A 115,343-nucleotide genomic window follows, 5' to 3' on the forward strand; every position below is an offset into this window, starting at 1 on the left:
CTGGAACAGTGGTCGGGCAATCAGCCGTGCCAGCCCTAACGCAACCAGCAGGGTCAGCAGTGCGAACGGCACCGAGTTTTTCAGGACTTTCATTAACAGGCCTGAAAGCGGGTTCAGCGTGACGTTAATCGGCTTCAGCGCTACCACCGTCCAGCCGGTGGTCGGGACGACGGCATAGCCCGCCAGCTGCGTCGACTCACCTGCACCCGCAAGCATCAGCGAGCCATTGGTCTGCTCGTCACGCGGACTGACGATGGCGGGCAGAACTTTACCAATCAGCTGACGATTCTGGTGATACAACACCTCATTATTACTGTCGAGCACATAGACCGTGGTGCCATCACGGTAGAATTGTTCACCCAGTAGCGCATTCAGAATGCTTTTTTTCTTCAGATAGATCGTGCCGCCGATGTAGCCCAGATAGTCGCCATCGGGACTCCAGATTGGCCAGGAGACAAACACCAGCAGATTATTGGCTGCAGAAAGGGTCGGTTTACTGATGATCGGCTGCCGCAGCGTCAGCGCTTCGCGGGAGGCGTCGCTGGTGACACGCATCCCTTTCAGCGTCAGGGATTCGGGCGAGATCGCTTTGATCGCGCCCTGCTCATCCACCACGGCCACCGAGTTGAAACTGGTAGTCTGCTCACGCAGACGATTGACTTCGCTATTCAGCAGTCCTTCATTATTAAAGTCACGGCTTAGCTGATTGGCGCTGTAGTGCAACTGTGACTGCGCCAGCTGAAAAAAGATTTCACTGGTTGAGGCCAGCTTGGCGGCATAGGCCCGGTTAGCCTCAAGCGTGGTGTCAATCAGCACCTGGCGCTGCACCCGCCAGGTGGCGTAGAGCGTATTCGCGAGCGTGATAACAATGCTGACAATCACCAGCAGGGCGATCAGATTGCGCAAGTCGGCCTTGGGCCGAAAGAGCTTTAACATGGCGTCGCCGCCCCGGAGAAGAGTGTCATGTCGTGAATGCCTGATTATTTTTTTAATGTGTGCCAGAAGCCCTGATAGCCGGGCTTAAGTCTACACTGTGTCGGCATTTTTGAGCAGCATTAAGACAAATATCACCCCGCTTAATACAGATTTAGCTGGCACTAATCGATTAACCCCTGACTATCGTAAAATGGCCAGGGTCCCGAAAAGTGGCCAATCGCGCACTGATGCGTGACCATTCCCTGCACTGGCTGCCAGCAATGGAGCAAAAAGCCGGGCGGCTCCAGAATAAAGTGAGCCGGCCCCTCCGGATGCAGATCCAGAGCCACCTGATGCGACACGCCGGGTGCGACACAGGCTAGGGTTCCGGCAAAGCGGGTCTGCAGGCTGCGATGCAGATGACCACAAAGCACCCGCTCAACCTGCGGATGGCGGACAATGATCGCCTCAAGTGCCTCAGGATGGCGTAACCGTTGCCGATCCATATGCGCAATGCCACAGGCAAAAGGGGGGATGATGCAGCATCACCAGCGTGGGCTGATCCGCGGCCTCGCGCAGTGCCTGATCCAGCCATTGCAACTGCTGCTCATCCACCTCCCCCCCACGGCTGTTGCGGTACGCTGGAGTCCAGGGCCAGCAGCCTGACGCCGCCCACGCTAAGCTGCCAGTTCAGGGTTGGTCCCGCCTGCAGGTAGGTGTGATCCGGGAAGGCAGCACGCAGTGCCTCGCGATCGTCGTGATTGCCCGCCATCAGATAAAAGGGCAACTGGAGGCGCTGCAGGGCTTCGCGCAGCGTCTGATACTCTTCCGGCCTGCCAAAATCGACCAGGTCGCCGGTAATCACCACCACATCGGGGCGCGGCTGCAGCGCGTTAAGGGTATCGATAACCTGCAGTAAAGCGGCATGGGTATCGACCTGTTTATAAGAGAGACGACCAAAAGCCTTGATATGCAGATCGCTGATTTGCGCGATGACCGTGGGTTGAACAGACACAACAGACTCCTTAGCAACTAAATTCCAGCGCGGCCTGGCAGGTCAGCGACCAGCTGATGCGCTGTCCCGCCTGCCAGATTTCGCGGGCATGACGCTCGACCTGAATGGGGTTATCCAGCCCGATATCGATCAGTAAGCGCTGCGAGGCGCCAAGAAACGTACTGCTCACCACCACACCGCGCTGGGCATAGCGGGTGTCGTCGGCCAGCAGCACATCTTCCGGGCGGCAAAAACGCAGGGGATGACCGTCGGGATCGTGCGCAATGCAGTTTATGGCGCCCACAAAATCCGCCACAAAGCGGGAGGCCGGGCGCTGATAAATTCCCTGCGGAGTATCCAACTGCACCAGACGGCCCTGCTCCATCACCGCGATGCGATCGCCCAGCGCCATCGCCTCCTGCTGATCGTGGGTGACGTAAACCGCGGTGATCGCCAGCCGCTTGAGCAGCGCGCCGATCTCCAGCCGCAGCCGATCGCGCAGCCTGGCGTCAAGCGCCGCCAGCGGCTCATCGAACAACAGAACTTTAGGCCGGGCGGCCAGCGCACGTGCCAGCGCCACCCGCTGCTTCTGCCCGCCGGACAATTTATCAATCGCCCGGTGGGACAGATGTGTCAGGTCAACCAGTGCCAGCATCTCCGCGACCCGCGCATCACGCTCGGCACGTGGCACGCCCTGCACCTTCAGACCATAGGCGACGTTCTGCGCCACGTTGAGCGTCGGGAACAGCGCGTAGTTCTGAAACACCATGCCAACATTGCGTTTCTCAATCGGCAGCGCGGTGACGTTACGCTTGTCAAACCAGATCTCTCCCGGGGGATCGCTGCTATCCAGGCCGCTGATAATACGCAGCAGCGTGGTTTTGCCACAGCCTGACGGCCCCAGCAATACCAGTGTTTCACCGGCGTGAACCTGCAGGTCGAGCGGATGCAGCGCGACCTGCTGATTAAAGCGACGCGAGCAGTGGCGCAGCGTCACGTTGACGGCCTCATTCATACGGTTTCCTCTCTCTGCTGCCGCGAAGATTGCCGTTCCAGCCAGTGATTACAGGCGTTGAGCAACAGCAGCAGCGGTAAAATCATCATAATAAAGATCAGGGTATAGGCGGACCCGACTTCCAGCCGCATCGAGGTGTAGCTGTCGGCCAGACCGACCGGCAGGGTTTTGGTCAGTGGCGTGTGCAGCATCCAGGTAATGTTGAACTCCCCCCACCGACAGGGTGATCACCATAAATGCGCCCGCCAGAATGCCGTTGCGGCAGTTCGGGACGACCACGGTAAAGAAGCGGCGCCAGAAGCCCGCCCCCAGGCTGGCGGCGGCTTCTTCAAGGCGCGGCAGATCAATTGCCTGCATCACCGACAGCACCGGTCGGATCATAAAGGGCAAGGTAAAGAGCACATGGCCGATCAGGATGAAGAGCCAGCTGTCGCGCAACGCGCTGAACTGACCATAGAGCAGAATGATGCCCAGAGCGGTGGCGAGGCCCGGCAATGCGACTGGCAGCATCAGGCACTCCTCAATGCGGCTGGCCCAGCGTGACGGTGATTTCAGTAAGCCCCAGGCGGCCGGCACGCCAGCGATAACCGTCACCGCCAGACAACTCAGAGCGATCAGCAGCGACAGCCAGAAGGTGTCGGCATACATCTGCCACACCTGTTCCACCCACTTCAGCGTCAGGCCGCTGCGCAGGCCAGTGAAATAGTTCTGCGTGACGCCCGCCAGCATCGAGAGCACAACCGGCACAATCATAAACAGCGCGGTGAGGCTGGTGATCACCACCTGCAGCCAGAACAGCCCCCGGCGTTTCATGTCTTCTCCTTACGGCGGGCAGCCAGTCCGTTCGCCAGCATCAGCGCCAGCCAGGCTACCGCCCCCCATCACCACCGAAAGCGCCGCTGCGGTGGCAAAGTTGGCGTAATTAGTGAACTCGCCATAAATGGTCAGCGGCAGCACCGCGAGCTCTGTGCCAAGGGTAAATGCGGTGCCAAAGGCGCCCATGCTGGTGGCGAAACAGAGCGCGCCGCAGGAGAGCAGCGCCGGTTTCAGCCCAGGAATGATGACGTCAATGATGATGCGCCACTGGCTGGCACCCAGCGATCGGGCGGCCTCTTCCAGCGAACGGTCCAGCTTTTCACTGGCCGCCACCAGCGTCACGATGGCGCGCGGCAGCGAAAAATAGAGATAGCCAATAAATAAGCCGCTGAGCGAATAAGCAAGGACCCAGCGCTCATGAAACAGGCTGAGACTGAGTTGCGCCAGAACACCCTGACGCCCCGCCAGCATGACCATCAGAAATCCCACCACCACACCCGGAAAGGCCAGCGGAAAGGTCAGCAGCGCCAGCAGCGTGCCTCGCCCGGTAAAGCGCTGCCGTGCCAGAAAGCAGCCCACCACCGCAGCAATCAGCAGCGTCACCAGCGTGACCGCTGCCGAGAGCAGCACGGTATTCAGCAGGCTTTGCAGATATTGCGGCTGGCTGATTACCGTCCAGTAGCCGCTGTGGTGAGTTGTACGATCTTCCGTCATACCGATCTGCAACAGACGAGCAAACGGCAACAGCCAGAAGGCAGCAAAGAACAGCAGCGCAGGCAGCAGCATCCACGGCCAGTTTGCCCCCAGCGGCCGAAGGCGGTGGCGAACTGAGTCGCCAGCAGCAAACGGATTGATCTCTGAGAGTGACATCAGCGGATCTCGTTCAGATAACGGGCGGAGAAGCTCTTCTGCGCGTCGGCCATCTGCTGATAATCCACCGTGTGAGCGCGCGCATAGTCGCTGTCAGGCAGAAAATATTTCTTCGCTTCGGGTGACATCGCGCCCGCCCGGACCGGACGCAGCCAGGCATTAGCCCAGATCGCCTGACCGGCGTCTGACAGCACGAAATCGATCACTTTCTTACCGTTGGCCGGATGCGGCGCATTTTTCACCAGGCTGATGACGTAAGGCACCGTGACCGTCCCCTCGCTGGGGATCACAAATTCCACATTGGCGTGATCTTTGTAGCGGGCGCGATAGGCGTTGAAGTCGTAGTCGATCAGAATCGGGATTTCGCCTGAAATCAGCCGGGCATAGGCGGTCTGCTTAGGCACAATCGGCTGGTTGCGTTGCAGCGCTTTGAACCAGTTGATGGCCGGGGTGAAGTCACGAAGACTGCCGCCCTTCGCCTGGTTCACCGCGACGGCTGCAACGTAGCCCACAAAGGCGCTGGCCGGATCAAGATAACCCACCATGCCTTTATATTCCGGCTTCAGCAGATCATCCCAGGAACGCGGCACCGGCGCGCCACCCAGCGCATCAACATTGACCATAAAGCCCATGGTACCGGAGTGCAGCGCCATCCACTTGCCAGCAGGATCTTTCATGCCTGCCGGGATCTGATCCCAGTTTGCCGGTTTGTAAGCGCTGACCACGTCTGCGCTGACTGCCTGAATGCCGAAGCTGACGCCGTAATAGACCACGTCGGCGACCGGATTGCTTTTCTCGGCGACCAGCTGCGCCAGCGCCTGACCCGAATTTTTATTATCCTGCGGCACATGAATGCCCGTCGTTTTTTTCGATCGCCTGGAGCTGTGTCGCCCAGTCGGCCCACTCTGGCGGGCAGTTGTAGCAGATAGCATTTTCTGCCGCCTGCGCCCACGATGAGGCAAGCGTGCATCCGGCCAGCAGCGCAGCGCTGGCGATAGGTTTGAAGTTAACGGTGAATGACATGATGTTCCCCTGAAAAAGAGCCATGAAATGCCGGGGCGACACTCTCCCCGAGACGTAAATGATGAGCCAGCAGATGGGTTTTACCGCCGACGGGATTCAGAAGCAGGTCAATGGCGCGCGCGCCCATTAGCGCAATCGGCTGCACCACGCTGGCCAGTGAAGGTGAAAGCTGTTCGCCCAGCTCAATGCCATCGAAGCCGATCACGGAGAGCTGATTCGGAACGCTGACGCCGGCACGCGCAGCGGCACCCAGCAGGCTGATAGCCAGCAGATCGTTACTGCAAATCACCGCCGTCAGCGGCAAAGGTGCATTAATCAGCGGCAGCAACGGATGGAAATCGGACTGGATATGGCTGGGCATCTCAATCATCGCCTGCGGCGTCAGACCGGCCTGCTGCATGGCATCGCAGTAGCCGAGGTATCGCAGACGGGCGCGGTCAGATTGCTGCATAGGACCCGCAGCCATCACGATGTGGCGGTGGCCCAGTGACACCAGATGGGCGGTCGCTTCGGCAATGGCTTTGCGGTTATCTACGCACAGCGCGGGCCATTCGTGCTGTTGCGGTACGTTGTGGGTCAGCACGAAGGGCATCTTCGCCGCCGCCAGTGTCGGCAGCAGCGCACTGCTGTCGGCATCTGCCACCGTCAGTACCAGACCGGCGACACGCTGGTGCAGCATATGTTCGACAATGGCCGCTTCCCGCTTAGCCTGATAATCACTGGTTGCTACCAGCAGCCCATATCCCGCCAGACGAGCCTGCTGCTCCATCGCCTGTAACTGCATGGCAAAAACCGGATTGAGCAGTGAAGGCAACAGGACGCCAAGCGTGGTGGAGTGCTGGGTGCGGAGCTGACGGGCAATATGATTCGGACGGAAACCGATCTGTTCCGAGGCGGCAAGCACCTTTTGCAGCGTGCCCGGTTTTAGCAGATGAGGGTCAGAAAAGGCGCGCGCAACGGTTGCGCGGGAGACCCCTGCCAGTCTGGCTACGCTGATTAAATCGGTCATGACTGCCTTGTGTATTGTCGATGATATCGATCTCATTGCGACAACACTAGCGGCGTTCTATGACAGGGGCATCACAGGAATTTGACTGGCAGGTGACAGCGGCAGTGACGCCGCTGTGGGGGGAATTAAAGCATCAGGAAGGCGTAACCGCTGTTTTCCAGGGTCGCAACGGTGGTGCCGCTGGAGATGGTGTGAGTGACCATCGGGTCGATCCAGTTGCGCTCAAGCTGATGAAACGCCACTGACTGATCGCAGATAGTGACCTGAACGCCCGCTTTTTTCAGCTCGCTGATCAGCTTCAGGTTCGGGTTATCGACGCCGTAGGCTTTGCTGAACTGGTCATTATTCAGCGCTGATGAAACCGCGTCGCCGTTAATTGACACCACAAATTTCAGCTGGTCGAGTGGCACACCCGCCGCATAATAGAGGTTGGTGACGCGCGCTACGCGCTCCAGACCGAGATTCGGCTTACGAATATCCCCTTCACTGCGGTTGATCTGGAATACTATTTTATTACTCAGGCCCGCTGTCGTGCCGGGTTTAAATGCAGGCGTATCGACATAATGTATTTTGCCGTAGCCTTCAATCGCTGGCGTACTCCAGAAATCAGCAGGTTCGGATTTATTATCCGCCATTTTTCCGCTGACCTTATCGAATAATTCCGGCAACTGTAAAACATTGCCTCCGATAAATCCCGCTACGGCTGCCATCACCACTAAAGCTGCTGGACGCATTAACTCTTCTCCCGATCGTTTAAAACATCAATTACATTGCCAGCCACGCGTATCCCTGGTTTTGCAGGGTTGATACGGTGGTCGGACTGGAAAGCGCATGGACCACAGATTTATCAATCCAGTTATTGGGATAGTGATGGAATGCCACGGACTGATCGCAGACCGAGACTTTCACTCCCGCCTGATTCAGCTCATTAATCAGCTTCAGGTTTGGATTTTCGATGCCATAAAACTTTTTAAAATGGGCGTTATCCAGCATGGCGGGCGTCGCATCGCCGGTGACCGAAACAACAAACTTCAGCTGATCGGCCGGAATGCCGGAGGCGATATATAAATTCACCACGCGCGCCACACGCTCCAGTCCCAGATTGGGCGCGGTCATCGCGCCATCGCTTCGGGTAATCTGGAAAACAATTTTATTGCTCAGGCCCGCCACCGGTTTAAACGCGGCGTCGGGCTCATAATGAATTTTGCCGTAACCTTCAATCGCTGGTGTGCTCCAGAATCCCGGGGCTTCCTGTGGCTCGGTTGCAAAATGGCGTGTCACTTTGTCATAAATCTCGCCACTCTGTGTGACAGCCGCGCCAACGACTCCGCCAATAATGGCGATTAACGCGTATGAAACAACTGAACGCATAACACTTCTCTCCGGCAAATAATGTCTGGCAGATTCAGGACTGAATCAGGTCGGCTATCTATATCACAGCGCAGGCATAATTCTCGCCTGCGTAAATTCAGGTCAGCGCGCGGCTGATAACTGCTGAAATTATTCACCTTCCGTATTAATCGAAAAGTTTCATTATGAGGAAAAAAAGGTCTTAATTAGAATGGACCTGACTCTTTGTGCTCTTTTCACTTCCTGTGACATTAACAGCAATAAATAACAGCCAGGCGTAGCTGGAATAAGCAGGATAAAGGCGGGAGCTACGATTTAATTTATCAATGGCGAAGAGGAGATTCACGGCTCAGAGAGGGCTATTTTTTCAGAGTAGACCTGGAAAAACTCATGCCATAGTCAGTTTTTTTGAGTGAATTTACATAACTTTAAAAAAATCCGCTCACAGGCTAAATCTGCGCGGCAGCAGATTCTGCTTTATTCTGCCGAAGCGCATTGGGAATAAATGAATAAGGCGTTACTTAACCGCTCACAAACCCGGCGATACTCCGCCGGTTTTTATTCGTTTAACCGCGGTTTAAGTTGGCAGGATGTTCAGTTTTTTTCGTCAAAATGGGCGATCTTGCACAAATTACGTCGGTCGCTTGCCAGAAAACGACATTTCATTCTTTTGATGCTCTGGTTAAGATAGTCACGAACCGTCGTTATCTGCGAAAAATGGAACATTCCCGCTGCGCACCTGTCCATTTTCAGGGCCTCTCTACAGGATTAAGGCATGTTGAACCGGTTAAAGAAAACGCTGATCGCCGCGCTCCTTCCGACGCTCATTTTCACTACTCTGTCACCTGCTTATGCCGATGTCAGTGATTCACTTCCCGATATTGGCACTACGGCCGGTTCGACGCTGTCGATTAATCAGGAACTGCAGATGGGTGACTTTTATGTGCGCCAGCTGCGTGCCAGTGCGCCGCTGATCAATGATCCGCTGCTTAATCAGTATATTAATCAGTTGGGTCAGCGACTGGTGTCGCATGCCGACTCAGTGAAAACCCCGTTCCACTTCTTTCTGATTCAGAACGATGAGCTCAACGCCTTTGCCTTTTTTTGGTGGCAACGTGGTGCTGCACTCAGCGCTGTTCCGCTATACCGAAAATGAAAGCCAGCTGGCGTCAGTAATGGCGCATGAGATCTCACACGTTACCCAGCGCCATCTGGCGCGCGCAATGGAAGATCAAAAGCGCAATGCGCCACTGACATGGGTCGGTGCGCTGGGCTCAATTCTGCTGGCGATGGCCAATCCGCAGGCGGGCATGGCAGCACTGACCGGCACCCTGGCGGGAACTCAGCAGGGGATTATCAGTTTTACCCAGGGTAATGAGCAGGAAGCTGACCGCATCGGAATTCAGGTACTGCAGCGCGCCGGGTTTGATCCCCAGGCGATGCCGAACTTTTTACAGAAGCTGGCCGATCAGAGCCGCTTCTCTTCGAAGCCTCCTGAAATTCTGCTGACGCATCCCCTGCCTGACAGCCGTCTGGCGGATGCCCGCAACCGCGCTAACCAGATGCGGCCGGTGGTGGTGCAATCTACAGAAGATTTCTATCTGGCAAAGGTGCGTTCACTGGGCATGTACTCCACCGGGCGTAATCAGCTCACCGACGAACTGCTGAGCCAGTATGCCAGCGGCAATTCTCGTGAGCAGCTGGCGTCACAATATGGCAAAGCCATACAGTTTTTGCAGGCGAAAAGCTTTGCCGATGCGAAGCGGATTATGACGCCGCTGCTGGCGAAACAGCCGAATAACGTCTGGTTCCTGGATCTTATGTCAGATATCGATATCGGCCTGAATCAGCCACAACAGGCGATCGCCCTGCTCAGCGCCGCCACCAGTGCAAAAAACAGCCCGGTGGTGCAGCTCAACCTGGCCAATGCCTACGTTGAAGCGAAACAGTATGCCAATGCCAGCCGCATTCTGAATCGCTACACCTGGGCTAATAAAGATGATCCCAACGGCTGGGATTTGCTGGCCCAGGCGTCTGCACAGCAGGGACTGAATGATGAAGAGTTATCGGCGCGGGCAGAGAGTCTGGCGCTGAATGGCCAGCTCGATCAGGCGATCACCGCGCTTGGCAGCGCCAGCGCACAGGTGCCGCTCGGCAGCCTGAAACAGGCGCGCTACGATGCCCGTATCGATCAGCTGCGCCAGTTACAACAGCGCTTTAAGCAATATCAGAAAGGTTGAGCATTCACGCTGCGAATAAAGGAGAGTCTGAGATGGTGACGATTTACCACAACCCGCGCTGCAGCAAGAGCCGCGAGACGCTGGCACTGCTGAACGCCCGCGGGATAGAGCCGGAAGTGGTGCTCTATCTGCAAACGCCGCCCGATCGCGAGACGCTGCAAATCCTGTTACAGAAACTGGGAATGCAGAGTGCACAGCAGTTGATGCGGACTAAAGAGGCGATCTATAGCGAACTGGCACTCAGCGACAAAAGCGAAAGTGCGCTGCTGGAACATCCGGTGCTGATTGAAAGGCCGATAGTGATCAATGGCGACAAGGCGCGGATCGGGCGTCCGCCCGAAGCGGTGCTCGACCTGTTTTAAAGGCCGAGTGTCTCTTTCACAAACGGAATGGTGAGTTTACGCTGGGCGCTGATCGAGGCGCGATCAAGCCGATCCAGCGTATCAAACAGGGTGCGCATTTCACGATCCAGTCGCTTCAGCAGGAAGCGTCCCACATCTTCCGGCAGCTCAAATCCGCGTAACCCGGCGCGCAGTTGCAGCGCCTGTAATTTATCTTCGTCGGAGAGAGGCTGCAGGCGATAGATCTGCCCCCCAGTCCAGCCGCGAGGCGAGATCGGGCAATTGCAGATTAAGCTGGCGTGGCGGACGATCGCCGGTAATAAACAGGCGCGTATTGCCGGTTTCCAGAATACGGTTATAGAGATCGAAGATCGCCATTTCCCATTCAGGCTCGCCTGCAATGCACTCGATGTTATCGATGCAGACCAGTGACAGCTGCTCCATCCCTTCCAGTACTTCCGGTACAAACCAGGTGCGTTTATCCAGCGGAACGTAACCGACCGCTTCGCTGCGCGCTGACATCTCGGCGCACGCGGCGTGCAGCAAATGGCTCCGCCCTCCGCCTTCGCGTGACCAGAAGTAGAGATAGCTGCCATGTTGTTGGTTGAGAGCGCCTTTCAGCGCGGCAATCAGCGACGGGTTTTCCCCCGGCCAGAAGCTGGAGAAGGTTTCATCGTCAGGTAAATAGAGTGGCAATGACAATTGTGCCGGCGTGTTCAGAAGCACCTCAGCAAGAGAACAAGCAAAAAATCGGGGGAAGTCTAACACAGTTTTCAGAAAGAGATGAATGGGGCGTCCCTGCCCCGATCCTGTCAGGCTTGCTGCGATCACGGCTCGCGCGATTCTTCAGCCTCCAGCACCACTTCTTCCGGGCGCAGCAGTGAGATCACACGGAAGATCAGCGCTAATCCAACCCCTACGATTGTCGCCAGCGCCATGCCTTTCAGCTCTGCAGCACCGATATGCACCTTCGCACCGCTGACGCCGATGATCAGGATCACCGAGGTCAGGATCAGATTTTGCGCTTTGTTGTAATCGACTTTGGATTCGATCAACACCCGGATACCGGATGCGCCGATCACGCCATACAGCAGCAGCGACACGCCGCCCATTACCGGTACCGGGATCGCCTGGATCACCGCCGCCAGTTTGCCGACACAGGAGAGCAGGATTGCCAGAATCGCCGCGCCGCCAATCACCCAGGTACTGTAGACGCGGGTAATTGCCATCACACCGATGTTTTCGCCGTAGGTGGTGTTAGGCGTTGAACCAAAGAAGCCGGAGATGACCGTTGATAAGCCGTTGGCGAACATCGAACGATGCAAGCCAGGGTCGCGAATCAGATCTTTCTTTACGATGTTGGCGGTGACCACCAGATGACCGATATGCTCGGCAATCACCACCAGCGCCGCAGGCAGGATCGTCAGCATCGCCACCCACTCAAAGCGCGGGGTATAGAAGGTTGGCAGCGCAAACCAGGGGGCTTTGACCACGCCGCTCCAGTCAACGATGCCCATAAATGCAGAGAGCAGATAACCCGCCACCACCCCGACCAGAATCGGGATGATCGCCAGGAAGCCACGAAACAGCACGGAACCGAATACCGTCACTGCCAGCGTGACCAGCGAAATCAGCACGGTTGTACTGTCGGGCGCACTGCCTTCCGCGGGCAGCAGACCTGCCATATTTGCGGCAACACCCGCCAGCTCCAGACCGATGACGGCGACAATCGCGCCCATCGCCGCCGGGGGAAACATCACATCGAGCCAGCCGGTGCCCGCGCGTTTGACAATCAGCGCCACCAGACAGAACAGCACGCCGCACAGGATAAATCCGCCCAGCGCGACCTCATAACCCAGCGGCAGCAATAGCAGTACTGGCGAGATAAAGGCAAAACTGGAACCGAGGTAAGCGGGAATTTTGCCTTTACAGATAAAGAGGTAGATCAGCGTGCCTACGCCGTTGAATAACAGCACCGTCGCCGGGTTGATGTGGAACAGAATCGGTACCAGTACCGTGGCACCAAACATGGCGAACAGGTGTTGCAGGCTGAGTGGAATGGTTTGCAGTAACGGCGGTCGTTCACTGACGCCAATGGCGCGACGAGTCATCATTTATCCCCTTGTGTTATTTATCCCCCAGGGCGCGCGGCTCTGGCACAGCAGCAGGCACGCCGGTGAGCCTCGCAGACACACCAAACCCGTTCGGGGATCTTTTTTTGCCAAAAAAAAGCCGACTCTCTGGTCGGCTGTGCGATTTATTTGGTTCCGAAAATCTTGTCCCCGGCATCGCCGAGCCCGGGAATGATGTAACCCTTCTCATTCAGTCCCTGATCCACTGACGCGGTGTAAAGCTCAACGTCAGGATGCGCTTTCTCCAGCGCGGCAATCCCTTCTGGTGCGGCAACCAGTACCAGCACTTTAATGCTGGTGCAGCCCGCTTTCTTCAGCAGGTCGATGGTGGCGATCATGGAACCGCCGGTCGCCAGCATAGGATCGACGACCAGCGCCAGGCGCTCTTCGATGTTAGAGACCAGCTTCTGGAAATAGGGAACCGGCTCCAGTGTCTCTTCATCACGGTAAACACCCACCACGCTGATACGGGCGCTGGGAACGTGCTCCAGCACCCCTTCCATCATGCCCAGGCCGGCACGCAGAATCGGCACCACCGTGATTTTTTTGCCTTTGATCTGATCGATCTCTACCGGGCCGTTCCAGCCCTCAATGGTTACGCGCTCTGTTTCCAGATCGGCGGTCGCTTCGTAGGTCAGCAGGCTGCCCACTTCAGACGCCAGCTCGCGAAAACGCTTTGTACTGATATCATGCTCACGCATCAAGCCCAGTTTATGTTTGACCAGCGGGTGTCTGACTTCCACGATCTTCATTGGTGTTCTCCCGGAATGAGTTGAGCTAAAAAAAAATCGCGGGATTATACCGCCTTTTACGCTCCGCGCCACCTGCTCTTGCGCAAAGCCGCGGGTTTTAACGGGACAAATAGAGGATTAATGAAAATCGCCCGATGCGCAATCCCGGACTCGCAAACGTTTGCCTGCACTGATAGAATTGCCGCGCTTTATTTTAAACCACCAACCGCAACTCGCGTGGGGACCTCGCAGTGACCGACAAAACCTCTCTCAGTTACAAAGACGCCGGTGTTGATATTGATGCTGGTAACGCTCTGGTTGACCGTATTAAAGGCGTAGTGAAAAAGACGCGTCGCCCGGAAGTGATGGGTGGACTGGGCGGTTTTGGTGCGCTTTGCGCGCTGCCGCAGAAATACCGTGAACCGGTGCTGGTCTCCGGCACCGATGGCGTTGGCACCAAGCTGCGTCTGGCGATGGATCTCAAACGTCACGATGCCATTGGTGTTGACCTGGTGGCGATGTGCGTCAACGACCTGGTAGTACAGGGCGCCGAGCCCCTCTTCTTCCTCGACTACTACGCTACCGGCAAACTGGATGTGGATACCGCCTCTGCGGTGATCACCGGCATCGCCGAAGGTTGTCTGCAGTCGGGTTGTGCGCTGGTGGGCGGTGAAACCGCTGAGATGCCAGGCATGTATCACGGTGAAGATTACGATGTGGCCGGTTTCTGTGTTGGCGTGGTGGAAAAGTCAGAGATCATTGATGGCAGCAAGGTGCAGGATGGCGACGTACTTATCGCCCTCGGCTCCAGCGGCCCGCACTCCAACGGCTATTCGCTGGTGCGTAAGATTCTGGAAGTCAGCAACACCGATCCGCTGGCTGAACAGCTGGAAGGCAAACCGCTTGCCGATCATCTGCTGGAACCGACCCGCATCTACGTGAAAAATATCCTGAGCCTGATTGAGCAGGTCGATGTGCACGCTATCGCACACCTGACCGGCGGCGGCTTCTGGGAGAATATTCCGCGCGTGCTGCCCGATAACACTCAGGCGGTGATCGACGAGAAGAGCTGGCAGTGGCCGGCCGTCTTCAGCTGGTTACAGCAGGCGGGCAACGTCAGCCGTTTCGAGATGTACCGTACCTTTAACTGCGGCGTCGGCATGATCATCGCCCTGAGTCCGGCAGACGCGGACAACGCGATTGCGCTGATGCAGGCTGCGGGCGAGAAAGCCTGGAAGCTTGGCGTGATTAAAGCGTCTGATGCCGAAGAGCGTGTGGTCATCAACGGATGAAAAAGCTGGTTGTACTGATTTCCGGCAACGGAAGTAACCTTCAGTCCATCCTTGACGCCTGTGCAAGCGGGCGGATTCACGGCAGCGTGGCTGCCGTATTCAGCAACCGCGCCGCCGCTTATGGCCTGACGCGGGCGCAGGAGGCAGGTATTCCTGCCCACTCGCTTGCCGCCAGCGACTTCACTGACCGCGAAGCCTTCGATCGCCAGCTCATCGCTGAAATCGAAGCCTACAGTCCAGACCTGATTGTGCTGGCCGGCTATATGCGCATTCTCAGCAGCGCGTTCGTGGCCCATTTTCACGATCGCCTGCTGAATATCCACCCTTCCCTGTTGCCGAAATATCCGGGTCTGCATACGCATCGTCAGGCGCTGGAAAATGGCGATAGCGAACATGGCACCTCCGTACATTTCGTCACTGACGAGCTGGATGGAGGTCCGGTGATCCTGCAGGCCAAAGTCCCGGTTTTTCCCGGCGACAGCGAAGCGGAGATTACGGAGCGGGTGCAGCATCAGGAGCATGCCATCTATCCGATGGTAATCGGCTGGTTTGTTGAGGGTCGTCTGGCGATGCGTGACGGCAAGGCCTGGCTGGATGGCGAACCGCTGCCGCCGCAGGGTTATGCTAACGACTGACCCGACAGGGGAAGCCGGGGCTTCCCCTGAAGTGCTGGCGGTCGGGGTAAAGGCTCAGGGAACCATTGAGCCGTCTGACATAACAACCTGCTCTGCTCCCGTTACTGACTTAACCGTAGCGCCCCGTAATATAATCTTCGGTCCGTCGCTGTTTTGGCGCGGTAAAGATACGGTCAGTCTCATCAAACTCCACTAACGCGCCCTGATGCATAAACGCGGTGTAATCTGACACGCGAGAAGCCTGCTGCATGTTGTGCGTCACCAGCACCAGTGTGAAATGCTGCTTGAGCGTAGTCATCAGCTCTTCAATCACCAGCGTTGAGATGGGATCGAGCGCGGAGGTCGGCTCATCCAGCAGCAGAACTTCCGGTTCAATCGCAATGGCGCGGGCAATCACCAGCCGCTGCTGCTGTCCGGTAGAGAGCGTCAGCGCATTCTGTGAAAGCTGATCTTTGACCTCACTCCACAGCGCCGCCGCGCGCAGCGCACGTTCACAGGCTTCGTTCAGCACCCGCCGATCGCGTACACCCTGTAAGCGCAGCCCGTAGACCACATTTTCATAGATCGATTTTGGAAAAGGATTGGGGCGCTGAAACACCATGCCGACCCGACGACGCAGCGCCGAGAGATCCTGCTCGGGTCGCAGGATCGGCTGCGATCCCAGCAACACCTCACCCTCGACCCGGCAATGATCAATCACATCATTCATGCGATTAAAACAGCGCAGCAACGTCGATTTGCCACAGCCGGAGGGACCAATCAGTGCAGTAATCTTGTTTTTCGGCACCTGCAGCGAAATAGCCTGCAGCGCCTGGCGCTCGCCATACCACAGCGACAGCTGGTTAACGGTCAGCGCGATATCCGTGTCGGACGTCATAGTCATAGCCTGTTATTGAGTCATAAGGCGATAGCGTTCACGCAGACGGTGACGCAGGCCCATCGCCAGCAGATTAAGCGACAGAATAATCAGCACCAGCAGCAGCGCGGTGGCGAACACCAGCGGCCGGTCAGCTTCAATATTCGGACTCTGAAACGCCAGATCGTAAATCTGGAAGCCCAGATGCATAAATTTGCGATCCAGATGCAGATAAGGAAACACCGCGTCGACGGGCAGTTCCGGCACCATTTTTACCACGCCAACCAGCATCAGCGGCGCGGTTTCACCAGCGGCACGCGCCACCGCCAGAATCAGGCCGGTCAGCATGGCAGGCACCGCCATCGGCAGCACCACGTTCCACAGGGTTTCCGCCTGAGTCGCGCCCAGCGCCAGCGATCCCTGCCGCAGGCTGTTGGGAATGCGGGATAGTCCCTCTTCGGTCGCCACAATCACCACCGGCAGCGTTAGTAACGCCAGAGTCAGCGACGCCCACAGCAAACCAGGTGTTCCGAAGGTGGGATTGGGCAGCGCGCTGGCGAAGAAGAGCTGGTCTATCGTTCCGCCCACCAGCCAGACAAAGAAGCCCAGACCAAATACGCCATAGACGATTGAAGGAACGCCTGCCAGATTGACCACCGCGATGCGCACCAGTCTGGTCAGCGCATTGCGTCCGGCATATTCATGCAGCCAGATGGCGGCGATGACACCCAGCGGCATCACGACCACCGACATCAGCAGCACCATCAGCACGGTGCCAAAGATCGCCGGGAACGCCCCGGATTCACTCTCGCCTTCAGCGGGTGAATCACTGACGAAACGCCACAGCTGATGCAGAAAATGCAGCGTTTTGCCGGTCAGCGTCATCGCGTTCGGCTTCCAGCTGTCAACGATTTCGGTCAGCGGGATCGCATGTTCGGTGCCATGCACATCCCGCAGGATTAACAGATCGCGCTGACTCTGCTGTTGCAGCGAAGCCAGTGTCTCGCTCAGCTGATTAAAACGGCGCTGCAAAGCGGCCTGATTGGCCTGATATTCTGACTCGGCCTGCAGATCAAAGCGCCCGTCAGCACGGTTTGTGGCCGCCTGCTCATCAAGCTGCTCACGCTGGCTGTTGAGGCGCGCCATATTGACCCGGCGAATCTGATTAGCCTGCCGCACCAGCATCTGCACCTGTCCGAGCCGCTGATGCAGCAGTGCATCGGGATCCTGCGCAGTCAGCTCTTCATTATCCTCACGCAGGCCGACAAACCAGCCGTATGCCTGACCGTGGCTGCGGCGCTGCAGCACCATGATGTCCGCTGGCTGGCTGACCTGCGCCGCCGTGCGACTGTAAACCACCCGGAAATCGGGTGCGTCCCAGTCACGGTTACCGGTTTTGATCAGATAGCGATTAACCTGTCCGCCGCTGTTGCCCTGCTCATCTGCCGGGGCCGGAAAGCGCCGCTGATGTTCCAGGGTTTCACCCAGCAGCCGCGTCTCGCCCCCTTCAGGCTGGCTAAACGTGTAGAGATCGACGCGCTGCGGCCAGAAAGCGCGCACCCCCTGCCAGGCCAGTAACCCAATCAGCAGCGTAAAGGCCAGCAGGCAGACGGCTACGGCACCGGCGGTTAGCCAGCGCCAGCGATCGTTCTGTCGCATCGCTTTCATGCCTGCTCCTCGTGCTGGCTGTAGCGCTGGCGCAGCCGCTGACGGATCAGCTCGGCAACCGTGTTGATCACCAGCGTAAACAGCAGCAGCATCAGGGCGCTAAGAAACAGCACGCGATAATGGGCACTCCCCGCCGCCGCTTCCGGCATCTCAATGGCGATATTGGCGGACAGCGCGCGCAGGCCGCTGAACAAGCCACCTTCACTTTGCGGCGTGTTGCCGGTCGCCATCAGCAAAATCATGGTTTCTCCTACGGCACGCCCCAGACCAATCATCAGGGCGGCAAAAATACCGGCGGAAGCACCCGGCAGCACGACGCGGGTCAGGGTTTGCCACGGCGTCGCGCCCAGTGCCAGCGAGCCCTGCCCCAGTGCAGCAGGCACGCTGAACAGCGCATCCTCAGAGAGGGTAAAGATCAGCGGTACCAGCGCAAAGCCCATCGCCAGCGCGGCCACCAGCAGATTGCGCTGTTCGTAATGCGGCAGCCAGTCGCCCGCATCCGGTATCAACAGCGTGGGCAGCCACAGCGTCAGCAGCGTGACCAGCAGCAACAGCGGCAGCAGAATCAGCACTTCACGACCCGGCTGACGCCAGCGCGGCGGTAAACGCGCGCTGAATACGCCGCACAGCAGCAGCGTGCCCGCCAGCGTCAGCGGCAGCAGCAGCACACCTACCAGCGCCTGACCAATATGCGGCGCGAGCCAGATCCCGGCAATCAGCCCCACCACTACGCTCGGCAGCGCGCCCATCATTTCGATTGCCGGTTTAACCCAGCGTCGCAGGCCTGGCGCCATAAACCAGGCGGTGTACATCGCCGCCGCCAGCGCCAGCGGTGTGGCAAACAGCAGCGCTAAACTCGCCGCTTTCAGCGTACCCATCACCATCGGCATCAGGCTGAACTTGGCCTGATAACTGTCACCCGCCGCGGTCGATTGCCAGATCCAGTCCGGTCCGGGATAATTTTCATACCAGATTTTTTGCCAGAAATTGCGCCAGGTGACGTCCGGCCACGGATTATCAAGCCGCAGGGTCTGCCAGCTTCCCGCCCGTTCAATTAGCAGGCTGTCGCCACGTGGCGAAAACTGCGCCTGCACAATGCCAGGTTCCAGCTGACGCTGCAGTATCGGGCCATTCTGCTTGCTGGCGAACAGCCGCAACAGCCCCTGTTTGCTGAGCGTCGCAAACACGCGGCGTTGTGATTCCGTCACCAGAATGGTCTCGCCGTCGCTGTTGGCAAAGGTACGAATGCGCTGCAGGCGCGGCCCCTGTTCGCTGGCGATAGCAAACCACTGCGTGATACCGCTGCCATCCTGGATCAGCAGGCTTGTGCCGCCCACCAGCAGATGCAGACTTTTTTGGCCGCTGCGGCAGGGTGTGCGTTTCGCGCAATAGTGCACGGTCATCGTCAAGTTGCCAGACCCGCAGCAGATTGCCTTCGGTGGTGTAGAGCAGATCGCCGGCAGGCGAGAGCGCCAGCAGATCCAGCTGGCGTTGCGGCAGCGGGATAACCGAGGCCTGGCGATCGGTGCCGAGCGTCAGCACCCGGAGTCCGGCCTCAGTGAGTGCGGCTATACGCCACTGACCCGCATGGCGCGTCGCCAGCGCCATCTTCGTCACTGCGCCATCGGGCAGATGAAAAGGTTTATCTCCCAGCGGAAAACGCCACTGCTGGTCGGCGGTTGGCTGCATCAGTGTCAGCGCACCCTGCATATTCAGCAGTAGCGTCTGCTCATCGGCACTCCGCACTATTTCGCCGGGCGGCGGGGTCAGCGCCAGTGCCGGTTCCGCAGGCTGACCATCCAGCGGAATAAAACGCGCCGCACCGCGCTCGCTGATGCGCCAGCCGACCTTCCCCTGATTGCCAATCGCTAATGCTGGCGCACGATCCCAGAGTTGCTGGCTGGCCGCAATCTGCAGGCCCGGCGCATTAAACAGCGGTAATACCACGCCAATCAGCCAGCAGAAGAGCAGCAGCATCAATAGCAGGATCGCCACGCCACAGCAGGTGACCAGCCGGCGTGTCAGACGGTCAACGGCACGACGCTTACGATCGCTGAATTGGACAGGAATGTGGTTTGCGCTCATGCGGTTCCGCTAGCAGGCCAAAATAAGCCGCTATGTTGCCCGTAGCCGATTGATAAGACAACTCCTGGCGTTGGACAACGCTGCCATACTCTCGCCATAATGTTGGTGGATACTGGATCTTCAGTCCTGCAACCGCTAAATGGAGTGAGAATGGGTCAGGTAAAGCTTTATATTGAAAAAGAATTAAGCTGGTTATCCTTTAATGAACGGGTTTTGCAGGAAGCAGCAGACAAAAGCAATCCACTGATTGAGCGGATGCGCTTTCTGGGTATCTACTCCAACAATCTCGACGAATTCTATAAAGTGCGTTTCGCCGACCTCAAACGCCGCATTCTGATTGGTGAAGAGCAGGGTTCCGCCAGTACACCACGCCATCTGTTTAAGAAAATTCAGCAGCGGGTAATGAAGTCCGATCAGGAGTTTGATGCGTTATATAACGATCTGCTGCTGGAGATGGCACGTAACCAGATCTTCCTGATCAATGAACGTCAGCTTTCATCCAATCAGCAGGCGTGGCTGCGCCACTACTTCAAGCACGAGCTGCGTCAGCATATCTCGCCGATTCTGATCACCCATGAAACGGATCTGACCGAATTCCTTAAAGATGACTACACCTACCTGGCGGTAGAGATCATTCGCGGTGACAATATTCAGTATGCGCTGCTGGAAATTCCGTCCGACAAAGTCCCGCGTTTCATCAATTTACCGGCTGAGCCACCGCGCCGCCGTAAACCGATGATCCTGCTGGATAACATTCTGCGCTACTGCCTGGATGACATTTTTAAAGGCTTCTACGACTACGACGCGCTCAACGCCTATTCAATGAAAATGACGCGTGACGCCGAGTACGACCTGGTCACGGAGATGGAGTCGAGCCTGCTGGAGCTGATGTCCTCCAGCCTGAAGCAGCGACTGACGGCGGAACCGGTGCGTTTCGTCTACCAGCGCGATATGCCCGACACGATGGTGTCGCTGCTGTGCCACAAGCTTTCCATCTCAAACCTGGACTCCATCCTGCCAGGCGGCCGCTACCACAACTTCAAAGACTTTATCGGCTTCCCTAACGTCGGCAAAAACAACCTGGTGAACCGCCCGCTGCCGCAGATTCGCCACATCGGCTTTGATGGTTTCCGCAACGGCTTTGATGCAATTCGCAATCGCGACGTGCTGCTCTACTACCCGTACCACACCTTTGAGCATGTGCTGGAGCTGCTGCGCCAGGCGTCGTTCGACCCCAGCGTGCTGGCGATAAAAATCAACATCTATCGCGTTGCTAAGCATTCCCGCATCATGGATGCGATGATCCATGCCGCCTACAACGGTAAAAAAGTCACGGTGGTGGTGGAGTTGCAGGCGCGCTTTGATGAAGAAGCCAATATTTACTGGGCGAAACGCCTGACTGAAGCGGGCGTGCATGTCATTTTCTCCGCACCAGGCCTGAAGATCCACGCCAAGCTGTTCCTGATCTCACGCCGCGAAGGCGAAGAGATTGTGCGCTACGCGCATATCGGTACCGGCAACTTTAACGAGAAAACCGCGCGTCTCTATACGGACTACTCGTTGCTGACCGCGGATGCGCGTATCACCAATGAAGTACGTCGGGTGTTCAACTTTATTGAGAATCCCTACCGGCCCGTGACGTTCGATCATCTGATGGTCTCGCCGCAGAACTCGCGCCGGATGCTGTATGAGCTAATCGACACCGAAATTGCTAATGCGCAGCAGAATAAGCCCTGCGGCATTACTCTGAAAATCAACAATCTGGTGGACAAAGGTCTGGTTGATCGGCTTTATACAGCCTCCAGCGTAGGGGTGAAGGTCAATCTTCTGGTGCGCGGAATGTGCTCATTAATCCCTGACTTGCCCGGGATCAGTGAAAATATTCGTGTCATCAGTATTGTTGACCGTTATCTGGAACACGATCGCGTCTATATTTTTGAGAATGGCGGCGAAAAGAAGGTGTTCCTCTCCTCCGCTGACTGGATGACACGTAACATTGATTACCGTATCGAAGTGGCAGTGGCGATACTCGATCCCCACATCCGGCAGCGCATACTCAACATTATTGCTATTCAGTTGAGTGATACGGTGAAAGCCCGCATCGTCGATAAAGAGTTGAGTAACCATTACGTCCAGCGCGGCAATCGTCGTAAAGTGCGATCGCAGCTGGCCATTTATGATTACATCAAGAAACTGGAACAACCTGAATAAATCCTATGCCAATTTCTCATAAAAGTACGCCAAAACCCCAGGAGTTTGCGGCGATTGACCTGGGCTCGAACAGTTTCCATATGGTGATTGCGCGGGTTGTCGATGGTGCGATGCAGGTACTGGGCCGCCTTAAGCAGCGCGTCCATCTGGCTGACGGACTGGATGCCCGACACAACCTCAGCGAGGAAGCGATGGAGCGAGGGTTAGCCTGCCTGGCCCTGTTCGCCGAGCGCCTGCAGGGGTTCAGTCCGAGCAACGTGACGATTGTCGGTACCCACACGCTGCGCGAGGCGGTCAACGCCGAAACCTTCCTGCAACGTGCGGCCGAGGTGATCCCCTATCCGATCGAGGTGATTTCGGGCCATGAAGAGGCTCGCCTGATCTTTATGGGCGTTGAACATACCCAGCCGGAGAAAGGTCGCAAGCTGGTGATCGATATCGGCGGCGGATCAACCGAGCTGGTTATTGGCGAGGATTTTGAACCGCAACTGGTTGAGAGCCGACGCATGGGTTGCGTCAGTTTTGCCCAGCTCTATTTCCCGAAAGGTGAAATCAGCCGTGAAAACTTCCGTCGCGCCCGTTTAGCGGCCGCGCAGAAGCTGGAAACGCTGGCGTGGCAATATCGTCTGCATGGCTGGCAATATGCGCTGGGCGCGTCCGGCACCATCAAAGCCGCCTGCGAAGTGCTGCTGGCGATGGATGAAAAAGAGAAGCTGATTACGCCTGAGCGCCTCGAAAAGCTTTATGACGAGGTGATGAAACACAAATCCTTTGCTGCACTCAGCCTGCCGGGTCTGTCGGAAGAGCGTAAAGGCGTGTTTGTACCCGGGCTGGCGATTCTGTGCGGCGTATTTGATGCGCTGGCCATTCGCGAATTGCGCCTCTCCGACGGTGCGCTGCGTGAAGGTGTGCTCTATGAGATGGAGGGCCGTTTCCGCCATCAGGATATTCGTAGCCGTACTGCACAGAGTCTGGCGAACCATTACGCTATCGACAGCGATCAGGCACGACGCGTGCTCGACACCACCGAGCAGCTTTATCTGCAGTGGCGCGAGCAGAATCAGAAACTGGCGAATCCACAACTGGCCGCACTGCTGAAATGGGCGGCAATGCTGCACGAAGTAGGCCTGACCATCAATCACAGCGGCCTGCAACGCCATTCAGCCTATATTCTGCAAAACACCAACCTGCCGGGCTTCAATCAGGATCAGCAGATGCTGCTGGCGGCGCTGGTCAGATTCCATCGTAAAGCGATAAAGCTTGATGAGCTGCCGCGCGTGACGCTGTTCAAGAAAAAGCAGTTTGTACCGCTGATCTTCCTGCTTCGCCTGGGTACCCTGTTGAATAATCAGCGACAGGCCACCACGCGTCCGGAGGCGTTAACCCTGAAATGCGATGATGGCCACTGGACGCTGACCTTCCCGGCGGGCTACTTCACGCAGAACAACCTGGTTCAGCTCGATCTTGAACGGGAGCAGGTTTACTGGAATGACGTCACGGGATGGAAACTGATCCTCGAAGAAAAAGTCTGACAACACGGGCGCCTGGCGCCCGTTTAACTGAAATGATGAATATGACACAACCAACCGCACCACTTTCAGGCGAAAACTATTTTGCCGAAACCTATGGTTTAACGCCGCCCCACTCCGAAGTGGTTGCGGCGCTGCCCCAGCTCAACGTCGGCAAGGCGCTTGACCTTGGCTGTGGCGTGGGACGCAATACGCTGTTTCTGAATCAGCACGGTTTTGACGTCACGGCGTGGGATCATAATCCGCAAAGCCTGGCGCGCCTGCAGGAGATTATTGCGCAGGAAAATCTCAGCGGCATTCATACCGAGCAGCGCGACCTGAACAACACGCGCTTTAATGGCGGCTTCAACTTTGTGCTATCGACTGTGGTGATGATGTTCCTGCAGCCGCAGACTATTCCGCAGCTGATTGCCGACATGCAGGCCTGTACGGTCAGAGACGGTTTTAACCTGATCGTGGCGGCGATGAACACGGACGATATGCCCTGCCCGGCTGATTTCTCCTTTGCGTTTAAATCAGGCGAGCTCAGCCACTACTACCGCAACTGGCACATCGTGAAGTACAACGAGCACCCCGGTCAGTTGCATCGCACAGATGAAAATGGCAACCGCATCACCTGTCGTTTTGCGACGCTGCTGGCGCAAAAAGCGAGTTACTGATTTTTATCTGCTGTTTTTTTCAACAGCGATTGATTTCATCAGGCGACTGTGACTAAATATTGCAGTCGCCCCAGATGGGGTCATTACAGGAACCACCCCGCGTGAACAGCGCTATTTCTCCCCGAAGACGTCAAAAAAACCGGCACCATGACCCGCATTGTGCTGCTGATTAGTTTTATCATTCTTTTTTAGTCGCCTGATTTTTATCCTGCCTGCTGCCTTCGAGCATCATCAGCAACAGAAAGCTATTCCTGAACCGGTTGCCATAACATCAGGCGATACGCGATAGCGAATAACCAATAACGACATTTCGCCTGAAACGCACCTGAAACTTAAACGTTATCCAGATAACTGGACTCTTTTTTGCATCCCTTTTTCAGGCGAAACGCTACACTTCGTGCTGGTGCTTTCAGACTTAAGGGATCCAATGTGTCTGCCTCTCACTCTCAACGTTTAAGTGAAATACGTCATCGCATTCTGACGCTGCTGCTCAGCGAGCACGATCTGGTTGATGCCCTGCTGGAGAAATCGGGCGATCTCAATCCTGAACAGCAACGTGATAATGCGGCCCAGCGTGACGCGCTGGAACAGGACATTCTGCAACTGCATGCCGCTGACCTCGCGGATATTCTCGAAGCCCTGCCCGAAGAAGAACGTCAGGCGCTGTGGCGGCTGGTGCCGAACGAGCGGCGCGGCCATGTGCTGGTTGAAGCGTCTGAAACGGTCTGGGCCAGCCTCACCGAAGAGATGAGCGACCGCGATATCCTGCGCGCTATCCAGCCGCTGGATATCGACGATCAGGTCTGGCTGGCGCGTTATCTGCCACGTGACCTGACCGGACGCCTGCTGGCAACGGTGGAGCCAGCCCTGCGAGCCCGCATGCTCGATATGGTGCAGCTTGACCGTGACCGCGTAGGCCGGGTGATGGATTTCAATATCCTGACGGTGCGTGAAGATGTCACGCTTGCAACGGTGCAACGCTTTCTGCGCAAGCGCAAAAGCATGCCGGGCGGTACCGATAAACTCTTTATCACCAATAAAGATAATCAGCTGCTGGGCGAACTGCTGCTGACGGACATCCTGCTTAACAAACCCAAAACCCTGGTGAGCGACGCGATGAACGCCCGCCCTACCACCTTCCAGCTTAACGATAAGGCTGAAGACGCTGCCAGTGCCTTTGAACGTTATAACCTCATTTCAGCCGCCGTCACCGACGCCAGGGGCAAGCTGATTGGCCGCGTGACCATTGAAGACATCATCGACCTGGTGAATGCCGAAAACGAAAGCAACATTCGTAAAATGGGGGGGGGATCAGTCAGGAAGAGGATGTGTTCGCACCGGTGCGTAAATCGGTACGTAAACGCTGGGCCTGGCTGGCGATTAACCTCTGCACCGCCTTTGTCGCCTCCCGGGTTATCGGACTGTTTGAAGGGACGATTTCGCAAATCGTGGCGCTGGCCACGCTGATGCCGATCGTCGCGGGTATCGGCGGCAATACCGGTAATCAGACCATCACCATGATTGTGCGGGCGCTGGCCTTACATCAGGTTGAACCGGGCAACTTTTCGTTTTTGATCGTCCGCGAGCTTGGCGTGGCGCTGATCAACGGCCTGTTCTGGGGCGGCATCATGGGCGGCATCACCTGGATGATGTATGACAATATGGCGCTGGGCGGCGTTATGATGCTGGCCATGGCGCTTAATCTGCTGCTGGCCGCGCTGATGGGCGTGCTGGTGCCGCTGGTCATGACTAAAATGAATCGCGATCCCGCCGTCGGCTCCAGCGTATTAATCACCGCCCTTACTGACACCGGCGGCTTCTTTATTTTCCTGGGGCTGGCGACGATCTTCCTGCTGCCGCACTGATCGTCAGGCTTGCAGACCGTAACGTTGCAGCGACCCGTTAAGATTGCGCTGCCGCGTTACCTGTGCCAGCTCTCGGGTCGCCGCAGGCAGCGTATAGTTACCTCGCTGACTCAGCCACTCCAGCACATCCGCTAAGTGCCAGATGGCGGTTTTACCGTCATGCACCGGCAGCGGAAACGGCGGGCGGTGGCTGAGCATCAGCTTACGCATATTCTGACGCGTCATGCCGATAATCTCCGCAACATCCGTCAATCCCACAAAATCGGGTGCGGCTTCCACCAGCGTGGCCCCCCGGTATCGCACGCAGCACATCCTCTTCAGCCTGCTTCAATACATCCGTTGCAGAGTCGGACTCCCGGGTGAACTCCAGTGCAATTCTGCCCGGCATGCCCAGGCCGATTAGCGCATCATCACAGCCTGCCGCTGCCAGCGTTTCCAGCAGTTCATCCACCGGCACATGCCCTTCCGGCAGGCTGAACCGTAATGTGAAACAATATTCCATATGCTTCTCCTTGTGCTGCATCAGGACTTCAGATAGTGACAGTTGTCGACCACGCGTCGCAGCGCGCGGGCATGCTGATGTGCGTTTTTTGGTGTGCTCCAGATACAGGTCAGACAAAACTCCCCACATCGGCACATCAACAGATTTTTCGGACAGTACATTTTGCCCCAGGCGTGATGGCCTCCCGTGACGACCAGCCAGCCATGGGATTCGGCGTAACGTAACGCCGTTTCGATCTCTTTGTTGGGATGCCGCTTCCTTGCCATGTTTTTCCCTATCCTGACGCCGAATTGATAAGTTGTCAACTGACAACCTGATGAAATTATCTTAGTGCGGCTCAGCATGCGCAGACTTTTTCTCGCAGTAAAACAGTCAGGGTATAAACTGGAAAACGTCACACAAAAAACGATCAGCGCCAGAAGTCATCTGGCAGCAGAAGCGATAATCAACGGAGGCAATATGTTTAAAGCAGAGGATTTTGTTCAGTCGAAAACCGGCGGCCCGAAAATGCAGGTGCTGCGCGTAGAAGGCGACACCTTATGGTGTGCACGCGTTGATGATGCGGCGAAAAAAGAGATCGAAGTGAAAGCAGAGAGCGTCAATCACTATCACGAAGAGGGTGACTTTGGCGTGTGCTGAGGTGAAACGGCCCCTGACGGGGCCAGACTGTCAGGGCTTATCCTGCTGAAGGTTGTCATTTCCCAGACCGCCAATAAACGGCAGACGCAGCCGGAACGGTGTGAAATCGACTCCCATGTTCAGACCCAGCAGATTTACTTCAAGTCCCTCTTCTGCACCCAGCGTCACTCCCGCCACGCCCAGAATCGACACCTGCAGGCCGCGCCCGGATGGCGGCAGCCCGACCGGACGCCACAGTGGCCGGTAATCTTTACCCAGCGCGTTAGCGGGCAGATCAAGCCTTAAAGCGGGTACTTCGCGGCCAATATGCGCCAGGAAGGTGTTGCTGTTCGGTCCTGGCCAGGCGCGGTAGGTTGTCGGCCACGGATAGGATTTAATGGCGGCTTCAATCTGCGGGATCATCGCTTCTGCTTCCGGTCCGCGATGTTCCACCAGCAGCCGCGGTTTTGCGCCATACCAGTAGCCATCAGGCAGGTTGGTGTTGCGCCGGACTTTATCGCCGCTGCCCCAGCTAATCACTTCGTAGCGAGTGAATCGAGTTTCACCTGCGCGCTTGAAGATGATCCACGGATGCACCGCCACCGCCCCTTTCCAGCCATAGGTCGGCGCAGCATAGACCTGTACAATAGCCAGGCTATATAAAGCGCGCGGGTCGGGTGCTATCCCGGACGAATCACGTCGGGCGGTCGCCCAGCCGCCCGGCTCTGCGGTTTCGCTGTGACGCGTCGCCTGCGCAATGCTGGCTCCCAGCGATAGCAGCAGTACGGCAACAAAAAACAGGCTGAACACTTTAAGTGAGAGCATGACAACATTCCTGGTGACGTAAGAATCGCGAATCGCCTGTTCAGCAGGCGGTTTCAGTAAGCGGCGGCTTTGGGATACGGACGATCGATGAAGCGGCGGGTAAAAGCGGGACACAAATGACGTCAGTTGCGGGCTTTTACTGCATGGAGGATAGCGTAATTTCCGGCAAAGTGAATAATAAAACGCCAGCGGCGAGGCGGGATGCGCTGAAAAGTTAAAACGGCGAGTCTGCGCACGGTCAGAGCAATAAAAAAAAGCCCGCTGAGGAGCGGGCTGCAGACTTATCAGGGATTAACTGGCTGAGGCCAGGTTATTCCCACTCAATCGTCGCTGGTGGCTTACCGCTGATGTCATACACCACGCGGGAGATGCCGTCGACTTCATTGATGATGCGGTTAGAGACACGGCCCAGGAAATCATACGGCAGGTGCGCCCAGTGTGCGGTCATAAAGTCGATGGTTTCCACCGCACGCAGCGAGACAACCCAGTCATATTTACGGCCATCGCCCATCACGCCGACTGAACGTACCGGCAGGAAGACGGTGAAGGCCTGGCTGACTTTGTTATAGAGATCCGCTTTATGCAGCTCTTCAATGAAGATGGCATCGGCACGGCGCAGCAGGTCGCAATACTCTTTCTTCACTTCGCCCAGCACGCGCACGCCCAGACCTGGGCCCGGGAACGGATGGCGATAGAGCATGTCGTAAGGCAGGCCCAGCTCCAGACCAATCTTACGCACTTCATCTTTGAACAGCTCACGCAGCGGCTCAACCAGGCCCATCTTCATCTCTTTCGGCAGGCCGCCGACGTTGTGATGCGATTTGATGACGTGCGCCTTACCGGTTGCAGAGGCCGCAGACTCAATAACATCCGGATAGATGGTGCCCTGTGCCAGCCACTTAACGTCCTGCAGCTTCAGCGCTTCTTCGTCGAAGACTTCCACAAAGACGCGACCGATAATTTTACGTTTCGCTTCCGGCTCATTCTCACCTGCCAGCGCGTCGAGGAAGCGCGCTTCGCCTTCAACGTGAATAATGTTGAGGCCGAAGTGGTCGCCAAACATATCCATAACCTGTTGTGCTTCGTTCAGGCGCAGCAGGCCGTTATCTACGAACACACAGGTCAGACGGTCGCCAATGGCGCGATGCAGCAGCATTGCCGTCACGGAGGAGTCAACACCACCTGACAGGCCAAGGATCACTTTGTCGTTGCCGACCTGCACACGCAGGCGTTCAACCGCATCTTCAATGATTTTGGCTGGCGTCCACAGGGCTTCACATTCACAGATGTCGATAACGAAGCGCTCAAGCATCCGCAGGCCCTGGCGGGTATGGGTCACTTCCGGGTGGAACTGCACGCCGTAGAAGCGCTTCTCTTCGTTAGCCATAATGGCGAACGGACAGGTTTCTGTGCTGGCAACGGTCACGAAGTCAGCCGGGATCGCCGTGACTTTGTCGCCGTGGCTCATCCAGACATCCAGCAGCGGTTTGCCAGCGGCGCTGATCGCATCTTCAATATCGCGAACCAGGGCGCTTGGCGTCGTCACTTCAACCTGCGCATAACCAAACTCACGCTCGGTTGAGCCAGCAACGGTGCCGCCCAGCTGCATCGCCATCGTCTGCATACCGTAGCAGACACCCAGCACCGGCACGCCAGCGCTGAAGACATATTCAGGCGCACGCGGGCTGTTCAGTTCGGTGGTGCTTTCCGGACCACCGGAAAGGATGATGCCGCTTGGGTTGAACTGGCGAATCTGCTCTTCGGTGACATCCCATGCCCAGAGTTCACAGTAAACGCCCAGCTCGCGCACGCGACGTGCAACCAGCTGAGTATATTGTGAGCCGAAATCGAGAATCAGAATGCGATGCTTATGGATATTTTCCGTCGTCATTGAGGGTTTTCCAGAACGGTGACTTGATCAATAAAAGCGCCCGGCTGAAGCCGGGCGGGAAATCGGGATTATGAACCCATGCGGTAGTTCGGTGACTCTTTGGTGATGGTCACATCATGCACGTGGCTCTCATTGATGCCGGCGCCGCTGATGCGGACGAACTCCGCCTTAGTGCGAAGGTCATCAATGGTCGGGCAACCGGTCAGGCCCATGCACGAGCGCAGGCCGCCCATCTGCTGATGCACGATCTCTTTCAGACGGCCTTTATAGGCCACGCGACCTTCGATACCTTCCGGCACCAGTTTGTCAGCGGCGTTATCGGTCTGGAAGTAGCGGTCAGAAGAGCCTTTAGACATCGCGCCCAGTGAACCCATACCGCGATAGGATTTGAACGAACGGCCCTGATAGAGTTCGATCTCGCCCGGTGACTCTTCGGTCCCCGCCAGCATCGAACCGACCATGACACAGGACGCACCGGCGGCGATCGCTTTCGCGATGTCACCGGAGAAACGGATACCGCCATCGGCAATCACCGGAATACCGGTGCCTTCCAGCGCGGTAACTGCGTCAGAGACGGCAGTGATCTGCGGAACGCCCACGCCGGTCACGATACGGGTAGTACAGATAGAGCCCGGGCCGATACCCACTTTAACGGCGCTGACACCTGCCGCAACCAGCGCCAGTGCGCCAGCACCAGTGGCTACATTGCCGCCAACGATTTCAAGGTCCGGGTATTTGGCACGGGTTTCACGGATACGTGACAGCACGCCTTCAGAATGGCCGTGTGAAGAGTCAATCAGCAGCACGTCAACGCCCGCTGCAACCAGCGCATCGATACGCTCTTCGTTACCTGCACCTGCGCCAACTGCCGCACCGACACGCAGACGGCCCTGCTCATCTTTACAGGCGTTAGGTTTACGTTCAGCTTTCTGGAAATCTTTAACGGTGATCATGCCCAGCAGATGGAAGCTGTCATCCACCACCAGCGCTTTCTCAACGCGCTTTTCATGCATCCTGTGCAGCACCACATCGCGCGCTTCGCCCTCTTTCACCGTCACCAGACGATCTTTCGGGGTCATGACTGCAGAGACAGGCTGTGAAAGATCAGTGACAAAGCGCACGTCACGACCGGTGATGATACCCACCAGTTCGTTGTCGCGGTTAACCACCGGATAGCCCGCAAAGCCGTTGCGCTCGGTCAGCGCTTTAACGTCAGCCAGTGGGGTGGTTGGCAGAACGGTCTGTGGTTCAGTCACCACGCCGCTTTCATGTTTCTTCACCTTGCGCACTTCGTCCGCCTGGCGTTCGATTGACATATTTTTATGGATGAAGCCAAGGCCGCCTTCCTGTGCCAGCGCAATCGCCAGACCCGACTCGGTCACGGTGTCCATGGCAGCGGAGAGCATAGGAATATTTAAACGGATATTTTTGGTCAGCTGAGTGCTGAGATCGGCCGTATTCGGCAGGACGGTGGAGTGTGCAGGGACGAGCAGAACGTCGTCAAAAGTGAGTGCTTCTTTAGCGATTCTTAACATGGCAATACTCCACCTCGGGTGATTGAGAATAGATAAAATATTGCCGCGGCATTATACAGGCCGTAATCGATTGCCTCCAGCATTATTTACGAAAAACTCTTGATCCGCACTGGCAGCCCTGTAGTATCGATGAATTAACCTGCTGATTTGGAATTTGATCTTCGTCACATGTCGCTGCCACCCATCGCCAATATTTTTACCGTCAGCCGTCTCAATACGACAGTGCGTCAGCTGCTGGAGAAAGAGATGGGCTTGGTCTGGATCAGCGCCGAGATCTCCAACTTCACGCAACCGGCATCCGGTCACTGGTACTTCACGCTGAAAGATGATGGCGCTCAGGTTCGCTGTGCTATGTTCCGCAACAGTAACCGACGCGTTACCTTTCGTCCGCAGCATGGTCAGCAGGTGCTGGTTCGCGCCAACATTACTCTCTATGAGCCACGCGGTGACTATCAGCTGATTGCAGAAAGTATGCATCCGGCGGGTGAAGGCTTGCTGCAGCAGCAGTTTGAACTGCTGAAAGCAAAACTGGCCACCGAAGGACTGTTTGATCCGCAGCATAAGCAACCGCTGCCGGAACCAGCGCGTCAGGTCGGGGTAATCACCTCTTCCACCGGCGCGGCGCTGCACGATGTGTTACGCGTGCTGCATCGCCGTGATCCCTCCCTGCCCGTGGTCATCTACCCGACCGTGGTTCAGGGCGTCGATGCGCCAGCGGCTATCGTCCGCGCAATTGAAATCGCCAACCTGCGCAACGAGTGCGACGTATTAATTGTCGGACGCGGCGGCGGTTCGCTGGAAGATTTGTGGGGCTTTAACGATGAACGCGTGGCGCGCGCCATTTTTGCCAGCCGCATTCCCATCGTCAGCGCGGTGGGTCATGAAACCGATGTCACCATTGCCGACTTCGTTGCCGATTTACGTGCACCCACCCCTTCCGCCGCGGCTGAAATTGTCAGCCGTAACCAGCTGGAGTTACTGCGTCAGTTGCAGTCACAGCAACAGCGGCTGGAGATGGCGATGGATTACTACCTGGCACGTCAGCAGCGGCTTTACTCCCGCCTTGAACATCGTCTGCAACAGCAGCATCCGCAGCTGCGTCTGGCCCGTCAGCAGACCGCCCTGTTCCGCCTGCAGCAGCGACTGGGAGAAGCGATGGAAACCCGCCTGCGTCAGGCCACGCGTCAGCAGGATCGCCTGTCGCATCGACTCAATGCCCAGCAGCCTCAGCAGCGGCTGTTCGATGCGCAAAAACAGCTGCAAAGCTGGCACTACCGCCTGCAGCAGAGCATGACAAAACAGCTGAGCACCAGCAAACAGCACTTTGGTCAGTTGGTGGCGCAGCTGGAAGGCGTCAGCCCGCTGGCGACGCTGGCGCGCGGTTTTAGCGTGACCACCGACACCGCCGGACAGGTGGTGAAGAAAACCGCACAGCTCCAGAGCGGCGACCTGCTCCGTACCCGTCTTGATGATGGCTGGGTTGAAAGCCAGGTGACGCAGTTACTGCCTGAGAAAAAGCGCCGCCGCAAAACCGTCTCCTGACTCTGCACGTCAGCTCACATTTTTACACTTAACGCTGGCCTCACTAATGAGGTCTAACCCGCCTGACGGGTCTATACTTTCTGGCACATTCCCTGTCGCCAGGGCGTTTCAGATGGCTTGCCAACGTTGTTGCCTCAGAAAAGCGCCGCCGCAAAACCGTCTCCTGACTCTGCTCGTCAGCTCACACTTTTACACTTATCGCTGGCCTCAATAATGAGGTCTAACCAGCCTGACGGGTCTATACTTTCTGGCACATTCCCTGTCGCCAGGGCGTTTCAGATGGCTTGCCAAAGTTGTTGCCTCAGAAAAGCGCCGCCGCAAAACCGCCTCCTGACTCTGCCCGTCAGCTCACACTTTTACACTTAACGCTGGCCTTACTAATGAGGTCTAACCAGCCTGACGGGTCTATACTTTCTGGCACATTCCCTGTCGCCAAGGAGTTTCAGATGGCTTATTGCGTTATTCCTCCCTATATCCTTCGCAAAATCATCGCGCACGGTTCCGGCCACCAGCAGGAGCAGGCGCGTCGCACCCTGACACACGTCCAGCACCTGATGGCGGAACACTGGCAAAAGCAGCCGGTGGCAAAATCCGCGGCAGGCGGCCACGTGGATCGTGAAATTTATGATGCGCAAAGTCAGCAGACCTTGCCAGGTAAGCTGATTCGTCAGGAGGGCCAGCCCGGCAATGACGACGTGGCGGCTGAGGAAGCCTGGAACTATCTTGGCGTAACCTATGACTTCTTCTGGCAGGCTTATCAGCGTAACTCGCTGGATAATCAGGGGCTGAAATTGCTCGGTACCGTGCACTACGGTGACAAATACCAGAACGCCTTCTGGAACGGTCAGCAAATGGTATTTGGTGATGGTGACGGCGAAATCTTTAATCGCTTCACCATTGCGATTGACGTTGTGGCGCACGAACTGGCGCATGGCGTGACGGAAAATGAAGCCGGCTTGATCTACTTCGAGCAGGCTGGTGCACTGAACGAGTCACTGTCAGATGTGTTTGGCTCGCTGGTGAAACAGTTCAGTAAAAAACAGCGCGCCGATGAGGCGGACTGGATTATCGGCGAAGGCCTGCTGGCAAGCGGCATCAATGGGCGTGGTCTGCGATCGATGTCTGAACCTGGCTCGGCCTATGATGACCCGATGCTGGGCAAAGATCCGCAACCGGCACACATGGATCACTACGTGAAGACACGTGAAGATAATGGCGGGGTTCATATCAACTCCGGCATCCCTAACCGGGCTTTTTATCTGGCAGCAACAGCACTGGGTGGTTATGCGTGGGAACAGGCGGGATATGCCTGGTACGACACGGTGTGTGACGACGAACTGCCACAGGATGCTGACTTTAAGACCTTTGCCCGCTTCACCGTTCAACATGGTAAAAAACGGTTCAACGAATCGGTCGGCAGTGCCATTGAGCAGGCGTGGAAGGAGGTTGGCGTGCTATGAGTGACCTGCCCGAACTCACTGATGACGCCACCATCATCGTCGCGCGTGAAGGCGGCATGGCCTTTATTCCGGGGCTACGCGCCGAACGACGCTTTATGCTGGGCGATCTGCCGCCGCCAGAAAGAGAACGCGTCTGCCATGCGCTGCAGCAGGCGATGCCGCTGGGCGAACCGGAGGAGAAAGCCGCGCAGGTGGGCAGTGGCGACCAGCGCTATTTTCGCATCCAGATTCAGTATGCAACCCACCGCGAGGTTGGGACGATAGTGCTGTTGATTCCGGAACAGGTGGCGCCACCTGAGTTGCAGGCGCTGTGGCGCGACGGTAAATAAGCAAAAAAAAGGCCGACAATGTCGGCCCTCAGACTGCTGATAATCCGATGTACATCTGTTAGCGACAAATGAGCTTAAAGCGAAGGTAACACGTTCAGAAGAGGAAAGCGTCCCGCGCCATGGACGGCGCGGGCCGAGCAGTCATGGATGACGATTTTGCGACTTTCCGATCTGACCGTGTTCCCTGAGCATGCTCGGTCTTACAGCGAACCAGGCAAGACTTTTCCGTAAAAAAAGGGCCGACAATGTCGGCCCTTTTCATTAAGTGTTGTTACTTGCTGTCTGGCAGCGCGTAAGCAATCACATAATCACCACGGTCCGGTGACTGACGTGCGCCACCTGCCGAGATCAGGATGTACTGCTTTCCATCTTTCGGTGAGACGTAGCTCATCGGTCCACCCTGACTGCCCACCGGCAGACGTGCTTTCCACACCTCTTTACCGGTTGAAGAATCAAAGGCGCGCAGATAGTAATCCTGCGTACCCGCGATGAACACCAGGCCGCCCTGCGTGGCCAGCGTACCGCCCAGCGTTGGCATGCCAACCGGCATTTTCACGCGCATCTTGATACCGAATGGTCCGGTATCCTGCACCGTGCCGACCGGCACCTGCCAGACGATTTTCTGCGTTTTCATGTCAATCGCCGACAGCGTACCAAATGGCGGTTTCTGACATGGGATACCCAGCGGTGACATAAAGCGATTTTTATTCACAGCATATGGCGTGCCTTTCAGCGGAACGGCACCCATACCGGTGTTGATCGCTTCGCCGCCGTTGCTGCCACGCGCAATATTGCTGGTATCAGCCGGGATCATCTGAACCCACAAACCCAGACGCATATCATTGACGAACAACAGGTGGTTGTTCGGATCGACCGACATGCTGCCCCAGTTCATACCGCCCAGCGAACCCGGGAAGCTCAGAGACTTGTCGGTGTCCGGCACGGTGAACAGGCCATCATAGCGCATGGATTTGAAGCCAATGCGGCAAGCCAGCTGATCAAACGGCGTGGCACCCCACATGTCAGACTCTTTCAGCGTCTGATTGCCAATCTGCGGCATCCCGGTCGAGTGTGGCTGCGTTTTGGTGTACTGCTCGTTCGGGATATGACCCTGCGGCATCGGCAGTTCTTCGACTTTGGTCAGCGGCTTGCCGGTCATACGGTCAAGCACGAAGATCATGCCGGTTTTGCCGCCAATCACTACCGCAGGTGTGGTAGTGCCATCTTTTTGCGGGAAGTCGATCAGGCTTGGCTGCATCGGCAGGTCAAAGTCCCACAGATCGTTATGCACGGTCTGATAAACCCACTTCTCTTTACCGGTCGTAGCATCCAGCGCCAGAACCGATGCGCCATATTTGTGATCCAGTTCAGTACGGTTCGCACCCCAGAGGTCAACCGACGAACTGCCCATTGGAATGAACACGGTGTTCATTGCCGGGTCGTAAGACATCGGTGCCCATGAGTTCGGCGTACTGCGGGTATAATCTTTACCCGGCATCAATATCGCATTCGGGTCAACATTGCCTGGGTCAAACGCCCAGCGCATCTGGCCGGTGATAACGTCAAAGCCACGCAACACGCCACCCGGCATATCCGTCTGCACGTTATCCGCTACGCGACCGCCGACCACCACAGTGGTGCCAGCCAGGGTTGGCGCTGAGGTCAGCTGATATTGCGGATCCGGTGCCTTGCCCATGCCCGCTTTGAGATCAACGATGCCGTGATCGCCAAAGTTTTCACAGAACTCACCGTTGTCAGCATTGATCGCAATCAGACGCGCGTCGATGGTGTTCATCAGAATACGACGCTGACAGCTGTCACCGGCTGGCAACACTGCGGCAGTCACAGGTGAAGACCCCGGCTTATCTGGCTGCTGCAGCGGTTTCGTGGCGTCAAAGTAAGCCAGACCACGGCAGCGCGGCCAGACTTCCGCTTTGGCATTGATTTCACGTTTCCAGATCTGCTTACCGCTGTTGGCTTCAACGGCGATGACGTTGTTGTGCGGTGTGCAGAGATAAAGGGTATTGCCAATCTGCAACGGTGTCTGCTGATCTTCTGCGCCGTTGCCGGTCGGGCTGACAGGGGTATCACCGGTGCGGAAAGTCCAGGCCACCTGCAGATCTTTCACGTTGTCGCGGGTGATTTGATCCAGCGCCACAAAGCGGCTGCCCTGCGGAGTATTACCGTAGTTATCCCAGTCTTTCTGCTGTTTCGCTTTATCTACCGGGATCAGCGGCAGCTCTTCGCCCGTGCCTGCAACGGTAGGATGTGGCTGGAACATCTGCACCAGCGTAACAACCATGCCTGCCGCCAGCAGCGCAGAGAACGCATAAGAGGGTTTTGCCAGTGAGGGCTTACCTTCATGCTTACGCAGTGAAGGCCAGATCAGGAAGGCAAGCAGCATCAGTCCGGCAGGCACCATCAGGCGTGATACCAGCGGCCAGAACTCCAGGCCCGCGTCGAACAGCGACCAGATCAGGGTGCCGACAAAGACCAGCAGGAACAGAACCACTGCCGAGGATTTACGACGGAAGAACTGAATTGCGGAGAGTACAGTGACGATACCCGCAATTAAAAAGTACCCGCTGCCACCAAGTGCAACCAGTTTGCCGCCGCCAATTGCAAAAAACAGACCGGTGGCAAGTAGCACCAGTCCGAGCAGCACGGATACTATTCCCAGCCCCTTTCCGGAGCGGGAGGATGTTTCAGCCATAATACTTACTCTCCTGAATAAACAGAGCGCCCGGACAGATGGCCTTCCGGACGCCGGCGCGATAAGGCAGTCCGCGCCAGGCACCGCTCGGTTTCAAATCGAATATAAACAGACCCGCGTCCGTGAGATCGATGGGCCGGAAGAACACGGATGTGGCTGGCCCCTCCCACGACGCGGCAGGATTGTACCACCTGGTACATTATAGAGTGAACATCTACAACCCATTTGTTACGGCGCAATAGCATTTTTGCTACAAAATGAGCCAGTCGTTGCTCTGAATTCTCAGACGTTTTAAGCGTAGCTGAAAGCGGCGTCAGTGACCTGGCGGCTGGAAAAGGACGCGCTTGCGGGAGATAAGGCCATGTCCGTTCCGGCAAAAATAGTCCACCGCGCCGCAGGCTTTGAGCACCTCAAGCGGCTGATGACACGCCGGACAGCAGGGTTGTGCGGGGTAATGCGTACCGCAGGTATTACAGATAAATTCACCGTCACTGAGCGACAGCGGTTGCTGACATTTTTCGCAAATAATAGTCACTATTTTCTCCCTGCTCCGGTTTATTCAGGGCAAAAAAAAGAGGGCCAGATGGCCCTCTATTCTTAACGCTTGTTCTTTTTCATATGCGCCAGCAGACGCTTACGTTTACGCTGCTGCGTTGGCGTCAGCAGGTTACGTTTGCCTTCATAAGGGTTATCACCCTCTTTGAACTGAATACGAATTGGCGTTCCCATCACGTTGAGTGATTTACGGAAATAGTTCATCAGGTAGCGTTTGTAAGAATCTGGCAGATCCTTAACCTGATTACCGTGGATTACCACGATAGGCGGGTTATATCCCCCCCGCGTGCGCGTATTTGAGCTTAACGCGACGACTGCGTACCAGCGGTGGCTGGTGATCGTCTGCCGCCATGTTCATGATACGGGTCAGCAGCGAGGTGTTTACACGCTTCGTCGAACAGTCATAGGCTTCAGTGATCGACTCAAACAGATTGCCGACGCCGCTGCCGTGCAGCGCAGAGATAAAGTGGATGCGGGCGAAATCGATAAAGCCCAGACGGTAGTCCAGTGTCTCTTTCACTTCATCACGCACTTCCTGCGACAGTCCATCCCATTTGTTGACCACAATCACCAGCGAACGACCACTGTTGAGAATGAAGCCAAGCAGCGACAGATCCTGATCGGAAATACCGGCATGGGCATCAATCACCAGCATCACCACGTTGGCATCTTCAATCGCCTGCAGCGTCTTGATCACCGAGAATTTCTCTACGGTGTCAGAGATTTTGGCACGCTTACGCACGCCCGCCGTGTCGATCAGAACGTATTCACGTCCATCACGCTCCATCGGAATATAGATGCTGTCGCGGGTGGTGCCCGGCATATCGTAGACCACCACGCGGTCTTCACCGAGAATACGGTTGGTAAGCGTTGACTTACCTACGTTAGGACGGCCAACAATCGCCAGTTTGATCGGCAGGCCCGTCGGGTCGAAGTTTTCTTCTTCCTCGGCGGCTTCCTGCTCAGCAATCTCGTCAGCTTCAAGCGCAGCCCAGTACGCCTGGTTCTCTTCTTCTTCCGTGAGCTTGACCGTCTCAACTTTGTCCATCCATGGCAGCAGTGCCTCTTCTATCAGGCTGCTCACACCACGACCATGCGATGCCGCAATGGCGTGGATCTCGCCCAGACCCAGTGAATAGAAGTCCACAACCGCCTGATCAGGATCCATCCCGTCAGTTTTGTTGGCCACCAGGAAAGTCGCTTTCTGGCGGGAACGGAGATGCTTAGCGATTTGCTGATCGGCGGCCATCATGCCCGCACGCGCATCGACCATAAACAGCACGACATCCGCTTCTTCAATCGCCAGCAGTGACTGCTCGGCCATCCGCGTTTCAACACCCTCTTCGGTGCCGTCGATACCACCGGTATCAATAACAATAAATTCGCGCCCTTCCACTTCGGCGCGACCATATTTGCGATCGCGAGTCAGTCCAGGAAAATCCGCTACCAGCGCATCACGTGTGCGGGTTAAGCGGTTAAATAGCGTAGATTTTCCCACATTGGGACGCCCAACCAGCGCGACCACAGGTACCATAACAAAATGCCTCAATAAATAATTAATCGCCCGAATGGCGTGATTATAACGGCTCTGGCCGTCAAGTTCAGGCTTAAGGCGCAAAGAATACCATGCCTGACTAAAAACGAAACGGCCCCTGATTAAATCAGGAGCCGTCGGAACGGAGGATTTCACCTGCCAGACGTGTACCCGTTAACGGGTAATCGCATAAACCTCACCATCTTTCGACTGGATCAGCAGCTTATCGCTGGCGACCACCGGCTCGGTCTGGAAGCCTGAGCTATCCAGTTCCTGCTGCGCAACAAAACGACCATCCGTGGTGTTCAGCCAGTGCAGATAACCTTCACTGTCGCCGACAACCAGATAGCCGTTGTAGAGCACCGGCGAAGTCAGGTTGCGATGCAGCAGATCGCTTTGACGCCAGATGGCGACACCGCCGTCAGCGTTAAGCGCAATCACACGATCGTCCTGATCGACCAGATAGATGCGGCCGGCATCCACAATCAGATCTTTCACACCGCCAATTTCGCGTTTCCACAAAATCTGGCCGGAACGCAGATCCAGTGCTGTCAGATTGCCGTTATACGCCAGCGCGTAAACCACGCCATTGACGATAACCGGTGTGGTATCGACATCGTTAAGACGATCGATCTCAGTGGCACCGCTGACCTGGGAAATACGCTGCTGCCAGACCAGTTGTCCCTGGTTCAGCACCACGGCACTGACACGACCATTGTCGCCACCGACAATCGCGCCACCAAAAGCGACAGCCGGAGCAGATTCACCGCGCAGAGACAACGCTGGCATATCCAGGTTAACGCTCCACTTCACGGCACCGCTGCTCTGATCCAGGCCCTGCAACATGCCGTTGCTGGTATGAACCAGCACCAGACCATCGCTGACTACCGGACGTGACAGGGCTTCACCGGCGACTTTCGTCTGCCACGCCAGGCTACCATCACTGCTGTTGAGGGCATAAACCTGGCCGCGCTCGCTGCCAACATAGACCCGATCGCCATCAGCCGTCAGGCCACCTGATAACATGGCTGAGCGATTTTTCGAGAAGAAGCCGGTTTTCTCAGAGAGATCGACTTTCCATTTTTCTTTACCGTCTGCGGCATCGAGCGCTTTGACGATACCAAAGCGGTCGGCAGCATAAACCGTATTATCCTGCCAGGCAGGATGCAGATTTGAGTAGAAATCACCGACACCATCGCCTACCGAGGTGCTCCACACTTTCTGTGGCGTGAACTGATTTTCCACCTTCGGCAACGGGGCCATTTTTACTACATCTTCTTCGCCGCTAAACAGCGAACAACCGCTGAGCAAAGTGACTGAAATCAGTCCCGGCAGCAGGTATTTACGTAATTCCATGCGCTCTCTCTTGACTGGCTTAGCTTAAGTTATTCATCTTCATCTGCATCATTTGCTTCAATGCCGGAGAGGCGTCAGATTCAACCCCTTTACTCCAGGCATCGCGCGCGCCCTGCTTGTCGCCTTTGGTCAGCAGCGCTTCGCCGCGAATATCGGCCACAATGGCTGTCCAGCCATCACCCTTCACACCGTCAAGGGTTTTAAGCGCCGCATCCGCTTGATTCTGTTGCAGTTGAATGCGTGCCAGGCGCAGGTTAATCACCGCCTGCAGATTGGCATCTTTGGTATCTTTCAGTCCGTTTTGCAGCAGCGTCGCGGCTTTATCAAGCTGACCGGCGTCAACATACTGCTTCGCCAGATCCATCGCAGCCAGCGCACCGTAGGTGTTGCTGTTTTCACTGGCAAAACGGTTTACCGCTTCCAGCGTCTCCGGTTTGCCCGCCTGCATGGCGCTGGTGAGCTGCTGATACTGCGCTGATACTGTCTTCGCCGTATCGTCCTGATGACTGCTCCAGTAACGCCAGCCGCCCAGCGCAGCAATGCCGATCACCACGCCAATAGCTAACGCTTTGCCATTGTTGGCAAAAAAGTTGCGCAGCGCGTCGGTCTGCTCGTTCTCATTGCTATACACTTCCACGCAATCCCTCTCCTTTCTATGGTTGGTACTGTGTCACGCTTACTGTAACAGCGAGCGCAAGACAGCAGCAGCCTCTGCCTGATCCAGCGTTTGCTGCTCGCCACGGCGCAGATCTTTAATCACGACCTGACCGGCTTTGACCTCGTCCTCGCCTAACACCAGTGCGACGCGAGCGCCCCACTTGTCAGCACGGGCAAACTGTTTCTTGAAGTTGCCGCCGCCAAAGTTGGTCATCAGCCTCAGTTCTGGCGCTTCATCACGCAATTTCTCAGCCAGCTGCATTGCTGCAGACTGCACGCCCTGACCTGAAGCGATAACATAGACATCCACATTGCTCGTCGGTTCAAATTCAGGATTAACCGCCTGAACCAGCAGCACCAGACGCTCCATGCCCATGGCAAAGCCAACGGCAGGGGTTGCGCGCCCACCGAGCTGCTCAACCAGGCCATCATAGCGACCACCACCACATACCGTGCCCTGTGAACCCAGGCTATCGGTGACCCACTCAATCACGGTGCGATTGTAATAATCAAGACCGCGTACCAGACGCTGATTGACGGTGTAGCTGATCCCGGCGTCATCCAGCAGGGCACACAGGCCGCTGAAATGTTCGCGTGATTCGTCATCAAGATAGTCGCCAAGCTGTGGCGCATCATTCAGTAGCTGCTGAATATCGGGATTTTTAGTGTCGAGAACGCGCATCGGATTGGTGTACATGCGGCGTTTACAATCCTCATCCAGCACCTCTTTATGCTGTTCAAGGAAGGCGACCAGCGCGTCGCGGTAATGCGCGCGTGCTTCCAGCGAACCGATAGAGTTGAGTTCCAGACGAACGTGCTCAGAGATACCCAGGGCTTTCCACCAGCGGGCGTTCAGCATGATCAGTTCAGCATCGATGTCCGGTCCCTGCAGACCAAACACTTCAACGCCAATCTGGTAGAACTGACGATAGCGGCCTTTCTGCGGACGCTCATAGCGGAACATCGGGCCCATATACCACAGGCGCTGCTCCTGGTTGTAGAGTAAACCGTGTTCAATACCGGCTCGCACGCAACCTGCAGTGCCTTCCGGACGCAGCGTCAGGCTTTCACCGTTGCGGTCTTCGAAGGTATACATCTCTTTTTCAACCACGTCGGTGACTTCACCGATGGCGCGTTTAAACAGTGGGGTTTGCTCCACCAGCGGTAAGCGAATTTCGCTGTAACCGTAGCTCGCCAGCGTCTGCTTGAGAACGCCTTCAATCCGTTGCCAGAGGGCGGTATCCGCAGGCAGGTAGTCGTTCATCCCGCGAATCGCCTGAATATTCTTCGCCACGTTAGAATCTCTTAATGCAAAAAAACCTGTCCGGCATCATACCTTATGAGGATGAAACCGCACAGGTTCAGTCAAAAAAAGTCACGCACGCAAACCGCGTACGCCATTATTTTTCCAGATGCTGCACATCAATACGGCGACTGGCATCCAGCATCGACGCTTTAGCACGAATGCGCGCTTCCAGCTGATCGATCATGTCATTGTTGTCGAGACGATCGCGCTGACGCACACCATCTTCGTAGAAACCACTCTTCTTGCTGCCGCCGGTCACGCCCAGCGTAGAGAGGGTCGCCTCGCCAGGTCCGTTGACCACGCAGCCGATAATGGAGACATCCATCGGGGTGATGAGGTCTTCCAGACGCTGCTCCAGCGCGTTGACCGTGCCGATAACGTCGAACTCCTGACGTGAGCAGGTCGGACAGGCGATGAAGTTGATGCCACGAGAACGGATGCGCAGTGACTTGAGGATATCGAAACCGACTTTGACTTCTTCTACCGGATCGGCGGCCAGCGAGATACGCAGCGTATCGCCGATCCCTTCTGACAGCAGCAGACCCAGTCCAATCGCCGATTTCACTGCGCCAGCCCGCGCGCCGCCCGCTTCGGTGATACCGAGATGCAGTGGCTGTTCAATCTGTTTCGCCAGCAGACGATAAGATTCAACCGCGAGGAAGACGTCAGAAGCTTTGACGCTGACTTTGAATTGATCGAAGTTAAGACGGTCGAGATGATCGACATGGCGCATGGCAGATTCCAGCAGCGCCTGCGGCGTCGGCTCGCCATACTTTTCCTGCAGATCTTTCTCCAGCGAACCGGCGTTCACGCCAATTCGAATCGGAATATTGTTGTCGCGCGCGCAGTCGACCACCATACGGATGCGCTCATTGTTCCCGATATTACCGGGATTGATGCGCAGGCAGTCGACGCCATACTCGGCGACTTTCAGGGCGATGCGGTAGTCAAAATGAATATCTGCAACCAGCGGGACGTTTACCTGCTGTTTGATCAGTCTGAATGCTTCTGCGGCATCCATGGTAGGCACCGAGATACGAACGATATCGACACCGACTCGCTCAAGGGCTTTGATCTGATTTACCGTCGCCTCCACGTCAGTGGTGCGGGTGTTGGTCATCGACTGGACAGCGATGGGTGCGCCGTCACCGACCGGCACCTTGCCGACGTAAATGCGTTTGGATTTACGACGGATAATGGGTGCTTCGTTATGCATATTTCTTCTCCACAATTGCCCGGTACGCGATACGCTGTTATTGCGCACCCAACGTCAGGCGAGCAACCTGGTTATTACGGATAAAACGACTTAAATCAACGGGCTGATTCTGATATTGCACCTGAACAGCGGAAGGCGCGCCAATTTTCAGACGATACGGAGGCGTTCCTGCGAGGCTGAGTTTACCACCACTGCGCTGAATGCCGCTGAACAGTTTTTTGCCGGTGGCATCGCTCACTTCCAGCCAGCAGTCGGCGTTAAAGGTCATCACCACCGCATTAGGGTCAGCAGCCGGTTCACTGACCGCCGCTGCACCTACTGGCATCTGAGGTGCCGTGCTGGTATTGGTATTCGTGTTCGCGGCCGCAGGTGCAGCCGCTGAGTTGTCCACGGGCGCCTGGCTCGGTGAAACCACGGCATTGCTGGTGGTATCCGGCTGTGCGGTGGTCGCGCTATTGCTGCCAGTGGCGGCCGGAGCCGCACTCGCTGGCGCACTGGCTGCGCTGTTGTCACTGGTGGTATTGCTTTCGTCAGGTGCGGCAGGTGCCGCGCTGTCACCGCTGGATTCACCCAGCGGAATCGACTGGCCGCTATCACCGCTGCTGCTGTTCTGATCGGTCATCGGCACCAGATCATCCTGCGACTCTTTATGATTCTGCCACCACCAGGCACCGGTCAGGCCCACCACCACAAACACCACCAGCCAGGTGAAAATCATCAACCAGCCGTCGCGTTTCTTGCGGCGTTTGCCCAGCGAGAAACTTTGCATCGGCTCGATCTTTGAAGCCCGAATCGGTGTCTGTTTCGCCATCATCGGCAGCAGTTCCTCTTCAGGAATGTGCACCAGACGCGCGTAGGAGCGAATGTATCCGCGCAGGAACGTGGAGGCCAGATCGGCAGGCGATTTGTCTTCCTCGATATCACGCACGGTAGAAAGTTTCAGGCACAGGCGTTCAGCGACGTTCTGCTGCGTCAGCCCCATCTGCTCACGGGCCAGACGCAGGCGTTCACCTGTTGAATGTAATGCAGAGTTTTCTTGAGTGGCTTCAGTATTCATTAGCTAAATAACGCTGGTACTGTATCGATTGCGGAAAACGTCGCGCTAACTGGTCGCCATAACGTGAAACGTCAGCGGCATCTCCCTGTAGCGCGGCGAAACGTAAGTGTAACGCCAGACTTCGTGCCGTTGCGGGCAGCTGTTGCTGGTAAACATCAAGCAAAACCTGCACCTTCGCCAGATGGTTATCTGCCATCTGCTTTTCAGCTTCCGACAGCAGCGAATCAGCTTTGCGTCTGTCAGCCTCAATGGCCTGGCGTAGTGTCCTGCGGGCAGCGGCAATATCGCCAGCCTGCAGATAACAAAACCCTGCCAGTTCAAGCGCGTCATTGCGTACATCAAACTGCGGTGCTGCGCTTGCCCGACTAAACTGTTGATGCGCTTCGCCATACTGCCTTAAAGCGCAGAGAAACGCACCGTAATTGTTAGCAACAAAACCATTATCCGGGGCCTGCTGCTGTGCCAGTATAAACCGTGCCTGCGCCGCTGTCTGATTACCCTGCTTCTGCGCCAGTCGAGCCAGCGCAAGCGAGACCCGGTAATCCTCTGGCGCGGCGGCCTGTGCCCGCAGAAAGTTTCGCTCAGCTGCGGCATAGTCGCCACCCGCCAGATAGTGCATCCCTAACTGCAGACGCACCTCTTCTGCTCCGGGTTCGTGATGCTGGCTGACACACCCGCTTACAACAAACAGCGCCAGTAAAACTGCAGGTAATCCGTTACGCATAATCGTTTCCATCCGGTTGACGTTGACAGGCTGCAGCCTGCCACGCGTCATCACTTCAGGAAACGCTCTGAGTCACTCTTCTAGAGAGCCTTCACAGAGATGGCTTCACCCGCCATTTTTTTACGCATCGTACGCTTGGTACGGTCGATCACCTCACCGGCTAACTGACCACAGGCGGCATCGATATCGTCGCCACGGGTTTTACGCACGATGGTCGTAAAACCATAGTCCATCAGGACTTTGGAGAAACGATCGATGCGGCTATTGGAGCTACGGCCATAAGGCGCGCCCGGGAAGGGGTTCCAGGGGATCAGGTTGATTTTACACGGTGTTTCTTTCAGTAATGCGGCGAGTTCATGCGCATCATCTGTGCTGTCATTGACGTGATCCAGCAACACATACTCAATGGTCACGCGTCCCTGATTGGCGTTGGATTTGCCAATGTAGCGTTTCACCGCCGCCAGGAAGGTTTCGATATTGTACTTTTTGTTGATCGGGACAATATCATCACGCAACTTATCGTTAGGCGCGTGCAGGGAAATCGCCAGCGCGACGTCGATCATATCGCCCAGTTTATCCAGCGCGGGCACCACACCCGAAGTGGAGAGGGTCACGCGACGCTTCGACAGACCAAAACCGAAGTCATCCAGCATGATCTCCATCGCCGGGACCACGTTATTGAGGTTGAGCAGCGGCTCGCCCATGCCCATCATCACCACGTTGGTGATAGGACGCTGGCCGGTGATTTTCGCTGCGCCGACAATTTTTGCCGCGCGCCACACCTGACCAATAATTTCTGACACCCGCAGGTTACGGTTAAAGCCCTGCTGTGCGGTCGAACAGAATTTACACTCCAGCGCACAACCCACCTGTGAAGAGACACAGAGCGTGGCGCGGTCCCCTTCCGGGATATAGACCGTTTCCACCAGCTGGTCGCCCACGCGAATGGCCCATTTGATGGTGCCGTCGGTAGAGCGCATCTCTTCTGCCACTTCTGGCGCACGGATCTCCGTCAGCTCCATCAGCCGGTTACGCAGCTTTTTGTTGATGTCGGTCATCTGCTCGAAGTCATCGCAGCAGTAGTGATAAATCCACTTCATGACCTGATCGGCGCGGAAAGGCTTTTCGCCCAGCGACAGGAAGAATTCGCGCATCTGCTGACGGTTGAGATCCAGCAGGTTTATTTTCTGGCTTTTGGGGGAGACGACAATAGGGGATGCTGACGCGGACGTCACAATCTGTTCGGACATAATATTCTCTGGCCTCGTTGTTACACGTTATGGCGCTGTTCAGGGATAGGTGAAAAAAATTGCGCCTTCATTAAGCTGAGTCAATGAAGGCGCAATATTGTACAACATCTGCAGCCTGATAACAGGCGGGAGTGACCTCCCCTACGCAGATTTTTGTAAAGCCGACGTAACGTTTATCGCCAGGCGATTAACGGGTACGTGGGCAGATCTCGTTTTCGCCAAAGAAATAAGCGATTTCGCGGGCAGCGGATTCAGCAGAATCTGAACCGTGCGTGGCGTTTTCGGTGAAGCTGTCAGCGTAGTCAGCACGCAGTGTGCCAGCCAGTGCGTTTGCCGGGTTAGTGGCACCCATCAGGTCACGGTGACGCTGAACGGCATTTTCACCTTCCAGCACGGAAACAACAACCGGGCCAGAGGTCATGAATTCAACCAGACCATCGAAGAATGGCTTGCCCTGGTGCTCAGCGTAAAAACCTTCAGCCTGCTCTTTGCTCAGCTGCAGCATTTTTGCGCCAACGATTTTGAAGCCAGCGCTTTCAAAACGGTTGTAGATAGCACCAATCACATTTTTAGCGACGGCGTTTGGCTTGATGATAGAAAAAGTACGTTCGATTGCCATGATGACCTCTGTCTTGACGTTCTGAAGAAACCGGTGGCGTCCGCCCCGGTTAAGAAACGGCGCCGATTATAGGGGCTGAGTCCGGCATTGCCTATCAGAGATCCCTAATTTGATGAAAAATCTTGATCTGAGTCGAAGCAGACGCGCCATAGTTATGATTTAGCGCAAAAAATCGTCAGCCCCGGCTGAAGGTGACCGAGACAAGTTCCCCCCTCTTCATCCATCACCACCAGCTGATACTCGCCCGGATGATCGAGCTGCAGCGACAGGCTGTCTGCGGCGTTCTGCGTTATCAGAGGCTCACCATTCAGGAACCACCAGCGCTGTGTGCCCTGCCCTCCCTGCACCGCGACCGGCATCGTCAGCGCGCTCCTGCCCGGCAGCGGCCTGACAATTTGCCCCTCAATCACGCCGGTGACGATCAACGGTGCGCTGCTGCCCTGCTGTAACGGCGGACACCGGGCATCGACAGGGGGCAGACGTTGCGCCCGCCGCTCCTGAGGCGGCAGCCAGGCTTCCAGCGGCAGCGGCCAGACCAGCCGTTCATGGCGGGTGGCGCCGGGGCAATCAGCTGCGACGCGCAGTCCCTGCGCATTCTGCCAGTAGCCCAGGCGTAATCCGCTGAGGCTCTCCTGACCGGGAGCCAGCAATGTAGGCGGCAGCGTGTCGGCGGCAACCCAGCTTTGCCGCCGCTGGCGACAGCTTTCGTCTCCGGCGGGCAACGGCTGACCGCCAGGCCAGCAAATGCTCGCCACCGTCACCGAGGCCGGGCGCGGATCGCCCGGAACGTCACGTCTGCCAAGGCGACTCATCAGCAGGCTGTTGATCTGATTCATGACGGGCACGGCAGAGGCAAAACCAAACTGCCCGGCAACCGGCGTCGCATCCGGTCTTCCGACCCAGACGCCAATCAGATAACGGGGATTGATCCCCACCGACCAGGCGTCGCGGTAGCCATAACTGGTGCCGGTTTTCCAGGCCAGTGGCACCACATCGGGTACGCTGCCATTGCCCGCGGGCTGCGCTTCCCCGGCCAGGATACGCCGGATGATCCACGCCGACGCAGGCGAAAGCAGCGGCCGCTGCTGTAAGGGTTGATCGGGCATCCAGCGCAGCTGGCCGGCGTTGCCGTGGCGAGCAAAGGCGCTGTAGGCAGCCACGATCTCATCCATGCGCGCTCCGGTGCCGCCGAGAATCAGGGAAAGATTAGGTTCAGCGCCGGGGGGAAAACGCAAGTTCAGACCGACATTGCGCAGGCGCGCTGCAACGTTTTTCGGCCCCAGCGCCTCCAGAAGCTGCACCGCAGGCAGATTCAGCGACCGCACCAGTGCGTCACTGGCGCTGACCGGCCCGTGAAATCCGGTATCGAAGTTGCCTGGCCGGTAATCACCAAAGCGACGCGGCACATCCTGCAGCAGTGATTCAGCATGAATCAGCCCCTCATCCAGCGCCATGCCGTAAATAAAGGGTTTTAACACCGAGCCTGGTGAACGCACGCTGGCGATCATATCCACATGGCCAAAACGGCTGTCATCGGTAAAGTCAGCCGAGCCGACATAGCCGCGAACCGCCATGGTGGTGTGATCCACCACCAGCATCGCCAGCGAGGTGCGTGGAGGAAGCTGATTTTTAACATTCAGCGCCAGGCTTTCCAGTTCGCGCTGCAGTGAGGGGTCAAGCGTAGAGACAATCTTATCGCTGTGGCTGATCGACAGCAGTCGCCGGGCCAGCAGCGGCGCCATCTGTGGCATCTGGCGCGGCGGCAGCCACACCGGCTCCTGACGGATTTCCGCCACCTGTTCAGCAGACCAGATGCGGTATTCCGCCAGCCGATCCAGCACTTTGTTGCGTGCGGCTTCTGCCCGCTCAGGCCAGCGATCGGGCCGCAGACGGCTGGGTGCCTGCGGCAAAACGGCCAGCAGCGCCGCCTCGCCCGGCGTCAGCTGTGACGGGGCTTTTCCCAGCCAGCTCCAGCTGGCCGCGCCCACCCCTTCCAGCGTGCCGCCAAAGGGCGCACGGTTAAGGTAGAGCGTCAGGATGTCTCGTTTGGAAAGATGCCACTCCAGCTGCAGCGCCCGCCACGCCTGAATCAGCTTGCCGCGCAGCGTTCGGGGTTGCGGGTCGATAAGGCGTGCCACCTGCATGGTCAGCGTGCTGCCTCCGGAAATCACGCTCTGATGGCGCAGATCCTGCCAGGCGGCGCGCAGCAGAGCCAGGGGATTGATGCCAGGGTGATACCAGAACCAGCGATCTTCGTAGGTCAGCAGCGCCTGCAGATAGGCCGGAGCCACCTCCTCTGGCGTGACCGGATAGCGCCAGATCCCCTTGCTGTCAGCAAAGCGCCACAATGGTGTACCGTCGCTGGCAACAACCACCCGCGCAGGCTGCACCTGTTTAAGCGGCAACGGGAAAAGCCGATCCAGCCCCCATATCGCCAGCCACAGCGCCAGAAAAAAGCGGCAGCGCGAGCCACCACTTTTTTGATGCTGCTGACGTTTACCACGCGTCGCGTCACTTACTGAATATGCAGCTGTGACGGCGTGCTGCCGGTGGCGCGCCACTCCGGCACATACATCGACTCGACCTGCGGTGGTGGCATCAGATAGCGCCCCGGTGTGACCGCCCGCGCCAGGTAGACCAGCGTCGCGGGACGATAAGTATCCACCGCCAGTGCCGCCACAAAGCGATCGTCACGGAACTCAATGTGTCTGATGTCAGCCTGCTGCATGTCACCCATGCTCTCCTTCAGCGCATCCGCACTGTCGCCGAGGCTGGCGCTGCTGTCTGCCAGGTTCTGGTTTTCCAGCTCCAGACCGGCAGGCAGCAGATCCACCACCAGCGCATCGGTGATGCTGCGCTTCGACGAAACGGTCAGACGCACCACCAGCAACTCGCCGCTGCGCAGATTGCTGAGATCGGCGGCTTTGCCATCCAGCGTAAAGTATTCACGTTTTATCCCGAGCACATTGCTCTCCGGCTGTGGCGCGGCCAGCGGATAACCGGTGACATCCAGACGACCATACAGCGGCGCACTGCCCGGATTACTGATGACTAAGCCCTGCAACAGTCGTTCAGCCCCCAGCCCTTTATTCAGTGGCGCATCGCCCTGCAGAGGCTGTGCATTGCCCGACAGTTGCGCCTGCCAGCTTCCGCCCTGCGCACGCTGCAGCGTATGCGCCGCTAAATAGAGCGCGTTATTCTCCTGAGTCGAGAACCAGCGCTTGCCGTTGACCTCTTTTGACAGCGACAGCAGCAGACTATTCTGCAAATCAGGCTGCAGCTTATTCTCTGCTAACAGGGCTATCATCATCCCCTCATCGCGCACCGTGCTGCCATAGTCGCCATACCACTCTTTATCTGAGCGCGTCAGACTGGCACCCTGCATGATCGCAAGCGATGCGCGCTGCCCGTCACCCATCAGCTTCAGCGCTACGCCAAGCTGCATCAGCGCCAGGCCGGAGCGGGCCTTCTCACGCTTTTCATACAATGCGCGCAGCGCACCCAGCGGCGCACGCTGCTGACGCGCCAGCACCAGTCCGGCGTAAGCCTGCACGCTGAACTGCAGCGCGGCGTTGTTATCACTGCCGCCGCCGCTGATCTGCGCGGGATCCTGCAGATAGCGCAGCAGCCGTGCGTTAGCGCGGTCAACGATATTATCCGGCAGCGCATAGCCCGCCTCGCTGGCGCGAAGCAGGAAATCGGTCACGTAAGGCGTCAGCCAGAACTCCTCCTCACTCTGCTTGTCCCACAGCCCGAAGCTGCCGTTGGCCCGCTGCATGCCCGCCAGACGGGCAATGCCGGTGTCGACGGCGGCCCGGCGCGCCTCATCACTGCTGGTTTTTATCCCCATCGCGGTCAGCTCGGCATGGCTGGTGTAGAGCGACGGCCAGAGGCCGCTGGTGGTCTGTTCCAGACAGCCGTAGGGATAGGCATAAAGCGCACTGATATAGCTGGCGATATTGAGCGGCGGACGATTGCTCAGCGTCAGCTGTCCACTCAGGGTCTGAGCATCCAGGCCGGTAAACGCGGTTGCCGCGACCTGCCAGGGCTGATCGGAATTGATGACGGCATCGAAATTCAGTGTCCGGGCCGGATAAGGTGGTCTGACGCCGATTTTCCACTGCTGTTTGCTGGGCTTCACCTGCTCGCCCGGCAGGTTCAGACCGGAAATCTGCACGGCGACCTCACCATCACCAAAGCCGGTTTTCGCCGTGACCGGAATCTGAAGTGTGGTACGTGCGCCTTTGGCCAGCGTCACGCTCTGGCTGGCAGCCCCGGCCAGATCCACTAAGCCACTGCTGCTCAGATCCACCTTCAGGGTTTGCGGCAGATCGGTCAGGTTAGTGAGATCCAGCGCCAGTGAGGCTGTATCGCCGCTGGCAAGGAAGCGCGGGGTGGCCAGTTCGCTGATCAGCGGCGCCGCGACCACCAGTTTACGTTCGGCCGCGCCGAAGCTGTCGTCGCTCCATGCCTGGGTCATCAGCCGCAGTTCACCGTTAAAGGTCGGGATCGGCAGCGTAATCGACCCGTTGCCCTCTTTATCCAGCGTGACTGCCTGTAACTGCTGCGCCACGATATTGACGTGCGTCACCGGCTTTTTGCCGCCGCGCGTCATCGATTCATCTTCGCCATCACCACCAAAACGCAGTGCCGCGAGCCGGCCACCGCCTTCGATCAGCTGGCCAAAGACGTCGTACTGATCGACGTTATAGCGTTTACGGCCAAAAAACGCCTGCCACGGATCGGGGGGTTTTATAATCCGTGACGCTCAGAACGCCGCTGTCCACTGCTGACAGCAGTACATTCACTTTTTCAGGCAGCGGGCCGCCGTCACGACTGGCGTGGACTTTTACCGTCAGGCGTTGCTCAGGACGGATTTTATCGGGCGCATCCAGCGTCAGATTTAAGCGGCGCGCCTCCGTCGCCATCGGCAGATGCAACAGCCCCACCGCGCGTTTTGGCGTTGCGCCACTGACCTTATCGCCGTCACGCACCACGATGGCGCTGAAGTAGAGATCGTGACGCTGCCAGCTCTCAGCAACAGGGACATCCACCGTTGTGCCGCCCTTTGGTACGGTCAGTGGCTGCCACCAGAGCGTGCCGCTGCTCGACTCCACCATCAGGTAACCTTTACCGGCCGCCGGTGACTCAACCTGCAGATGCACGGTATCGCCCGGCTGGTAAGCCGCTTTATCCAGCTTCAGTCTGACCTGATCCGGGCGCAATGCCCCCCGTGCCGTTGGTGTTATCCTGCCAGTCATAACCCGCCTGGAACCGGACGCTGCTGACGATCTTCTCGCCCGCCTGCACTTCCAGCCGGTAGTGGCCCCACTCGACCGGGAAGCTGACTTTGGTGCTGCCATCAGCCGGGACAGAGATGGCGCGTTCATCTTCCTGCAGATCCTTGTCGCTATACTGCGACTGCCAGCCTTCGCTGTCAGAGAAGCTCCAGTAGTAATCATGGCGTTCACGGATCAGGCGAACATCCAGCTTCTCTGCCGCCAGTTTTTTGCCCTGACTGTTGGCATAGACAATGTCGAATTCGGCCAGGCTCTGTTCCGGCACGGTCGGCTCATCGTGATAGCTGTCACTGCGGTAGTCATAAACCGCCTTGTTACCAAACAGCGGCCGGATACCCGGCAGCGCTTCAGCGGGCCAGATGGCCTGGGTGGCACGACGGGTGACCGGACGTCCGCCGGTTTCCAGCAGGCTGGCCTGCAGGATCAGATTGAGCGGGGAGTGGAGCTGATCCCACTGATTTTCTACCGTGAGTTGTGCTTTACCGCTGGCGTCGAGCTTGAGATCCACCTCATCCAGCGTGCGCTTTAACCCCTCTTCGGTGATGTCACCAAACTGGTAGCCTGGCAGTGCAGTCACCGCCTCGCGTGCCGGTCGCAGATAGAGTTGACCCTGTAGCGTGTTACCTGCTGCCGGGGTGCCATAGAGATAGCGCCCCTCAATACCGAACTCAACACTGGCATCAGCGGCCTGTGGCTGAGGGTCATTTTTCAGGGTTAACGCCATACGCTCCGGCAGAAAATCTTCGACGTGAAACTTCCACTCTCGCTTGAGGTTATCGCCGGTATTCAGTCGCAACATCCAGTCGCCGGTCATGGCCGATGCGGGCAGCGCCAGTCGCTGCTGGTAGAATCCCGCTTCAGGCTGCCAGACTAAAGTCCGCATCACCTGGCCATCGGGCTGCACCAGCTCCGCTTTGATCGGCTGCGCGGGCAAGGGGTGTCCGTCGGCATCGCGAAGCAGCGCATTCACGATGACCGTTTCGCCAGGACGATAGATATCGCGCGGACCAAAAACAAACAGCTGTTTGTCATAGCCCTGCGGCCCCGCGACCGGGAATTCAGCGAGATCCAGCGCCGGACGCGCCAGGTCGATCATTGAGGTCTGTTCTCCCTGAATTGCCAGCAGGAGCTTGCCTTTTTCATCCGCCTTGAGGCTCAGATGACCGGTGCTGTCACTGGTACCGCTTTGCAGCACCTGCCCCTTCTCATCCAGTAACCTGACGCTGACCCCGGAAAGCGGCTGACCGTCTGCCAGACTCTGGGCGAACAGTTCGAACCGGGTCGGGAAGCGATGCAGTGACAGGCCAATATCGCTGAGGGTGAAAAGCGTGGCGGGCTGGCTGTAGCGATAAGTACCGGCCTGCTTCATCACCGCCAGATAGACGCCCGGCTGCTGAAGTGCGGTAATGTCACGCATCGGCAGCTGCAATTTTTCACGCGTGTTACGCGCCGGGTTGAGCTCAAAGCGTCCGCTATAAACCAGCTGGCTGCTTTTCAGCAGCTCCTGCGACTGCCAGCTTGAGAGGTTGTTGCCGTAATTCCACTGCGAGAGAAATTCCGCCAGGCCGGCATTCTTTATCCGGAAGAAATCGACATCGACCTGGTCAACATTCAGCGCCAGCACCGGCAGTCCCTGGGTGATACGCAGCGGCAGCAGTGAACCGCGACTGGCAAAGCCCACCATCGGCTGGATATCACGGGTAGCGATTTTCTGACTGTAATCGGCGGCAAGCGTCTCTCCGCTGGCCGCGCGCAGTCCCGCATCCACCGTGACGGTGAAGTGACGCGACGGCTCGGGATGGCGGAAGCGCAACGTTTTGCGGTTAGCAGAAAGCTCCCAGCCGCCATCCACCCGGCCCTGTTTATCGTCGGTCAGCCTGACTTTTTGCGCGATATCCTGTTTATCATCCAGCGGCTGACTGAAGGTTAAGACCAGCGCAGCGGCATTATCGATCTGCAGTTCCGAGAGATCGATAATCGTCAGCGGTTTGCTGACCTGGGAGGTTGCGGGTGCTTCTGCCGCCTGGAGAGGCAAAACAGGTAACAGGGTCGCTGACAGCAGCGAGCCACCGATCAGCATGCTGAGCAGCAGCCGGGTATTGCGTTTCTTCATGGTAGTTCCTTCACCGGGACGCAGGGAGTGTCGTTTGATTACGCCGCGCAATTTCATATCAATGCTCGCATTTAATCAACGCTTCTCTTGAGATGGTGCGCACATTCCCTGACACTGGTATGACAGATTGCTGAGATGAGGTTGTTATGACGACGCCACTGTTTGTGTCCGCCGACTGGTTACAAGAGCACTACAACGATGAGCGGCTTCAAGTGCTGGATGCACGGTTGTTGCCACCCGGGATGGAAGCGGTTCGCGATATCCAGGCCGAATATCTGGCGGGTCACTTACCCGACGCCCCTTACTTCGATATTGAAGCGCTTTCCGATCACACCAGCCCTTACCCCCATATGCTGCCCCGCGCCGAAAGTTTTGCCGTCGCGATGCGTGAACTGGGTGTCAGCAGTGATAAGCACCTGGTGGTGTATGACGAGGGTAATCTCTTTTCTGCGCCACGCGCCTGGTGGATGCTGAAAACCTTTGGTGTGGCTCAGGTGTCGATTCTGGCCGGGGGCTTGCAGGGCTGGAAAGAAGCCGGTTTTGCGCTGGCAACCGGCGAAGTGAATCTGCCGGAAGGTGAGTTTGAGGCCCACGCAGATGAAAGCCGGGTGAAGCGCCTGACGGACGTACTGCTGATCAGCCATGAAGGCGGCGCACAGATTATTGATGCGCGTCCTGCCAATCGCTTTAACGCCGAAGTGGATGAACCACGTCCCGGATTGCATCGTGGCCATATTCCCAACAGCCTGAACGTGCCGTGGAACAGCCTGGTTGAACAGGGAAAACTCAAGCCGGAGGCGGAACTTCAGACGCTGTTTGCCGATGCGGGCGTCGATATTACCCAACCGGTGGTCGCCAGCTGTGGCTCAGGCGTGACGGCGGTGGTGGTGATTCTGGCGCTGACGGCGCTGGGCGCACGGGATGTCACGCTGTATGACGGATCCTGGGGCGAATGGGGCAGTCGCGACGACTTACCTATCGCGAAATAAAAAAACAGGCGGCCCATGAGCCGCCTGTTTACTTTGTTATCTCAGATAATCCGCTCACTGCCCTTGAAGTCCCGCAGGAAACTGCCCCAGCGACGCTCATAGAATGGCGTGATGTGGGCGGTAAAGAAGTGGCTGATGCCGCGATCGTTCAGCGTCACCTCACAGATATCAACCGGCGCATCGTCCGGCAGCGTATCGGTTGCCACGCTGCCCGCCGCCTGAATGATCGTCTCAATATTGCTGTCCGCTTCAATGCCAATCAGCAGATTGGGCGCTTCGTCAGCCCGCTCACGGATACTGGCGATAAACGCGCGACGCACCTGCTTATGCTTGCTGAAGAGCTGAGTCAGTGAGTCGATCATCTGCGCAGGGGGGTTCAGCCACCTCAGACAGCAATAGTGACTGTCCGCCTTCCAGCACGGTTTGCTGGCTTAGTGCACTGCCCTCTTCAGCCAGCAGATGGGTGATCTCGGCCGCAGTAAACTCTTTACCGGAAGGCAGTTTGGGATTGAGAAACAGCGTCTCGCCGCGCGTAATCTCAAACAGCGTCCGTACCGGCAGACGCAGCCAGGACTGCTCACCGCTCACCGCTTCACTCATCGCCTCTTCTGACGTGAAAAAAGGAATGATGCTGCTGCCATCCTCTTTTTCCCAGTGCTGCAGATCAACGGGCGTGCTGGCATCAAGCTGTTGCGTGGTGCTTTCACCTGGCACCCACGCATCAGATTCCAGCAGCAGCTGAAAAAATTCGGGCCGATGGGCAGGCTCAGTGGCCGCCAGCTTCAGCACCTCTTCAAGACGATTCATAGTTTTCCTTTGAACAGCGGCGGCATCAGCCACCGCTGAGATCGGCTTATTTCAGTAACAGATTGGCGATGGTACGCACGCCAAGACCTGTTGCACCCGCCGCCCACTGGTCAACTGCGCCTTTGCGATAGGTCGCGGAGCAGTCGATGTGCAGCCAGCCCTGCTGATAGTTACTGATGAAGTGTGACAGGAACGCTGCCGCGCTGCTGGCACCTGCCGCATGTGACGGGCTGGCGATGTTATTGAGATCGGCGAAGTTAGACGGCAGATGGCTGCGATGGAATTCGGCCAGCGGCAGACGCCAGAAAGGTTCGTTCTCACTCACCGCGCTGCCCATCAGCGACTGTGCCATCACATCATCAAAGGTAAACAGCGCATGGTAATCGTTGCCCAGCGCCGTCTTAGCCGCACCGGTCAGCGTCGCAGCATCGATGATCATCGTCGGGTTCTGCTCGCTGGCGTCGATTAAACCGTCGGCCAGGACCAGACGCCCTTCCGCATCGGTGTTCATCACTTCCACCGATTTACCGTTGCGATAGCGAATGATGTCGCCCAGTTTAAAGGCGTTGCTGCTGACCATATTATCGGCACAGCAGAGGTAGAGTTTGACGCGCTTGTTAAGACCGCGCGAAATCGCCATGGCCAGCGCGCCGGTGACGGTCGCCGCGCCGCCCATGTCAGATTTCATTGAGTCCATGAAGCTGCTCTGCTTCAGGCTGTAGCCACCGGTATCAAAGGTGATGCCTTTACCGACCAGACAGGCGTAGACCGGGGCATCGTCGTCGCCGGTCGGGTTGTAATCGAGCGCCAGAAATACCGGCGGACGATTTGAACCGCGTCCAACGGTGTGCAGGCCCATATACCCCTGTACCCTCAGATCGTCGCCTTTGGTGATGCGATAGCTGACGGCACTGCCGCCCACTTCACTGATCAGATCGACTGCATTGTGTGCCAGCTGTTCTGGCCCAAGATCTTCCGCAGGCAGGTTAATAACGTTGCGAACCCAGTCGATAATTTTCAGACGGCGATCAAACTCCGCCTGCTCATGTTCGCCCAGCGCCGGCCACTCAACCTGACGCTGACCTTTCGGACCACGGAAGCCCTGCCAGAATGCCCAGCACTGCTCAAGGTGCCAGCCTTCGCCGGTCAGCGCCACATGGCGGATCCCCTGGCTGTCGATTTTGTGAGCCGCACGCTGAATGATATTCAGCGCATCCGCGCCGGTCAGATGCAGTGTCATGCCGCTGTCGTTGCTGCTGAGAATCGCTTTTTCGCCCCAGCGCGCATCGGCGGGCTGGCTGCTAAGCGTAATATTCATGGGTTGTGTGGTCATCGAAAAGCTCCATAATCGTTATCTGTTTCATCCAGCCTGATTGTTATAACGGCTTTAATAAGATGTTAAATATAATTCGCAGAGAGACCTGATAACAGATTCCGTCAGGTGTTGCCAGCGAAGTGCAAATATAGGCGCAATTTCCGGACTATGACCGGATATCAGGATTTCATTAAGGCCCGCAGACGGGTCACTGATTTCTGCACCAGGGCAATGGCGTAGTCGATCTCTTCCTCGGTAGTGAAGCGTCCCAGCGAGAAGCGCAGCGAACTGTGCGCCAGCTCTTCACTCAGGCCCAGCGCCCGCAATACATAGGAAGGCTCCAGACTGGCGGAGGTGCAGGCCGAGCCGGAAGAGAGCGCCAGATCTTTCAGCGCCATGATCAGTGATTCACCCTCAACGTCAGCAAAACTGAGGTTAAGAATGTTCGGTGCGCTCTGATGCAGATCGCCATTGAGGGTGACGTCGGGCAGTGTGCTAATGCCCTGCCACAGACGATCGCGCAGAGTCTGCAGTCGCGCCATCTCGGTTTCGCGCTCTTCTGCTGCGATACGATACGCCTCGCCCATGCCGACAATCTGATGCACCGGCAATGTCCCGGATCGCATACCGCGTTCATGTCCGCCGCCGTGGATCTGCGCAGCAATCTGCACACGCGGTTTACGCCGGACATAGAGTGCGCCGATGCCTTTCGGGCCATAGAGTTTATGGGCAGAAAAGGACATCAAATCAACCGGTAACTGGCTGAGATCGATAGGCAGCTTGCCGACGCTCTGGGTCGCATCCACATGAAACAGAATCTCACGTTCGCGGCAGAGTTCGCCAAAGGCGGCGATATCCTGAATCACTCCGGTTTCATTATTAACGTGCATCAGGGTGACTAAAATCGTGTCGTCGCGCAGTGCCGCACGCAGCTGGTCAGGCGAGATAATGCCGTTAGCGGCCGGGGTGAGATAAGTGACAGCAAAGCCTTCACGTTCAAGCTGCTGGCAGCTATCAAGCACCGCTTTATGTTCTGTCTGGCTGGTGATGATATGTTTGCCGCGCGCCTGATGGGCGTGAGCTGCACCTTTAATCGCGAGGTTATCGGATTCAGTGGCGCCAGAGGTAAAGATGATTTCACGCGGATCGGCATTGACCAGTTCGGCGATCTGATTACGCGCAACATCAACCGCTTCTTCAGACTGCCAGCCAAAACGGTGCGATCGCGAGGCCGGATTACCGAACGTGCCATCCAGCGTCAGAAACTGCATCATTTTGCTGGCCACACGCGGATCGGCCGGCGTGGTGGCGGCGTAATCCAGGTAAATCGGTAATTTCATTGCGCTACAGCTCCGTATAAAAAATCATACGTCTTTATAGCAGATTCGGCCCTGACCGCGTTAGCAGTAAGGGCCGCAACAGCGGGGATTACGAGGCGCGTTGGTTGACGTTAATTTCCTGCGTGCGCGGGCTCTGGAAGCGACGATTATCAATCGCATTCTGACGATCGGCTACATCCAGGATCTCCTGATTATTCACCAGCTCAGCCAGTGTAATATTGTTCAGGAAGTCACTGATACGCACGCTCAGATCGCGCCACAGCACGTGAGTCAGGCAACGCTCGCCGCCCTGGCAGCCTTCTTTACCCTGACATTTGGTGGCATCAACAGACTCATCAACGGCGGTGATCACTTCACCGACAGAGATGGTATTAGACGCTTTACCCAACAGATAACCGCCGCCCGGACCACGTACGCTGGACACCAGCTCATTTTTACGCAATCGGGAGAATAACTGCTCCAGATAGGAGAGCGAAATGCCCTGACGCTCTGAAATATCAGCCAGCGGGACCGGACCTTCATGGGAGTGAAGGGCAACGTCCAGCATTGCAGTAACGGCATAACGTCCTTTGGATGTCAGTCTCATAGCGTACGACCTCAATAGCGTCCGGTTATCGGAGGATTAGCAACAGATGCTCTGAAGTCTGCCATTCCCGAGTAAATTGGTCAACTATTTAACCTGGTAAATTAGTCAGGTATTTAACCTGGTAATTCACTCAACTATTATCTGCTTCTTTTTTTATCGTTTTTTCGCTTTTCAAACGACGAAAGCATGCCGCGCAGGATGTTCAGTTCATCGCGTTCCGGGCGGGCGCGGGTGTAAAGGCGACGCAGTTTGCTCATCACCTGGCCAGGATTGGCTTCACGGATAAAGCCGCTATTCAGCATCATCTGTTCCATATGCTGATAGAAACGCTCCAGGTCATCCACCAGTGGATAAGGTGACTCTTCATACTGCGGCGGCGGGCTGGCCTGCTCCTGCGCCTGTAACCATGCCATGCGCACTTCATAGGCGATAATCTGTACGGCCATCGCCAGGTTCAGCGAGCTGTATTCCGGGTTTGCCTGAATCGCGACGTGATAGTGGCACTTCTGCAACTCGTCATTGGTCAGGCCGACACGTTCACGACCAAATACCAGCGCAACCGGTGCCTGCTGGCCCTCTTCCACGCTTTTCACGCCACATTCGCGCGCATCCAGCATCGGCCAGGGCAGCGAGCGGGAACGTGCGCTGGTGCCGACCACCAGACTGCATCCGGCAATGGCCTCATCCAGCGAGTCGACAATTTTGGCGTCGCCGATAACGTCGCTGGCACCGGCCGCGAGTGAGATAGCCTGTGAGTCAGGCTTGACCAGCGGATTAACCAGATAGAGGTTGGTTAAGCCCATGGTTTTCATGGCGCGCGCAACGGAGCCCATGTTACCGGTGTGAGAAGTCTCGACCAGCACGATACGAATATTTTGCAACATGATTAGGGATACTCAGAAACGGGTCAGTAAAATCAGTAGAGAGAATATTAACATAAAGCAGGACATTTACCGAACACGCTGCTATACTCCGCGCCGTTTTCCCCGTTCTTTAACATCCAGCGAGAGATACCGATGCATCCAATGCTCAACATTGCCGTGCGCGCAGCGCGCAAGGCCGGAAATTTAATTGCCAAATATTATGAAACCCCGGACGCCGTCGAAGCCAGCCAGAAAGGCAGCAACGACTTCGTAACGAATGTTGACCGCGAAGCAGAACGCCTGATTATCGAAATTATTCGTAAATCTTACCCGAAACATACCATCATCACCGAAGAAAGCGGTGAACTGGCGGGCGAAGATCAGGATGTTCAATGGGTTATCGATCCGCTGGATGGCACCTCAAACTTCATCAAACGTTTACCCCACTTTGCTGTTTCTATCGCTGTGCGCATTAAAGGCCGCACCGAAGTCGCCGTCGTTTACGATCCAATGCGCAATGAACTCTTCACCTCTTCACGCGGTCAGGGCGCTCAGCTGAATGGCTATCGTCTGCGTGGCAGCACGGCACGCGATCTGGATGGCACCGTTCTGGCGACCGGCTTCCCGTTCAAAATGAAGCAGCACGCGCCGGCTTACATGAATATCATGACCAAACTCTTTACCCAGTGTGCTGACTTCCGCCGCACCGGTTCTGCTGCGCTGGATCTGGCCTATGTGGCTGCCGGTCGCGTAGATGGCTATTTTGAGATTGGCCTGAAGCCGTGGGATTTTGCGGCGGGTGAACTGCTGGTCCGTGAAGCGGGCGGTCTGGTGACTGATTTCACTGGCAACCACGGCTATCTGCTGTCAGGTAACCTGGTCGCGGGTAACCCACGTGTGGTGAAATCGATGCTGTCGAACATGCGTGATGAACTGAGCGAAGCGTTAAAACGCTAAATTTCAGTACAGAAAAAGGCGGCTTCTCAGCCGCCTTTTTTTATTGCCTGTTACTCAGTGATGCTTAACGACGTTCGTGTGACAGCACCTGACGAGGCTGAGTACGACGACCTACCATACCCATCACGCCTGCCAGCACCGCTTCGATGATCAGCAGAATCAGGGCATACCAGCTCGCTTTCGCAGTCGCGGCAGCGGCTTTTTCACCGGCTTCACGCGCTTTCTGTTCAGCCTGCTGTTTCAGTTCCTGATACTTCTGAACGGCCTGCTGATAGCTCTGTTCAGTTTTGGCCACGATCTGATCCACTTCCTGATCGCTTTTGCCGGTGCGCGCTTTGATAATATTTTTCAGCGCATCACGATCGGCTGCCTGCAGGGTATCGGAATGACGATCCATCACCCCTTTTAACCAGTTAGCCAGATCAGTATCCGCTGTCTGTGGATGGTTTGCGGTGTTGTTAGCCTGGTTTTCAGCATTCTGCGCTTCTTTATTTGCATCCTGCTTTAAGTTCTCTGGCTGTAATTCCGGTTTCCCGGTCTGGCGTAAAGTCGTTTCCAGTTCGTTCTGCAGGTTATCTAAATTAATATTACTCTCCTGCAGTTTGTCTTTTGCCATTTGGGTAACGGATGGCGCAGCGGCGGAAATACCACTACCCAGCGCCTGGAAGCCTGAGCCCACAATATTCATCGCGCCGCCTAATACACTGGTCGCCAGCGCAATAGCCAGGTAAATAGTGAAAATTGTGCTAAGGCCAAACATCAGTAAACCGTGCAGTGCGCCTTCGCGCTGAGCCAGTCGGCCTGCAACATAACTACCTGCAGCCATCGCGACCAGCATTTCAATGGCAGTCCAGACCAGCGCGCCTGTGCCCAGGCCGTCGAGTGGATTCTGTTCTTTCATCGGATCAATGGTTGTTGCACCAATGGCGGTTCCCAGCAGCGTCAGAATAATGTGAACGATCAACGCACAAATGACACCGGCAAACACGGCGCTCCAGGAAATACGTTTTAACGGCAATCCAGCAGGCCCGGTCGCCAGCGTTTCGGTGTAGCCATTATTAATACGGGTATCAGCCATGAAATATACTCCTCGCAATAAACAGAAAGCGGTCTTGATCTTTTATCATCCCGACGGCGGAATGCCGTTTTGGTATTATCAGCGTAGACAGGGAATAGTCATTTCACCACTAAACCAGCCAGAGAAAAAAATAAAGAGATGAATTCAGAGATAATTAACGAAGAGAAGAGCGCAGCGGCAATTTTATTTCCGCTGCGCTTTTATTCAGAAAGGTCGAATTCCGCCACCCAGCGTCATCTGCGCTGACTGCCATAGCGCGATACCCGCTACGATTAAAATCAGGCTGCCGGTTAAGGCCAGCGCGGGGATCAGCAGTCGCGTCATGCCTGCGGTAACGCCAGGCTGTGCCAGCCGTTGCGCCACCGTGCGCGCCTGCTGAACCAGCAGGCCAATCGCCGAAATGGTCAGTGCCGTGCCCAGCGCCATCACCGCAGCAGAGATAACCCCCCCAGCCATAGACACCAATCACTTTGGCAAACAGCAGCATCATAATCGCGCCGGAACAGGGACGTAATCCCATCGACACCACCACCAGCAGCTGGGTTTTCACGCTGAGATTGCCGCTCATCTGCTGCGGTGTCGGAAGATGTGCGTGTCCGCATCCGCACTGATCGTCATGCTGATGGTGAGGTTTGAAAGTGCGAAATACCGGGGCCGGACGCGGACGCAATGTCCGCCACAGCGAACGCAGCGCCCGATAACCGATCATCACGCCCAGCCCGATCACCAACAGATAACTGCCCTTCTCCAGCCAGAAACTGCTGAGATGCAGCTGTCGCGATGACGTTTTCAGCAGCACCAGCATCACCGTCACCAGGGCAATCGCCACCGAACCCTGCAGCAGTGAGGCGAGCAGCGTCAGCCTGATACTGGTTTTCACTCTGGTGGGATGGGTCGCCAGAAAGGTCGCGATCACCACTTTGCCATGGCCCGGTCCCAGCGCGTGCAGTACGCCATACAGCAGGCTGAATATCACCAGCGAAATGCCTGCCTGGTGGGGCTGCTCCGCAACCTGCTGTAGCAGCGGAGTCATCTGCCGATGCAGATCTTTCTGCCACAGTACGCTCTGCATCAGAATCTGCGACCAGTAGAGCCAGACCAGCAACGCGCTGCTCAGCAGCACGCCCGCCATCAGCCACAGCGGCCAGAGGCGGGAAGCCCGTAACGGTGGGGAGATTACTGACATGTCAGTATCACCGTCTGGGCAAACTGGCGGCCTAAATCCATCTCCTCTGCAGGCGCGTCGGCTTTATCCAGCGACAGCGCATACTGCTTCAGTGAATCATTGGGCTTTGGCGTGTTCAGCGCGAACTTGCAGCGCGCCTGCAGCGCCGTCGGCAGCGTTAACGCACCAGGATTGTCATAGAACATATCGACGAAATAGGTGGGATCAAAAGTCAGGATCTCAAAGCGCTGCCCGGTCAGCTTCGGGGGTTCCGCCAGCGGCAGAATAAATTCCAGCACCGCTTTATGGCCGTTACGTGACAGGTTGTATTCGGTTGGCAGATTCAAAAACTTTACCCGCTGTTGGTTGTGCCAGATTTCAGAAAAGTAGTGCTGGCCCAGCACGTTCGCCATCACGCCTGCCGCCAGCTTCTTCCACACCACGCTGCCTGGTTTCGCCTCGCCCGCGTCGTAAAGCAGATCGGCGGAGGTAATCTCATCCATGGTCCAGGTCATCTTTAATCCGGTAAAGGTGTCATCCTGCGCCACCAGTTCGGTTTTCATATCGATGAAGCTGTGAGGATGTGCCATTACAGCCGGACTTAAGACCATCAAGAGGGCAAAGAGTGTGCGTTTCATAATGTTATAAAGTAACGTTCCCGATGAAAAGAATCTATAAGTAACAAAATTTTGTGACCCGCCTTAAACCTCCGGCAAATAAACCGCGTAAACCGCGCAGGCGCTGACGGGGTTGACTATTCTTAGCTCAAAATAGCCTGCTGGAAACCTGATTGATGAGTTCTGCTACCCCTTTGGCACCACTCTTCACCCGCTCACAGCGTCAGTGCCATCTTTTATTGCTGCTGTTTCTGCCGACACCCGTGCTTACGCTTGAAAAAGTCTGCCAGCTGAATGGCGTCGATCCTGCTGTTGCCCGACAGGATATCGCGGATGTGGGCCTTGAGATACAGCGATATCACCAGCTGGAATTGCATCAGATGGTGGATGGCAGCTTTCGTCTTCATGGCACAGAGTTGGATCGGCGCCTCTGTCTGCTGCACAACCTGCGACGCAGTTTGCGTTTATCGCAGGATTTCGTCTGCGACCATTTTGCAGCTCCCCTGCGTCAGCGCCTGAAGGTGATGAAGATTGAGAAGGCGCTGTGGGATGAGACCAATTTACAGGCGCTGATCCAGCACTGTAGCCTGCGTCTGAAGCGCGATTTCAGCGAACGCGACCGGCTTTTTCTGCAGATTTTCATGAAGTATGGATTGTGCCAGCGCCAGCCGGTGCTGTTCAGTGAGGCGCAGTGTCACTGGCTGCAGCAGAAGGCTGAGCGGCAGGCCGCCGAGGATGTGATTCACCACTGGCGCAAACGCTGCCACCTTGCGCCGCCCGTCAGTGAAACCGACTTCTGGACACTGCTGTTCAGCCAGATACATACGCCTGTCGTGGATACGATTGCCCATCCTGCTGAGCAGCAGTTAATGGCTGCGACGCAGCAGTTGATTAATGACTTTGAACGGTGTGCCGACATTACTTTTGCTGATCGCGACGAGCTGCTTAACCAGCTCTATCCTCATCTGGCACAGGCGCTGGATCGCACCCACTTCACTATCGGCATCGACAACAGCGTGGCGCTGGATGTTAGCCGCCTCTATCCCCGCCTGTTGCGCACCACTCAGCAGGCGCTGCAGGCGTTTGAGCAGCAATACGGGATTGCGTTCAGCCCGGAAGAGGTGAGCTTAATTACCGTTATTTTTGGTGCCTGGCTGATGCAGGAGAATGCGTTGCAGGAGAAGCAGGTGCTGATTCTGACGGGTGACGATACCGATCTGGAGCAGGATGTGGAGCAGCAGATCCGGGAGATCACGCTGCTGCCGATCAATATTACCTATCAGGACGTGAAACAGTTTCAGCGGGATGGCGCACCGCGGGATGTGGACATCATCATTTCGCCCTACCCCACCTCGCTGCCACTCTTCTCTCCGCCGCTGGTGCATGCGGAACTGCCGCTGACGTTACACCATCAGCAGCGGATTCGTTATTTACTGGAGTCGTAGCCGGGACGCAGAAACAGCGCGGGCAGCGCCACCAGTGCCATCACCCAGAACAGATGCCCCTGCAGATGAGCGAACAGCACGCCGCAGATCATGGTCATTATCGCAATGCCACCCCCCATCGCCAGCGCGGAATAGAGCGATTGCAGACGGATCACTTCCGCTCCCTGACGCGCCGCAATAAAGCGCATCGCCGCCAGATGACAGACGGTGAAACTGCCACAGTGAAGAATTTGCGCCACAATCAGCAGCGGCAGCGCGGTAGTGGCCCCCCATCAGACCCCAGCGGATTAACGCACAAATGCCCGAAAGCAGCAGCAGATCGCGCGCGCTCCAGCGGCGGAACAACCGGTTGCTCAGAGCAAACACGACGATCTCGGCCACCACGCCCAGCGACCAGAGATAACCCACCGTTGAGGCGGAATAGCCACTTTCCTGCCACCAGATAGCACTGAAGCCGTAATAGGCGGCGTGCGCACCCTGCAGCAGCGTTACGCAGAGCATAAATCGCCATACCGCATTCTCACGCAGCAATTCACGCCACACCTGCCAGCCGCCGCCCGCCGCGCCCTGCCGTTCATTACCCTGAGGCTGGGTGGCGGGTGTCAGCATCATACCTGCCAGCATAGAGATGACGCCGACGGAAAGCAGCAGCAGAATGGCGTTTGAAGAGTAAGCACTGACCAGCACGCCGGTTAACGCTGAGCTGATCACAAAGGCCAGCGATCCCCACAGCCTGACCGGCCCATACGCCAGCCCTATCTGCTGTGTCCAGGTGGCGGCCAGCGCATCGCTAAGCGGGACCAGCGGCGAGAAAAAGAGGTTAAAGCCGATCATGACCGTCAGCAGCCACATCCACTGCTCACCCACCCAGAAACCGGCAGCGAACAGGCAGGTCATCAGCGCCAGCAGACGCAGCGCCGTAATCAACCGTGAAGGATTTTTGACCTGAGAAGCGATAAGCAGACTGCCGACAAAGCGTGCCACCATGCCACAGCCGAGCAGCAGGCCAATCTTTTCAGCATCAAGACCGGTGCCTTTCAGCCACACGCCCCAGAATGGCAGATAGATGCCGTAACAGAAGAAGTAAGTGAAGTAGCCCAATCCGAGCCATCTGGCGGAGCCGATTGCCATATTCCCTCCAGCAAGAGTGCTGCCTGGCAGCATGAGTGGGCGCTACTCTGGCAGAGCGCCGCAGGACAGGCAATAAAAAAGGATGGCTGATGCCATCCTTTGTATGCTGTCTCACAACAGGTTAACGATTAAGCGTAGACCGGCAGACGGCTGCAGATTTCCAGTACTTTCTTTTTGGTGCGCTCAATGGTCGCTTCGTCATTGACGTTATCCAGCACATCCGCGATCCAGCCAGCCAGCTCACGCACGTCCGCTTCGTTGAAGCCACGACGGGTAACAGCTGGTGTACCGATACGGATACCGGAAGTGACAAACGGGCTTTTCGGATCGTTAGGCACGCTGTTTTTGTTAACCGTGATGTTGGCACGGCCCAATGCCGCATCCGCTTCTTTACCGGTCAGGTTTTTGCTCACCAGATCGATCAGGAACAGATGGTTATACGTTCCGCCAGAAACGATGTCATAGCCACGCTCAATCAGCACCTCAACCATCGCTTTGGCATTTTTTGCCACCTGCTGCTGGTAGGTTTTGAACTCCGGCTCCATCGCCTCTTTGAACGCAACCGCTTTACCAGCGATAACGTGCATCAGAGGACCGCCCTGACCGCCAGGGAAGACAGCAGAGTTAAGTTTCTTATAGAAATCTTCGTCGCCGTTTTTCGCCAGAATGATACCACCGCGCGGACCCGCCAGCGTTTTGTGAGTGGTAGAGGTCACGATGTGCGCATGCGGGATCGGACTCGGGTAAACGTCTGCAGCAATCAGGCCGGCAACGTGTGCCATGTCCACAAACAGCCATGCACCTACGCTATCCGCGATTTCGCGCATTTTCGCCCAGTCGCAAACGCCGGAGTAAGCTGAGAATCCGCCAACGATCATTTTTGGCTTGTGGGTTTTCGCCAGTTCAGCCAGTTCGTCGTAGTCAATTTTACCGGTCTCATCGATACCGTAAGCCACGACGTTATAGAGTTTGCCCGACAGGTTAACCGGTGAGCCGTGAGTCAGGTGCCCACCGTGCGCCAGGTTCATCCCCAGAATAGTATCGCCCGGCTGCAGCAGCGCGGTGTAAACCGCAAAGTTAGCCTGTGAACCTGAGTGTGGCTGCACGTTAGCGTAATCGGCACCAAACAGTTCTTTTGCGCGATCGATCGCCAGTTGCTCAACGATATCAACGTACTCACAGCCGCCGTAGTAGCGTTTGCCCGGATAGCCTTCAGCGTATTTATTGGTGAGCTGAGAACCTTGTGCCTGCATAACACGCGGGCTGGTGTAGTTTTCAGAAGCAATCAGTTCAATGTGCTCTTCCTGACGCACTGTCTCCTGCTCCATCGCCTGCCACAACTCGGCATCGTAATCGGCAATGTTCATATCACGCTTTAACATCCGGATCTCCTGACTCAGCTAACTTTCTGACGGTATTTACCCCCCCTTCAGGGGCGAAGGCCCACAGTGTAAACCGTTTTAACAGGTGAAGGTAGGGTGAACCTCCTCTTTTTACGCAAACGATTGGCTGGCTACTGGCAGGGCTTTTTTTACACCTTTTCACCCTGTTCAGACGCCACAATTTTTCTTCAGGATGTGACGGCGGTTTCTCAGGATGCACCAAAAAGTTGCCACTTTGACAACCGGGAAATTTATCGGGTTATTTACACCACAGGCGAGACGGCTATAAGATGCATTTAAAATACATCTTTAAATGAGAGGCCGTTTTTATGCTTGATGCACACACTATCGCCACGGTTAAATCGACCCTGCCTGCCATCGCCGCCTGTGGTCCTGCGCTTACCGCACACTTCTATGACCGCATGCTGTCGCACCATCCGGAACTCAAAAATGTTTTCAATATGAACAACCAGCGCAATGGCGATCAGCGTGAAGCGCTGTTCAACGCCATTTGCGCCTATGGCGCGAATCTGGAGAACCTGGCCGTGCTGCTGCCTGCGGTGGAAAAGATTGCGCAGAAACATACCAGCCTGAATATTCAGCCTGCGCAATATGCCATCGTCGGTGAAAATCTGCTGGCAACCATTAAAGAGCTGCTGAATCCGGGTGAAGAGGCGCTGGCAGCCTGGGGCCGGGCCTATGGCGTACTGGCAGATGTGTTCATTAATCGCGAAGAGGAGATTTATCAGGCGACGGAGCAGCAAACCGGTGGCTGGCGCGGCACTCGTGCGTTTCGCATCAGTGCTATTGAGCAGCAGAGCGAGGTGATTAAAAGCTTTACCTTCAGTCCGGTAGATGACGGCCCGGTGGCGGCCTTTAAACCGGGTCAGTATCTGACGGTGCATCTGCAGCCCGTCAGTTTCGAACATCACCAGATTCGTCAGTACTCGCTTACTCACCTTAGTAATGGCAAAGATTATCGGATTGCGGTGAAACGTGAAGCGCAGGGCACCGTCTCCGGCTGGCTGCATCAGAATGGCAAAGTGGGTGATGAGCTGATGCTGGCCGCACCGCATGGCGACTTCTTCCTTGAGGTCGATGCTTCAACTCCGGTGGCGCTGATTTCCGCGGGCGTGGGTCAGACGCCGATGCTGGCCATGCTGCATGCACTGGCGGCCCGCCAGCATCGCGCGCCGGTCAGCTGGCTGCACGCAGCAGAGAACGGCAAACAGCATGCATTTGGCCCGGAAGTGATGGCTACGGGCGCGCAGCTCACCGATTTCGTCAGTCAGGTCTGGTATCGCGATCCCGCCGCTGAAGATGCCGGTCGCTATGACGCGCAGGGTCTGATGGATATCACCGCGATCTCCGCACGTCTCGCCTCACCCGACACCCACTTCTACCTCTGCGGTCCGCTGCCCTTTATGCAGCATGTGGTGGCGCAACTGCGTGATGCCAGCGTGGCAGATACACGCATTCATTACGAACTTTTTGGACCGCACAAAGGGATGTAATTGAGCAATAAAAAAAAGCCCGCAGCGCGGGCTTCTTTTATGCTGATAAAGAGCTGATAAAGATATAATCAGATCGCCTCTTCATCCTCTTCGCCAGTACGGATGCGCACCACGCGCGCCACGTCGAAGACAAAGATTTTACCGTCACCGATTTTGCCGGTCTGCGCAGTACGCATAATGGTCTCGACGCAGGTATCAACGATATCGTCGCCCACCACCATCTCGATTTTCACTTTAGGCAAAAAGTCGACCATATACTCTGCGCCGCGGTAAAGCTCGGTGTGCCCTTTCTGGCGGCCAAAACCTTTTACTTCACTCACGGTCATCCCGGTGATGCCGACTTCCGCTAAGGCTTCACGGACATCATCGAGTTTGAATGGTTTGATAATCGCATCAATCTTTTTCATGTCAGACCCTTTTTCACTCCCTCCATGGTCAGAGGGTTTATCAAGTATAAATGTTGCTGGCGCTGTCGGGCGGTAATATCCGGGATTCTTCAGGTTGCCGCAAGCGCTGCCAGATTATGATGACCGCACCCATTCTGATTCGGGCCTGAGCAGGCAACCTGCCGGTATCACTCCGCAGCCTCCGCTACTCTTTGAAATCACTGGCATCCAGCTCATGACGAGACAGCAGCTTATAGAACTCCGTGCGGTTGCGTCCAGCCAGACGTGCGGCATTGGTCACATTGCCTTTGGTCATCTGCAACAGCTTACGCAGATAGTTCAGCTCAAACTGATTGCGCGCCTCAGCAAAGGTCGGCAAAGCGCTGTTCTCACCGCTTAACGCCTGCTCCACCAGCGCATCGCTGATGACCGGCGATGAACTCAGCGCCACACACTGCTCAATCACGTTAACCAGCTGACGCACATTGCCCGGCCAGCTGGCCGCCATCAACCGCTTCATCGCATCAACGGAAAAACTGCGGATCTGCGGTTTATGCCGTTCCGCCGCCTGACGCAACAGATGATTAGCCAGCAGCGGAATATCTTCAGTGCGCTGATGCAGCGCCGGAATCTTCAGGTTCACCACATTAAGACGATAGAAGAGATCCTCGCGAAACTCCTTTTTCTCCATCGCCTTCGGCAGATCGCGATGCGTGGCTGAAATAATGCGCACGTCAATCTCAATATCATGATCGCTGCCCAGCGGCCTGACCTTACGCTCCTGCAACACCCGCAGCAACTTAACCTGTAGCGGTTGCGGCATATCGCCAATCTCATCCAGGAACAGCGTGCCGCCACCTGCGGTTTTAAACAGACCGTCACGGGCACTGACTGCGCCGGTAAAGGCCCCTTTGGCATGCCCGAACAGCTCTGACTCCAGTAACTGCTCCGGCAGTGCGCCGCAGTTAATGGCGACAAAGGGCTTGCCGTTTCGCGGGCTGGCGGCGTGAATCGCCTGTGCCAGCATCTCTTTACCGGTACCGCTCTGCCCGTTAATCAGCACGCTGACGTCCGACTGCGCCACCATATGCGCCTGCTCCAGCAGCCGTAACATCAGCGGGCTGCGGGTGACGATCGCTTCCCGCCAGCGGTCATCGCTGACTGGCGCCTGCTGAGCCAGTGCTTCATCGATCGCTTTGTAAAGCGCATCTTTATCCACCGGTTTAGTCAGAAAGCTGAAGACGCCCTGCTGCGTGGCAGAAACTGCGTCCGGGATTGAGCCGTGCGCCGTCAGGATAATCACTGGCAGACCGGTGTGGCGTTTCTGGATCTCGCCAAACAGCGCCAGACCATCCATCTCATCCATCCGCAGATCGCTGATCACCAGCTCGATTTTTTCTTTCTGCAGCAGACGCAACGCTTCGGGGCCGCTGGCCGCGGTGGTGACCTGATAACCTTCGCTGCGAAGACGCATGCCCAGCAGCTTCAGCAGGCTGGGATCGTCATCCACCAGCAGCAATTTTGCCGCTTGTCTGACCATTATTGCTCCTCATCCTGCGGCAGCGCAGTGCCATGGCCGCTGTCAGAAACATCCGGGGCTTTCCGTGATGAAAGCTGGCGCTCAATGTCAGTAAGCCGCTCCAGCTTATGCTGCGTGTCGCTGAGCTGCTGCTGCTGTTTAACCATCTGCTGGCGTATCGCCTCCAGCTGGGTATCGCTGCTCTGTTGCAGATGAACATAACGGGTGCGCGCTTCACTCAGGTCGAGCTGCGCGGCCTGATTACTGCGCCACAACTGGAGCAGCGGACGCACAGACTGCGGGAAATCGCCGCTGTAGCGATCCAGGGTTTCAACATAACGACGACGCTCCACTGGCGTCACGTTGCCGTTCGACATCAGCACGCCCTGCTTGAAGGCGCGCGACCAGCTCTCAACCGGCCAGCGGTGAGCTTCGGCTCGGGCCTCGGCGGGGGAAAGGCGTTCAGCACAATCGATCGCCCGCATCCAGTAGAGGGAATTACTCAGTGCCGCACTATTCTCTATCGTCCACAGGTCACTGCAGCGGGTCGCCAGGTAATCAGCCACGCTGACCTCGGGTTCCGCTACCTGATGGCCTGACGGCAGGGATGAGGTGGCCGGGGAGGTCGTACATCCGCTGAGCAGCAGCGTGGTCAGTGTGCTCAACAGCAAAGCGGGTAAATATTTCATCAGTCAGACATTCCCGGCTGTGGTGTTCAGTTCAATTCGAAAACAGACGTCAGCCTGCTCGCAGGAGACCAGCGTCAGGTCGCCATGCATCCGGCGCAGGCAATCTTTGGCAATACTCAATCCCAGCCCGCTGCCTTTTACCGGCCCTTTGCGCTGCTGGCTACCCTGGAAAAAAGGTTCGAAAATCATTGCCTGCTCTTCCGGCGGGATCGGCGTACCGCTGTTCGCGACATCAATCCAGACCCGATCGCCCTGCTGCTGACTGCGCAGCCAGATGGTACCGGATTCGCTGCCGTAGTTCACGGCGTTCGAATAGAGATTATCGATGACCCGCATCAGTAACATCGGTTCGGCAAGGCAGTGACTGACCTCCAGATCGACAACCGTCTGCATGAGTTTGGCGCGCGCCGAGAGTGCATGTGCATTCACCACCCCCTCCACAATTTCCGCCACGCTGACCGGTTCCAGCTGGATCGGGCCATCTGCCAGTTTACGGTTGTAATCAAGCAGCTGTTCAATCAGCCGCTGCAGATGACGGCTGCTGCCGTCGAGGATAGTGACCACCTCTTTTTGATCGGCGTTCAGCGACCCGGCTACCTCGTCCGCCAGCAGTTCGGTGCCTTCACGCAGGCTGGCCAGCGGCGTTTTCAGTTCGTGAGAAAGATGGCGCAGGAATTCATGGCGCTGCGATTCCAGCCACTGAAGCCGTTCGCTGAGCCAGACGATGCGCTGTCCCAGCGAGCGTAACTCGCGCGGGCCGCGAAATGTCACGCTGTTACCCAGTTGCCGGCCTTCGCCAAGCCGGTTGATCATCCGCTCAATGCGCTTGACCGGCCCGATAATCATGCCGGTAAACAGCGTCATCAACGCCAGACTGATGATAAACAGAATCAGCGCCTGCCAGCCAAAAAACTGGCCGCGATCGGCAATTTCGCGCTGCAGCTGAAGGCCGCGCGAAAACACCACTTCGCGCGTGTCCTGCACCATCTGCGCATTGGTGGCAGAAAAACGATCCAGCGCCTCTGCGGCAGGCGTAACCGGATTGCCGTTATCGCACTTTAATGGTGTCAGCAGCGGCAACGTCGCCTGTAAAGTCTGGAATGCGGGCAGTTCGGGCAGGCTGGCGCTGTGCGAACTCAGCATCTGGCTGTAGCGGGTGTGCTGGGTCTGATAAAGGCGCGCCAGCGAGGCATCATCCAGCACGCAGTACTGGCGATAGCTGCGCTCCAGCTCCACCGCCGTTCGCGCCATCGCCTCACTTCTGCGAACGTCGGTGAAGGTATTGCGGTTGGTATCCGCTGCCTGTTCGCTTAACGCAGAGAGACTTTCCCACGCCTGCCAGGCCAGCACCAGCAACGGCAGCAGCACCAGTACAAATGCCATCAGCACCAGCTGACGCAGAGAACGGGGAAATAAACGCCATTTTTTCACGCAGCCGCTTCCTTAAGATTTGCTGTCTGGATGCTAACGGACTCTGTCAGCGGAAGAAAGGTGTCGCGGAAGAAAGGGGAACAAAAGAAAACGGCAGGCTCGATGGCCTGCCGCTGGCACGACGCGTGATGCATCGCGTAAAAATGGGTGGAGCCTTACTCAACGTTACGTCCTGTGTTTGATAACGCAAGCGATTATCGGTCAGTTGGACGGCAGGCTCCGTTTGGTGCGTCATTCGGGCTTTATGAGCTCTTCTCCGCTAAGCGGGGCAATCATAAACAGGTGAATGAGCAGCTGCATGAGTATAGCAAGTTCCATGCCAGAAAATAAATCATTATATTTTTCAGCAGATTGAATAAGCTTACCGGACAACTGTTGCGCAAAATCTGATTACAGTAAGGGAAAACTGTCTCCGCTGAGCGACATGAAATCGCGCCGGAGAGGCGCCCATTAAAAATCAATGAGATAGATGTCGCCAAAAAGAGACAGTACGACATGCTCATTGTCGCCATTTGCCAACAGAGTCACAAAAAAAGAGCAGGAGGCACACTGGCCTCCTGCTCTTTTCAGCGGATTACATTAACCCAGCTGTTTACGCGCATTGCGGAAAATACGCATCCACGGGCTGTCTTCGCCCCACTCTGCCGGATGCCAGGAGTTGCTGACGGTGCGGAACACCCGCTCCGGATGCGGCATCATGATAGTGACGCGACCACTTTCGTTGGTCACGGCAGTGATGCCGTTTGGTGAGCCATTCGGGTTAGCCGGATAGGTTTCTGTCACCTTGCCGAAGTTATCGACAAAGCGCAGTGCCACCAGCCCTTTCGACTCCAGCGCCGCCAGATGCGAAGCATCACGCACTTCAACAAAGCCTTCACCGTGCGAAACGGCGATAGGCATATGCGAACCGGCCATGCCGTCCAGCAACAGCGATGGACTGGCGGCCACTTCTACCAGACTGAAACGCGCTTCAAAGCGCTCAGACTGGTTACGCACAAAGCGCGGCCAGAGATCGCTGCCTGGGATCAGTTCACGCAGATTAGACATCATCTGGCAGCCGTTGCAGACGCCCAGCGCCAGGGTTTGCGGACGGTGGAAGAAGGTTTCGAACTCGTCACGCACGCGCGGATTAAACAGAATCGATTTCGCCCAGCCCTCACCGGCACCCAGCACATCGCCGTAGGAGAAGCCGCCACAGGCGACCAGCGCCTGGAACTCTTCCAGACCGCGACGTCCGGCCAGCAGATCGCTCATATGAACGTCAATGGCGGTGAAACCTGCCCGATCAAAGGCGGCGGCCATCTCTACATGGGAGTTCACGCCCTGCTCACGCAGCACCGCGACCCTTGGACGTGCGCCAGTGGCGATCATCGGGGCAGCAACATCTTCCTGCGGATTAAAGGTCAGATTAACGTTCAGGCCAGGATCGCTGTCGTTTTTCTTCGCTTCATGTTCCTGATCGGCACACGCCGGGTTGTCGCGCAGACGCTGCATCTGCCAGGTGGTTTCCGCCCACCAGGTACGCAACGTGTTGCGGCTTTCACTGTAGACCGCACTGTCACCAGAACGGATCACAAAGCGATCGCCCGGCTGCGCGCTGCCCAGCAGATGCGTCGAGTCGGCAAGGCCGTGATCCGCCAGGATCTGCTCAACCACGGCGCGATTGGCGGCGTTGATCTGAATCACCGCGCCCAGCTCCTCGGTAAACAGGGCAGCCAGCGCATCGTTACCCAGCGAGGCGATGTCAACGTCGATGCCGCAGTGACCAGCAAACGCCATCTCGGCCAGCGTCACCAGCAGACCACCGTCGGAGCGATCGTGATAAGCCAGCAGTTTCTGCTCAGCCACCAGCGCCTGGATGGCATTGAAGAAGCCCGCCAGCTGAGCGGCATCGCGCACGTCGGCAGGTTTGTCGCCAAGCTGACGATAAACCTGTGACAGCGCCGTTGCGCCCAGCGTATTCGCGCCGTTGCCCAGATCGATCAGCAGCAGCAGGTTATCCCGATCGGCCTGCAGTTGTGGCGTGACGGTGCGACGGACATCTTCGACGCGGGCAAAAGCGGTAATCACCAGCGACAGCGGTGAGGTCATTTCGCGCTGTTCGCTGCCTTCCTGCCAGCGTGTTTTCATCGACATCGAATCTTTACCGACCGGGATGGTGATCCCCAGCGCCGGGCAAAGCTCTTCGCCGACCGCTTTCACCGCCGCATATAAACCGGCATCTTCACCCGGATGACCGGCTGCGGACATCCAGTTTGCGGAAAGCTTCACACGCTTCAGCGAACCAATATGGGTAGCCGCCAGGTTGGTCAGTGCTTCACCGACGGCCAGACGACCCGAGGCCGCGAAGTCCAGCAGCGCAACCGGTGAACGTTCGCCCAGGGCAAACGCTTCGCCGTGATAGCTGTCGAGGCTGGCGGTAGTCACTGCACAGTTGGCAACCGGGATCTGCCACGGTCCCACCATCTGGTCGCGCGCAACCATGCCGGTCACGCTGCGGTCACCGATGGTGATCAGGAAGGTTTTTTCCGCCACGGCAGGCAGATGCAGCACGCGGTTTACCGCATCGACCAGCGTAATGCCGTCACGCTGCAGGGCAGTGCCCTGCGTCTGCTGCGTCACCACATCCCGCGTCATCTTCGGCGTTTTGCCCAGCAGGACATCAAGTGGCATATCGATCGGCTTATTACCGAAATGACTATCTTCCAGGCTCAGGTGCAGCTCTTCGGTGGCTTCACCAATGACCGCGAACGGTGCGCGTTCACGCTGGCAAATTGCCTCAAACTGCGCCAGCTGATCGGGTGCCACTGCCATCACATAACGTTCCTGTGATTCGTTACACCAGACCTCCAGCGGACTCATGCCTGGCTCATCACTCAGGATGTCACGCAGGTTAAACCGGCCGCCACGACCACCATCGCTGACCAGCTCCGGCATCGCATTGGAGAGACCGCCAGCGCCCACGTCGTGGATAAACAGAATCGGGTTCTCATCGCCCAGCTGCCAGCAGCGGTCGATCACTTCCTGACAACGGCGCTCCATCTCCGGGTTATCACGCTGTACCGAGGCAAAGTCGAGGTCGGCATCAGACTGACCCGAGGCCATCGATGACGCCGCGCCGCCGCCCAGGCCGATGTTCATTGCCGGACCGCCCAGCACCACCAGCTTTGCGCCTACGGTGATTTCACCTTTCTGCACGTGATCGGCACGGATATTCCCGATGCCGCCCGCCAGCATAATCGGCTTATGGTAGCCACGGAGCTCAGTGCCGTTGTGGCTGGTGACCTGCTCTTCATAAGTACGGAAGTAACCATTCAGAGCCGGACGACCAAATTCATTGTTAAATGCAGCACCGCCCAGCGGGCCATCGGTCATGATTTCCAGCGCGCTGACGATGCGGGCCGGTTTGCCGAAGTCCTCTTCCCACGGCTGTTCAAAGCCAGGGATACGCAGGTTCGATACGGAGAAACCGACGAGGCCCGCTTTTGGCTTTGAACCCCTTCCGGTTGCGCCTTCATCACGGATCTCACCACCGGAACCGGTCGCAGCACCAGGCCACGGCGAGATGGCCGTTGGGTGGTTATGGGTTTCCACCTTCATCAGGATGTGTGCGGCTTCCTGATGCCAGCGGTATTCGCTCTCTCCGGCGTCAGCAAAGAAGCGGCCAACCTCTGAGCCTTCCATCACAGCGGCGTTATCTTTGTAAGCAGAGAGCACGTAGTCCGGCGTCTGCTCCATGGTGTTTTTGATCATCTTAAACAGCGACTTTGGCTGTTTCTCGCCGTCGATAATCCAGTCGGCGTTGAAGATCTTGTGACGACAGTGCTCAGAGTTCGCCTGCGCAAACATGTAGAGTTCAATGTCGTTGGGATTGCGGCCCAGTGCGGTAAACGCCGCCACCAGATAGTCGATTTCATCGTCAGCCAGCGCCAGACCCAGTGAGATATTCGCCTGAACCAGCGCCTGACGGCCCTCACCCAGCAGATCGACACTTTTCACCGGCTGTGGCGTGTGATGCGCGAACAGCTGTTCAGCCTGCGCCAGATCGCCGAAGACCGTTTCCATCATCCGATCGTGCAGCAGTGTGCCCAGCGTTTGCCACTGCGCTTCCGTCAGTTGTGGGGCCTGTACATAAAAGGCCAGGCCGCGCTCCAGGCGACGGACCTGCGGCAGGCCGCAGTTGTGGGCAATGTCCGTGGCTTTGGATGACCAGGGCGAAATGGTGCCGGGACGAGGCGTCACCAGCAACAGACGCCCCTGTGGGGCATGTTCAGCGAGAGAGGGACCATATTTCAGCAGGCGCTGCAGACGGCTCTGTTCGTCAGCGCTTAAGGGCGTGCTGACATCAGCAAAATGGATGTACTCAGCGTAAATATCACTCACCGGCAGATGAGCGTCCTGAAAGCGGGTCAGCAGTTTGTTTACACGAAATGCCGACAGGGCGGGCGAACCACGCAGAATTTCCATTAATAAATCTCTCGTCAGGGCGCCGGGCGACGCTTCATTGGGCGCAACAGGGAAAACGGGGCGTATTATAGAGAAAGCGACCTCGCGACGAAACCGTTTGCGCACAATTTTTGGCGACCCGGATTTGCCTGAATTTTGCGCAAAAGCTGCTATAAAAGTTGCTCAGCGTGATTTTGTTGCGCAAAATGCCCCTCGCTCTGGGAGTTCAAAGAAGACAAATACTGCCTTTAAAAGACAGAGGCCTTAGAGCCAGCGAGAGATAACTATTTGAAACGCCTAAAATTTAATTATCTGTTTATCGGTCTGGTTGCCGTGCTGTTAGCGTTAGCGCTATGGCCATCCATTCCCTGGTATGGGGGTGGGCAGGACCAGATTTCACAGATTAAATCACGGGGAGTACTGCGCGTCAGTACCATCAATTCCCCGTTGACTTACTACACAGTGAACCAATCTCCGGCCGGTATGGATTATGAGCTGGCAAAACGCTTCGCCGATTATCTGGGCGTCAAACTCAAGGTGACAGTACGTCCCAACCTGAGCGATCTGTTTGACGATTTAGATGATGGCAAAGCCGATTTGCTGGCCGCGGGTCTGAACTACAACAGCGAACGCCTGACCCGCTATCAGACCGGGCCAGGCTACTACAACGTTTCGCAGCAGCTGGTCTATCGCGTGGATAAGCCACGCCCTAAAAACCTCGGTGACTTAAAGGGGCGGCTGACTGTTGCGTCAGGATCGGCGTATCTGTCAACGCTGAAGAGCGCGCGGTCAAATCAGTACCCCGATCTGGACTGGGCGATCTCCACCGATCAAAGTCCTAAAGCCCTGCTGGAAGCGGTGGCAGACGGCAAGCTCGACTATACGATTGGCGACTCCGTGACCATCGCTCTGCTGCAGCGCATCTATCCGCAGCTGGCGGTGGCGTTTGACGTCACTGATGAAGAGCCGGTCACCTGGTATGTGCGGCACAGCGATGACGACAGCCTGAATGCCGCGATGCTCGACTTCTTTAACGGTATGGGTGAAGAAGGGGCGATGGCGCGGCTGGAGGAGAAATATCTCGGCCACGTCGGCACCTTTGATTATGTCGATACCCGCACTTTCCTGCGCGCCATCGACAACACGCTGCCTGACATCAAACCGCTGTTTGAGAAGTACGCCACCAGCATTGACTGGCGACTACTGGCGGCAATCTCCTATCAGGAGTCGCACTGGAACCCGCAGGCCACCTCCCCTACCGGCGTGCGCGGCATGATGATGTTGACCCGTAACACCGCTGAGAGCCTGGATGTGGGCGACCGGACCGATCCCGAACAGAGCATTCGCGGCGGCAGTCAGTATTTGCAGGATATGATGGCGAAGGTGCCGCAGACCATCCCGGAAGATGAGCGCATCTGGTTTGCGCTGGCGGCCTATAACATGGGCTATGCCCATATGCTGGATGTCCGTAAACTCACTGCCCGCCAGGGAGGTAATCCGGATAGCTGGGCGGATGTGAAGCTGCGTCTGCCCATGCTGAGTCAAAAGCGTTACTACACCCAGACGGCTTATGGCTATGCCCGTGGTCATGAAGCCTATAACTATGTGGAGAACATCCGCAAATATCAGTTAAGCCTGGTGGGTTATCTGCAGGAGCAGGAAAAACGCCTGGCGCAGCAGGCTGAAGCACAACAAGCACAGGCCGAACTGGCCAAAGGCTATCCGGCGGTCGAACCAAAGATCGCCATGAATTAATAATCCTGGCGTTGCGCCTGCCGCAGCGCTTTTTTCTGCTCGCGACGCATACGGAAGAAGTCGCTCAGCATAGCGGCACACTCTTCAGCCAGCACGCCGCTCTGTAATTCAACCTGATGATTCATGCCGGGGTGCCCCAGCACATCGAGCAGCGATCCTGCCGCTCCACTTTTGATATCGTGCGCCCCGAAGACCAGCCGGCTGATGCGGCTGTGAACCATGGCGCCGGCGCACATCACGCACGGCTCCAGCGTCACGTAGAGCGTGGTGTCCAGCAGACGATAATTTTCCAGTACTTTACCGCCCTGCCGCAACGCCATAATCTCCGCATGCGCCGTCGGATCGTGCTGGCCGATGGGCCGGTTCCAGCCTTCACCGATCACCCGATCATTCTGAACCAGCACCGCACCCACCGGCACTTCGCCCTGCTCCCAGGCCCGGCGCGCCAGGTCAAGCGCATGGCGCATCCAGTATTCATCTTGTTGTTTCATGCTGACCACTCCGGGCGACAGAAAAGCGGCGCATTATAGCGGTCTCACCGATCCTTTAGAAACTTATTCCAGCTGTTGCAGCTCACCTGCGGGTGTTACGCGCCAGCGATGCTGACAGAAAAACAGCAGCGGGTTGTCCTGTTTGCTGTCGCTATAGCCACTGTAGAGCTGTAGCGGCGTGCCGATTTTCTCTTCCAGCTGTGCCACTTTCTCATGACCGAGGCAGCGCATTGCCAGTACCCGCCCGCCCCAGCCGCGCTGCATCTGACTGGCAATCAGCTTCACGCGTGGCAGAAACGCGGAGTCGTAATAGACCTGCTCCACCAGAGACTGTGGCGATCCGGTGATGAGCCAGACGTCAGCATCATCACTGCCGAGGTAATCGGTCAGGCGCTGCTGAACCACCGGAAAGGCTTTAACGCGCAGGCGGAACCACTGCGCAAATTCGGCTTCGAGTTGCAGCAGCGTCCGCTCAGAACGACCAAAAGTAATAGACCAGAGCAGCAGGCTCATGGGCCAGCGTGCCGCCCGGCCTTTAAACAGCAAGCCGATACCCACTACCGGCAATAACGGCACCACCAGCAGCAGATTAAGCGGGCGGCGACGCAGCAGATAGCGCATAAAAGTGCCGAACATGTCCTGCTGGTGCAAAGTGCCATCCAGGTCAAAAAATACGACGCGACGTTGTGTTCCCCTGGTCAAACAACTCTCCTTCAGGCTGATTCTGGAATGATAAAGAGTAGTGTAGCCATCATCAGGCGCTACGGCGATGACTGTCATTTTTAATTCAGATGACTACAATCCCTGATGAATAGTTTATTCTTCACAGATTATCCCTGAATTACGAGGATTGGGCATGAGTTCATTGCTGCGCATTCGCCAGCTTTATCCACGTCTGGCATTGAACGAGCGTCGGCTGGCTGATTTTTTACTGTCGCAACCCGATCGGGCGCGCCACCTGAGTTCGCAAAAGCTGGCGGAAGAGTCTGGCGTCAGCCAGTCGAGCGTGGTGAAGTTTGCTCAGAAACTGGGATACAAAGGCTTTCCGGCGCTTAAGCTGGCTCTGAGTGAGTCACTGGCGGACAAAGATGCTATTACCGTGCATAACCATATCCTCAGCGACGATCCCCTTAAAATGGTGGGCGAGAAGCTGCTGACGGAGAAACTCTCGGCGATCCGCGCCACGCTGGATATCAACAGCGAAGAGAAACTCAACGATGTGTTGCAGCTGCTGAAAAATGCCCGGCGTATTTTACTGGTAGGCATCGGCGCTTCGGGTCTGGTGGCGAAGGACTTCTCCTGGAAGCTGATGAAGATCGGCATTAATGCGGTGGCAGAGCAGGATATGCACGCCCTGCTGGCCAGCGTGCAGGCGATGGGGCCCGGCGATGTGCTGCTCGCCATCTCTTACACCGGTGAACGACGGGAGATCAATCTGGCCGCGCAGGAGGCGGTTCAGGTAGGCGCCGATGTGGTGGCGTTTACCGGTTTTACGCCGAATACGCTGCAGCAGAGCGCCAGTTACTGTCTCTATACGGTGGCGGAAGAGCAGAGTACCCGCAGCGCGGCCATCTCCTCGACCACGGCGCAGCTGGCCCTGACCGATCTGCTGTTTATGGCACTGGTGCAAAACGATCCGGAACGTGCGTCCAGTCATATTCGCCACAGCGAAGCGCTGGTGAAAAAGCTGGTCTGATCAGCGGCAGCGCGTATAATACCCGCGCTTTTTCTGTTGTTATCAGGTGGATAAAATGGCGCTGTTGATTACGTCCAGATGCATTAACTGCGATATGTGTGAACCGGAGTGCCCGAACCAGGCCATTTCACTGGGCGATGCGATCTATGAGATTGATGTCAGCCGCTGCACGGAATGCGTCGGGCACTATGAGACGCCAACCTGTCAGCAGGTATGCCCCATCGACAACACCATCATCATTGACCCACAGCACACCGAATCACGTGATGCGCTGTGGGAGAAGTTCGTGCTGCTGCACGGCTAGCTTTCAATAATCACCGTGGCGCAGGCGTAGTGACGCTCATCGGCCAGCGTCACGTGAACGTGTTTAACGCCCAGCCTCTCTGCCACTTCAGCGGCATGCTGAAAGAAGCGTAATCCCGGTTTTCCCAGCGCATCGTTGTAAACTTCAAACTGATTAAACGCCAGACCACCGCGAATGCCGGTGCCAAAGGCTTTTGCTGCCGCCTCTTTTACCGCAAAGCGTTTAGAGAGAAAGCGCACCGGCTGCTTGTGCGACTGATATTGCTGCCATTCTGCTTCGCTCAGCACCCGCCGTGCCAGCCGGTCGCCGGAGCGCTCTATCACCCCGGCGATACGTTCAATCTCAACGATGTCCGTACCCAGTCCCAGAATAGCCATCAGCGACGGGCTTCACGCAGCAGTTGCTTCATCTCTTTCACCGCATCCGGCAGGCCACTCATCACCGCACGACCAATAATCGCATGGCCGATATTCAGCTCATGCATTTCCGGCAGCGCCGCAATCGGCAGCACGTTGTGGTAGGTCAGACCGTGACCGGCATTGACCTTCAGTCCCAGGCTGGCGGCAAAGGTCGCGGCGTGGCGGATACGCGCCAGCTCAGCGTCACGCGCCAGTCCCTCTGGTGCTTCGGCGTAAGCGCCGGTATGGATTTCGATGTAAGGCGCGCCGCTGGCCACGGCCGCTTCAATCTGACGGTGATCGGCATCGATAAACAGCGAAACCAGAATGCCTGCGTCACTCAGCAGTCGTACGGCCGCGTTCATCTTCTCCTGCTGCCCCGCCACATCCAGCCCGCCTTCAGTGGTCACTTCCTGACGCTTTTCCGGCACCAGGCAGCAGAAATGGGGCTGGATATCACAGGCGATGCCGATCATTTCATCGGTGACCGCCATCTCCAGATTCATCCGCGTCTGGATGGTGTCACGCAGGATACGCACGTCGCGGTCAGTGATGTGACGGCGATCTTCGCGCAGGTGCACGGTAATGCCGTCTGCGCCCGCCTGCTCGGCGATAAACGCCGCCTGCACCGGATCGGGATAGTTTGTCCCACGGGCGTTACGCACCGTGGCAATGTGATCGATATTGACGCCTAACAGCAACTCAGCCATGACCGTCCTCACTTCTTTTTCATCGTGATGTTGAGTGTACCGCGCAAAGTGAAACAGGCGGTACGACCCGCGCTATTCTTCTGCCTGTTCAGGCTTTTTCTTCGGGATAAACTGGCGGAACAGCTCCTGACTCTTCAGCGGCTTGCCACCAAGATAGGGCTTCAGGGCGATGCGGGTAAACCGCTTCGCGGCGCGCAGAGTGTCGGCATCGGGAAACTCTCGCTCGCACAGGGCGCGCAATTCGCGGCCGGTAAAGCTGCGCTGATTGACCACCAGGCTGGCAATAAAGCCGCGCTCTTCGCGGTAGCTGTACGTCATGTTGTCGCTGACCGGCTCGCCGCTGCCGGCGCAGTGCAGGAAATCGACGCCATAACCCAGGTGACCGAGCAGCGCCAGTTCAAAACGTCGCAGTGCCGGTTCGGGCTTGCCGTGCGTTGAGGCTAATGCCTGAAGGCAGTTGAGATAGTCGAAGAAGAGTTCTGAGAAAGGGAATTCCTGCTGCAATACGCGAGAGACCAGCTCATTGACGTAGAGACCGCAGTAGAGCGTGATGCCGCTGAGCGGTAAGGCCAGCGACACCGCTTCGGCATTGCGCAGGGTTTTGACTTCCCCGCGCCCGCTCCAGCGAACCAGCAGCGGGGTAAAAGGCTGTAACGCCCCCTTCAGCTGCGAGCGCCGCGAACGTGCGCCCTTGGCCAGAACCCGCACCCGCCCTTCACTTTCGCTGAACAGGTCGAGCAGCAGACTGGTTTCGCTGAAGGGGCGACTATGCAGCACAAAGGCGCGTTGCCAGCCTTCCATTGAATCAGAGATCGTCTGTATAACCCAGGCTGCGCAGCGCACGTTCGTCATCTGCCCAGCCGGATTTCACTTTCACCCACAGTTCGAGATGCACTTTCGCTTCGAACATCTCTTCCATGTCTCTGCGCGCTTCTGTTCCGATGACTTTGATTTTGGCGCCTTTGTTGCCAATCACCATCTTCTTCTGCCCTTCGCGCTCAACCAGAATCAAACCGTGAATGTCATAACCGCCACGTTCGTTAGTCACGAAGCGCTCAATCTCAACCGTAACGGAGTAAGGCAGTTCAGCCCCCAGGAAGCGCATCAGTTTTTCACGGATCATCTCTGACGCCATGAAACGCTGTGAGCGGTCGGTTATGTAATCTTCCGGGAAGTGATGATCGGCCTGCGGCAGATGCTTGCGGGTAATCGCCGCAATGGTATCGACGTTTTTGCCGCTCTCAGCAGAAATAGGTACGATATCGAGGAAGTTCATCTGCTGGCTCAGGAACTGCAGATGCGGCAGCAGAATGCTTTTGTCCTGGATGTTATCGACCTTATTGATCGCCAGCACCACCGGCACTTTATTGTCGCGCAGTTTGCCCAACACCATCTCATCATCGGGCGTCCAGCGGGTGCCTTCAACCACGAAGATCACCAGTTCTACGTCGCCAATAGAACTGCTGGCTGCGCGGTTCATCAGACGGTTAATAGCGCGCTTCTCTTCCATGTGCAGACCTGGGGTATCGACGTAGATCGCCTGATATTCGCCTTCGGTATGAATGCCCATGATACGGTGGCGCGTGGTTTGCGGCTTACGCGAGGTGATCGACACCTTCTGCCCCAGCAACTGGTTCAGTAAGGTGGATTTACCGACGTTTGGTCGGCCAACAATCGCGACAAAGCCGCAATAAGTAACGTTTTCGCTCATTCGAGTCCTGAATTGTTCAGCGCCTGATGCGGCGCCGAAAGAGTGCTATTTGAGTCATGTGTCATTCAGCGTCTTCTGACGCCGGGATAGAGTGTCAGGTTAATGGTTCAGTGCCGGTTCCGGCACTGTCATCCCGACAGATCTATTCAAGACCTAATTTTATCAGTGCCTGTTCAGCCGCTGCCTGCTCAGCTTTACGACGGCTGGAGCCGACGCCGACAACCGGCTCGGCCATGCCACTCACCTGACAGTGAATGGTGAATTCCTGATCGTGGGCTTCGCCACGTACCTGTACCACCAGATAACTTGGCAGCGGCAGATGACGTCCCTGCAGATACTCCTGCAGGCGCGTTTTCGGATCTTTTTTGTTTGTCGCCAGGACTGATTTCGTCGAGGCGGGTCTGATACCAGTCGAGGATCAGCTGCTCTACCCGCTCAATACTGCTGTCGAGGAAGATACCGCCAATCAGCGCTTCCACCGTATCCGCCAGGATCGATTCACGACGGAAACCGCCGCTTTTCAGCTCACCGGGTCCCAGGCGCAGGCACTCGCCAAGATCAAATTCGCGTGCCATTTCAGCCAGCGTGTTGCCCCGTACCAGCGTGGCGCGCATGCGGCTCATGTCACCTTCATCAACCCGCGGGAAGCGGTGATAAAGGGCATTAGCAATCACATAGCTAAGAATAGAATCGCCAAGAAATTCCAGGCGTTCGTTGTGCTTACTGCTGGCGCTGCGGTGAGTCAGGGCCTGCTGTAACAGTTCCGAATGAGTAAAAGTGTAGCCCAGTTTGCGCTGAAGCTTGTTAATCAGGATGGGGTTCATGCGATTCCAGTTCTTTGTTGCGTCTGTGACTCTGCATACCAAACGGGGCTGGTAATCCAACACGTTCCGTTTGGTGTGCAGTGGCCTCCCTGAGGAGGCCACCCGATTTGCCTGTTAATCAGACAATAATGTTAGTGGATACCACCGATGCGACTGAATCGCACGCCGGTTGGCCACTGGCCTTCTTGTTTCTCAAAGCTCATCCAGATAGCGACCGCTTTACCGACCAGATTACGCTCCGGGACAAAGCCCCAGTAGCGGCTGTCGGCGCTGTTATCACGGTTGTCGCCCATCATGAAGTATTGCCCTTTCGGCACGACCCAGCTCGCCTGCGGCTGACCCGGCTGCTGATAATACATGCCTGCCTGACTCTGCGCTTCGTTTACCAGCAGAATGTCATGCGTCACGTTACCGATTGTCTCTTTGCGGGTTCCCAGGCGCAAACCACCGCGCAGGGTATCGCCCTGCGGCACCTGATAAAAACCGTTGCCGGTTTCGTTGCCATCAAAGCCGCTAAAGGTCTGAACAAAGTTGCTTGGCTCAACGTCGGTGTAAGTTACCGCTAACGCTGTGTCACAGGCTTTATCATCGGAGCAGGTCGGTTTCACCGTCAGCGTTTTGCTGTAAGGATCATAAATGACTTTGTCGCCCGGCAGGCCGATAACGCGCTTAATGTAATCCAGGCTCGGATCTTTCGGGTATTTAAATACCGCGATATCGCCGCGCTTCGGCTGACCGGTTGGGATCAGCGTCGTCTGGGTGATCGGATCCTTGATGCCGTAAGCAAACTTCTCCACCAGGATAAAGTCACCAATCAGCAGCGTCGGCATCATCGAGCCAGAGGGAATCTGGAATGGTTCGTAGATAAACGAACGCACGATGAAAACCACGGCCAGCACCGGGAACACAGATGCGGTCGTTTCAACCCAGCCTGGCTTTGCAGCGACCTTCGCCAGCGTTTTGCTGTCGAGCGCGTTACCGGTCTGGGCCTGAGCCTCAGCCTGTTTCGCGCGACGCGCGGGTGCCCATTTAAAACGATCAATTACCCATACGATGCCAGTAATCAGCGTCGCTATCGCCAGAATCAGGGCGAACATATTAGCCATTGGAAATCCTTATTTGCTGTCCTTACCGACATGCAGAATGGCGAGGAACGCTTCCTGTGGCAGCTCAACGTTACCAACCTGCTTCATTCGCTTCTTACCATCTTTCTGCTTCTGCAACAGTTTCTTCTTACGGCTGACGTCACCGCCATAACACTTGGCGAGAACGTTTTTACGCAGCTGTTTCACCGTTGAACGCGCGATAATGTGGTTGCCGATGGCAGCCTGAATCGCAATATCAAACTGCTGACGCGGGATGAGCTCTTTCATTTTCTCAACCAGATCGCGTCCGCGATAAGGCGCGTTGTCACGGTGGGTAATCAGCGCCAGCGCATCCACACGCTCAGAGTTAATCAGTACGTCGACGCGTACCATGTCTGAAGGCTGGAAACGTTTAAAGTTGTAATCCAGCGAGGCATAACCGCGCGAGGTTGATTTCAGACGGTCAAAGAAGTCGAGTACCACTTCAGCCATCGGAATTTCGTAAGTCAGTGCCACCTGATTGCCGTGGTAAACCATGTTGGTCTGCACGCCACGCTTCTCAATACAGAGCGTGATGACGTTGCCCAGATACTCCTGCGGCAGCAGCATGTGACATTCGGCAATCGGTTCACGCAGCTTCTTCGATATTGTTCAGTGCCGGCAGCTTGGATGGGCTGTCGACATGAACGATTTCGCCGCTGGTGGTCACGACTTCATACACCACCGTCGGTGCGGTAGTGATCAGATCGAGATCGTATTCGCGCTCCAGACGCTCCTGGATGATCTCCATGTGCAGCAGACCGAGGAAGCCGCAGCGGAAACCAAAGCCCAGCGCCGTTGAGCTTTCTGGCTCATAGAACAGCGAGGCGTCGTTCAGGCTAAGCTTACCGAGCGCATCACGGAACGCTTCATAGTCGTCAGAGCTGATTGGGAACAGACCGGCGTAAACCTGCGGCTTCACTTTTTTAAAGCCTGGCAGCGCTTTGTCTGCCGGGTTACGTGCGGTAGTCAGCGTATCGCCCACGGGTGCGCCGAGAATATCTTTAATGGCGCAGACCAGCCAGCCTACTTCACCACAGTTCAGCTCATTACGATCAACCCGTTTCGGGGTAAAGATACCCAGGCGGTCAGCGTTATAAACCTGACCGGTGCTCAGGACTTTGATCTTGTCGCCTTTGCGCATGGTGCCGTTTTTCACGCGCACCAGGGAAACAACACCCAGGTAGTTATCGAACCAGGAGTCGATAATCAGTGCCTGCAGCGGCGCTTCCGGATCGCCTTCTGGCGGCGGAATGTCGCGCACTAAGCGTTCCAGCACTTCCGGAACGCCGACGCCGGTTTTGGCTGAGCAGCGCACTGCATCAGTTGCATCAATGCCGACGATATCTTCAATTTCCTGCGCGGCGCGATCGGGATCGGCAGCGGGCAGGTCAATTTTGTTCAGAACCGGCACCACTTCCAGATCCATCTCCATCGCGGTGTAGCAGTTCGCCAGTGTCTGCGCTTCAACACCCTGACCGGCATCCACCACCAGCAGCGCGCCTTCGCAGGCGGCCAGTGAGCGGGAAACTTCATAGGAGAAGTCTACGTGGCCTGGGGTATCGATGAAATTGAGCTGGTAAGTTTGGCCGTCTTTCGCGTGGTAATCGAGTGTGACGCTCTGTGCTTTGATGGTGATGCCACGCTCGCGCTCCAGATCCATAGAGTCAAGAACCTGCGCAGCCATTTCACGAGCGGTGAGGCCGCCGCAAATCTGAATCAGGCGGTCAGAGAGCGTAGATTTGCCATGGTCGATATGAGCGATGATGGAGAAATTTCTTATGTGCTTCATTTATTGGGATATCTTCGCTTAAAATTCAGTTGAAAACCTGAGCACAGACACATTCAGGAAGATCGCTCTTTACCCACAATCCTGTCAGCCTCATTAATGACGACGCATATTACACTGTTAACGCCGCGCATAAAAGAATGGAACGTGGTGGAAGCGAAACAGATATCTGCGCGAGGCAGAACAGACAAAGGCCGCGGGATGCGCGGCCTGGACGTGCGTTACGCTTCGCTTTCAACACGCAGCGCATCGGGAGGCAAGGCGATGTTCAGAATGACCGGCTGAAAGGCTTCTCTATCGCCGAATTTCATTGAAACGCCTTTGGCGACAATAAAACCCCCGATGCCGCCCAGCAGCGCACCGCAGGCGGCGGCCAGATCGCTGCTGAACAGCGCCTGAAACAGCCCGGAAACCAGGAACAGGCCAAACAGCGGCGTCATGTAGACCAGCAGCGCTGAACCCAGCAGGCTGCTCTCTTTGATACCAAGTTCGATCCGCTGCCCCGGCTGCAGCGGCTTGCTGCTGGCGATTTGCATCACGTGGGCATTCTTCGGACCGAGTTTATTCAGCATATGGCTGCCACAGCCTTTACGCGCCTGGCAGCTGTTGCAGGAGGTTTTTGCTTCAGTGTGCAGCGTGGCGATGCCATCCTGCCATGCCACCACGGTGGCCCATTCTCTCATCATTTTTGTGACCCCAGGTCGATGCTGTCCGCAATACGTTTTGCGGTCGAGGGCGGTAATTCGCCGATCACCGCTATTTCGTTATTATTGCGCACAACGGTCTGGACCGTACGACGCCCAGTGCGCAATGTCTGCGTTGTGCTGGTTTTATCGGCCGGCGTCACGTTGATAGCGAAACTAAACAGGCCATCGCTGTAGAGCTTCGATTCCATATTTTTATTCAGACCGGGTAGCGTGCGGCGATTCTGCGACACCAGCGACATACCGGCAGGTATCCAGCCAGGCTGCCAGGTGAGCGTAACCGCATCCCCTTTCGGCACCGAAAGCGACGGAGGCAGATTGGCTTTCTCCAGCCCCTTCATCAGATTGCGCACCCCTTCGTCCACCGCAAAGCTGATGACGCGGAACTGCTCCAGCGTTTCGCCGTCACGATCGAGCAGGTCGATGCGCAGCGGCAGCTTGGTGTCCACATCCAGCCAGACCACATAGCTGTAACGGGTGCCATCGCGTGAAACGATGCGCAACACATCACACATCTGATCGGCAATGCGCGAGCGGCCTACGGTAATAAAATCATAGGCTGTAGCGAGCTTGGTGAAGTCAGCAAAAATCACCGACGGCAAAGCATCGATAATGTGATTACCGGGGAGCGAAAAGGGATCGAGGCCGGGTTCGAAGTAACTGATATCGTTGCCGCGCTGTATTACTTCCCGACGTGGCCCGTCCATCTGCAACAGCTGCGCGAATATCCGGTTATCGATTACAGCATGACGATAACGCAGCGATTCGATGCCGATGCGGGAGACGTTGATATAGGCGAATTCGTAGTTGAGGTTCTGACTTGCCTGCTCCATCTGCTGCAATAGCGCCCCGGACGCAGAAGGTTGCGCCGGGGCGGCAGATGACCACAACAGGCTGCCTGTCAGCAGGCTAACAGCATACCAAAGCGGCTTCATTACTGCTGTTGCTGTCCTAATGATTGATTTCCGGGAACATCAACCTGCGCCTGTTTTGGCGCAGTGGTTTCAAACTGCAGCTGGTCAGCGTGCAGGCGACGTTGCAGTTCGTAATCCTGCAGCATGGCATTTACGCGACGACGCTGGTCCTGAACCTGCTGGTTAGAACTGTTGGTGTCAAATGCATCAGACGGCACGCCCAGGCTCACCGGAGACGCTTTGCCCATCATCGGCATCGTATTGAACACCGGAGAGTCAGAGGTCTGCGTGGCGCTGCCCTCTGGCTGGTTATAGTGCTGAACGCCTACGATCACGGCCAGTGAAACACAGGCAGCGACACCGACCTGGGTCAGTTGCGCAGCCCACGGGCGCGCTTTTTTCCAGAACGGCATTTTTTCCCAGCGGGAAGGTTCTGGCTGAGCTTCAGGGATCAGCGTTGTAACCGTACGCAACGGTTCTTTTTCGATGGCAGCAGCGACGCGCGCAGAAATATCAAAATGCAGGACATCGCCCACATCACCGCGCATGGTGTCGCGAATGAGATGATAGCTTGCCCAGCTTTTCTGTAATTCTGCGTCCTTAGACAAGGCGGAAAACAGCTCGTTATCTAAGGTCTCACCATCCATTAAAGCGGAAAGTTTTTCTTTCTGCATGCCTATGTACCCTTCCAGTAGCCGTTATCACTGACGTTGGATAAGCGGTTGAACTTTGTTATCAATGGCCTCTCGCGCACGAAAGATACGTGATCGAACAGTGCCTACCGGGCAATCCATAATGACGGCGATCTCTTCATAACTCAGACCGTCCAGTTCCCTGAGGGTGATTGCCATACGCAAGTCCTCGGGTAGCGCCTCGATGGTACGAAAGACAATTTGTTTCAATTCTTCTGACAACATTAAGTTCTCAGGGTTCGAAATTTCTTTTAATGCACCCGCACTTTCGAAATTTTCTGCGTCAATAGCATCCACATCGCTGGATGGCGGACGACGCCCCTGAGCAACCAGGTAATTTTTCGCTGTATTTACCGCAATGCGGTACAGCCAGGTATAAAACGCGCTATCGCCCCGGAATGAATCCAGCGCGCGATACGCTTTAATAAACGATTCCTGTACTACATCAGGTACGTCGCCCGAGGGAACATAGCGTGAAACCAGGCTCGCCACTTTATGCTGGTAACGAATCACCAGTAAGTTGAAAGCTTTTTGATCTCCCTTCTGTACGCGCTCGACAAGGACCTGGTCCGTCAACTGCTCGCTCATCCGAGGTAATGTCTCCCCAAATTTTTCATACGCATAAAGTAACTGCCAGCACATCTCATGGTTCTGAGCAAGCATGCGCTTAGAGTTGTGATGTGGTGCGAAGTTCACTTCTCGCCCTGATATTTACCGCTCCGATGGACATTACACAGGTTCTTCGTTTTCGTTCAGTGTAAGGAGCGTAAATCGCAGGCAGAGTAACCTATGACAACAGCTTTTTCATCATTAAATCCTTTAGGTTTAATAAGTTTGCTATAAAAAAACCGCGCCAAAAGCAGCCCGGTTTTAACTCACTGATATTAAGTAACTTTGGGAAATCATCAGACAAAAACCTGCGCCAGATGTTTAAAATACTTCACAGCAACCCCCATTGCGCTTATGCTCAGCCCTATTCTTGTTTAGTAAATTAAACATTATGATGAATGCGAACCCGGATTATCAGTGTGATGTACTCATTGTGGGCAGCGGTGCTGCTGGCCTGTCGCTGGCGTTACGGCTGGCAAAACAGTACCAGGTGACAGTTCTCAGTAAAGCGCAGGTCAATGAGGGGTCAACCCTTTACGCCCAGGGCGGTATTGCTGCGGTATTTGATGAGACTGACAGCATCGAGTCACACATCGAAGATACGCTGATTGCCGGAGCAGGATTATGCGACCGTGAAGCCGTCTCGTTTATCGCCGGTAATGCCCGGCATTGCGTGCAGTGGCTGATCGACAACGGTGTCGCCTTTGATCTCGATCCGCAGGCGGCCGGCGACATGCGTTATCACCTGACGCGGGAAGGCGGCCACAGTCATCGCCGTATCCTGCACAGCGCTGACGCCACCGGCCATGCGGTTGAAACGACGCTGGTAAGCCAGGCGTTGAGCCATCCCAACATCCGGATTCTGGAACGCACCAACGCGGTCGATCTGATTCTTTCAGATAAAATCGGCCTGCCAGGTCCACGCCGTGTAGTAGGCGCGTGGATCTGGAACCGAAATCGCGAACAGGTGGAAACCTGTCGGGCACGGGCCGTGGTGGTTGCAACTGGCGGTGCCGCCAAGGTCTATCAATATACGACTAACCCCGACATCGCCTCCGGTGACGGCATCGCGATGGCCTGGCGTGCTGGCTGCCGGGTTGCCAATCTGGAATTTAACCAGTTTCACCCGACCTGCCTGTTTCATCCGCAGGCACAAAATTTCCTGTTAACCGAAGCGTTACGCGGAGAAGGTGCCAGGCTGTTGCGTCCCGATGGCAGCCGTTTCATGCCCGATTTCGATGAGCGCGCTGAACTCGCCCCGCGCGATATCGTCGCCCGGGCCATCGATCATGAGATGAAGCGGCTGGGCGTTGACTGTATGTATCTGGATATCAGCCACCAGCCTGAGGAGTTTGTTCGCGCGCACTTCCCGATGATCTATGAGAAGTTGCTGACCTTTGGCTTTGACCTCACTAAAGAACCCATCCCGATTGTGCCTGCCGCGCACTATACCTGTGGCGGCGTGGTCGTTGATCAGCACGGCCAGACCGACGTGAATGGCCTCTATGCCATCGGTGAGGTGAGTTATACCGGCCTGCATGGCGCTAACCGCATGGCATCCAATTCGCTGCTGGAGTGTCTGGTTTATGGCTGGTCCGCCGCAGAGGAGCTGATTCGCACCCTGCCCGCCATTGAAGCCGTTACTGCGCTACCCGCATGGGATGAAAGTCAGGTTGATGACGCCGATGAGCGCGTGGTGATCCAGCATAACTGGCACGAGCTACGGTTATTCATGTGGGATTACATGGGAATCGTCCGCACGACCCGGCGGCTGGAGCGGGCGCTGCGTCGCATCAACCTGCTTCAGCAGGAGATCGATGAATATTATCGTCATTTCCGCCTCTCCAATAACCTGCTGGAGCTACGGAATCTGGTGCAGGTCGCTGACCTGATGGTGCGCTGTGCGCTGGAGCGAAAAGAGAGTCGCGGCCTGCACTATATCCGCGACTACCCGGATTTACTGCCCGAGGCGCGGCCAACCATCCTGACGCCGCCGGACTACATAAAAAGGTAGAACTCCCGTGTCAGACTACACCACTCATCAGAATAGCGGGTGTCCGGCGTGCGGATAGCAAGGCGCTCCAGCAGGGTTTCCCCGGCCTGCGGCGACAGCCCCAGCAGGACGCGGTGCGGCGGACGATGGGCATATTCCGCCACGTCCAGCCGGAAACGCAGATGCCAGCCATCCGCCTGCGCCAGGGCGATGAATTCCTGGCCGGTCGCGGTGGGCAGCACCACGCAGAACATCCCCTCTTCTTCAATCAGTAATGCAGCACTGCGCAACAGTGTCTGATGATCGAGCGAGGCAGTCGCACGGGCGCTGTCCCGTGCCGCAGTAGAACAGGCCACGCCAGGTGCAAAATAAGGCGGATTGCTGACGATTAGCGAGTAACGTTTATCGCACTGTTCAGCCCAGTCGGCGATATCACGCTGATGAACCTGAATACGTTCAGGCCACGGCGACTGCTGCACATTCTCCTGCGCCTGAAGCGCGGCTTCCGGTTCTAGCTCAACCGCATCGATGTTGACCGGCGATGGCGTACGCTGCGCCAGCATCAGCGCGATAAGCCCGCTGCCGCTGCCAATATCCAGAATACGTTTTACCCCGGCAACCGGTACCCAGGCGCCAAGCAGAATGGCATCGGTGCCCACTTTCATCGCACAGCGATCGTGCGCGACAAAAAATTGTTTAAAGGTAAAACCGTTCTTGTTTAACTGTGGCCGTTCACGCGGCTTATCCTGCATCATTCGTCACTACCATCGTTTTTTTCCTGCCGTACGGCAGCGCATGAGTGTAACGTGACAACAGAGGGAATTCACGCGGCAGACAACCCCAGGCGCAGCCGAAACGGATTAACAGATGAAGATTCAGTCTGATCTGTCTATAATCAGCGCCCCAAACTGAGGTAGACCATGACAGTAACCACATTTTCCGAACTCGAACTCGACGAAAGCCTGCTACAAGCGTTGCAGGAAAAAGGCTTTACGCGCCCAACAGTGATCCAGGCTGCTGCAATTCCGCCCGCGCTGGAGGGCCGTGACGTTCTGGGTTCGGCACCTACAGGGACCGGGAAAACCGCCGCGTATCTGTTACCGGCGTTGCAGCACCTGCTTGATTTTCCGCGTAAGAAATCTGGCCCGCCACGCATCCTGATTGTGACCCCGACCCGCGAACTGGCGATGCAGGTCGCCGATCATGCGCGTGAGCTGGCGAAACATACCCATCTGGACATCGCCACCATCACCGGCGGCGTGGCCTATATGAACCATGCCGAAGTGTTCAGCGAAAACCAGGACATCGTGGTCGCCACCACCGGTCGTCTGCTGCAGTACATCAAAGAAGAGAACTTTGACTGCCGCGCAGTAGAAACCCTGGTGCTGGATGAAGCGGACCGCATGCTCGATATGGGCTTTGCCCAGGATATCGAAACCATTGCGGCTGAAACGCGCTGGCGCAAGCAGACCCTGCTGTTCTCCGCCACGCTGGAAGGCGACAATATCCGTGACTTCGCCGAGCGTCTGCTGAACGATCCGGTCGAGCTGGAAGCGGACCCAAGCCGCCGTGAGCGCAAAAAGATCCAGCAGTGGTACTACCGTGCTGACGATCTGCAGCACAAGACCAAATTACTGATCCATCTGCTGAAACAGCCGGATGTGACGCGCAGCATCGTGTTCGTGCGTAAGCGTGAACGTCTGCATGAGCTGGTGAGCTGGCTGCACGAAGCGGGGATTCGTAGCAGCTATCTTGAAGGCGAAATGGTGCAGGCGAAACGTAACGAAGCGATTAAACGTCTGAGTGAAGGTCGCGTTAACGTGCTGGTTGCGACGGATATCGCCGCGCGCGGCATTGACGTTGAAGATGTCAGTCACGTCTTCAACTATGACATGACGCGCACCGCTGATACCTATCTGCACCGCATCGGGCGTACCGGCCGTGCGGGCCGTAAAGGCATCGCCATCTCACTGGTTGAAGCGCACGATTTCGTGCTGCTGGGCAAAATCACCCGCTATGTGAACGAGCCGATCAAAGCGCGCGTGATTGATGAGCTGCGTCCTGAGACGCGGGCGCCAAGTGCCAAAACGACCGGCAAACCGTCGAAAAAGGTTCTGGCGAAGCGTGCAGAGCAGAAAGCCAGTGAAACAGAAAAACCGCGTGTGAAAAAACGCCATCGTGATGCCAAAAATGTCGGCAAACGCCGCAAGGCAAGCGGCAGTACGCCCGCTAACGAGAATGCGGAATAAATCATCGCAGCCATAAAAAAAATCGCCTCACAGGAGGCGATTTTTTTTATCTGATAATCAGTAACAGCCCTTTCACAATCTTTTATCTGCCAGAGCGCTTTCTTAATGACACTGGCATCGGCGTGCCGGGCAGTTAACTGTTTATCTTATTCATAATATTAATAAAAATTGCTGTGTGCGCTTTGCGCTAATTTTCAGCAACCGATAACTCAGGCTGCTCAAAGACTTTCAGTAAAGGTACGGGTAATCACGTCGCGCTGCTGCTCAGGTGTCAGTGAGTTAAAACGCACGGCATAGCCTGAAACGCGGATAGTCAGCTGCGGATAGTTTTCAGGATGTTTAACGGCATCTTCCAGCGTTTCGCGACGCAGAACGTTGACGTTCAGATGCTGTCCACCTTCAACACGTACCTGAGGTTTGATTTCAACCGGCACTTCACGGAAAGCGAATTCGCCCAGTTCGCTGATGGCGACAACCTGATCTTCTTCGTAGCCCGCTTTTGCACACAGGCAACGCGCTTCGGCTTTCTCTTCGTCCAGCAGCCAGAAGGAGTTCAGTAATTGTGAATTGTTTGATTGAGTGATCTGGATACCAGTGATCATGATTGCGTCTCCCGGGTAATACGTGGATAAATCAAATTTGAGGCCCCGGTATATCACCTTTGATCTCGGACAGTTTTGACCTGTATCAATATTAATCAGGCATTCCGCCCGCTTTTAAGCTAACCCGTTGATCTCAATACCCCTGTCACTTAAACTTAATTTGTATTATTCAAATTATTTTTGCCTTCAGGTCAGCGGCAGGAACCGCTAAGCTTATGGCACTAACGTTAAGGGAGTTAAACATGGCTGAAAAGCTGACCTGGCACGACGTGCTGGCTGAAGAGAAAGAGAAACCCTATTTTATCGAGACGCTGAAGCAGGTCGCCGATCAACGCGCCGCAGGTGTCACGGTTTATCCGCCGCAGAAAGATGTGTTCAACGCCTTTCGCCTGACGGAGCTGGGCGACGTCAACGTCGTGATACTCGGTCAGGATCCCTATCACGGGCCTCATCAGGCGCACGGCCTGGCCTTCTCGGTACTGCCCGGCGTCCAGGTGCCGCCCTCTCTGCAGAATATCTATAAAGAGCTGATGCAGGATATTCCAGGCTTTCAGAAGCCCAATCACGGCTTTCTTGAGAGCTGGGCAAAACAGGGCGTGATGTTGCTGAACACCGTGTTGACGGTTGAGGCGGGCAAAGCGCATTCCCATGCGCGATTTGGCTGGGAGACCTTTACGGATAATGTGATTGCGGCGATTAACCAGCACTGTGAAGGGGTGATTTTTCTGCTGTGGGGTTCACATGCGCAGAAGAAAGGCAGCATTATCGATCGCCAGCGCCATCACGTGTTGCAGGCTCCGCATCCCTCGCCGCTCTCCGCGCACCGTGGATTTTTCGGCTGCAAACACTTTTCAACAACCAATGAGCTGCTGAGCGCTGCCGGTAAAAAAGCCGGTGGACTGGACGCCGGTTTTACCGGACTAACGCCAGAAAGCACACGGCCGCGTCAGAGCGCGGCCGTGTAACGGGATTCAGGCGTTGAATCAGCTTTTCGCTTTGGAAACCGCAACCATCGCCGGGCGCAACAGGCGACCATTCAGCGTATAGCCACGCTGCATGACCAGCATGACATGGTTAGGCTCAAACTCTTCAGACTCCATCATCGACATCGCCTGATGCACTTCCGGGTTAAACGGCACGCCGGTTTCGCCGACCACTTCAACACCGAATTTACGTACGGCGCCCAGCAGGCCTTTCAGGGTCAGTTCAATCCCTTCAATCATCGAAGCCAGCTGTGGATCCTCTTTGTTCGCCACTTCCAGCGCACGTTCGAGGCTGTCGATCACCGGCAGCAGTTCGTTGGCAAACTTCTCAAGCGCAAATTTGTGCGCCTTCTCAACGTCCATCTCGGCACGACGACGAATGTTCTCAATCTCTGCCTGCGCACGCAGCTGGGCATCGCGCACACCGGTCTGCGACTGCGCTAATTCAGCTTCGAGCTGAGCAATACGCTCATCACGCGGATCCACCTCTGCCGCTGTCTCCGCTTCCTGAGGTTGCTGCTGATCCTGCTGAATTTCGTCTGAGACTTGCTCGTTTGGGGTGTTCTGTTCTTTACTACTCATGAATTTCTCCGCGTTTTGCACATTCATTTCGCTGGTTGGCTTATTATGGGGATTGGTATGACGGATTCAAGGGAACCTATCACATTGCCTTACCGTTTTGGCTTATAAGGAACACCGACCAGATGAACAAACACTTTAACTGCATTGGTATTGTGGGTCATCCGCGCCATCCCACCGCGTTAACCACGCATGAGATGCTCTGGCGCTGGCTGACAGCCAAAGGTTATCAAGTGATCGTTGAGAAGCAAATTGCGCAGGAGCTGTCGCTTCACGACGTGCAGACGGGCACGCTGGCGGAGATTGGTCAGCAGGCCGATTTAGCGGTCGTGGTGGGCGGTGATGGCAATATGCTGGGCGCAGCGCGGGTGCTGGCGCGCTACGACATTAAAGTGATTGGGATTAACCGCGGTAATCTCGGCTTTCTCACCGATCTTGATCCGGATAATGCGCAGCAGCAGCTGGATGAGGTGCTACAGGGCAACTATTTCGTCGAAAGCCGCTTTCTGCTGGAAGCGCAGGTGTGCAAATCTGACTGCTCGCCGCGCATTGGCTCCGCTATCAACGAAGTGGTGCTGCATCCCGGCAAAGTCGCGCACATGATCGAATTTGAAGTCTACATCGATGAAGTGTTCGCCTTCTCCCAGCGCTCGGATGGGCTGATTATTTCGACACCCACCGGCTCGACCGCCTATTCACTCTCTGCGGGCGGCCCGATTCTGACGCCGTCACTCGAAGCAATCGTGCTGGTGCCAATGTTCCCGCATACGCTGTCAGCGCGGCCACTGGTCATCAACAGCAGCAGTACCATCCGTTTGCGCTTTTCCTCGCGCCGCAGCGACCTGGAAATCAGCTGTGACAGCCAGATTGCGCTGCCGATTCAGGAAGGCGAGGATGTACTGATACGACGCAGCGCCAACCACCTGAACCTGATTCACCCCAAAAACTACAGCTATTTCAATACGCTGAGTTCAAAACTGGGCTGGTCAAAAAAATTGTTCTGAAATGCGGCATCACCTCTTTACTGGATAAAAAACCAGGTTATACTGTATGAAAAACCATATGTGTTTATTCATACAGGTGAACCTATGCTGGCCCAACTGACCATCAGTAATTTCGCTATCGTTCGTGAGCTCGACATTGATTTTCAATGCGGCATGACAGCAATCACTGGTGAGACCGGTGCCGGTAAGTCTATCGCGATTGATGCGCTGGGATTATGTCTGGGCGGTCGTGCTGATGCCGACATGGTGCGTCAGGGTGCCAGCCGGGCCGACCTCTGCGCCCGCTTTCAGCTTAAATCCTCCCCTTCTGCTCAGCGCTGGCTGATAGATAATCATCTGGACGATGGCAACGAATGTCTGCTGCGCCGGGTTATCAGCGCTGACGGACGTTCCCGTGGCTTTATCAATGGCACGGCGGTGCCGCTCTCTCAGCTGCGCGATCTCGGCCAGTTACTGATTCAGATCCACGGTCAGCATGCCCATCAGCTTCTGCTCAAACCAGACCACCAGAAACATCTGCTGGATGCCTATGCCGGTCACGACGATCTGCTGCAGCAAATGCGCGCCAGCTATCAGACCTGGCATCAGAGCTGCCGCACCCTGGCGCTGCATCAGCAGCAGGCGCAGGAGCGCGAATCCCGTCGCGAGCTGTTGCAGTATCAGTTGAAAGAGCTGAACGACTTCGCTCCGCAGCAGGGTGAATATGAGCAGATCGACGAAGAGTACAAGCGTCTGGCCAACAGCGGACAGTTGCTGTCGACCAGCCAGCAAGCACTGCAACTGTTAGCAGACAGCGATGATAATAATCTCAACAGCCTGCTTTACAGTGCACGTGAGATGATTTCAGAACTGACCTCGCTGGATGAGAAGCTGAACGGCGTTCACAACCTGCTGGAAGAGGCGGCGATTCAGCTGAGCGAAGCCAGCGACGAACTGCGCCACTACTGCGACAGCCTCGATCTGGATCCTAACCGCCTGTACGAACTGGAACAGCGTATTTCGCGCCAGATCGCCTTAGCCCGTAAGCATCACGTCACCCCTGAAGGGCTGCCTGAACTGCATCAGCAACTGCTGGCGGAAGCGGAATTGCTGTCTCAGCAGGAGAGCGATCAGGAGAGCCTGCAATTACTGGTGGGTGAACACTATCAGGCCGCGCTGCAAAGCGCAGAGCAGCTGCATCAGCAGCGCAGCCACTATGCCGATGAGTTGCAGCTGCTGATTACCCAGAGTATGCACCTGCTCTCGATGCCGCATGGCCAGTTTAAAATCGCGCTGACCTTTAATCCGGATCAGCTGACCGCAGACGGTGCGAGCCGCGTTGATTTCCAGGTCACGACTAACCCAGGTCAGCCACTGCAGCCGCTGGGCAAAGTCGCTTCGGGCGGTGAACTGTCACGTATCGCTCTGGCGATTCAGGTCATCACCGCGAAGAAAATGGAAACGCCGGCGATGATTTTCGATGAAGTGGATGTCGGCATCAGCGGCCCGACCGCCGCCGTGGTAGGTAAGCTGTTGCGTCAGCTGGGCGAATCAACCCAGGTAATGTGCGTAACCCACCTGCCGCAGGTTGCCGGTTGTGGTCATCAGCATTTTTATGTCAGCAAAGAGACTGATGGTGCGATGACCGAGACCCATATGCAGCCGCTGGACAAGCGTGCACGTCTGCAGGAACTGGCACGACTGCTGGGTGGCAGCGAGGTCACACGCAACACCCTGGCCAACGCAAAAGAACTTTTAGCCGCATAGCAGCGCACTTTTTTAACCGGCTGGGGTCATAAGCTTGCTCTGTAGAGGTTTCCAATAGCGAAAAGGTTTATTATCATCGGCACTTATGTCGCCAAAGTAATAAAGCCTGCCGCAGGCAGAGTTCAGATTTTGATGGCAAGAAAACCGCCTGTAAAAGGCGTTTGGCCCCGGAAAAGGAATGTATAGATGCGCTGTAAAACGCTGACTGCCGCGGCAGTAGTAATGTTGATGATGACCGCCGGATGTTCCACCTTAGAGCGCGTGGTCTATCGTCCTGATATCAACCAGGGTAACTATCTGGTAGCTAACGACGTAGCCAAGATCCATACCGGTATGACACAGCAACAGGTGGCTTACACCCTCGGTACGCCGATGATGAAAGACCCGTTTGGCAGCAACGTATGGTATTACGTGTTCCGTCAGGAGCCAGGTCATGAGCGCGTGAAGCAGCAGACGCTGACACTGAACTTTGATGGTAACGGTGTTCTGACTAACATCGACAATAAGCAGAATCTGGCCAGAAACAGCGACTGATTGAACGTAAGACCGTTTAAACGACAGACAGCAAAAAGGCGCACTGAGCGCCTTTTTTTATGCCCGCTATCCACTGAGCCTGAAGGGATAGCGACTTATTTTTTGCTTTCTGCCGCTCGCTCTGCGCGCTGACGGCGCAGCTCTTTGGGATCGGCAATCAGCGGACGATAGATCTCAATACGATCGCCCTCATTAACTTCATCACCCAGCTTCACTGGCCGACTGTAGATGCCGACTTTATTACTGGTGAGGTCAATCTCCCGACGCAGTTCCAGTAGCCCTGACTTTTGGATGGCCTGCTCTACCGTACTGCCCTGCTCCACTTTCACGTAAAGCTGATACTGTTTTTCAGGTAAGGCGTAGACCACCTCAACGGAGATCTCAGGCACTGTAGACCTCTTTGGCACGCTGAGTGAAAGCCTGCACCATGCTGTTGGCAAGCTCTTTGAAGATACGTCCAAAGGCCATCTCTACCAGCATGTTGGTGAATTCAAACTCCAGGCTTAATTCAACCTTGCAGGCGTCATCGCCTAGCGAGACGAACTTCCAGCCGCCGGTCAGCTTGCGGAACGGTCCATCAACCAGTTGCATATGAATGCTCTGGTTATCTGTCAGGGTATTGCGGGTGGTAAATGTCTTGCTGATGCCCGCTTTCGACACATCCACGGACGCAGTCATCTGATTATCTGACGCATCCAGCACGCGGCTTCCGGTGCAACCCGGCAGGAATTGCGGATAGGCATCCACATCATTTACAAGTTTGTACATCTGCCCGGCACTAAACGGGACCAGCGCCGAACGACTAATCTGAGCCATAATGGTTCCTGTTCATCACGAAACCGCTGAATAATAGCATTTTCAGCGATTAAACAAAAATGTCCCCGAGTGAGGGTGTGCTAGAATATCCCGTTTCCTGCCGCCCCGCTGGACTGGGGATGCGATAACCGACTAAGTGATGTAAAATACGCCGCACTATGACAAAGAAAAAAGCACACAAACCCGGTTCTGCCACTGTTGCCATGAACAAACGCGCCCGTCACGAGTACTTCATTGAAGAGGAGTACGAAGCGGGATTGTCGTTACAAGGATGGGAAGTTAAGTCACTTCGTGCTGGTAAAGCCAACATCAGCGACAGCTATATTCTGCTGCGCGATGGCGAAGCCTTTCTGTTCGGTTCAACCTTTCAACCCTTAGCCGTTGCCTCCAGTCACGTGGTCTGTGACCCAACGCGCAGCCGTAAGCTGCTGCTGAAGCAACGTGAACTCGACTCCCTGTATGGCCGCGTCAACCGCGAAGGCTACACCATCGTGGCGCTGTCGCTGTACTGGAAGAACGCCTGGTGCAAACTGAAGATTGGTGTTGCACGCGGTAAAAAAGAGCACGACAAGCGCGATGATATCAAAGACCGCGAATGGCAATTAGACAAAGCACGTATCATGAAGAATTCAAAGCGTTAAGCACTGGATTTTGACTTGTTTTGTTGTTAGTATTTGAGGTTCTGGGGCTGATTCTGGACTCGACGGGATTGTGAAGCCTTAGGAGCATGCCGAGGGGCGGTTTGCCTCGTAAAAAAGCCGCAAAAAAATAGTCGCAAACGACGAAAACTACGCACTAGCAGCTTAATAACCTGCTTAGAGCCTTCTCTCCCTAGCTTCCGCTCTTAAGACGGGGATCAAGAGAAGTCAAACCCAAAAGAGATCGCGTGGATGCCTTGCCTGGGGTTGAAGCGTTAAATCCAATCAGGCTAGTCTGTTAGTGGCGTGTCTGTTCGCAGCTAACCGGCGAATGTAAAAACTGACTAAGCATGTAGTGCCGACGGTGTAGTAATTTCGGACGCGGGTTCAACTCCCGCCAGCTCCACCAAAATTCTTCAAAGATGGTTCCAGTGCCATCCGCAGAAGTCCTGAAAGCCCGCATGGCACAAGCCCTGCGGGCTTTTTTGTGTCTGTAACCTTCCGAAGCGATCCGCCTGAATCCAGAGATAATTGGTATACGTATTGGTATACGGTAAGATGTATCCTAAAAACGTATACCAATTTTCGTAGGAAAGCCCTGTATGGCAAGGACAACGCGCCCTTTAACCAACACTGAAGTGCTTCGCTCAAAAGCCATTGATAGAGATTTAACGTTGCATGATGGCGACGGGCTTTTTTATGGTCGTAAAGACCACCGGCAAGAAGCTATGGCGCTTTCGCTATCAGCGGCCAGTCACAAAGCAGCGCACCATGATGGGATTGGGTGCCTTTCCTGCCCTTTCGCTGGCAGATGCCAGACGCATACGCGCTGAATACCTCTCATTGTTAGCTAATGGAATAGATCCACAAATGCAGGCCGAGCAGCTCACAGAACAACAGCAGCTTGCGTTAGACAGCATTTTCTCAACCGTAGCAGCTAACTGGTTTGCTTTAAAACAAGCCAGCGTTACGGCGGATTACGCAAAGGATATCTGGCGCTCTCTTGAGAGGGATGTTTTTCCTGCGATTGGCGGGATGCCGGTACAGGAGATCAGAGCCCGTAAGCTGGTTGAAGCTTTAGAACCAATTAAGGCCCGTGGTGCTCTTGAAACTGTTCGCCGTTTAGTACAGCGCATTAATGAAATCATGATTTATGCTGTTAATACAGGGTTAATCGATGCTAACCCAGCTTCCGGGGTAGGTATGGCGTTTGAGAAGCCTAAGAAGCAGAATATGCCAACAATACGCCCGGAAGAGTTACCGAAGCTCATGCGTTCACTAATGATGTCGAATTTGTCTATTCCTACACGTTGCCTGATTGAATGGCAGCTTCTAACTCTTGTTCGCCCTTCAGAAGCTTCTGGCACACAATGGGCAGAGATTGATTTTGATGCAAAGCTTTGGACAATTCCTGCAGAGAGAATGAAAGCTAAACGTGCGCACATTGTTCCATTATCGCCTCAATCTATTGATATTCTAAAAATTATGAAGCCAATCAGTTTTCATCGGCAACATGTTTTCCCAAGCAGAAATAGACCTAACAGCCCTTTGAACAGTCAAACTGCTAATGCTGCTTTAAAAAGGATTGGTTTTACTGGTAAGTTAGTAGCGCATGGGCTACGAGCCATAGCAAGTACAGCCTTAAATGAAGCTGGCTTTAACTCAGATGTTATTGAGGCTGCTTTAGCTCATTCAGATAGAAATGAAGTCCGCAAAGCATATAATCGTGCTATTTACTTAGACCAGCGCATAGAAATGTTAAACTGGTGGGGTAATGAAATTGGAAAATCAAGGAGATAGTTATGAGTAAAGCCTTTACAGGAAAAAACATAGAAGATTGTTTTAATCTGGCCTTGGGTAATATCATTAAGCATGGTGATACAGATATTTTCCCATACCCATTTGAAAGTAGATTATTTGAAGACCAAAAGCAAATTGTTAATGATGCGTTAGTTCAAACGCTTAATGACTTTGACAACAAAAGGATAGAACTTCCTCCTAACCAGATTAATAGCTTTTCAAGCATTGGTTATTATGGTTATAGATGGGCCACTCAGATAGACCCTTTTTGGAATGCTTTCTTTCTCGGTTTGGTTTTGAAATTAGCTAACGATATTGAGAAAATAAGATCTTCAAGTAATAATGTTTACTCTTATCGCTTTAAACCTGATATCGATGAAGGCTCTCTGTTTGATAAAAATATTTCTTGGCGAAAGTATCAAGAAGACAGCATCACTGAGTGTTCTAAAGATGAAATAAAATATGTACTCACCTGCGACATAGCGGATTTTTATCCAAGAATCTACCATCATCGTTTAGAAAATGCTCTAGACAGAATTGACTCAAGCAGAAGTATATCAGGGAAAATTAAAAAGTTACTTCAGACATTCAGTGAAACTAAGTCTTATGGTGTACCGGTTGGCTGCCCTGCATCGCGAATATTGGCTGAATTAGCATTAGACTCTATTGATAAGTTATTATCAATGAATCGAATAAATTATAAACGCTATGTTGATGACTTTATAATATTTTGTGATTCTAGAGAAGATGCACATAAGACGTTGACCCTACTTAGTAAAAAGTTGATGGAAAATGAAGGGCTGACTTTACAAAAGCACAAAACGAATATAGTAACAAAAGAGGAGTTTTTATCGGTTACAAAGGCTAAATTACATGGTAATGATGAAGATGAAGAATCTCCCATGAAAGCTAAATTCATGAGTTTACCCATAAGATTTGATCCATATTCGGCAAATGCAATAGCAGAATACGAAGAGATAAAAGAATCTTTAAATGAATTTGACCTGCTCGCTATGCTGAGCAGTGAACTTCAAAAATCAAAAATTAATCAGTCATTCAGTAAGCATTTAATCAAGGCTTTTTCAGCAACATCTGATGATATTACCAGCAACGCTTTTAAGGTTATGTTTAACAATCTTAATGAACTTTATCCTATATTTACAACAATAATTCAGGTTGCTAATTCAAATTGGCAAAAACTAGACAATGAAACTAAAGATTTAATTCTTGAAAAGATATATACCTTAATTAAAAGTGACTCATATATACTTAATACTGAGCTAAACTTAGCATATGTAGCGAGAATGTTATCCAAAGAGGATAGCGAGAAGTCAACGCTTATTCTCAGTGAGATTTATAATGAAAATCCTGAAAGCATCCTAGTTAAAAATATAGTTACTCAATCAATGGCAAAAATCAACTCTTATGCTTGGCTGTCAGACATAAAAAAAGAACTTTTCAGGAATGCACCCTCTACAAAGAAGAGTTTTAATTGTCTCTAGTTATTTTTTAGGTGATGAGGGTAAACACTGGAGAGAACATAATAAGGCTTCATTTAATTTCATTGAAAAAATTTATAAAGATTGGGCTGCTCAGCGACATTCCGCAAGAAACCTTAAGGATGCACTATGATATCTGAACTCACATTTTCCAGGAAGTTTACATCTTTCTGGAATCAACTACTTCCTAATGCTAATAACTTTATAAGAATAATAAATGGCAGTCTCATAGAAGACATATACTCTCCGATGGATGAGAGCGAAAATAGAGCAAACAATGTATTCGTAAATGAATGCGCTTTCAATTTGTATTCCGCCATACAATCTAACCAAATCAGTAAAACTTTACTTTTAAGGCAAGATCTTTTTCATAGTGCCGAATTTCAGGGAGTTTTTGATAAAACCAATGATTATCTTAGTAAATTTAGTTACGGCTCTAACTTTGAGTTACCATTAAGCATGCTTGAGTATAATACAATAAGACAAATAGCCCACTGCATACTCAATAGATATGGTCTTGCACAAGGTGTAGAAGTTTCACCTCACTTCGATGGCTGCGGGGTAATAAATAATTCATATGGCGACATTTATCATTCAAACATACTAATTGAAATCAAGTCTGGCGATAGAAAGTTTAGTGTTTATGATCTTAGACAGCTACTTATATATTTCACCTTAAACTTCTACTCTAAAAGTAAAAGAAACCTTAAAAGATTTGAGTTATTTAATCCTCGAATGGGCATCTCATATAGCGCGTCAATTGTAACTCTTTGCAAAGAACTAGCATTTTGTCAGCCGGAAGAATTGTATTTTGAAATTATGAACTCAATTACTGAAGAAAATTTTATAGTTACCGAAATGCAGCGATGAACATAACAGGGCCTCAATGTATTCTCATGAGGCCTATAAAGGTGATTTATCTTTTAACACCAGTTCAACTTTATGAAGTGCTTCATTTAGCTGAAGCCCGGTTGATTGCTATATTTCTTATTGTGTAACACATTGCGCGCGCTCGTAGCCCCGCCACGCCTGCGCACTTCATGTAGCGGTTTTCATGCGCCTGCATGAGTAGCTCCGCGACGCGCCGCAGCTGGTCTTTCCCGCCGTTCCGGGGTGCCTTAGACTCATGCGTTTTCATGCAGCATAGACATGCACGCTCACTTCGGTGATTAGCGGACACAAAAAAGCCCGGCGTGTAGCCGGGTATCAGTCAGGGGTTATCTCTCTGGCTCAGAAAATTTTGCGCTTGCGCCTGTCGGTTCTGGCCCCTCTGAACGGGTAAGCGCCGGTCAGGCTGATGACGTCATCCCGGAATTTCAGCGGCAGTTTTTTATGAGTCCACTCTTCAATGAGGTTCACTGCAAATTTTCGATACAGCGTATCTGCATCATTTGCACCTTCGATAACGCCCGGCGCATAGACTGAGCCATTCCGCTCAAACTGGCTGTACTTCATCCTGAGCAGACTGCCAAGTTCAACGCCATGGACAATAAAAAATTCATCAATGAGTGTGTCGATACGCTCGTCCATGATGCCCTCGTGGCAGAACACGTAGGCATTGGCTTTGCGTCCGGTGGCGTCGGCCAGAGCAGGTAACTGCTTTTCTTTTTCGGCAATCAACCCAGCAAGGTCTGATGCCGTTTCCTGCTGCTCCAGATATTCTGCGCGCAGCGCTTTCATTTCCGGCGTGACGGTGCCGCCGTTCTGCTCAAGCAGTTCACGAAAGCGCGCCCGGTTGTCCTGGCTTGCCTGCTCCGTTTCGGTTTTGCTCTGTCGCAACGCGCTGATGGTGTCTTCAGCTGCGGCTTCTGCCTGCTTTGCTTCCAGCCAGGCCAGCATTTTACCCTGGAGGTCCTGGACGCGGGGTTGCCAGCCAGCAGGAAGACTCTTTACCAGCGCGGTTGTATGGCTGATAACGTCGGCTTCGGGCAGCTTCAGGAGCCACCCCGCATCCTGCAGCGGTTTCTGGCTTTTTGCTACGAGCGAGCCAACGAGTTCAGCGATTGCCTTCATCTCTTCTTCTGTCATGTTCTGCTGTGTCATGCTGTTTTTCCTCTCTGTCAGGGCTGTGCGTGGCGGTCTTTGCGGGCGCTTGCTGAACCATAGCGGCCCAGCGTCTGCGGCTGGCGAACCGGTACGTCATTCTGCGGTTCCGGCTCTGCCGCTGCGGGCCTGTGCGGCTTCATGATGATTTTCTCGACGCTCTCCAGCGCGGTGAAGGTGCAGGAGCAGTCGAGGTTCTGGCACTGGTACCAGGTACGCTTTACGGAGGGCGCTTCATAAGCGCTGGTGCGGGTGTGGGCCACCTGACCACATTCGGGACATTTCAGTGCCATCTCGTTTCCTGTCGGCTGGTTTCAGTAAGTCAATTGTGCCGGGTCTGGCACAGCGGCTTCTACCGGATGGCGTTGTATGACGGACCAGACAAAAGCATTACTTCTGGCGAGCCAGGAAAAGGTCTCACTGAAGCCTGTTATCGGCTTTCAGTTTTATATAAATCCTTCACTATTCTTCACCAGAGAGAAAAAAATAGTAAATACAGTAAATTAAGAGGTGAAGAGTGAAAAAGTAATCCTTCACCCTCTGTTCACCATCGTTCATCAGCAGGATTTTGGCCTTATTAGCTATTTAGAACGATTGGTTTTAAAAGCTGCCTTAAAGTGGATCTAAAATTATTGGATAAAACCTTATCAGTACTTTTTGGTGCAGTCTGGTACTATTCACGTACACGCATTTTTTGTGTGGTTTTTGTGCGTCCGGTCAGACAGATTTCTGTTGTTGTCACCGGCAAAAATATTCGCAAAATAAAGAGCTACCCGATGCCGTACACACCTGTGCGGCGCTTAACGGACACCTTAGAGGTAGCTCATGCACACGACTTTAAACGCTCATTTATCCGCCCCGGCGGCCCCTGCCATGCCGGTATCATTCCCGGTTCAGGAGCGCTTTATGCGCCTGCCGGAGGTGATCCACGTCTGCGGCCTGTCCCGCTCAACCATTTACGACCTAATCAGCCGCAGCGCTTTTCCGGCGCAGGTATCGCTTGGCGGCAAGAACGTCGCCTGGCTTGCCAGCGAGGTCAGCGCCTGGATGAATGCACGCATCGCCGCACGCGGTCAGGGACGTGCAGCATGATCTCCACCAACTCTTGAGATTTTCCGCCATGCTGCATTTTCCTTTGTTCCCCGGCTTGCACGCCGGGGCTATTCCCTGGTACAGTCTTTATGCTGTCGCAAAATCGGCAGCCGGGATTGGCGTCCTGAATACAACGTTGGCGACACCAGACGCGCCTTGCGTCTTTTTTTGTGTCTGTGCCCTGATGCACCCATTTTTCGGGCGACGGTTCTGTATCTGTCGTACCTACCGCGTAATGGTGGCTCAGGCGGGGGCTTCTCACGAAGCGCCGGTTTCCAATGTTGCCGGTTACGCCAACCCCGTCTGGGCTACCACCAGTGAAATTGGCGTTTCCGGTGGTGGCTGTAAGCTACTAACATTGGAGACTGCTATCATGGCTACGGTCCTTAATTCCCCATACCCTCAGTTTGTTTTCGTCTTTGCCGCCGTGCGCCGTACTGAGCGCCAGCAGCGTATCCACATGCTCCGCACCGTTGCCGCTGACGAACGTGCCGCCCGCCTGACGCTGGCCCGCGATTACGTGCTGTCCCTTGCTGCCCGCCTGCCGGTCCGGGAGGTGCGCGCATGACTCACGCCACCATTTCCCACGCAGACCTGTTACGCCTTGAACACCTGCGCAACGCCGGGCGCTTTATCAGCGACATGACCCTGCTTCAGGAGTGCCACGAGCAGCCACCGGCCGCACAGCAGGCGCAGCTGAACTCGCTGATTTTCATCATCACCGAGCAGCTGGACGGAGTGGTAAACCGCTGTCAGGACGACTGGATGAACGGGAAGGTTAAGCCATGAGCACACGTACCCTTTCCCCCGAACTGCGGTCCGCGCTGTCCCGCCGCGCGGTAGCCTGCGCCTGGCTGACCGTCTGCCGTGAACAGAAGCGCTATCCCGGCCTGACGCTGGCGCGCCTTGAGCACGCCATTGAAACCGAGCTGGAAGGCTTCTATCTGCGCCAGCACGGACGCCAGCGCGGTCAGGAAATTGCCTGCGCGCTGCTCGACGACCTGCTGGCCGCCGGGCCGCTCAAGTCGGTTCCGTGCCTGAGCTTTCTTGGACAGGTGGTGATGGATGAACTCTGCGGGCGCCTCAAAGACGCGCCGGTGCTGCACTGAGGGAGAACAGAATAATGAAAATGACCGTATCAGACGCGGCAAAGGCCGCGCGGGGCCAGTGGCCCCGCATTCTGCCCGCACTGGGCGTGAAGGTGGTGAAGAACCGCCATACCTCCTGCCCGGTATGCGGCGGAACCGACCGCTTCCGCTTTGACGACCAGGAGGGACGCGGCACGTGGATTTGTAATCAGTGCGGTGCCGGTGACGGCATGGACTTGGTGAAAAAGGCCCTCTCACTGAGCCTGACCGAAGCTGCTGCGCGGGTAAACGGGCTGACCGGCTGCCTGCCAGCGGTGGACAACTCGCCTGCTGCCAGCGCGGGCGAAGATAACGAATCTGCCCGTGCCGCCGCCGTTAAGCAGGCCCGGCAGCTGGTCAGCACCGCGCAGCAGGCAACCGGCAATGCCTACCTGTCCCGCAAAGGCTTGCCGGAGCAGTCCTGCCTGACGCTGGCGAAGCCGCAGAAAGTCGCACTCACGGAGTATCGTGCCGGTGATTTGCTCATTCCCCTGCACGATACGGGCGGCCAGCTGGTGAACGTGCAGCTGATTAACGCCGCGGGTGAAAAGCGCACGCTGAAGGGCGGACAGGTAAAAGGCGCATGCCACATTCTCAGCACCGGCAAACCGGCAGCGCGCATCTGGCTGACGGAGGGCTACGCCACCGGCCTGACGGTGCACAACCTGACCGGGGATGAGGTGTGGATTGCCCTGTCGTCCGTCAATCTCCTTTCTCTGGCTGGCCTTGCCCGTGAAAAGCACGCCGCGCTGCCGCTACTGATTGCCGCCGACCGCGACCTGAACGGCGACGGCCAGGCTAAAGCAAAGCAGGCCGCCGAAGCCAGCCGCGCCGCCGTGGCCCTGCCGCCGGTGTTCGGCGACTGGAATGACGCCTTCATGCAGCACGGTGAGGAAAGCACCCGGCGGGCGCTGGCCGGAGCCGCCACGCCACCCGCCGCCAGTCCGTTCGACGTGATGAGCGAGGCGGAGTTTTCGGCCATGAGCGCCAGTGAAAAGGCGGAGCGAATTGCGGAGCACTACCGCAGCGCGCTGGCCGTGGACGCCAGCGGGGAAATTCTGTCCCACTACCGTTCCGGCGCGTGGAAGGTGATTTCCGGGAAGCAGTTTGAGCGCGACGTGGCAAAGCTGTTTCAGCGCCTGCGCGCGCCGTTTTCGGCGGGCAAGATTTCGGGCGTGGTGGAGACGCTGAAGCTGATGCTGCCGCAGCAGGCCGACCCGGCGCGCCGCCTGATTGGATTCCGTAACGGCGTACTGGACACCCGCACCGGCGGCTTCAGCCCGCACAGTAAAGACTTCTGGCTGCGCACGGTCAGCGAGGTGGACTACACAAAGCCCGTTCAGGGTGAAACGCTGGCAGACCATGCGCCGCACTTCTGGCAGTGGCTCGACCGCGCCGCCGGACGGGACCCGGCCAAACGCGACATTATTCTGGCCGCGCTGTTTATGGTGCTGGCGAACCGCTATGACTGGCAGCTGTTTCTGGAGGTCACCGGCCCCGGCGGCAGCGGCAAAAGCATCATGGCAGAAATCGCCACCATGCTGGCCGGAACGGACAACACCACCTCCGCGACCATCGAAACGCTGGAGTCGTCGCGCGAACGAGCGGCGGTGATTGGGTATTCGCTGATTATCCTGCCCGACCAGGAAAAGTGGAGCGGAGATGGCGCGGGCATCAAGGCCATCACCGGCGGCGATGCGGTCTCAGTGGACCCGAAGTACCGCGACGCCTACTCAACCCACATTCCGGCGGTGATTCTGGCAGTGAACAACAACCCGATGCGCTTCACCGACCGCAGCGGGGGCGTGTCGCGCCGCCGGGTGATACTGCACTTCCCGGAAATCATCCCGGCAGACGAGCGCGACCCGCAGCTGAAGGAAAAAATCAGCGGTGAGCTGGCCGTTATCGTGCGCCAGCTGATGCAGCAGTTCAGCCAGCCGCAGCAGGCCCGGTCGCTGCTTCAGTCGCAGCAGAACTCTGACGAGGCGATGCGCATCAAGCGCGATGCAGATCCGATGGTGGACTTCTGCGGCTACCTGTTCACCACGCCGGAGCCAAACGCACTCTATATGGGGAATGCTAGTATCAGGCCGCTTCAGCCCAGGCGTTATCTTTATCACGCCTATCTGGCCTATATGGAGGCCAACGGATACAAAAATCCGCTCAGCATGAAGATGTTCGGCCTGTCGCTGGAGAGCATCATGCGGGAATACGGACAGCACTACATGAAACGCCGGACAAAACTGGGAATGCAGACCAACCTTGACCTGACGGAAGAAAGCAGCACCGACTGGCTGCCGAAGTGCGATAATCCCACCGCGATGTGACTAACCAGAACCGGCGAAAGCCGGTTTTTTTACGCCTATGCTTCACCAGTGATGTATACTAACACTCACCCTACACCCACCCATTACCAGCTAAGCAATTGTTTAATATGAAAAAACAACCGAGGTGAATAGTGTGAAGAATTATCTTTAAAATCTTTTCTGAAGTTGATCTCTTTCATAACTCTTCAAAAGCAATGCGATATCACTTTTTTACATCATTAACTTCAGATGTTGTTAAGGCTGAGTTTGCAGTATCAATTACCCTCGCTAAGGAGCAGGCAATATGACCGGCAATGCGCCAGAAACATACATTGCAGGCATGTTTGCATACGTGCCAATCATAATAATCACATTGCGAAAGTGATTTACGAGTATTCATAATCACATAATCTAGAGTATGATTCACGAACATAGGATCTTTCAGTTAATAGAGGGTGGGCTACTTAGCTATTTATGCACTCCGAAAAATGCAATAAAATCAAACAACTATGCTAAATTTCGAGCAACCACAATTAGCTTATTTACCTTGAGAAATCATGTATGAAGAAACAATATGATAAAAAAGAAAGATACCTAACAAACCTTATTAAACTCATACTTATTTTTACAATTTTACTTTCTGGAACAGGCATATCCACTTTAATTGGAGGTTGGCTTGGTAGTGACAAGTGGGTGCTCGGTCTGTTAGGTGCGTTCGGTGCGTTTTGCGCTTTAATCATGAAAGATATAGCAAGTGCGAGAATTGACTTAAGAAAAACCAGATCTGGTATAAGCGTTAATAATAAAAAAACCAAAATTAGGTTAAACGTTTTTAAAATAGCCATTTTTGTTCTAGCCAGTTTTTTACTCAAGAAAATAGAAAAGGAAGATCTAAGACCCAGAAGGAAAAGCAAAGCTGAAACAGTAACCGAGCTATACCTCATTCATAAATCCTCGAAATTAATCATGGCAAAAAACATTGCTATCTGCGGGATAATACTTAATGCAGCCATGTATTACTTTATCGACCTTCCTTTTGCAACAACTGGCCTTTTTTTTGCGATAGTGGCATTGTTACAAATCAAAGAAGAGTTGCTGATTTATCGCATAAATAAAGGGTACTTTGGTTCCACAACTCGTGAGGCCATGATGCTTATCAGGTTCATTGACAATCATAATGATGATTCTGATATGAATTCTGGTGGACGAAGAATGCCAGTTTTCAAGGATATTACCCAAGAAATAAATGAGAAGCAGGGTATTTATGAGGGCAGTCGATGAACATGGATAAGTTAACCAGCCGGGCGTTTCTTGGCTTAGATATACTTACAACAAAATATGAGATAAGAACGTCACTTGGTGCCATTGTAGGGATAATCTTGGTTGCGATTTGCAATGTCTTTGAAAAGAACATTGAAGAAAACTTTGGTTTTAATTTTTCTTTCATTGGATATACAGGCATTTTCTTTTTAGGTATTTTATTTCTTCATATACCTACCTACATCAATTCATTTAGGGGTAAAGCAATTGATGAGGGCTATGAAAGCATTCTGCGAACTATAGATTCTGCTAACGAGTTGAGTGAGATAGAAAAGAGGGACTTAAAACGTAAG

At 55.5% G+C, this 115,343-nt stretch carries 86 protein-coding genes, 1 other RNA gene and 19 pseudogenes (2 of these 106 running past the window's edge); 38 read left to right on the forward strand and 68 right to left on the reverse strand.

What is annotated here, in order from left to right; all coding sequences use genetic code 11:
• The 9 genes and pseudogenes from JNO11_RS14160 to JNO11_RS14200 all read right to left on the reverse strand — a co-directional run.
• On the reverse strand, nt 1-936 hold the 5' portion of the coding sequence (locus JNO11_RS14160; protein WP_010260020.1) for a sensor domain-containing diguanylate cyclase. It extends 630 nt beyond the left edge of the window; 936 of the gene's 1,566 nt are visible here — the first part of the coding sequence; it begins with the start codon at nt 934-936; the stop codon falls past the left edge of the window.
• A gap of 161 nt (nt 937-1,097) precedes the next feature.
• Nucleotides 1,098-1,930: pseudogene (locus JNO11_RS14165) on the reverse strand (phosphodiesterase).
• Between the two features lie 10 nt (nt 1,931-1,940).
• On the reverse strand, nt 1,941-2,924 hold the full coding sequence (locus JNO11_RS14170; protein ID WP_325177437.1) for an ABC transporter ATP-binding protein: 984 nt from the start codon (nt 2,922-2,924) through the stop codon (nt 1,941-1,943).
• Nucleotides 2,921-3,737, reverse strand: a pseudogene (locus JNO11_RS14175) (ABC transporter permease). Before JNO11_RS14175 ends, JNO11_RS14170 begins: the two are co-directional and overlap by 4 nt.
• A pseudogene (locus JNO11_RS14180) lies at nt 3,734-4,610 on the reverse strand (ABC transporter permease). The pseudogenes JNO11_RS14175 and JNO11_RS14180 overlap by 4 nt, the downstream one beginning before the upstream one ends.
• Nucleotides 4,610-5,633: pseudogene (locus JNO11_RS14185) on the reverse strand (ABC transporter substrate-binding protein). Before JNO11_RS14185 ends, JNO11_RS14180 begins: the two co-directional pseudogenes overlap by 1 nt.
• Nucleotides 5,617-6,642, reverse strand: coding sequence for a substrate-binding domain-containing protein (locus JNO11_RS14190; RefSeq protein ID WP_325177438.1), 1,026 nt, complete (start codon nt 6,640-6,642; stop codon nt 5,617-5,619). The pseudogene JNO11_RS14185 and the gene JNO11_RS14190 overlap by 17 nt, the downstream one beginning before the upstream one ends.
• 125 nt (nt 6,643-6,767) lie before the next feature.
• Nucleotides 6,768-7,376, reverse strand: a complete 609-nt coding sequence (locus JNO11_RS14195) for a DsrE family protein (RefSeq protein ID WP_010671341.1) — start codon at nt 7,374-7,376, stop codon at nt 6,768-6,770.
• Nucleotides 7,377-7,407: 31 nt separating this feature from the next.
• The gene (locus JNO11_RS14200; RefSeq protein WP_010671340.1) at nt 7,408-8,013 is read right to left on the reverse strand and encodes a DsrE family protein; all 606 of its coding nucleotides are present in this window, start codon (nt 8,011-8,013) and stop codon (nt 7,408-7,410) included.
• Between the two features lie 754 nt (nt 8,014-8,767).
• Between JNO11_RS14200 and JNO11_RS14205 the strand changes: the two are divergent.
• Nucleotides 8,768-10,232 (forward strand): annotated as a pseudogene (locus tag JNO11_RS14205) (M48 family metallopeptidase).
• Nucleotides 10,233-10,264: 32 nt separating this feature from the next.
• Nucleotides 10,265-10,594 (forward strand): arsenate reductase (glutaredoxin), encoded by a 330-nt coding sequence (arsC, locus tag JNO11_RS14210; protein ID WP_325177439.1) that lies wholly within the window; start codon nt 10,265-10,267, stop codon nt 10,592-10,594.
• Here arsC and hda read toward each other — a convergent pair.
• The 3 genes and pseudogenes from hda to upp form a co-directional block, all read right to left on the reverse strand.
• A pseudogene (gene hda, locus JNO11_RS14215) lies at nt 10,591-11,293 on the reverse strand (DnaA inactivator Hda). The gene arsC and the pseudogene hda overlap by 4 nt on opposite strands.
• Nucleotides 11,294-11,400: 107 nt before the next feature.
• The gene (gene uraA / locus JNO11_RS14220) at nt 11,401-12,684 is read right to left on the reverse strand and encodes a uracil permease (RefSeq protein ID WP_010671338.1); all 1,284 of its coding nucleotides are present in this window, start codon (nt 12,682-12,684) and stop codon (nt 11,401-11,403) included.
• 146 nt (nt 12,685-12,830) lie between these two features.
• Entirely contained in the window at nt 12,831-13,457 is a 627-nt protein-coding gene (gene upp, locus JNO11_RS14225; protein WP_009088774.1) for a uracil phosphoribosyltransferase, read from the reverse strand.
• Nucleotides 13,458-13,687: 230 nt separating this feature from the next.
• On the opposite strand from upp, the gene purM reads away from it, so the two are divergent.
• Nucleotides 13,688-14,728: a phosphoribosylformylglycinamidine cyclo-ligase gene (gene purM / locus JNO11_RS14230; RefSeq protein ID WP_010671337.1), complete on the forward strand. Its 1,041-nt coding sequence runs from the start codon at nt 13,688-13,690 to the stop codon at nt 14,726-14,728.
• Nucleotides 14,725-15,363 (forward strand): phosphoribosylglycinamide formyltransferase, encoded by a 639-nt coding sequence (gene purN / locus JNO11_RS14235; protein ID WP_033788088.1) that lies wholly within the window; start codon nt 14,725-14,727, stop codon nt 15,361-15,363. The genes purM and purN overlap by 4 nt, the downstream gene beginning before the upstream one ends.
• Before the next feature lie 109 nt (nt 15,364-15,472).
• Here the strand turns inward: purN and pstB are convergent, their stop codons facing one another.
• The 3 genes and pseudogenes from pstB to JNO11_RS14250 all read right to left on the reverse strand — a co-directional run bounded on the left by pstB (nt 15,473) and on the right by JNO11_RS14250 (nt 19,972).
• Nucleotides 15,473-16,246, reverse strand: a complete 774-nt coding sequence (pstB, locus tag JNO11_RS14240) for a phosphate ABC transporter ATP-binding protein PstB (protein WP_022624137.1) — start codon at nt 16,244-16,246, stop codon at nt 15,473-15,475.
• 6 nt (nt 16,247-16,252) lie between these two features.
• Entirely contained in the window at nt 16,253-17,887 is a 1,635-nt protein-coding gene (gene pstA / locus JNO11_RS14245; RefSeq protein WP_325177440.1) for a phosphate ABC transporter permease PstA, read from the reverse strand.
• Nucleotides 17,884-19,972 (reverse strand): annotated as a pseudogene (locus tag JNO11_RS14250) (ABC transporter permease subunit). The gene pstA and the pseudogene JNO11_RS14250 overlap by 4 nt, the downstream one beginning before the upstream one ends.
• A 150-nt stretch (nt 19,973-20,122) precedes the next feature.
• Between JNO11_RS14250 and ppk1 the strand changes: the two are divergent.
• The 5 genes and pseudogenes from ppk1 (at nt 20,123) to mgtE (ending at nt 26,236) form a co-directional block, all read left to right on the forward strand.
• The gene (ppk1, locus tag JNO11_RS14255; RefSeq protein ID WP_325177441.1) at nt 20,123-22,183 is read left to right on the forward strand and encodes a polyphosphate kinase 1; all 2,061 of its coding nucleotides are present in this window, start codon (nt 20,123-20,125) and stop codon (nt 22,181-22,183) included.
• A 5-nt stretch (nt 22,184-22,188) separates the two neighbouring features.
• On the forward strand, nt 22,189-23,715 hold the full coding sequence (gene ppx / locus JNO11_RS14260; RefSeq protein WP_325177442.1) for an exopolyphosphatase: 1,527 nt from the start codon (nt 22,189-22,191) through the stop codon (nt 23,713-23,715).
• Between the two features lie 41 nt (nt 23,716-23,756).
• Nucleotides 23,757-24,371: a tellurite resistance methyltransferase TehB gene (gene tehB, locus JNO11_RS14265; RefSeq protein ID WP_010671332.1), complete on the forward strand. Its 615-nt coding sequence runs from the start codon at nt 23,757-23,759 to the stop codon at nt 24,369-24,371.
• Between the two features lie 101 nt (nt 24,372-24,472).
• Nucleotides 24,473-24,660 (forward strand): annotated as a pseudogene (locus JNO11_RS14270) (YfgG family protein).
• Between the two features lie 140 nt (nt 24,661-24,800).
• A pseudogene (gene mgtE, locus JNO11_RS14275) lies at nt 24,801-26,236 on the forward strand (magnesium transporter).
• Between the two features lie 3 nt (nt 26,237-26,239).
• Here mgtE and JNO11_RS14280 read toward each other — a convergent pair.
• A pseudogene (locus JNO11_RS14280) lies at nt 26,240-26,738 on the reverse strand (DNA-binding protein).
• 20 nt (nt 26,739-26,758) lie between these two features.
• Nucleotides 26,759-27,004 (reverse strand): hypothetical protein, encoded by a 246-nt coding sequence (locus JNO11_RS14285; protein ID WP_010671328.1) that lies wholly within the window; start codon nt 27,002-27,004, stop codon nt 26,759-26,761.
• Nucleotides 27,005-27,197: 193 nt separating this feature from the next.
• Here JNO11_RS14285 and JNO11_RS14290 point away from each other — a divergent pair, with 193 nt between their 5' ends.
• Nucleotides 27,198-27,377 carry a DUF2158 domain-containing protein gene (locus JNO11_RS14290; protein WP_163798865.1) on the forward strand — a complete coding sequence of 60 codons (180 nt, stop codon included), beginning with the start codon at nt 27,198-27,200 and terminating at the stop codon, nt 27,375-27,377.
• 30 nt (nt 27,378-27,407) lie between these two features.
• On the opposite strand, the gene JNO11_RS14295 is transcribed toward JNO11_RS14290, so the two are convergent.
• The 3 genes from JNO11_RS14295 to guaB form a co-directional block, all read right to left on the reverse strand.
• Nucleotides 27,408-28,181: a DUF3750 domain-containing protein gene (locus tag JNO11_RS14295; protein WP_163798867.1), complete on the reverse strand. Its 774-nt coding sequence runs from the start codon at nt 28,179-28,181 to the stop codon at nt 27,408-27,410.
• A gap of 310 nt (nt 28,182-28,491) precedes the next feature.
• Complete coding sequence (gene guaA / locus JNO11_RS14300; protein ID WP_010671325.1) at nt 28,492-30,072, reverse strand: glutamine-hydrolyzing GMP synthase; 1,581 nt, start codon at nt 30,070-30,072, stop codon at nt 28,492-28,494.
• 68 nt (nt 30,073-30,140) lie between these two features.
• On the reverse strand, nt 30,141-31,607 hold the full coding sequence (gene guaB, locus JNO11_RS14305) for an IMP dehydrogenase (protein WP_010671324.1): 1,467 nt from the start codon (nt 31,605-31,607) through the stop codon (nt 30,141-30,143).
• A 168-nt stretch (nt 31,608-31,775) separates the two neighbouring features.
• On the opposite strand from guaB, the gene xseA reads away from it, so the two are divergent.
• From xseA to JNO11_RS14320, 3 genes are all read left to right on the forward strand, one after another.
• Nucleotides 31,776-33,149, forward strand: coding sequence for an exodeoxyribonuclease VII large subunit (gene xseA, locus JNO11_RS14310; RefSeq protein ID WP_187511703.1), 1,374 nt, complete (start codon nt 31,776-31,778; stop codon nt 33,147-33,149).
• A 446-nt stretch (nt 33,150-33,595) separates the two neighbouring features.
• Nucleotides 33,596-34,609 carry a M4 family metallopeptidase gene (locus tag JNO11_RS14315; RefSeq protein ID WP_022624128.1) on the forward strand — a complete coding sequence of 338 codons (1,014 nt, stop codon included), beginning with the start codon at nt 33,596-33,598 and terminating at the stop codon, nt 34,607-34,609.
• A complete protein-coding gene (locus JNO11_RS14320; RefSeq protein ID WP_010671321.1) occupies nt 34,606-34,938 on the forward strand; it encodes a protealysin inhibitor emfourin in 333 nt (110 codons plus the stop codon). Before JNO11_RS14315 ends, JNO11_RS14320 begins: the two co-directional genes overlap by 4 nt.
• A 271-nt stretch (nt 34,939-35,209) precedes the next feature.
• Here JNO11_RS14320 and JNO11_RS14325 read toward each other — a convergent pair whose 3' ends face one another.
• From JNO11_RS14325 to JNO11_RS14385, 13 genes and pseudogenes are all read right to left on the reverse strand, one after another.
• A complete protein-coding gene (locus JNO11_RS14325) occupies nt 35,210-37,651 on the reverse strand; it encodes a glucose/quinate/shikimate family membrane-bound PQQ-dependent dehydrogenase (RefSeq protein ID WP_263056469.1) in 2,442 nt (813 codons plus the stop codon).
• 313 nt (nt 37,652-37,964) lie between these two features.
• Nucleotides 37,965-38,186, reverse strand: coding sequence for a zinc ribbon domain-containing protein (locus JNO11_RS14330; protein WP_010257531.1), 222 nt, complete (start codon nt 38,184-38,186; stop codon nt 37,965-37,967).
• Nucleotides 38,187-38,248: 62 nt separating this feature from the next.
• A pseudogene (gene der, locus JNO11_RS14335) lies at nt 38,249-39,740 on the reverse strand (ribosome biogenesis GTPase Der).
• A 174-nt stretch (nt 39,741-39,914) separates the two neighbouring features.
• On the reverse strand, nt 39,915-41,096 hold the full coding sequence (bamB, locus tag JNO11_RS14340; RefSeq protein ID WP_010257539.1) for an outer membrane protein assembly factor BamB: 1,182 nt from the start codon (nt 41,094-41,096) through the stop codon (nt 39,915-39,917).
• A gap of 19 nt (nt 41,097-41,115) precedes the next feature.
• Complete coding sequence (locus JNO11_RS14345; protein WP_010257542.1) at nt 41,116-41,733, reverse strand: YfgM family protein; 618 nt, start codon at nt 41,731-41,733, stop codon at nt 41,116-41,118.
• A 39-nt stretch (nt 41,734-41,772) separates the two neighbouring features.
• Nucleotides 41,773-43,047 carry a histidine--tRNA ligase gene (gene hisS, locus JNO11_RS14350; protein WP_010257545.1) on the reverse strand — a complete coding sequence of 425 codons (1,275 nt, stop codon included), beginning with the start codon at nt 43,045-43,047 and terminating at the stop codon, nt 41,773-41,775.
• A 106-nt stretch (nt 43,048-43,153) separates the two neighbouring features.
• Nucleotides 43,154-44,275 (reverse strand): flavodoxin-dependent (E)-4-hydroxy-3-methylbut-2-enyl-diphosphate synthase, encoded by a 1,122-nt coding sequence (gene ispG / locus JNO11_RS14355; RefSeq protein ID WP_003848692.1) that lies wholly within the window; start codon nt 44,273-44,275, stop codon nt 43,154-43,156.
• Between the two features lie 37 nt (nt 44,276-44,312).
• Nucleotides 44,313-45,332, reverse strand: coding sequence for a cytoskeleton protein RodZ (gene rodZ, locus JNO11_RS14360; RefSeq protein WP_052271659.1), 1,020 nt, complete (start codon nt 45,330-45,332; stop codon nt 44,313-44,315).
• Nucleotides 45,322-46,056: a type IV pilus biogenesis/stability protein PilW gene (pilW, locus tag JNO11_RS14365; protein ID WP_325177443.1), complete on the reverse strand. Its 735-nt coding sequence runs from the start codon at nt 46,054-46,056 to the stop codon at nt 45,322-45,324. The genes rodZ and pilW overlap by 11 nt, the downstream gene beginning before the upstream one ends.
• Before the next feature lie 80 nt (nt 46,057-46,136).
• Nucleotides 46,137-47,306: a bifunctional tRNA (adenosine(37)-C2)-methyltransferase TrmG/ribosomal RNA large subunit methyltransferase RlmN gene (locus JNO11_RS14370; protein ID WP_010257560.1), complete on the reverse strand. Its 1,170-nt coding sequence runs from the start codon at nt 47,304-47,306 to the stop codon at nt 46,137-46,139.
• 187 nt (nt 47,307-47,493) lie between these two features.
• Nucleotides 47,494-47,925: a nucleoside-diphosphate kinase gene (ndk, locus tag JNO11_RS14375; RefSeq protein ID WP_003848684.1), complete on the reverse strand. Its 432-nt coding sequence runs from the start codon at nt 47,923-47,925 to the stop codon at nt 47,494-47,496.
• 152 nt (nt 47,926-48,077) lie between these two features.
• Entirely contained in the window at nt 48,078-50,375 is a 2,298-nt protein-coding gene (gene pbpC / locus JNO11_RS14380; protein WP_346267498.1) for a peptidoglycan glycosyltransferase PbpC, read from the reverse strand.
• Between the two features lie 65 nt (nt 50,376-50,440).
• A pseudogene (locus tag JNO11_RS14385) lies at nt 50,441-55,338 on the reverse strand (alpha-2-macroglobulin).
• A 146-nt stretch (nt 55,339-55,484) separates the two neighbouring features.
• Here JNO11_RS14385 and sseA point away from each other — a divergent pair.
• Complete coding sequence (gene sseA / locus JNO11_RS14390) at nt 55,485-56,327, forward strand: 3-mercaptopyruvate sulfurtransferase (RefSeq protein WP_010257579.1); 843 nt, start codon at nt 55,485-55,487, stop codon at nt 56,325-56,327.
• Between the two features lie 41 nt (nt 56,328-56,368).
• On the opposite strand, the pseudogene sseB reads toward sseA, so the two are convergent.
• From sseB to trmJ, 5 genes and pseudogenes are all read right to left on the reverse strand, one after another.
• Nucleotides 56,369-57,134, reverse strand: a pseudogene (gene sseB / locus JNO11_RS14395) (enhanced serine sensitivity protein SseB).
• A 46-nt stretch (nt 57,135-57,180) separates the two neighbouring features.
• On the reverse strand, nt 57,181-58,467 hold the full coding sequence (pepB, locus tag JNO11_RS14400) for an aminopeptidase PepB (protein WP_325177445.1): 1,287 nt from the start codon (nt 58,465-58,467) through the stop codon (nt 57,181-57,183).
• Between the two features lie 161 nt (nt 58,468-58,628).
• A complete protein-coding gene (locus JNO11_RS14405) occupies nt 58,629-59,789 on the reverse strand; it encodes an IscS subfamily cysteine desulfurase (protein ID WP_031592489.1) in 1,161 nt (386 codons plus the stop codon).
• Between the two features lie 88 nt (nt 59,790-59,877).
• Nucleotides 59,878-60,375, reverse strand: a complete 498-nt coding sequence (gene iscR, locus JNO11_RS14410) for a Fe-S cluster assembly transcriptional regulator IscR (RefSeq protein ID WP_010257591.1) — start codon at nt 60,373-60,375, stop codon at nt 59,878-59,880.
• A gap of 137 nt (nt 60,376-60,512) precedes the next feature.
• Nucleotides 60,513-61,259, reverse strand: coding sequence for a tRNA (cytosine(32)/uridine(32)-2'-O)-methyltransferase TrmJ (gene trmJ / locus JNO11_RS14415; RefSeq protein WP_325177446.1), 747 nt, complete (start codon nt 61,257-61,259; stop codon nt 60,513-60,515).
• A 132-nt stretch (nt 61,260-61,391) separates the two neighbouring features.
• On the opposite strand from trmJ, the gene suhB reads away from it, so the two are divergent.
• Complete coding sequence (gene suhB / locus JNO11_RS14420) at nt 61,392-62,195, forward strand: inositol-1-monophosphatase (RefSeq protein ID WP_008926709.1); 804 nt, start codon at nt 61,392-61,394, stop codon at nt 62,193-62,195.
• Between the two features lie 64 nt (nt 62,196-62,259).
• Here suhB and JNO11_RS14425 read toward each other — a convergent pair whose 3' ends face one another.
• From JNO11_RS14425 to JNO11_RS14435, 3 genes and pseudogenes are all read right to left on the reverse strand, one after another.
• Nucleotides 62,260-63,273, reverse strand: coding sequence for a TIGR04086 family membrane protein (locus JNO11_RS14425; RefSeq protein ID WP_010257601.1), 1,014 nt, complete (start codon nt 63,271-63,273; stop codon nt 62,260-62,262).
• 204 nt (nt 63,274-63,477) lie between these two features.
• Nucleotides 63,478-64,459: pseudogene (locus JNO11_RS14430) on the reverse strand (nickel/cobalt transporter).
• Entirely contained in the window at nt 64,450-65,076 is a 627-nt protein-coding gene (locus JNO11_RS14435) for a DUF1007 family protein (protein WP_010257608.1), read from the reverse strand. Before JNO11_RS14435 ends, JNO11_RS14430 begins: the two are co-directional and overlap by 10 nt.
• 155 nt (nt 65,077-65,231) lie before the next feature.
• On the opposite strand from JNO11_RS14435, the gene csiE reads away from it, so the two are divergent.
• On the forward strand, nt 65,232-66,500 hold the full coding sequence (gene csiE, locus JNO11_RS14440) for a stationary phase inducible protein CsiE (protein WP_010257611.1): 1,269 nt from the start codon (nt 65,232-65,234) through the stop codon (nt 66,498-66,500).
• Here csiE and JNO11_RS14445 read toward each other — a convergent pair.
• Nucleotides 66,482-67,631: pseudogene (locus JNO11_RS14445) on the reverse strand (3-phenylpropionate MFS transporter). The gene csiE and the pseudogene JNO11_RS14445 sit on opposite strands and share 19 nt — an antisense overlap.
• A gap of 128 nt (nt 67,632-67,759) precedes the next feature.
• Nucleotides 67,760-69,013, reverse strand: a complete 1,254-nt coding sequence (gene glyA / locus JNO11_RS14450) for a serine hydroxymethyltransferase (protein ID WP_010257616.1) — start codon at nt 69,011-69,013, stop codon at nt 67,760-67,762.
• A gap of 329 nt (nt 69,014-69,342) precedes the next feature.
• On the opposite strand from glyA, the gene hmpA reads away from it, so the two are divergent.
• Nucleotides 69,343-70,527, forward strand: a complete 1,185-nt coding sequence (gene hmpA, locus JNO11_RS14455) for an NO-inducible flavohemoprotein (RefSeq protein WP_325177447.1) — start codon at nt 69,343-69,345, stop codon at nt 70,525-70,527.
• Nucleotides 70,528-70,595: 68 nt separating this feature from the next.
• On the opposite strand, the gene glnB is transcribed toward hmpA, so the two are convergent.
• From glnB to purL, 5 genes are all read right to left on the reverse strand, one after another.
• Complete coding sequence (gene glnB / locus JNO11_RS14460) at nt 70,596-70,934, reverse strand: nitrogen regulatory protein P-II (protein WP_003848647.1); 339 nt, start codon at nt 70,932-70,934, stop codon at nt 70,596-70,598.
• Between the two features lie 184 nt (nt 70,935-71,118).
• Entirely contained in the window at nt 71,119-72,456 is a 1,338-nt protein-coding gene (gene glrR, locus JNO11_RS14465) for a two-component system response regulator GlrR (RefSeq protein WP_170933482.1), read from the reverse strand.
• A complete protein-coding gene (gene qseG / locus JNO11_RS14470; RefSeq protein ID WP_325177448.1) occupies nt 72,453-73,121 on the reverse strand; it encodes a two-component system QseEF-associated lipoprotein QseG in 669 nt (222 codons plus the stop codon). The genes glrR and qseG overlap by 4 nt, the downstream gene beginning before the upstream one ends.
• A gap of 3 nt (nt 73,122-73,124) precedes the next feature.
• Entirely contained in the window at nt 73,125-74,552 is a 1,428-nt protein-coding gene (locus JNO11_RS14475) for a HAMP domain-containing sensor histidine kinase (protein ID WP_325177449.1), read from the reverse strand.
• Between the two features lie 579 nt (nt 74,553-75,131).
• Nucleotides 75,132-79,019, reverse strand: a complete 3,888-nt coding sequence (gene purL / locus JNO11_RS14480; protein ID WP_325177450.1) for a phosphoribosylformylglycinamidine synthase — start codon at nt 79,017-79,019, stop codon at nt 75,132-75,134.
• 267 nt (nt 79,020-79,286) lie between these two features.
• On the opposite strand from purL, the gene mltF reads away from it, so the two are divergent.
• Nucleotides 79,287-80,753 carry a membrane-bound lytic murein transglycosylase MltF gene (gene mltF, locus JNO11_RS14485; protein ID WP_033758659.1) on the forward strand — a complete coding sequence of 489 codons (1,467 nt, stop codon included), beginning with the start codon at nt 79,287-79,289 and terminating at the stop codon, nt 80,751-80,753.
• On the opposite strand, the gene tadA is transcribed toward mltF, so the two are convergent.
• The gene (gene tadA, locus JNO11_RS14490) at nt 80,750-81,244 is read right to left on the reverse strand and encodes a tRNA adenosine(34) deaminase TadA (RefSeq protein WP_124890212.1); all 495 of its coding nucleotides are present in this window, start codon (nt 81,242-81,244) and stop codon (nt 80,750-80,752) included. The two genes, mltF and tadA, sit on opposite strands and share 4 nt — an antisense overlap.
• Before the next feature lie 63 nt (nt 81,245-81,307).
• On the reverse strand, nt 81,308-81,946 hold the full coding sequence (gene yfhb, locus JNO11_RS14495) for a phosphatidylglycerophosphatase C (RefSeq protein ID WP_010257641.1): 639 nt from the start codon (nt 81,944-81,946) through the stop codon (nt 81,308-81,310).
• Nucleotides 81,947-82,100: 154 nt separating this feature from the next.
• Between yfhb and JNO11_RS14500 the strand changes: the two genes are divergently transcribed.
• On the forward strand, nt 82,101-82,940 hold the full coding sequence (locus JNO11_RS14500) for a MurR/RpiR family transcriptional regulator (protein ID WP_010257643.1): 840 nt from the start codon (nt 82,101-82,103) through the stop codon (nt 82,938-82,940).
• 55 nt (nt 82,941-82,995) lie between these two features.
• On the forward strand, nt 82,996-83,244 hold the full coding sequence (locus JNO11_RS14505; RefSeq protein ID WP_010671305.1) for a YfhL family 4Fe-4S dicluster ferredoxin: 249 nt from the start codon (nt 82,996-82,998) through the stop codon (nt 83,242-83,244).
• On the opposite strand, the gene acpS is transcribed toward JNO11_RS14505, so the two are convergent.
• From acpS to rpoE, 11 genes and pseudogenes are all read right to left on the reverse strand, one after another.
• Entirely contained in the window at nt 83,241-83,621 is a 381-nt protein-coding gene (gene acpS / locus JNO11_RS14510) for a holo-ACP synthase (RefSeq protein WP_033758661.1), read from the reverse strand. The two genes, JNO11_RS14505 and acpS, sit on opposite strands and share 4 nt — an antisense overlap.
• The gene (gene pdxJ, locus JNO11_RS14515) at nt 83,621-84,352 is read right to left on the reverse strand and encodes a pyridoxine 5'-phosphate synthase (protein ID WP_010257647.1); all 732 of its coding nucleotides are present in this window, start codon (nt 84,350-84,352) and stop codon (nt 83,621-83,623) included. Before pdxJ ends, acpS begins: the two co-directional genes overlap by 1 nt.
• Before the next feature lie 72 nt (nt 84,353-84,424).
• Complete coding sequence (gene recO / locus JNO11_RS14520) at nt 84,425-85,153, reverse strand: DNA repair protein RecO (protein ID WP_010257651.1); 729 nt, start codon at nt 85,151-85,153, stop codon at nt 84,425-84,427.
• Nucleotides 85,154-85,157: 4 nt separating this feature from the next.
• Nucleotides 85,158-86,063, reverse strand: coding sequence for a GTPase Era (gene era, locus JNO11_RS14525; protein ID WP_010257653.1), 906 nt, complete (start codon nt 86,061-86,063; stop codon nt 85,158-85,160).
• 142 nt (nt 86,064-86,205) lie between these two features.
• Nucleotides 86,206-86,887, reverse strand: a pseudogene (rnc, locus tag JNO11_RS14530) (ribonuclease III).
• Between the two features lie 131 nt (nt 86,888-87,018).
• Entirely contained in the window at nt 87,019-87,993 is a 975-nt protein-coding gene (lepB, locus tag JNO11_RS14535; RefSeq protein ID WP_010257658.1) for a signal peptidase I, read from the reverse strand.
• 9 nt (nt 87,994-88,002) lie between these two features.
• Nucleotides 88,003-89,803 (reverse strand): annotated as a pseudogene (gene lepA, locus JNO11_RS14540) (translation elongation factor 4).
• A 218-nt stretch (nt 89,804-90,021) separates the two neighbouring features.
• The gene (rseC, locus tag JNO11_RS14545) at nt 90,022-90,486 is read right to left on the reverse strand and encodes a SoxR-reducing system protein RseC (protein WP_010257664.1); all 465 of its coding nucleotides are present in this window, start codon (nt 90,484-90,486) and stop codon (nt 90,022-90,024) included.
• The gene (gene rseB, locus JNO11_RS14550) at nt 90,483-91,439 is read right to left on the reverse strand and encodes a sigma-E factor regulatory protein RseB (protein ID WP_022624108.1); all 957 of its coding nucleotides are present in this window, start codon (nt 91,437-91,439) and stop codon (nt 90,483-90,485) included. Before rseB ends, rseC begins: the two co-directional genes overlap by 4 nt.
• Complete coding sequence (rseA, locus tag JNO11_RS14555; protein WP_010257667.1) at nt 91,439-92,092, reverse strand: anti-sigma-E factor RseA; 654 nt, start codon at nt 92,090-92,092, stop codon at nt 91,439-91,441. The genes rseB and rseA overlap by 1 nt, the downstream gene beginning before the upstream one ends.
• Nucleotides 92,093-92,119: 27 nt before the next feature.
• Nucleotides 92,120-92,698: an RNA polymerase sigma factor RpoE gene (gene rpoE, locus JNO11_RS14560; RefSeq protein ID WP_010257669.1), complete on the reverse strand. Its 579-nt coding sequence runs from the start codon at nt 92,696-92,698 to the stop codon at nt 92,120-92,122.
• Between the two features lie 415 nt (nt 92,699-93,113).
• Here rpoE and nadB point away from each other — a divergent pair, with 415 nt between their 5' ends.
• Nucleotides 93,114-94,733, forward strand: coding sequence for an L-aspartate oxidase (gene nadB, locus JNO11_RS14565; RefSeq protein WP_325177676.1), 1,620 nt, complete (start codon nt 93,114-93,116; stop codon nt 94,731-94,733).
• Here the strand turns inward: nadB and JNO11_RS14570 are convergent.
• Entirely contained in the window at nt 94,718-95,467 is a 750-nt protein-coding gene (locus JNO11_RS14570) for a tRNA1(Val) (adenine(37)-N6)-methyltransferase (RefSeq protein ID WP_325177451.1), read from the reverse strand. The genes nadB and JNO11_RS14570 overlap by 16 nt on opposite strands.
• 165 nt (nt 95,468-95,632) lie before the next feature.
• On the opposite strand from JNO11_RS14570, the gene srmB reads away from it, so the two are divergent.
• Nucleotides 95,633-96,961: an ATP-dependent RNA helicase SrmB gene (gene srmB / locus JNO11_RS14575; RefSeq protein ID WP_010257676.1), complete on the forward strand. Its 1,329-nt coding sequence runs from the start codon at nt 95,633-95,635 to the stop codon at nt 96,959-96,961.
• A gap of 218 nt (nt 96,962-97,179) precedes the next feature.
• Here srmB and grcA read toward each other — a convergent pair whose 3' ends face one another.
• A complete protein-coding gene (gene grcA / locus JNO11_RS14580; RefSeq protein WP_010257678.1) occupies nt 97,180-97,563 on the reverse strand; it encodes an autonomous glycyl radical cofactor GrcA in 384 nt (127 codons plus the stop codon).
• A gap of 242 nt (nt 97,564-97,805) precedes the next feature.
• On the opposite strand from grcA, the pseudogene ung reads away from it, so the two are divergent.
• A pseudogene (ung, locus tag JNO11_RS14585) lies at nt 97,806-98,487 on the forward strand (uracil-DNA glycosylase).
• A 59-nt stretch (nt 98,488-98,546) separates the two neighbouring features.
• On the opposite strand, the gene grpE reads toward ung, so the two are convergent.
• Nucleotides 98,547-99,128, reverse strand: coding sequence for a nucleotide exchange factor GrpE (gene grpE / locus JNO11_RS14590; protein ID WP_010257683.1), 582 nt, complete (start codon nt 99,126-99,128; stop codon nt 98,547-98,549).
• Between the two features lie 122 nt (nt 99,129-99,250).
• Between grpE and nadK the strand changes: the two genes are divergently transcribed.
• The 3 genes from nadK (at nt 99,251) to bamE (ending at nt 102,409) form a co-directional block, all read left to right on the forward strand.
• Nucleotides 99,251-100,129: an NAD(+) kinase gene (gene nadK, locus JNO11_RS14595; protein ID WP_010257685.1), complete on the forward strand. Its 879-nt coding sequence runs from the start codon at nt 99,251-99,253 to the stop codon at nt 100,127-100,129.
• 84 nt (nt 100,130-100,213) lie between these two features.
• Nucleotides 100,214-101,875 carry a DNA repair protein RecN gene (recN, locus tag JNO11_RS14600; RefSeq protein ID WP_325177452.1) on the forward strand — a complete coding sequence of 554 codons (1,662 nt, stop codon included), beginning with the start codon at nt 100,214-100,216 and terminating at the stop codon, nt 101,873-101,875.
• 186 nt (nt 101,876-102,061) lie between these two features.
• Nucleotides 102,062-102,409, forward strand: coding sequence for an outer membrane protein assembly factor BamE (gene bamE / locus JNO11_RS14605; protein WP_010672176.1), 348 nt, complete (start codon nt 102,062-102,064; stop codon nt 102,407-102,409).
• Nucleotides 102,410-102,504: 95 nt separating this feature from the next.
• On the opposite strand, the gene JNO11_RS14610 is transcribed toward bamE, so the two are convergent.
• The gene (locus tag JNO11_RS14610) at nt 102,505-102,798 is read right to left on the reverse strand and encodes an RnfH family protein (RefSeq protein ID WP_010257690.1); all 294 of its coding nucleotides are present in this window, start codon (nt 102,796-102,798) and stop codon (nt 102,505-102,507) included.
• A complete protein-coding gene (locus JNO11_RS14615) occupies nt 102,791-103,225 on the reverse strand; it encodes a type II toxin-antitoxin system RatA family toxin (protein ID WP_010257692.1) in 435 nt (144 codons plus the stop codon). The genes JNO11_RS14610 and JNO11_RS14615 overlap by 8 nt, the downstream gene beginning before the upstream one ends.
• A gap of 158 nt (nt 103,226-103,383) precedes the next feature.
• Here JNO11_RS14615 and smpB point away from each other — a divergent pair, with 158 nt between their 5' ends.
• From smpB to JNO11_RS14640, 5 genes and pseudogenes are all read left to right on the forward strand, one after another.
• Nucleotides 103,384-103,866: an SsrA-binding protein SmpB gene (smpB, locus tag JNO11_RS14620; RefSeq protein ID WP_010257694.1), complete on the forward strand. Its 483-nt coding sequence runs from the start codon at nt 103,384-103,386 to the stop codon at nt 103,864-103,866.
• Between the two features lie 43 nt (nt 103,867-103,909).
• Nucleotides 103,910-104,272, forward strand: a transfer-messenger RNA (tmRNA) gene (gene ssrA, locus JNO11_RS14625).
• 193 nt (nt 104,273-104,465) lie between these two features.
• Nucleotides 104,466-105,663 (forward strand): annotated as a pseudogene (locus JNO11_RS14630) (integrase domain-containing protein).
• Between the two features lie 2 nt (nt 105,664-105,665).
• Nucleotides 105,666-107,165: an RNA-directed DNA polymerase gene (locus JNO11_RS14635; RefSeq protein ID WP_325177453.1), complete on the forward strand. Its 1,500-nt coding sequence runs from the start codon at nt 105,666-105,668 to the stop codon at nt 107,163-107,165.
• Between the two features lie 126 nt (nt 107,166-107,291).
• Entirely contained in the window at nt 107,292-108,032 is a 741-nt protein-coding gene (locus tag JNO11_RS14640) for a hypothetical protein (protein WP_163762447.1), read from the forward strand.
• A gap of 360 nt (nt 108,033-108,392) precedes the next feature.
• Here the strand turns inward: JNO11_RS14640 and JNO11_RS14645 are convergent, their stop codons facing one another.
• Together JNO11_RS14645 and JNO11_RS14650 are read right to left on the reverse strand one after the other, a co-directional pair.
• Nucleotides 108,393-109,205 (reverse strand): hypothetical protein, encoded by an 813-nt coding sequence (locus JNO11_RS14645; protein ID WP_163762446.1) that lies wholly within the window; start codon nt 109,203-109,205, stop codon nt 108,393-108,395.
• Between the two features lie 17 nt (nt 109,206-109,222).
• Nucleotides 109,223-109,498, reverse strand: coding sequence for an ogr/Delta-like zinc finger family protein (locus tag JNO11_RS14650; protein ID WP_010671763.1), 276 nt, complete (start codon nt 109,496-109,498; stop codon nt 109,223-109,225).
• Between the two features lie 532 nt (nt 109,499-110,030).
• On the opposite strand from JNO11_RS14650, the gene JNO11_RS14655 reads away from it, so the two are divergent.
• The 7 genes from JNO11_RS14655 to JNO11_RS14685 all read left to right on the forward strand — a co-directional run.
• Nucleotides 110,031-110,297, forward strand: a complete 267-nt coding sequence (locus JNO11_RS14655) for an AlpA family transcriptional regulator (protein WP_325177454.1) — start codon at nt 110,031-110,033, stop codon at nt 110,295-110,297.
• Between the two features lie 28 nt (nt 110,298-110,325).
• Nucleotides 110,326-110,865, forward strand: coding sequence for a host cell division inhibitor Icd-like protein (locus JNO11_RS14660; protein ID WP_325177677.1), 540 nt, complete (start codon nt 110,326-110,328; stop codon nt 110,863-110,865).
• Nucleotides 110,862-111,086, forward strand: a complete 225-nt coding sequence (locus tag JNO11_RS14665; protein ID WP_325177455.1) for a hypothetical protein — start codon at nt 110,862-110,864, stop codon at nt 111,084-111,086. The genes JNO11_RS14660 and JNO11_RS14665 overlap by 4 nt, the downstream gene beginning before the upstream one ends.
• Nucleotides 111,083-111,406 carry a DUF5375 domain-containing protein gene (locus JNO11_RS14670; protein ID WP_325177456.1) on the forward strand — a complete coding sequence of 108 codons (324 nt, stop codon included), beginning with the start codon at nt 111,083-111,085 and terminating at the stop codon, nt 111,404-111,406. Before JNO11_RS14665 ends, JNO11_RS14670 begins: the two co-directional genes overlap by 4 nt.
• Before the next feature lie 14 nt (nt 111,407-111,420).
• A complete protein-coding gene (locus tag JNO11_RS14675) occupies nt 111,421-113,751 on the forward strand; it encodes a phage/plasmid primase, P4 family (RefSeq protein WP_325177457.1) in 2,331 nt (776 codons plus the stop codon).
• 540 nt (nt 113,752-114,291) lie between these two features.
• The gene (locus JNO11_RS14680; protein ID WP_325177458.1) at nt 114,292-115,011 is read left to right on the forward strand and encodes a hypothetical protein; all 720 of its coding nucleotides are present in this window, start codon (nt 114,292-114,294) and stop codon (nt 115,009-115,011) included.
• A 2-nt stretch (nt 115,012-115,013) separates the two neighbouring features.
• Nucleotides 115,014-115,343: the 5' portion of a hypothetical protein gene (locus tag JNO11_RS14685; protein WP_146239940.1), read on the forward strand. 69 nt of this gene lie beyond the right edge of the window; 330 of the gene's 399 nt are visible here — the first part of the coding sequence; its start codon is at nt 115,014-115,016; its stop codon lies off the right edge, out of view.

The sequence above is a fragment of the Pantoea sp. 1B4 genome (assembly GCF_016925765.1).
GTDB lineage: Bacteria > Pseudomonadota > Gammaproteobacteria > Enterobacterales > Enterobacteriaceae > Pantoea > Pantoea agglomerans.

Excerpts from the sequence above, each read along its gene's own strand:
- JNO11_RS14170 (WP_325177437.1), bottom strand. The coding sequence starts at position 2,924 with ATGAATGAGGCCGTCAACGTGACGCTGCGCCACTGCTCGCGTCGCTTT.
- JNO11_RS14190 (WP_325177438.1), bottom strand. The coding sequence starts at position 6,642 with ATGACCGATTTAATCAGCGTAGCCAGACTGGCAGGGGTCTCCCGCGCA.
- JNO11_RS14195 (WP_010671341.1), bottom strand. The coding sequence starts at position 7,376 with ATGCGTCCAGCAGCTTTAGTGGTGATGGCAGCCGTAGCGGGATTTATC.
- JNO11_RS14200 (WP_010671340.1), bottom strand. The coding sequence starts at position 8,013 with ATGCGTTCAGTTGTTTCATACGCGTTAATCGCCATTATTGGCGGAGTC.
- arsC (WP_325177439.1), top strand. The coding sequence starts at position 10,265 with ATGGTGACGATTTACCACAACCCGCGCTGCAGCAAGAGCCGCGAGACG.
- uraA (WP_010671338.1), bottom strand. The coding sequence starts at position 12,684 with ATGACTCGTCGCGCCATTGGCGTCAGTGAACGACCGCCGTTACTGCAA.
- upp (WP_009088774.1), bottom strand. The coding sequence starts at position 13,457 with ATGAAGATCGTGGAAGTCAGACACCCGCTGGTCAAACATAAACTGGGC.
- purN (WP_033788088.1), top strand. The coding sequence starts at position 14,725 with ATGAAAAAGCTGGTTGTACTGATTTCCGGCAACGGAAGTAACCTTCAG.
- pstB (WP_022624137.1), bottom strand. The coding sequence starts at position 16,246 with ATGACTATGACGTCCGACACGGATATCGCGCTGACCGTTAACCAGCTG.
- pstA (WP_325177440.1), bottom strand. The coding sequence starts at position 17,887 with ATGAAAGCGATGCGACAGAACGATCGCTGGCGCTGGCTAACCGCCGGT.
- ppk1 (WP_325177441.1), top strand. The coding sequence starts at position 20,123 with ATGGGTCAGGTAAAGCTTTATATTGAAAAAGAATTAAGCTGGTTATCC.
- ppx (WP_325177442.1), top strand. The coding sequence starts at position 22,189 with ATGCCAATTTCTCATAAAAGTACGCCAAAACCCCAGGAGTTTGCGGCG.
- tehB (WP_010671332.1), top strand. The coding sequence starts at position 23,757 with ATGACACAACCAACCGCACCACTTTCAGGCGAAAACTATTTTGCCGAA.
- JNO11_RS14285 (WP_010671328.1), bottom strand. The coding sequence starts at position 27,004 with ATGGCAAGGAAGCGGCATCCCAACAAAGAGATCGAAACGGCGTTACGT.
- JNO11_RS14290 (WP_163798865.1), top strand. The coding sequence starts at position 27,198 with ATGTTTAAAGCAGAGGATTTTGTTCAGTCGAAAACCGGCGGCCCGAAA.
- JNO11_RS14295 (WP_163798867.1), bottom strand. The coding sequence starts at position 28,181 with ATGCTCTCACTTAAAGTGTTCAGCCTGTTTTTTGTTGCCGTACTGCTG.
- guaA (WP_010671325.1), bottom strand. The coding sequence starts at position 30,072 with ATGACGACGGAAAATATCCATAAGCATCGCATTCTGATTCTCGATTTC.
- guaB (WP_010671324.1), bottom strand. The coding sequence starts at position 31,607 with ATGTTAAGAATCGCTAAAGAAGCACTCACTTTTGACGACGTTCTGCTC.
- xseA (WP_187511703.1), top strand. The coding sequence starts at position 31,776 with ATGTCGCTGCCACCCATCGCCAATATTTTTACCGTCAGCCGTCTCAAT.
- JNO11_RS14315 (WP_022624128.1), top strand. The coding sequence starts at position 33,596 with ATGGCTTATTGCGTTATTCCTCCCTATATCCTTCGCAAAATCATCGCG.
- JNO11_RS14320 (WP_010671321.1), top strand. The coding sequence starts at position 34,606 with ATGAGTGACCTGCCCGAACTCACTGATGACGCCACCATCATCGTCGCG.
- JNO11_RS14325 (WP_263056469.1), bottom strand. The coding sequence starts at position 37,651 with ATGGCTGAAACATCCTCCCGCTCCGGAAAGGGGCTGGGAATAGTATCC.
- bamB (WP_010257539.1), bottom strand. The coding sequence starts at position 41,096 with ATGGAATTACGTAAATACCTGCTGCCGGGACTGATTTCAGTCACTTTG.
- ispG (WP_003848692.1), bottom strand. The coding sequence starts at position 44,275 with ATGCATAACGAAGCACCCATTATCCGTCGTAAATCCAAACGCATTTAC.
- rodZ (WP_052271659.1), bottom strand. The coding sequence starts at position 45,332 with ATGAATACTGAAGCCACTCAAGAAAACTCTGCATTACATTCAACAGGT.
- pilW (WP_325177443.1), bottom strand. The coding sequence starts at position 46,056 with ATGCGTAACGGATTACCTGCAGTTTTACTGGCGCTGTTTGTTGTAAGC.
- JNO11_RS14370 (WP_010257560.1), bottom strand. The coding sequence starts at position 47,306 with ATGTCCGAACAGATTGTGACGTCCGCGTCAGCATCCCCTATTGTCGTC.
- ndk (WP_003848684.1), bottom strand. The coding sequence starts at position 47,925 with ATGGCAATCGAACGTACTTTTTCTATCATCAAGCCAAACGCCGTCGCT.
- sseA (WP_010257579.1), top strand. The coding sequence starts at position 55,485 with ATGACGACGCCACTGTTTGTGTCCGCCGACTGGTTACAAGAGCACTAC.
- pepB (WP_325177445.1), bottom strand. The coding sequence starts at position 58,467 with ATGACCACACAACCCATGAATATTACGCTTAGCAGCCAGCCCGCCGAT.
- JNO11_RS14405 (WP_031592489.1), bottom strand. The coding sequence starts at position 59,789 with ATGAAATTACCGATTTACCTGGATTACGCCGCCACCACGCCGGCCGAT.
- iscR (WP_010257591.1), bottom strand. The coding sequence starts at position 60,375 with ATGAGACTGACATCCAAAGGACGTTATGCCGTTACTGCAATGCTGGAC.
- trmJ (WP_325177446.1), bottom strand. The coding sequence starts at position 61,259 with ATGTTGCAAAATATTCGTATCGTGCTGGTCGAGACTTCTCACACCGGT.
- suhB (WP_008926709.1), top strand. The coding sequence starts at position 61,392 with ATGCATCCAATGCTCAACATTGCCGTGCGCGCAGCGCGCAAGGCCGGA.
- JNO11_RS14425 (WP_010257601.1), bottom strand. The coding sequence starts at position 63,273 with ATGGCTGATACCCGTATTAATAATGGCTACACCGAAACGCTGGCGACC.
- JNO11_RS14435 (WP_010257608.1), bottom strand. The coding sequence starts at position 65,076 with ATGAAACGCACACTCTTTGCCCTCTTGATGGTCTTAAGTCCGGCTGTA.
- csiE (WP_010257611.1), top strand. The coding sequence starts at position 65,232 with ATGAGTTCTGCTACCCCTTTGGCACCACTCTTCACCCGCTCACAGCGT.
- glyA (WP_010257616.1), bottom strand. The coding sequence starts at position 69,013 with ATGTTAAAGCGTGATATGAACATTGCCGATTACGATGCCGAGTTGTGG.
- hmpA (WP_325177447.1), top strand. The coding sequence starts at position 69,343 with ATGCTTGATGCACACACTATCGCCACGGTTAAATCGACCCTGCCTGCC.
- glnB (WP_003848647.1), bottom strand. The coding sequence starts at position 70,934 with ATGAAAAAGATTGATGCGATTATCAAACCATTCAAACTCGATGATGTC.
- qseG (WP_325177448.1), bottom strand. The coding sequence starts at position 73,121 with ATGAAATATTTACCCGCTTTGCTGTTGAGCACACTGACCACGCTGCTG.
- purL (WP_325177450.1), bottom strand. The coding sequence starts at position 79,019 with ATGGAAATTCTGCGTGGTTCGCCCGCCCTGTCGGCATTTCGTGTAAAC.
- tadA (WP_124890212.1), bottom strand. The coding sequence starts at position 81,244 with ATGAAACAACAAGATGAATACTGGATGCGCCATGCGCTTGACCTGGCG.
- JNO11_RS14500 (WP_010257643.1), top strand. The coding sequence starts at position 82,101 with ATGAGTTCATTGCTGCGCATTCGCCAGCTTTATCCACGTCTGGCATTG.
- JNO11_RS14505 (WP_010671305.1), top strand. The coding sequence starts at position 82,996 with ATGGCGCTGTTGATTACGTCCAGATGCATTAACTGCGATATGTGTGAA.
- acpS (WP_033758661.1), bottom strand. The coding sequence starts at position 83,621 with ATGGCTATTCTGGGACTGGGTACGGACATCGTTGAGATTGAACGTATC.
- pdxJ (WP_010257647.1), bottom strand. The coding sequence starts at position 84,352 with ATGGCTGAGTTGCTGTTAGGCGTCAATATCGATCACATTGCCACGGTG.
- recO (WP_010257651.1), bottom strand. The coding sequence starts at position 85,153 with ATGGAAGGCTGGCAACGCGCCTTTGTGCTGCATAGTCGCCCCTTCAGC.
- era (WP_010257653.1), bottom strand. The coding sequence starts at position 86,063 with ATGAGCGAAAACGTTACTTATTGCGGCTTTGTCGCGATTGTTGGCCGA.
- lepB (WP_010257658.1), bottom strand. The coding sequence starts at position 87,993 with ATGGCTAATATGTTCGCCCTGATTCTGGCGATAGCGACGCTGATTACT.
- rseC (WP_010257664.1), bottom strand. The coding sequence starts at position 90,486 with ATGATGAGAGAATGGGCCACCGTGGTGGCATGGCAGGATGGCATCGCC.
- rseB (WP_022624108.1), bottom strand. The coding sequence starts at position 91,439 with ATGAAGCCGCTTTGGTATGCTGTTAGCCTGCTGACAGGCAGCCTGTTG.
- rseA (WP_010257667.1), bottom strand. The coding sequence starts at position 92,092 with ATGCAGAAAGAAAAACTTTCCGCTTTAATGGATGGTGAGACCTTAGAT.
- rpoE (WP_010257669.1), bottom strand. The coding sequence starts at position 92,698 with ATGAGCGAGCAGTTGACGGACCAGGTCCTTGTCGAGCGCGTACAGAAG.
- nadB (WP_325177676.1), top strand. The coding sequence starts at position 93,114 with ATGAATGCGAACCCGGATTATCAGTGTGATGTACTCATTGTGGGCAGC.
- JNO11_RS14570 (WP_325177451.1), bottom strand. The coding sequence starts at position 95,467 with ATGATGCAGGATAAGCCGCGTGAACGGCCACAGTTAAACAAGAACGGT.
- srmB (WP_010257676.1), top strand. The coding sequence starts at position 95,633 with ATGACAGTAACCACATTTTCCGAACTCGAACTCGACGAAAGCCTGCTA.
- grcA (WP_010257678.1), bottom strand. The coding sequence starts at position 97,563 with ATGATCACTGGTATCCAGATCACTCAATCAAACAATTCACAATTACTG.
- grpE (WP_010257683.1), bottom strand. The coding sequence starts at position 99,128 with ATGAGTAGTAAAGAACAGAACACCCCAAACGAGCAAGTCTCAGACGAA.
- nadK (WP_010257685.1), top strand. The coding sequence starts at position 99,251 with ATGAACAAACACTTTAACTGCATTGGTATTGTGGGTCATCCGCGCCAT.
- recN (WP_325177452.1), top strand. The coding sequence starts at position 100,214 with ATGCTGGCCCAACTGACCATCAGTAATTTCGCTATCGTTCGTGAGCTC.
- bamE (WP_010672176.1), top strand. The coding sequence starts at position 102,062 with ATGCGCTGTAAAACGCTGACTGCCGCGGCAGTAGTAATGTTGATGATG.
- JNO11_RS14615 (WP_010257692.1), bottom strand. The coding sequence starts at position 103,225 with ATGGCTCAGATTAGTCGTTCGGCGCTGGTCCCGTTTAGTGCCGGGCAG.
- smpB (WP_010257694.1), top strand. The coding sequence starts at position 103,384 with ATGACAAAGAAAAAAGCACACAAACCCGGTTCTGCCACTGTTGCCATG.
- JNO11_RS14635 (WP_325177453.1), top strand. The coding sequence starts at position 105,666 with ATGAGTAAAGCCTTTACAGGAAAAAACATAGAAGATTGTTTTAATCTG.
- JNO11_RS14640 (WP_163762447.1), top strand. The coding sequence starts at position 107,292 with ATGATATCTGAACTCACATTTTCCAGGAAGTTTACATCTTTCTGGAAT.
- JNO11_RS14645 (WP_163762446.1), bottom strand. The coding sequence starts at position 109,205 with ATGACACAGCAGAACATGACAGAAGAAGAGATGAAGGCAATCGCTGAA.
- JNO11_RS14650 (WP_010671763.1), bottom strand. The coding sequence starts at position 109,498 with ATGGCACTGAAATGTCCCGAATGTGGTCAGGTGGCCCACACCCGCACC.
- JNO11_RS14655 (WP_325177454.1), top strand. The coding sequence starts at position 110,031 with ATGCACACGACTTTAAACGCTCATTTATCCGCCCCGGCGGCCCCTGCC.
- JNO11_RS14660 (WP_325177677.1), top strand. The coding sequence starts at position 110,326 with ATGCTGCATTTTCCTTTGTTCCCCGGCTTGCACGCCGGGGCTATTCCC.
- JNO11_RS14665 (WP_325177455.1), top strand. The coding sequence starts at position 110,862 with ATGACTCACGCCACCATTTCCCACGCAGACCTGTTACGCCTTGAACAC.
- JNO11_RS14670 (WP_325177456.1), top strand. The coding sequence starts at position 111,083 with ATGAGCACACGTACCCTTTCCCCCGAACTGCGGTCCGCGCTGTCCCGC.
- JNO11_RS14675 (WP_325177457.1), top strand. The coding sequence starts at position 111,421 with ATGAAAATGACCGTATCAGACGCGGCAAAGGCCGCGCGGGGCCAGTGG.
- JNO11_RS14680 (WP_325177458.1), top strand. The coding sequence starts at position 114,292 with ATGAAGAAACAATATGATAAAAAAGAAAGATACCTAACAAACCTTATT.